Origin of the sequence: Bacillus massilinigeriensis, assembly GCF_900117315.1 — a bacterium.
Lineage (GTDB): Bacteria > Bacillota > Bacilli > Bacillales > Cytobacillaceae > Bacillus_BE > Bacillus_BE massilionigeriensis.
This window is the reverse complement of the sequence record NZ_LT630337.1, coordinates 3999554-4114896: the sequence shown is the minus strand read 5'-3', so window position 1 is coordinate 4114896 and position 115343 is coordinate 3999554. Positions and strand designations below refer to the sequence as shown.

Below are 115343 nucleotides of genomic sequence, written 5' to 3'. Positions count from 1 at the left end.
ATGCATAGAGATGAAGTCGCAAGAATTGATGTTTGTGTAGTAGAAGACCCTGTACAGAGAGAAATTTATGAAACCTATATTATTAATGAACTCAAATCAAAGTACAACATAGACAAGGCCTTTTTTAGATGAACTTTAAGTTAGTGTAATTTTCTTGATAAGCAAAGTCATGCCACTCCCTAAAAATTACCCCTCTGGAGTTGAAATTGCTCAAGCAATCATCTTCAATCTTTGAGAAAGAATGATGCCAGTCTTTATAAAAAAATCTGTCTTAACCGACAGATTTTTTTACATGACACAATAATTCATAAACTTTTCATGCTCTTCAAACGGAGGAGAGTGTGCAAGGTTTTCAAACCAAACTAGTTCCATCACAGGTACGTGAATGATGAAAGTAATCCTCTACTAGAATGGTTAAAGTTGAGAGGTATATGGATAAAAAAAAGACCATTTATAGAAAATGGTCTTTAAATCCGTTTTGTTCCAATATATCTTGGATGCCAATATGAGTTGTTTGTACTTGTAATCATAACTCCTTTTGATGAAGAAGCCATAATCATTTTTCCGTTTCCGATATACATTGAAACATGTGTTGGTTTACTTGCTTTATTGGGAGCATAGAACATTAAATCACCTGGTTTAATGTATTTATATATACGATGGCCGTTTCCAGAGAACATTTGAGCGGCAGTTCGGTTTAGTGTTTTTCCTGCTCTTGCATAGGAATATTTAATGAGACCTGAACAATCAAAACCCCTAGGTGAAGTCCCACCCCAGCGATAAGGTACTCCAAGATTAGCCTTTGCGACTTTAACAGCTTTTGTATGAAAATATGCGGCCTCTGCTTTATCACCCTTGTTAGCAGACAAAGAGACAAAAGAAACTAAAACGATAAATGCTATGATGAATTTCTTAAGCATAATTGTTACCTCCTAGTGTGATTTACTAGTTTCACTATACTAGGAGGCTGTGACAGTGCTATCACAGCAAAATTACTATTTCATTACAAAGTTATTTCAATATAATTTTAAAAGGAATCCTAATGAAATGTGGAGAACTTTATTATAAACCTTAAATGTAGGATAAAAAGCATTGCTTGTATTCTAAATACAATGGAGAAATATTCTAAAATAGAATATAGTCAAAGGAGTGTTTAATAAATAAAGAGGCAATCCCTTTTTACTTTAGAGACTGGTATTAACCATCCTTTTACCCTAAAAAATGGGGAAGCTTTATTATAAAAGCTAATCTATAGAAGGTGATGTAAATGATTAAAGAAGTCTGTGTAGAGAATTTTACAAATGTCCCCGAATACATTGCTAAAGGGGCTGACAGGATTGAGCTTTGCGACAACCTTGCAGTGGGAGGTACAACTGTAAGTCACGGAGTAGCGGTAGAAACGATTCATTATTGCCAAGGTAAAAACATAAAGGTTATGTCCATGGTAAGGCCAAGAGGTGGGAATTTTATTTATAGCAAAGAAGAATTGGAAATAATGAAGCAGGATCTTGTCCATTTGAAGGAATTAGGCACAGATGGAGTGGTGCTGGGGTGTTTAAATGATAGTGGCTGGATTGATGAAGAGGCTATGACCACTCTACTCAAATTAGCAAAAGGACTAGAGGTAACCTTTCACATGGCGTTTGACCATATAAGCCCTGGAAATCAGCTTAAGGCGATTGATTGGCTGGTGGAACAAGGGGTAAACCGTATCTTAACCCATGGAGGCCTGCTAGATACTAATATTGAGGATAATCTAGTCAGGCTGAAGGAGTATATAGATTATGCAGATGGCAGGATTATTATTCTCCCTGGTGGTGGTATTACTAATAAAAACCTTCATTTAATCGCATCCGCATTAAATATTAGAGAAGCTCATGGGACAAAAATAGGCGATTGATTGGTTACGCCCCATACTTTCAAAACGGTTAATGACATTTTACTCAATCAGGATTTTTCTATCTAAAAAAGAAAGAGAATCCTGATTGGGCAAATACCAAAAACCATAACCTTCCTTTTCTACACTAATATTCCCCTTTAATAACAAAAAACGATCCCCGAATCGTTCCAGCAAGTTTAGATTTCTGCTTGGCAAACTTAAACTTACCTTCCAACTCCTTCGGTACTTCCATCCCCTCGGAAAGCTTGAAACCAACAGCTCGTTTCGGTTTGGGGCCATCAATTGTATACAAGACGTTGACTTCAAGACCATCTTCAAAAAAGACGAAAGCCCAATTGATATTTTCTACTTGAAAGCGTGACGTTTCTAAAGGTTTGGCTGCAAAGACAATATCACGTTCTTCCTTTAATACTCGATTCACATAATCTAGGGTCTCCTGACTTTCGCTCGCTGGTACCACTGTAAATTCATGCTTGTATTTGTTCATGAAGTAACGAGCTTCATTGGCGCGTAAACCAGCAAGTGCCTCGGCTACAGGTGAAGATTCTAACCCTATCGTAGACACATTTTTAAAATTTACAATATAAGACAATTCCATCCCTCCAGTTTATCCTTATCTTCCACATAAGAAAGGATCATGAAAGCCTCTAATCATTTTCAGTTTTACCAGAATTAGCTTTGTAAAACCAAACAAGAGAGTTAAATGGAAATTAAAGCTTCCTTTCCATGTTCCACTTTTCGATATACAAGCGCAATCAGCATTGCCGGTAGTGTACAAACAATCATTCCGATAAAGGCATATCTTGGCTCAATTTCGTATAAATAGCCTCCTAAAATGGTAAATACTGCTGTGCTCCAGCTAAGTGCAAGCGCTGAATACATGCCTTGAGCCTTTGAAATTTGCGCTTGAGGAATATTTTTTATTAAATATTTCATAAAGGCGTAATGGGCCATAGCGAATGAGAATGCGTGCATCATTTGTGCGATACAGAAAACCATTACGATTGGAAAGGCAAACACTAATATCCAACGAACAGAGGAACCAATGGCTGATAGTATCAATAAATTGCTTACTGAAGATTTGTCAAAGAATTTGTCAGCGATTGAGAAAAATATGATTTCTGCAAATACAGCGATGTTAATGATTAGACCAATCAAGTATTTTGGTGCATGGATATCCTGCAAGAAAATATAGCCATAATTGTAATAAGTAGCATGTGCTGCTTGGAGTAAAATGACAATTATGAGTACCAAACCAAAGTGTTGGATACGGAATAATTGAAGCATGCCAGCTTGTTTTGTTTGGCCTACATGCGGCTTTTCAGATAAAACACCAGGTGCCTTCATAAAACCTAGAAAGACAAATCCGGTTATTCCGAGCAATAGTGCCCAATAAATCACTTCATCACCAAGCATTCCTGTAAAAATAGTTAAAATCATACCGATTGAAACAAATCCAATGGAGCCCCACTGACGGCTTCTTCCATAATGTCTTAATTGTTTACTTTGCATAAGGACGCCAGCAGCACTATCTAATGCTGGCATCAGTGTTGGATAAAAAATGTGTAATAGGACTGTTACTACTAGTAAACCAGTAAATGACCTTACTGGAATGTAACAAAGAATGGAAATCAGTGTTCCAATTGCAGCCACATTTAATAGGGTTTTATTGCTAAATTTACCCGATAAATAGGGAAACGCAAATAATGTGGACAGGCCTCTAGCCATTAAACCGAAACTCATGATTAGGCTAGCTTGGGAGACTGAAATTCCTTTTGTATAAATCATCCACCCTGACCAATAAGGTAGAAATATGCCCCATGTTAGAAAAAAGCTAAAAAAACGTGTACTCATCCAGCGTTGTGTGTTCATTATTATCCCCCTCACTGATTGCATGGTATCATGTAATGTAAGACGAATAATATGAGATATCTCATATTTTGAGGTGGGAATATGAAAGTATACAAAGGTGAGAAAAAAAGGGTGTATTTAAAGAATAGCTCAATAGGACATTTATTTTCTTTCCCAGTTGAAGCATATATGGAAGTGCATGAATACGAACGAGATGAATGGATTATTCGGGAGGGCATGAGACCGGATTTTTTATTCTATGTAATAGAAGGCAAAGCAAAAATATATGTCACCCATCAAAATGGGAAAGTATCATTAATTAATTTTATCAATGCAAATGAATACATTGGAGAAATGGAATTATTAAATGATGTGTATTATACAAAAGGGATTCAAGCATCAACGAGGACTGTTTGTTTGGCGCTCCCTTTTCATCGATATCGCAGTCAATTGCTTGAGGATGCAAAATTTCTACGTGAATTAACCAAATTTTTAAGTATGAAGGCTACATTAATGGCAGCAAAGTACTCACAAAGCCTTGCTTTCCCGCTTGAAAACCGGCTTGCTGATTTTATTTTACAAACTGCAGATGAAGGGGTCTATAGGGAAAAACACGTAACGGTTTGTGATTATTTAGGTGTATCCTATAGACATTTATTACATGTACTTACACAATTTTGTGAAAAAGATTATTTGAAAAAGGAGGGGCGAAACTATCGAATTAAACAATATCATTCATTGTATGCCCTTGCTGAAGTGTTGAAGAATAGATAACCAAAGTAGAAAGGATAAATAATCTACTCATTTAATCACAATGTTGGGGAACCTATTATAATTAAACATTGCTTCGAATGGATTGATAATACTAAGGAAGGTTAAATGGCAGTATGTTCTAAGGTGCTTCGTGCTGATCCCACAAGACATTCCTTAGAACATTTATTTTTGGCAATAAGTAAATGCAGCCTGAATTTGCAGATTACACCGATTTAAATGACATTCACATCATACTGATTCAGCAAAGTCATAATAGCAGCATCTTTGGGTGCAGTTTCTGTAATAATCCCATGGAAATCTGCGATATTTGAAAAATTGAAGATTCCATAAAGATTAAATCTCTCATTAGGAGCCATTAGGTACAGTTCTTTGGATATACTCATAATGGTCTTTTTCGTACCTGAATCCTCTGAGATGCCAGAACTAACACTTCCATCACTAAGGTCAATTCCACTACAACCTAGAAATGCCTTATTGCAACGGTAAAGCTTAATTTGTTCATTGGCAACTGAACCGATATTTCCACCTACATAAGGATTAAAATCTCCTCCAATAAAAACAACTTGCATTTTTATATCTAAGTGCAAAAGTGAGGATATTTCAACCATATTTGTTATTAGAGTAATTTTCTTAGGATTTTGTATAAGCAGTTTCGTAAGGAAATAGGAAATACTTGATGAATCTAAAAAGACTGTATCGTTTTCTTTAATTAGTTCATATGCCTTTCTAGCTATTACTTCTTTTAAATCAGAAATATTCGCAACCCTTTTTAAGAAACTCTCCGGATTTGTAATCGTACGATTGATATTTATTGCACCGCCGTAAGTGCGTTGTAATAAGTTGTTTCTCTCTAAAACACGAAGATCCTTTCTGATCATACTCTCACTTACTTGAAATTGTTTGCTTAAATCTTTTACTAGTACTTTTCCGTTTCTTTCTAATTGCTCTAATATTTGCTTGTGCCGTTCTTCGATAAACATATCTTCCACCATCCGATTCCCATTTAGTTCTATTTTAGCAACGATAATAGATAAATACAATGAAATCATTGACTAAACGGGAATGAATGGTATAAAATGCGATTAAATGAGATAAAGTATAACAGAATGGGAATTCTTTATAGTGGAGGAAGACAGAATAATGAAGAAGGCAATATTTTTCGATATTGATGGAACTTTACTAGACTGTTTAAATGGAATCAAAGATATAACACCAAGAGTAAAAAAGGCGATACATGCATTGCAGGCAAACGGTGATTATGTATTTATTGCATCAGGCAGGCCCTATGCTTTTTTAAATGAAGCTATACTTAATTTTGGGTTTGATGGTTTTGTCCTTACGAATGGGTCCTATGTAAAGGTCAAAGAAAAATGCATATATAAGGAGCCTATAAAGAAGGATTATGTAAAAGAGTTGGTATATAATTTTGAGCAGCGTAATATTCAGTATATTTTACAGGGTGAAACTTATTCATATATAAAAAATGAATATAAAAGATTACATTCATATTATGATTCATTCTATATACCTAAAACTTATTTAGAGGGCAATTTTAACCAGGAGGAAGTAGACATCTATAAAATTGAAATGTTATATTCCGATATAAAAGGAAAAGAATATTGTTTCTCTTTAGGAAATGGTGAATATAATTATATGCATGAAGAAGAGAATGGTCTGTTTGAATTATATTCAAAAAGAAACTCAAAGGCTACAGGAATATTAAAGGTACTGGATTATTTAAATGTATCTTTAGAAAATAGTTATGCCTTTGGTGATGGAAAAAACGATATTGAGATGTTATCAACTGTAGGCTGTGGAATAGCTATGGGGAATGCGGATGATACAGTGAAAAGTTATGCCAAAAAAGTAACAGATACAGTGAAAAACGATGGAGTAGCTTTAGAAATAGAAAAGTTTATTTTATAAATAGGGTTTTGACCAATTTCTTTTGTTCATCAGAACCTATATGTAATAAAGAAACCTTCCAGATTATTGACACGGGTCAGGAAGGTTTTTTTAAACACTAATAATGTTGTGTGTTTCTTTTTTTGCCTTTTTGTATTTCAGCTTCATTTTTTAAGCCTGTTAACAATGAGTAGCACATGGCCAGCATGATAATGGCAAAAGGGAGAGCGGCTGCGATGGAGGCAGTTTGCAATACGTCCAAACCACCTGCTAGCAACAAAACCGCAGCTAAAGCGGATTGGATTACTCCCCATGTCATTTTTATTTTGTTAGATGGATTAAACGTTCCACCTTCACTTAACATGCCCAATACAAAGGTTGCAGTATCGGCAACAGTTATATAATAAATGGCAACCACAGCGAAGCCCAAGATGCTTAATAAGGAACTTAACGGAAGATGATCAAAGAATATAAAAATGGACAATGAAACATTTTCCGCGATATGTTTTGCTAAATCATGGTTACCGGGTTCTTGGACAAGCTCAAGAGCCGAACCGCCAAATACGGACATCCAAAGACAGGTTCCAAACGTTGGAACAACCAACACACCTATTACAAACTCCTTAATCGTTCTCCCTCTAGAAACCCGGGCAATGAACATGCCAACAAATGGCGCCCAAGCAATCCACCAAGCCCAGTAAAATAAGGTCCATGAAGCAATCCATTTCTCACCTTTTCCAAAAGGACTTAACCGTAAACTCATATGTAAAAAGTCACTTAGATACAGTCCCGTTGTGTTGAAAAACACTTTAATAACGGTTAATGCTGGACCGACGAGGAGAATCAGTAATATGATGGCCACTGAAAAGATGATAGCAGCGTTGGATAGGTACTTTATTCCTCTTTCTAAGCCTGTATTAAGAGAAATAAGAAAAAGTACGGTTGCAACCAAAATAACAACCAGCTGGATGAATAATGTATTAGGAATACCGAATATGTCATGCATACCTGCAGTAACCTGCATGGCCCCAAGCCCCAATGAGGTTGCAATACCGAAGACTGTTGCAAAGATGGACAAAATATCGATCGTTTTGCCAATCGGCCCGTAAATCTTATCACCCAAAATGGGCTGGAAGGCAGAACTAATCGATGCAGGAAGCCGTTTATTATATTGAAAAAAGGCAAGGGCTAATCCTATTACAGTGTAGATTGCCCATGGATGCAGGCCCCAATGAAAAAATGTATATTTCATCGCGGTGTTGGCTGCATCAATAGTATAAGCCTTTCCATAAGGAGGAGCTGTATAATGAGTTACTGGTTCAGCTACACTCCAGTACACAATCCCAACCCCCATACCAGCACCGAACAGCATGGCTAGCCAGGAAGCGGTAGAGAAATCAGGTTTATCATTTCTCCTGCCGAGTCGAATATTTCCGTACTTTGAGAACAACAAATAGATAGAAAAAATCACAAAGAATAAAGTAGTACCGAGATAAACCCAACCAAGGTAATCAATGGATCCATTATAGACGGCGTTGGTGACTTTGGTAAGATTCCCTGTAAAAAAAACTCCCCAAATGATAAAAATAAGGGTCAGCAATAAAGAGATAATAAAAACACTATTTTCTTTAACCTTATCCATAGAAACCTCCTGGCACATGAAGAATATTTAACTCTGTCAGTTATTAAAGGGATTGTATTGAAATTCCCACTTATCTGTATCCATCAGCTCTTCATACGATACTTCCAAACCGCCTCCAAGATAAATAGTTTGTCCCTTAATCGCAACCACCATCGCTTCGAGCATCACATCACTATCCTTTTTGATATATATGTCCCCTAGTTGAGTGGATAGTTCGCCGTTTGGATAGATAATTTGCGGTCCAGCTTCATCATAGTTTTCTTCAATATTAACCATGTCTTTATAGTCGATAGGATGACTATCAGGAGCACGTCCAGGTACCATCAATAAATATTCGGTATGCTTGATGCCATCCAAATCGCTTGTAATAACCCCTTTGTTTTCAACAGTTTCAACCACTTCAAATTCATTTAAAGAATAGTTATCAAGTGAATCTGGGTCAGGATTGTTTATTAAAATATAATCTCCTGCTGATGGTCTTTGATTATTCCGGAGTGTGTATACTTTATGATTAAAAATAAAGCTGTCATTTTCCCTTGGTATGTATTTTTCCACACTCGCTGCATTCGTTATATGCTGAGTTAAATCTCTCAGTTTTATAAGATGAACGGAGAGTTTATACATCGGTTTGATTCCGTAAACCTTGTGTAACTCATTGTTATAGTAAACAAATTGCCCTTTTCTTATCTGATACAGTTTCACAACTATTTCTCCCTTCAATCATCGGTGGAGTAATGTTTGGAACAACCTGAAATTCAGTTGCATCGTCTTCTTCTTTAGGATGCCTATTTTCTAAAAAAACATGAAATTTGAAGAGAATGGCCTAAAGTGTCTCATGTAATGGAGGGTAATAAAAGGAATAATTTGTGTCTAAAGGGGTTTTTTGGTTTATTAACAAAGATGAATCACGTTATGATAGATTTGGGTAAGAAATTCCCCTTCGAAAAAGTTTTATCTTCAAGCGGTTTTTATTTTAAAAAGTATAATAAATATTTTTAATAAATATACATAATACATCAATGGAGGAGCGTGTGGTTATGAAGGAACTTTATATTAAGCAGAAGGTTTTTAGCCTAAGCGGAAAATTTACGGTAAAGAATCAGCAGGAAAAGGACGTTTATTATGTAGAGGGGAGTTTTATGAAAATCCCAAAGACTTTCTCAATAATGAATCCAAGAAGAGAAGAAGTTGCAATCATCACGAAAAAGACCTTCAGCTTTTTACCTAAGTTTTTTGTTGAGGTGAATGGTCAAGAGGTGTTAACGATAAAGAAGGAATTTTCCTTCTTAAAGGCACGCTATAAAATTGATGCGGCAGACATTGAAGTAAAGGGCAATTGGTGGGATATGGATTTTCAGGTGTTACAGCATGGTAAAGTCGTGGGGAAAGTGAGCAAGGAGTGGTTTACTTGGGGCGATAGCTACAAGGTTCAAATATTGAAAGAGGAGCTGGAGGCCATCATTATTGCAATTGTTATCGCAATTGATTGTGTTAAGGCTGACGAATCAGCTGCTTCCTCTGCAGCGACGATGTAACAAAGGAGTGATTCATCTTTAAATATTGCGTAATCTTCCTTTCCATCTGAAACCTTATGAATTAGTATAAAAGGAGAAGGATAGGTATTTATGCAACAAGGTCATGGTCATATTAACCGGGATTAGCAATATTAATGAATGAAGGTAATACGTACGAATATCTAAATACACTTATTTGGATGATAGCAATCTTACTCAAGCCGAATGAAAAATATATTAATGAATAGAAATAAAAAACGGCTAGCTTCTAAGGTGGATAAGAAGCTAGTCATTTTTTTAGGTACCTCGTAACCAATCTGTTCTACAAAAAAGCATGTAAGTTATTTATTGGAAAATAGCCAACGTAAACCCCATTGAACATTACTTCTACTTTTACTAGCGGGGTGTACTCTGTTAAAAAATTATCAATTTACAGGATTGAGTCATACCCTTTAATATATTCTGACAAGCCTAGGGGGAAATCATGAAAGGGATTATCCAGCAAATGATAAAATACATAATAACTATCACGCTTCGAAGCTATTAATCCTGCATCCTTAAGTAGTTTAATGTGTTTAGATATTGCACCTTCTGTCATTCCCATTAATCCTGCCAGCTCTCTTGTCGATCGTGGCCTTTGCGCCAGATATTTAACAATCTGAAGCCGACTTAAATCCCCCAATGAACGAAAGAACTTAAGTAAATCCTCCGGTGGCATAGGCCTCGCTGCCTCCTGCTGGTTCTCCAAAATGGAGTAATTTATTCCTACAGTATGATGGAGATTGACAAATAAATGTGGCCACGCAAAATAGGTAGGGGTTAAAAGTAATTCATCCTCTTTGTCAAAATAAATATCCACTTTTGAAATTCTTCTAATAACAGCCCTTTTTTCATTTGGATCCCCATCAATTTCTTGCGAGAGGCTCCCCAACAACTGTAAAGGTCCCTCCTTCAAAAGTTTCTTTCCGCGGAGCGCAATATCCTTTAAAAAAAGCTCTTCAATCATATTCCAGTCATTTTTTACACAGATCCTCCAGAAATCCTCTAGCATGTTAATAAACCGTTGCAGAACTAACTCTGGATTTTTTGACAAGGCATGAATTACTTCCCTTGATTCTGGATAACGATTACATGCAAAACCAATAAAATCTTGTTGCAGCTGCTGATTATTACGGAAATTAGTTGTTGTCCCTCTTTGATTTAAAATGGTTTCCACAATTGTATTGCAGAAAAAATCGACAGAACTTGAGCTAAGTTCATTTAGTCCATCTTCAAAAGATTGAAAGGCAGAATTCCCCTGTAGAGACCAAAACGTCACCAAGGGTCTTTTATATAAAAAGCTAAAGGCCGCTATTTCTTGTTTTAAGGTTGAATGGATTTTCCTTCGGGCATTTATTACCCATGGGATATGGAGGGGATGGTGTTTACAATCGTGGAATACATGAAGGGCTATAATCGTTTCATGGGCGGCTGAGTAGCCAAAGGATACTTGTTCAGGTGAAAGCTCTGAAATATACAAGGAAAATGACATTATTATCCCTACCCCCAACTGATTTACTCTTTACTCAATAAGTATTCTTACAACTATTTCCATTATATAATGGCATTAATAAACAATCCAACGAATTTTAAATGGGAGGGGAGAAATTAGATGGTCGGTGAATTCTATAGTAAACATTTTCAATTAGAAAAGGTAAGTAATGGGGTTTATGCAGCTATCGCAAAAGAGAGTGGCGGTTCGGTAGGTAATGCGGGATTTATTGATCTCGGTAATCAAACCATTGTCTTTGATACATTTAATACACCCCAGGCCGCTGAAGATTTAAAAAGGGCCGTGAAAAGGGAAACATCCTCTCCAATAACATGGGTAGTAAATAGCCATTACCATGGTGACCATATTCGTGGCAATCAGATTTTTACGGAAAGCACCATAATTTCCAGTCAAACTACTTATGAAAAAATGCAGGAAATCCACCCAACAAGAATCGCGAAGCAAAAACAGGGGATTAAAGAGCTTACAAAATACATTAACTCTTTAAAAAAACAAATAAATAATGATAGAGGGATTGAACAAAAAATTAGTTTCCTAAGTGAAGTGGAAAGCTCATTGGCTATTTTAGAATTAACATTGCCAAAGCAAACATTCAAGAAGGAAGTAACATTTAAAGGCACAGAAAGAAATGCAAAACTGTTTACCTTAGGAGGAGGTCATTCCTATTGTGATGCCATGCTATTTGTTCCGGAAGAAAAGGTAATATTTATGGGAGATTTACTTTTTGTTGAGGCCCATCCTTCATTTTTTGAAGAAACCAATCCCAATCAATGGACCCACATTTTAAAAGCTGTTGAAGGAATTGACTTTAATAAAGCTGTTCCAGGTCACGGTCAAGTTGGCACAAAAAAAGACATTTTGAGATTAATAGATTATATCGAGCATATTGGCGGTTTGGCTTTATCATCAAATAATATAGAGGAAATCTCAATACCCGATAAATATCAAAAATGGTCATCACCCGAGATTTATCGTCAGAACCTTGAGCATTTTAGGGATTTGTTAACTAGGAGAAAGTAATGGGGGAGAAAATTGCATTTGATTATTATTGAATGCTTTTCATCGGGGATAGGATGACAAAGATTGGCTTCCAGGTGAGTGGAATGTCCTTCATAGGAATTATGAAGAGCAAAATTCTTTGACCAGGCGGAGGAAGTGTCTCTCATCGAGATAATGAAGGACAAAACCGTGAACCAGGCAAAAGAATTGTCTCCTATCGAGTTAATGAAAGACAAAAATTATTAATCAGTCAGGTTTAACACCAATTATTATTGATAAGGCTCTAGAAAGAGAGCTTTATTTTTTGCTAAAATTTTGAACCAAACTTGAGAATGGAGAGGCCAGTTAAGAAAACCATGCTTACTCTTACTCTTAATAAGTTTTCGATCTAATCAGATATAATGAAGATAAAGTATGTATGGAAGTGAAGACATGAAGTATGGAACAATTGTACACGGACGGCTGAACAAAAGGATCAACCGATTTATTGCCGAGGTTTCCATAAAGGGGATAAAGGAACAGGATGGAATAGTTCTGGACAGACCGCTTCCAGTTCATTTATCTTGATTAGGCAAGAAGGAGTACATTTAACTCAGAAATTCCTTCTCCCACCCCTGGTACCCTCCTGAGAAATATACCTCCCCTCCTATAAAAAAATTGGAGAATTCCCTTCAATTACTATATATTTAAAGGAGTGTCTATCATGGGACACTCCTTTTTCTTTAGAATCTGTTATAGACCATTTTTAACTTCTAAAAAAAGGAAATAATAATTAGAGTAGGTAATCTAAGAAGATATGGATGGTGTATATGCAGACACAAGTTATGTTACAGGTAAAATCAAAATTTGAGAAAAACTATCGAGCTGGTTATCCCCTCATCCTTAAAGAAGCCGTTCATCATATGAGTGACTTAACAAAAGAAGGGATGCTAGTTGAGCTTACAGATGAAAAGAACCGATTTATTGGAAAAGGTTATATTGGAAAACAAAATAAAGGCTACGGCTGGATTTTGACACATAAAGAAAATGAAGAAATTGATCAATTGTTTTTCAAAAGGAAACTTCAAGAGGCATTTAATAAAAGAAAGCCGTTCTTTAAGAGTAAAGAAACTAACGCATTTCGCGTCTTTAATGCTGAAGGAGACGGGATTGGTGGTTTAACGATTGATTATTTTGACGGTTACTATTTAATTAACTGGTATAGCGAGGGAATTTACACTTTTTATGATTATGTGATTGATTCGCTAAAAGAGTTAGTTGAATATCGAGCCATTTATCAGAAGAAACGTTTTGATATTGGTGGTCATTATATCGAAGAGGATGGATTCGTTGATGGTGAAAGAGGACAATTCCCGATCATTGTAAAGGAAAATGGTGTTCATTTAGCCGTATACTTAAACGACGGCGCAATGGTAGGAGTATTCCTTGACCAGCGGGATGTGAGAAAAACCATTCTTGATCGATATGCCAAAGGGAAAAAAGTGTTAAATACCTTTTCCTATACGGGTGCATTTTCCATTTTTGCTGCATTAGGTGGGGCCACTATGACAACAAGTGTAGATCTTGCTAATCGTAGTCGAGCTAAGACCATTGAGCAGTTTAGTGTGAATGGAATAGATTATGAAAGTCACGAGATAATCGTTGAAGATGTGTTTCAATATTTTAAATATGCAGGAAAGAAAAAGAAAACCTTTGACCTAGTCATTCTCGATCCCCCCAGCTTTGCGAGGTCTAAGAAATACACCTTTAGTGCTGCGAAGGACTATAAAAATCTCTTAAAAGAAGCTATTGCCATAACAGAGGATAATGGGGTAATTGTAGCCTCAACAAACTGTGCAACGTTTGATATGAAAAAATTCAAAGGATTTATCGATCAGGCCTTTAAGGAATCAAACGAGAAGTATAGCATAAAGGAAGAATTTTCATTACCCTCTGATTTTAGAACGATAAAAGAATATAAAGAGGGCAATTATTTAAAAGTAGTGTTTATCCAAAAGAATAAATAGCTGCAATAACGGGAATTTAACCAACAGCAGCCTAGATAAAAGGCTCTTATTTTAATAAATTGACTACTACCAAAAGAAATGGAATTGTAATAATACAGAGGAATGTCGTTAATAGAACACCTAATGATGCAAAATAAGAATCTGCACCATATTTTTGTGCAAAAAAAGAGATTGTTGGTGCAGAAGGCATTCCAGAAATGATAACGGCAATAACAAGTAATGGGTAAGGAACGGAAAAGGCAGCAAAGGGTAGTAATAGTAGAGGAATGATAATAAGCTTTGCTGCTGCTGAGTTCCATAAATATTTATTTCTTATCGTTTTCAAAAAATGCTTCATATCAACATTTGCAATTAAGATTCCAATCATCATCATAGAAAGTGGAATGGTCATTTTACCTACGCTCTCCAGCCCTCTGGATATCGACTCGGGCAAGCTAAATGGAAGAAATAATAGGATTAGACCGGTTATCGTGGAAATGATCCCTGGATTTAAGAATATGTTTTTCCAGTTAATTGTTGCTTTGTTTTTACTAAATAGATAGATTCCATATGTCCAAATGAGAATTAAATAACATAAATTAAACATCGTTAAATAAACAATACCTTGTTCTTTCATCAAAATAAAGCTGACAGCATAACCAATAAATCCTTGATTGCCAAAGATGATTATTCCTTCATAAACACTTTTTTGACCTGCTGGAAGCTTGGAATGCCTTCCCATCCATAAGGCTAGAAATGTCGATAATGTAAGCATATAAATGGACATTGAGACAAGCCATAAAAAATCCTTCGCAATGGTAAAAGAAAAGTCAGTATCTAAGGAGTATAAAATTAGAGCAGGCAAGGATATATTTAATACAAGTTGTGTGATTACGTCGCAAGCATTCTCATTTAGAACCCCCTTTTTTCTCACGAAGAATCCTAATATCGCCATACCGTAAAGGACCAACATTTCCTGAAAAAACGCTGCTGCTGAATACATGAGTAATCCCCTCCTTATCTACATTATGAGGTAGATGAAGGGACGGTTAATTGAATAATTCCATTGGCATGAAAACGAAAGAAAGCCACTTGGCTACCATTGGGATAGCTTAGTGGCTTTCACTTTAATGTGTATTAATTTCGGATTAGGTAATCAAATGCTCCTAATGCAGCAGTCGCACCTGACCCCATAGAAATAATAATCTGTTTATATGGACTATTTGTACAGTCACCTGCAGCAAATACACCAGGAATACTTGTAGCTCCGTTCTTATCTATAACAATTTCTCCCATGCGATTACGTTCAATTGTGTCCCCTAACCAATCTGTATTAGGTACAAGACCGATTTGAACGAATACCCCCGCTAATTCGATATGATGCTCTTCCCCTGATTCACGATCAATGTAGGTAATGCCATTTACCTTATCCGTACCAGTAATTTCTTTAGTTTGAGCGTTCTTAACGACTGTGACGTTAGGAAGGCTGTAAAGACGTTCTTGAAGTACAGAATCTGCCTTTAACTCAGGCAAGAATTCAAGAACAGTAACATGTTTCACAATTCCTGCAAGATCAATCGCTGCCTCAATACCAGAGTTGCCTCCGCCAATAACAGCCACATGTTTCCCCTCAAACAGTGGACCATCACAATGTGGACAGTAGGCTACACCTTTATTTTTAAACTCAGCTTCTCCTGGTACACCGACATTACGCCAACGTGCACCAGTTGAAAGGATCACTGTTTTACTCTTTAATACAGCGCCGTTCTCAAGCTCAACTTCGACGAGATCTTTCTTTTGGATTCCTTTAGCACGCTGTAAATTCATGATATCAACATTGTACTCTTTTACATGTTCTTCAAGGCTTGCAGCGAGCTTAGGACCCTCTGTATACTTCACACTGATAAAGTTCTCGATGCCCAGTGTATCCATAATCTGGCCGCCAAAGCGTTCCGCAACAATTCCTGTACGAATCCCTTTACGTGCTGCATAAATGGCTGCACTAGCACCAGCTGGACCTCCCCCAACAACAAGCACATCGAATGGTTCTTTATCAGCAAAATCAGATGCATCTGGAGCATTGCCCATCTTAGAAAGAATCTCTTCAAGTGACATCCGGCCACTTCCGAATGGTTCTCCATTTAGGAATACCGTTGGCACCGCCATGATGTTCTTTCCTTCAACTTCTTCTTTGAACGCCGCGCCGTCAATCATAGTGTGGCTAATGCTGGGATTGAGAACACTCATCAAGTTCAATGCTTGTACAACATCCGGACAGTTGTGGCAGCTTAGGCTAACGTATGTCTCAAAATGAAATTCACCCTTAATCCCCTTAATTTGATCAATAACCTTTTGATCTGCCTTAGGCGCCCTTCCACTAACCTGTAGTAGAGCTAGTACTAAGGAGGTAAATTCATGTCCTAGAGGAACACCAGCAAAGGTGATTCCAGTGTCTTCCCCAATCCGATTGACACTAAAGCTTGGTGATCTCTCTAATTTTGTTTTCTCAACCTTAATATGAATAGGTGACATCGTGGCTAATTCATCTACTAATAGCAGCATGTCACGTGATACGTCTCCCGTTCCCTCGCTAACCTTTAGCAGGACATCGCCCTCCATCAATTGAAGATATTGGGCTAACTGTGCTTTAATCTCTGCATCTAATAACATTTAAACGCACTCCTTAAATTTTACCAACAAGGTCAAGGCTTGGCTTAAGTGTTTCTGAACCTTCTTGCCATTTAGCTGGGCAAACTTCACCTGGGTTATTGCGAACATATTGAGCTGCTTTAATTTTGTTGATAAGTATGCTTGCATCACGGCCGATGCCACCTGCGTTAATTTCAAGTGCTTGAATAACGCCATCTGGATCAATGATAAAAGTACCACGATCAGCTTGTCCGTCTTCTTCGATTAAAACATCAAAATTGCGGCTAATTGTATGTGCAGGGTCGCCAATCATCGTATAAGTAATTTTTCCGATTGTATCTGATGTATCATGCCATGCTTTATGTGTGAAATGAGTATCAGTTGATACAGAATATACTTCAACTCCAAGAGATTTTAATTCTTCATAGTTGTTTTGTAAGTCTTCAAGCTCAGTTGGGCACACGAATGTAAAGTCTGCTGGATAGAAGCAAACTACGCTCCATTGACCTTTGAAAGTTTGTTCAGTAACTTCAACAAATTCTCCATTTTTATACGCTTGTGCTTTAAAAGGTAGTACATCTGTTCCGATAAGTGACATAATTAATCTTCCTCCTAGATTTGGTTTTGAAAAATTTAATAGAAAGTTTATGACCGAAGTCAAAAACTTATTTAATAATAATAATTCTAAATCTATACTAATTATTATATAGAATTGATTGTTTTGTCAAGAATATTATTCACTTTTTTAAAAATATTTCACAGTTATATATCATCTCCCCTTTTTTGAAATTTGATACCACGGTATGGAAATGAACTGGTAGGATGACTAAGAAAAGAGACCTGCTGAGAATCTTTCCCTTTTAGTTATGGTTATTAGGGAAATAGTATGTTATTAATAATATAAGATAGTAGAAAGTATTGATAAATTACATCAAGAAATAGGGAGAAGAGGCATAATGAAAGATTTTATCAAAATATTATTTACGATGGCTTTATTTACAGTGGTCATTTTCTTTAGTCCACAAGATATCTTTGCCAAAGGATACTCACCGGAAATAGTAGCTAATGATGTAAATGCAAAAATAACTATTAGCAACAAAAAGCTTACAAATAAACCAGTTACGATCACAATTGATGCTTCTAACTATAATAATGGGAATAGCTATTTATACAAAACCGCAAATGGAGAATTAATAAGAGACAATAAAATAACAATGAATGTAACTGAAAATGGGTACTACAGCTTCATTGTTGTTGATAAATCAGCAGAAATGGACCCAAGCTCATTTTATATTAATTCAAAATTTGTTGAGATAAAAATAAATAATATTGATAGGGAAAAACCAACGATTAAATACCTTAGATCAAAATTGGAGCAAGGGACAGGTAAGTATGAGGTAGTCATTGATACTTCGGATAAAATATCAGGAATTGCAACGATTATTTTACCTAATGGAGAAAAACATACATTCGAGGATGATATGCTTAATCTACCAAGTAGTGAGATAGGCTACACAACAGGGGCACAAACGCAGTTAACTGTAGGGAAAAATGGAAAATATAAAGTGACTGCAATAGACTTTGCAGGAAATACAACAACTACATATATTACGGTTAAGGATTATAAAAAAATCCCTTTGAGTGTAAATAAAATTAAGTCCAGTAGTAGTTATTTAACTGGGAAATCGGTAAAAAATACATGGATATCTGTTTATAAGAGTAATAAAAGGATTGCTCATGTTAAGACTGATGGTAAAGGTTACTTTAAAGCGAAGATAGGAAAGCAAAAAGTAGGTACGAAGCTTGAAGTATGGACATGGCATATCCCCGAAAAGTATGTGAGTGTTAGTAAATATGTAAAAGTGGTTAAAAAATAATTCATATAATAAAAAGGTGTAGAGGATTATTTGATAAAAATATCTCTACACCTTTTTAATCTATTATGCCAGTCTCACCTTAAAATCCTGATAGCCAAATTCGTGTACAATATGACAATCCCCATCTTTAGCTTTCACAGCAATGGCTGGTAATGGCATACCGTTAAAGGTAGTATTTTTCACCATTGTATAGATGGCCATATCCCCAAAGACAAGGCGGTCCCCACTTTCTAAAGGCTTGTCAAAGGAATAGTCCCCTATCGTATCCCCTGAAAGACATGTTTGTCCACCAAGACGATAAGTAAATGGTTTTTCCCCCGCTTCCCCTGAGCCAAAAAGTGGTGGTCGATAAGGCATTTCTAAAACATCTGGCATATGGCAGGATGCTGAGGTATCAAGAATAGCAATATCCATTCCGTTTTCTAGCGTATCAAGTACGGTAGTAATAAGATATCCCGCATTCAAGGCAACAGCTTCCCCTGGCTCAAGATAAACCTTTAAACCATATTTATCTTGCATTCTCTTGATACAAGCTTCTAGCAAGGGGATATCATAATCTTCCCTTGTAATATGATGACCTCCACCAAAGTTAATCCATTCCATCTTGGAAAGCCAAGGCCCAAACTTTTCTTCCACTGCATCCAGTGTCTTTGCTAGGTCATCAGAGTTTTGTTGACAGAGCGTATGGAAATGGAGTCCAGATATTCCTTCTAGTAATTCTGGCTGAAAGTGTTCGATTGTTACACCGAACCTTGATCCAACTGCACAAGGATTATAAATATCATGTCCAACCTGTGTGGAACATTCAGGGTTAATACGTAGGCCCATTTTTTTCCCTGCTTTTAAAACTTTATCGCGAAATTTCCCAACCTGTGAAAAGGAATTAAAGATAATATGATCACAATAAGAGATGATTTCATCTATTTCATCCTCACGGTAGGCAGGGGCAAAGACATGATTTTCTTTGCCCATCTCCTCATAGCCAAGTCGTGCCTCATAAAGGCCGCTTGCAGCTGTACCGCTTAAATATTCACCGATTAGCGGATATAACGTATACATTGAAAATGCCTTTTGGGCTAATATAATTCTTGCACCTGTTCGTTCCATGACTCCGTTCAGGATTTTAAGATTTCTTTCCAATAGCCCCTCATCTACTACATAACAAGGTGTTGGTAATTCTTCAAAACGCATCTTATCGAACTAACTCCGGCTCTTTTTCTTTGATGAATTCTGAATCAACAAGCTCAGGGTTGAAGCTTTCTTTCCATGGAAGTCCCCATTTATTTAATGCGTCCATGAATGGATCTGGATCAAATTCTTCAATATTGTAAACGCCTGGCTTATTCCAAGTTCCATTCATCATTAGCATCGCACCAATCATTGCTGGTACTCCGGTCGTATATGAAACCGCTTGTGAACCCACTTCTCTGTAACATTCTTCATGGTCACAAACATTGTATACATAATATGTTTTTTCTTTTCCGTCCTTTTTCCCTTTGAAAATACAACCGATATTTGTTTTTCCTTTTGTGCGGGGTCCAAGAGATGCTGGGTCTGGTAAAACAGCCTTCAAGAATTGAAGCGGAATAATTTGCTTCCCTTCGAACTCAATTGGCTCAATAGACGTCATTCCAACATTTTCAAGACATTTTAAATGAGTTAGGTAGCTTTGGCCAAAGGTCATAAAGAAACGGATACGCTTAAGCCCTGGAATATTTTCAGCAAGAGATTCTAGCTCTTCATGGTATAACAAATACATGTCTTTCTCGCCTATTTCAGGGAAGTTGTAAACGCGTTTGATCTCCATAGGTTTTGTTTCAATCCATTCGCCATTTTCCCAGTATCTACCGTTAGCCGAAACCTCTCGGATATTGATTTCAGGGTTGAAATTTGTCGCGAATGGATAGCCATGGTCGCCTGCATTACAGTCAAGGATATCAATGTATTCAATCTCATCAAAATAATGTTTTAAAGCATAAGCAGAAAATACACCTGTTACGCCTGGGTCAAAGCCACTTCCTAAAAGAGCTGTAATACCAGCTTTTTCAAAACGCTCGCGATATTCCCACTGCCATTTGTATTCGAATTTTGCCGTATCTTCTGGTTCATAGTTTGCTGTATCTAAATAATTTGTTTTCGTTGCAAGACAGGCATCCATAATTGTTAGATCTTGATATGGTAAAGCTAGGTTCATAACGATATCTGGTTTTACTTCTTCGATTAATGCAATTAACTCATCCACATGATTTGCATCAACCTGTGCAGTGGTAATCTTTGTTTTTCCACCGTCAAGCTTTTCCTTTAATGCATCGCATTTAGACTTTGTTCGACTAGCAATACAAATTTCTTCAAAAACCTCACTATTTTGAACACATTTGTGGATAGCCACTGACGCTACGCCACCACAACCGATAATTAGTGCTTTTCCCATTCTCATATCTCCCAACTTAATAAATTTTGTAAAGCAGAGGGATTTCATAGCTCAAGCAAGCAACCCCAAAAGAAATTTTTACAACAAAAAAAGCAAGTGCAAAACGCCAAATCGCGCACAACACTTGCTTTAGATATAAATATGCATATTAAAAAAGTATAAACGTCCATGACAAAGTCATATGTATACGTCTACCAAAACTGGTTTGGTAGAAAGCTCTTTAATATTCAAAATATATCTTTTAGGCTCAGAGTCTATATAGCAAATAATCACTTTTACCACTCTTATTGACCGTTTCACAAGTTGTGTGCATATGCACTGGTTGTAAAGTAACCAACTTATAAAATTTGAGCTTCTAACTCAATCAATAAGGCAACTAAAGTTGCCAATCGGCATTTGACCCGGCTGTCCGTATGGCCTTAACTCCCTAACAGGAAGTGGTCAAAATTATCTGCTTGGAAAGACTCGAGAATTTTGAATATTAGCTTTCCAATAAACGCTATTTTATATTATCACATTTTTAAAAAATAGCAATCTTAAAAAGCAAAAATAATTTAAAATAATTCAATTATTAAATGAAATATTCTGAGTATTGAAAAGGTATCACGTAAAATATATACCTATATTTACCATTATTAATCTTCCAAATTGTAAGTTGACAGATTAATTAGTATGCTGTAAATTTTATTAATATAATAATTTAATATGGAACCTCACTTTTTTAACAGTGAGGTAGAGGCGCGATATTTAACAGTTCTTAGTGGAGTTTGAGAAGACTTAGATGCTAAGGAGAAGGAAATGTCGCCGAAGTGGGTAATATTCTCGGTATTACCTGCTGGGTCTGCAGTTAAGAGCTGCAGGACTGTCTTAGTAATCTTACCCGGTTTACTAAGTTGTGCTATCTCATTTGGGAAGAAAGAGGGATTTAGGGCTACTATACATAGTGCGACCTGAGTTTACTCAGGTCGTTTTTTGTCGTATAGAGACCTAGAAATAAATGAGGAGGAGAAGAAAATTATGAGAAAACAGGCATCATTATTATTAGTATTCATGCTTTCAGCAGTTATTCTATTAGCAGGATGTGGGAAAGGTAACGACTCTGCGTCTGCATCATCCGAAGGAGATACATTTAAAGTTGGACTAGAAGCTGGTTATGCTCCATTTAACTGGACTCAAAAGGATGATTCAAATGGTGGAGTAAAAATTGAAGGTACATCTGAATATGCAGGTGGATATGATGTTGAAATCGCAAAAAGAATTGCGGATGGTTTAGGTAAAAAACTAGTCATCGTTAAAACGGAATGGGATGGTCTTGTTCCTGCTTTAACTTCAGGTAAAATTGATGCAATTATTGCTGGGATGTCACCAACAGCCGAACGTAAAGAGACCATTGACTTTTCGGACAACTATTATAAATCAAATCTAGTAATGGTAGTTAAAAAGGGTGGTAAATACGAAGGTGCAACCTCTATCCAAGATTTCAAAGGAGCAAAGGTAACTGCTCAGTTAAATACATTCCATTATTCAGTCATTGACCAAATAAAAGGAGTTTCCAAACAAAAGGCAATGGATAATTTCCCTGCCATGAGGGTAGCACTTGAATCTGGAATCATTGATGGATACGTATCAGAACGCCCGGAAGCTGTTAGTGCCTCTGGTGCTAATGAAAACTTTGCAATGGTTGAATTTGAAGAAGGATTTGAAACATTAGAAGATGATACGTCAATTGCTGTTGGGATTGAAAAGGATAGTAAATTGACTGAAAAAATTAATGAAATATTAAAAGGTATTTCAGAGGAAGAACGCACAGAAATAATGGATGGCGCTATTAAAAATCAGCCTGCGGCAAAATAATACATCCAACAAGGAGCTGTCAAAAGTAAAGGTGCCAAAGAAACCAACCTGGGACAGCTTCTTGCTGATAAGTTAGGAGGAAAAGGATGAGCTTTGACTGGATCGTAAGGATTATTTCAGATAACTGGCAGATGTTCCTTCGCGGAGCTGGTATGACACTATATATTTCACTTATCGGAACAGTTCTAGGTGCGGTCATTGGATTAGTTGCAGGGATTATTCGCACTATTCCAGTACCTGAACGTGGCATCAAAAAAATTATACTAAAATTGATTAATATTATTCTTTCTATTTATATCGAGTTCTTTCGTGGAACACCAATGATTGTACAGGCAATGGTAATTTATTATGGATCAGCCTTGGCATTTAATATTGATATGAATGTGATTCTTGCAGCAGTTATTGTCGTTTCAATTAATACAGGTGCCTATATGGCAGAAATTGTCCGTGGTGGGATTGTTTCCGTTGATAAAGGCCAATTTGAGGCGGCACAGGCTATAGGGATGAATCATTTTCAAACGATGATGAATGTTGTCTTGCCTCAGGTCATTCGAAATATTTTACCGGCAACCGGAAACCAGTTTGTTATTAATATTAAGGACACATCCGTTCTTAATGTTATCTCCGTATCGGAATTGTATTTCCTAACCAAATCCGTTGCGGGGAATAATTTTAGATATTTCGAGTCTTTTTTTGTCGCATGTATTTTATATTTTGTAATGACATTTATTGTTACAAGAATATTATTATATTTCGAAAGAAAACTGGAAGGTCCGGAGAATTATAAGATGCATGAAGAGGAAATCCAGCCAGCTAGATAAAGGAAGAAAGGAGGAGAGGTATGGAAAAGGTAATTGATATTCAGCATTTAAATAAATCCTTTGGAACGCATGAAGTATTAAAGGATATTGATTTTTTCGTTCATAAAGGAGAAGTAGTCAGCATTATTGGCTCCTCTGGCTCCGGGAAATCAACCCTTCTTCGTTGTATTAATCTATTAGAAAAGCCAAGTGGTGGTCAAATTATCTACCATGGTGAGAATATATTAGATGAAAAGCATGATATTTTTACTTATCGAAGACAACTTGGGATGGTATTCCAGCAGTTTAATCTATTTAATAATCATAATGTCTTAAAAAATTGTGTGGTTGGACAGGTTAAAGTATTGAAGCGCTCCAAGGATGAGGCAGAAAAGGTAGCCATGAAGTATTTGAAGGTGGTTGGGATGGATAAATATATTTACGCCAAACCAAACCAATTATCAGGTGGCCAAAAACAGCGGGTAGCCATTGCTCGAGCATTATCCATGGAACCCGAAGTACTGTTATTTGATGAACCAACTTCAGCCCTTGATCCTGAAATGGTTGGAGAGGTTTTAAAAGTAATGAAGGAACTCGCGGAAACGGGTCTTACCATGTTAATCGTCACCCATGAAATGGAATTTGCCCGTGATGTGTCAGATCGTATTGTATTTATGGATAAGGGGGTTATTGCAGAGGAAGGAAGTCCAGAGCAAATCTTCAATCATCCAAAACAGGAACGAACAAGGGAATTCTTAAAACGAACTTTAAAGTAGGGACAGGGGGATAGGGCACCTTGTCCCTGTTTTTTTATTTTTCAATAGGAATTTTTGTGAACCACCAATTTCAAACCTCCAGATTCCTCCCATCACAACCAGCCCTCTCCTTAACTGCTAGTAAAATTCCAACATTAATTATCGGTAAATCGAATTTTAATGGAAGTCCATTAATATAGTTAAAGTAAACATGCTTAAAAAGTTACTCAACAAATGAGAACTCAATCGTTTCGGCCTTAAAGAATATTAAGGAGGAACCAGTTTTTTAGTGAAAAGGAGAGAATGGTATGCTACATATCGTTGCTTGCATTAAGCAAGTGCCTGACACGAAAATCATTAAGATGAATCCGAAAACGAACACGATGGATCGCCGAACAGCACCGGCCATATTGAATCCATACGATGCCCATGCGGTTGAAGAGGCTGTAAGACTAAGAGATAAGTATGGAGGAATAGTATCTGTATTATCAATGGGTCCGCCCCCAGCCGTAAAAGCTATTAAAAAATGCATTGAAATCGGTGCGGATGAAGGGTACTTGATTACAGATCGCAGGTTTGCTGGAGCAGATACTTTAGCAACGAGCTATGCCCTTACGAAGGCATTAGAAAAAATATCCAAAATCCAACCTGTTGATCTTATCATTTGTGGAAAAATGTCCATTGATGGTGATACGGGACAAGTAGGGCCTGGAATTGCAAGACGACTCGATATCCCCCCTTTAACCTCAGTCAATAAGGTCGTTGAGGTGAATCAAGAAAAGGGCTTTGCTATAGTCCACCGAAAGCTGGAGGATGGGTATGAAGTGGTCCAATCCACTTTACCGTGCTTACTTTCAGTGGAAAAAACAATTAATGAAGTGCCCTATTCTACTTTTCCCAACATGCTAAAGGCAGCAAAATATGAGCCTAAAGTATGGTCAGTTGATGACCTGGAAAATGTTGATATTAAGCAGCTTGGCTTGAAGGGCTCACCCACCATTGTCTCTAAAGTATGGACACCTCCTAAACCAGAGGGTGGAACAATGCTTGAGGGTAGTGCAAAGGAACAAGTAGAACAAATACTAACCATTTTACTTGAAAAGAAAGAGTTGTTTAGTGTAGAGGGGGCAAAATAATGGATTTCCAAGATTATAAGGATGTCTGGGTATTCATTGAAGTAAATGATGGGAACATTTCTTCTGTATCACTTGAACTGTTAGGAGCAGGTAGAAAGCTTGCAGATAAACGAGGGACTGAACTGGCAGGTGTGTTAATTGGGGATAATGTCAAACACCTGGCCAGTACCATTTTCGAATACGGAGCGGACATGGCATATGTATATGACCAGTCTATATTTAAACATTATCGAACAGAATCCTATATGCAGGCACTTCTTGATTGTTCTAACAAATATAAGCCAGAAATCATCCTTTTTGGAGCCACATCCACCGGAAAAGATTTAGCGAGTGCGATTGCTACTGACCTACCTACTGGATTAACCGCAGATACCACTGAGTTAGATGTGGAAGAGGAAACAGGATTATTGTTAGCTAGTCGACCGGCTTTTGGTGGAAATATCATGGCAACTATTTTATGTAAAAAATATCGTCCACAAATGGCCACCGTGCGTGCAAAGGTAATGAAGGCGCTCACCCCGCAACCAGGAAGAAAAGGGAAGGTGGTTCAAGAATCTATCCCTTTAAATGAAGGGGATATTCGTACAAAGGTATTGGAAATTGTTAAAGCTACAACGAAAAAGGTGCGAATTGACGAGGCAGATATCATTGTTGCTGGAGGAAAGGGATTAGGAAGCTCAGAGGGCTTTCAGTTGATTCATCAGCTTGCAGATACTCTTGGAGGAGCAGTAGGAGCCAGCCGTGATGTAGTGGAGGCTGGATGGATTGAACACCATCATCAGGTTGGGCAAACAGGAGTAACAGTCACCCCGAAAATTTATTTTGCCATTGGGATTTCTGGGGCGATTCAGCATATTGTCGGGATGAAAAACTCTGGATTAATTATCGCTATTAATAACGATAGTGAGGCTCCCATTTTCCAAGCCTGTCATTACGGAATTGTGGGAGATGCCTTTGAAATCGTTCCATTATTAATTGAACAGTTTAAAAAAGTAATCACTAGAGAGGAGGTAAGTCATGTCAGAAAAGTTTGATTGTATCGTTGTTGGGGCAGGTCCAGCCGGAATTTCATGTGCATATGAATTAGCAAAAGGCGGAGCAAATGTATTGCTTATCGAAAGAGGAGAGTATCCTGGGTCCAAAAATGTAATGGGAGGAGTACTTTATCGAAAGATGATGGAGGATGTCATCCCTGAATTTTACAAGGAGGCACCTCTGGAGAGACCAATTGTGGAACAGAGATTTATGATGATGGATAAGGAATCTGCTGTAACCATTGGATATAAAGGAATGGAGTGGGGGAAGGAGCCTTATAATAACTTTACGGTGCTAAGAGCGAAATTTGATCAATGGTTTGCGGATAAAGCCGTTGAAAAAGGTGCTATTCTCATTAACGAAACGGTCGTAGTTGAATGTATTGTTGAAAATGGGAAGGTTGTCGGGGTAAGAACGGACCGTCCAGATGGCGAGGTTTATGCAGATGTAGTCGTTTTAGCGGACGGTGTAAATTCTTTATTAGCCCAAAAGCTCGGGTTTCATAGAGAGTATCAACCAGATCAAGTAGCTCTAGCTACCATGGAGATTTTAAAGTTAGATAAACAAATTATTCAGGACCGATTTAATTTAGAAGAAAATCAGGGCTGTACCATTGAATTATTTGGTGATGCTACGAAAGGGATCTTAGGTACAGGATTCCTTTATACAAATAAAGAATCACTAAGTATTGGTGTTGGTACCTTATTATCAGGATTAATTAAACATAAAATAAAACCATACGAATTACTTGAATATGTAAAAAACCATCCGATGATTCGTCCGTATATTCAAGGAAGTGAGCCACAGGAATATTTAGCTCACCTGATTCCAGAAGGTGGCTATCATTCTATGGGAAAAATCGTTGGAAATGGCGTTCTGGTGATTGGCGATGCCTCTCAGCTCGTAAATGCCATTCATCGTGAGGGGTCCAATCTAGCGATGACCTCTGGTAGATTAGCAGCAGAGACCGTGCTATTAGCGAAGGAAGCAGGGGACTTTTCTGAAAGAATGTTAGACCATTACCGAGTCAAACTAATGGCTGGGTTTGTTGGTCAAGATATGAAAAAATATAAAGATTCGACCCACCATTTTGATAAATTCCCTCAATATTTTGAAGAATATATTCCAATGATGAACAAAGCAGCTAGTCAAATGTTTACCGTTGATGGAAAATCCAAGTGGGAGAAACAAAGGAAGATCTGGAGCGACCTCGGTTCTAGAAAGGAAAAAATGAAACTCGCTCGAGATATGTATCGAGCATGGAAGGTGATAAAATAATGAGTGGACAGAAAAACTATAAATCAATAGAGGAAAAGCAATACCTTGTTCGCTTTAACGCTGATACAAAATCTCATCTTCATGTGAAAGATACAGATATATGTTTAACAAAATGCCCTGATAAAATCTGTACAATATTCTGCCCAGCAGAGATTTATAAATGGGAAGACATTCGAATGCATGTGGGATATGAGGGATGTCATGAATGTGGAAGCTGTCGTATTGGCTGCCCACATCAAAATATTCAGTGGGAGTATCCGAAGGGTGGTCACGGAATTGTTTTTCGATTAGGTTAATAAATAGAGGTAATTTTGGGGGCTAACTTTGAGGATAGTCCTTTTTTTTCTGAAAAAATAATCATGTATGTACTTTATTCACAAAGTTATACAAAAAGGGAAATCAAGAGATTAGACCTTTTTTCTCTCAATTTGCATAAATTGAAAATAATTGATCCTCTTTTGCTAATTGCTCTATTTTTTTTGAAAGCTCTAAAGCATCATTAAATAGCCGGAGAAAATCTGATTTAAAAAAGGGGCAAGTATAATTGAAGGAGCCGCTTGCTTCAGCTGGAAAAATTAAAACCCTCCAGTGGATCATCCTTTGATTCATTTCACTACCCTCTAGGGCAATTAACCAATGGGTACAAGATTTGAACATCTCAATAAATCTCTCTTCCTTTTGAATGGCCGACCAATCCCTTTGGTTAATCTGAATAGGGGCTTTCTGATAAAATTCTCGGAAATTCAATATTTCTGCCATGCCAATCTCTCCTTTTGTGTTAAAGGATATACTTCCTGAAAAAAAGTGGTGTTATAAAATAATATATGTACGGAAAATTGAAAAGATTATATTTTTGGAGAATTACAAATTATAAAAAGAGATGAAAGAATCCGTAGGTTGAAATGGCCAATAGAGTCTGAAAATTTGCTTAAAATTAGATATCAATTTACACTGTAGAAAAAGGAAAATTGGGTGAGTCACTTATGTCAAAAACAATTGTAGAAAAGCTAAATTTAAAAAAATATAAGCAAGCTGCCATATTAAATCAGCCAGAGCGTTCGGATTATTTCCCTGAGCTTGCTGATTATGATACGGAGCTTGCTAATAGTCTCTATGATCTTATTTTCGCTTTTGTTTTGGATATGGACGCTTTAAAAGCAATAGTAAATAAAGTTATTGAGGGAAATTACTTAAATAAGAAGGGCTATTTATTTTTAGCCTATCCAAAAAAGGACAATAAAGTATATCCTACCTTTATTCATCGGGATGATTTATTAAGTGGGTTAGGTGCTAATGAGGAAGGATATATAGGGACGAGTACGATTAAGTTTTCACGTATGGTTAGTTTAGATGAGGTCTTTACTGTTGTGGGATTAAAAGAAAATTCCTAATTCCTAGGGATAAGGGGGGAAGACTCCTTGGTCCCTTTTTTTATACTTATATTTGGTCAGGTCACCCTCTAGTTATGCTCATTGCTTGATCCTTTCGGAAGAGTTGTGCTGATAATTGGACCTGATTCCTTATCCTCATGGGAGAGAGACAATGATCTTATCCCATTCGTATTTTGGTTGAATTATCGGAGTAATAATGAAAGCGTTACATAAATATTCGATTGATTCACGAACAATACATGGTTGACATGAATAGAATATTCGTTTATTATTATCACCGGGTTATCAATAAGAAATATATAAGGAAATACATTCGTATATTCTCGGTGATATGGTCTGAGAGTTTCTACTAGGAACCGGAAATTCCTAACTACGAATGGGGGCTTTGTCTACCCATTTATAGTTAGGATTTTTTTTGGGTATGAATAGGAAGGGAGATCTTTCATAAATCTGAATGGTGTCTACCCTCAAAGTATAAAATATATCATTACAGCTATTGCTAATGACATCACGCTTTTCCTTAAAGGAGGATATATGGAACGTTTATTTAAACTACGTGAATTAGGAACAAATGTGAAAACGGAAATACTTGCAGGTTTAACAACCTTTTTAACAATGGCCTATGTCATTGTGGTTAATCCGGCGATACTATCAGCAGCAGGTGTGCCATTTGATCAGGTTTTTGTTGCAACCATTCTTTCTGCAATTCTTGGAACATTAATCATGGCATTATTCGCAAATTACCCTATTGCTATCGCTCCCGGTATGGGGATGAATGCATATTTTACAAGTGTTGTTGCAACTCAAGGGGTCAGCTATCAAGTGATTTTTGGAGCGGTTTTTTTAGCAGGTATTCTCTTTCTTTTATTAACCTTCACAAAGCTTCGTGAACTTATTATTGAGTCTATACCTAATTCATTAAAATATGGAATTACATCAGGAATTGGATTATTCATTGCTTTTATTGGCTTAAGAATGTCTGGAATTGTAGTCGCTAATGAAACGAACCTTGTTGCCGTTGGTGATTTTCGCGAGCCTGTAACGGTCTTATCGATTATTGGCATTTTTATTACTCTTATTCTCAACGCTCGTAAAATTAAAGGGTCATTATTTATTGGAATGCTTGTAACAGCAATCATTGGATATTTTATGGGGCTTCTCCACTTTGATGGGTTAGCTTCAGTTCCACCTTCAATTAAGTTCTTTGATTTGGATATTTCAGGTGTTTTTTCAAATTCTTTATATACTGTCGTTTTTGCCTTCTTATTAGTGACCATATTTGATACAACAGGAACAATCATTGGAGTTGCTGAGCAAGCAAGTCTTTTAAAAGATGGAAAGCTGCCAAGAGCAAAGGCTGCTCTTACTGCAGATGCGATAGCGACTACCGTTGGTGCTACGTTAGGCACTACACCGACAACAGCTTACATTGAATCCACATCAGGGGTTGCAGCAGGTGGTCGAACAGGTCTTACCTCAGTGGTAGTTGCCATTCTATTTTTGATTTCGTTATTTCTTTCACCATTAGTGTCGGCTATTTCTGGATTATCTGCTATTACTGCCCCAGCCCTAATCATCGTTGGTAGTTTTATGATGGAGGGGTTATCAAAGATTAAGTGGAAGGAATTTGACGAAGCATTTCCAACCTTTGCAGTCATTCTAACCATGCCTTTAACTGGAAGTATTGCAACAGGGATTGCCATAGGTTTTATTACGTACCCGATTATTAAATTTGTAAGTGGTAAGGGAAAGGAAGTACATCCGCTTATTTATATATTCGGTTTAATTTTCCTAATCCAATTGGCCTTTTTCCCAGGTCATTAAGTTATAGTGAAATGAAGTCATTTATGCTTTTGTTAAGCCATTATTGAATAAGAAAAATGAATGTAAGTAAAATTAAATAGTTTCCATGATGAAAACGAAAATGCGTTTTTATTGAAGGGATCAAAAGAGGAGACAGGTAAAGGATACCTGTCTCCTCTTTTTAGGATCTAGTGACAACAATTCCCACAAGAATGAAGCATGAATTTAGGAAAGAATATTTGTGATGATATTTATCTATTGAGGCTGCTTTTCATTAATCAACCTAAAGAGAAATTTTTATAATCACCATAAAAAGAGGTGAAAGGGATGGAAATCAATAAAACAAAAGGTTATTTTATGTTAGCGGTGCTATGGTTAGCCTATGTTACCTTCGCCATGAACTGGGTGGCGGGTTCCTCTTTAACCCCGCAAATAATGGAGACATTTTTTGGTGGACCTGTTGATCCTGTCATATCTCAATTAGTCAATTATTCCATTACAACGGCACGCGTATTTGCCAATATTTTAGCAGCGTTGATTATTATGAGATTAGGTCCAAAGAAAGCAGCAGGTACTGGAATTGGACTTCTTATCATGGGCTTAGTTGCCATATATATGCCTAATTATTGGGCCTATACAATTGCTCGAATGGTAATGGCCATTGGTGGATCTATGGTTATTGTTTATATGAACCCGGTTGTAGCTCACTATATATCAAATTCAAAGGAAAAGATGCGAATTAATGCCGCAAATACAGTCTCTTATAATGTGGGGGCATTCATCGTTGCTGTACTGTTCACGCTTTTTGCTAACCAAATGGTAGAAAATTGGCGGACCACCCTAACATTTTTTGCCTCACTCACATTAATATTATTTGTTGCATGGATATGGAAGGCAGAAGATTTTCGATCCAAAGAAAATGATAAGGGTACAGAAAACTATACCTATATGGATGCCTTAAAGGATGGATTTCTTTGGAGATATGGAATTGCATTTGCATCCTTTTTAACCCTTTATGTATTATCACTTGTCAGCTTTAAAACAGTGTTTGATCAATATACATTGTTAGATGGTTCTGTAACGAACTTACTCATTTCGGGATTCGCCATTCTTGGAACCTTTGCAGGGATATACATTGGAAACAAAGGGCTCCCGCGTAGACTATCCTTGATGATTGTTGGAATTATCATGGTTTTAACCTTTACCTTGACATTGATATTTGCCAATAGTAATCCTTTTCTATCCTACCTATTCATTTCTATATCAGGGTTTGCAATGTTTACACAATATCCAATATTTTTAAATCTCCCTCATGAATTGAAAGGGATGAATCCTCAAAGGTTAACTGTCATGTTCGGATTGTTTTGGGCATTAGCTTATGCGGGACAGACCATAGCCACCATTATTTGGAGCTATTTATTAGGGTCTGTTGGTTACGTGCCATCGATGGTATTCTTTATCGCCTTTTCATCTATTTATATTTTCTTAGTTGCTACTTTCCCAGAAACAAGCCCAACAATTGCGGCAAGGAGAAAGCTCGCCTAAGGTTAAGGAATTGCCTTTTATGCAAAGAAGGGCTTTTCCATATAGTACCTGTTGTACTTTATGGGAAAGCCCGGGAATTTTTATAATGCTTCTTTAATCACTTTTTTGTAATACATAACAGAAAGTATTCCAAAAATAGAGTAAAGAGCCGTATATAGTAGCATGACAATAATCATTGGGGTCCAAAGCTCAGTACCGAAAAAGAACCAGCCTGACTTGACGGCAAAGTAGCTGTGAAGTAGTCCGATGAATAAAGGAATCCCAAAGTTGAAAAGTTGTTTCGCTTGAATCCCTTTTAGCAAATCACTTTGTGTGAACCCTAGCTTTCTGAGAATGGTATAATTTGATTTTTCCTCTTCACTTTCATCCATTTGCTTAAAATAAAGAATACAACCGGATGTTACAAGAAAGGTTAAACCTAAAAATCCAACGATAAACATAACAAGACCAAAATTGTTCTTTTGAGCATTGGTTATCTCTAACTTGGACCTGTTAGGCGAATCTTCTCCTAAATTCAAGGTTTGAAAAATATCATTCGCTTTTTCAATTTTATCTTCATTTCGTATGTCGATTCCGATAAAGAGGGAGGATACCTTTTGAATCTCTTGGTCAATATCATTTTTCAGCCCCTCAAAAACAGTATCATCCACAACAACAATAGGCTGACCAAAATAGGATGAGATAATATATTCCCTTCTTAATTCAATAAAATTAAGCGATTGACTTTCCTTTTGTCCAATCAGTTTAACCTTCCCTGAATCCTTAAAGGACAGAAAGTTTTTTAATGCGTCATCAAAACCAGTTAGGATGATATCCTCCTTGGATAAGTTTAACCCTTTTACTACCTTTTCACTGACAACAGGGACGCTGGTTTTTTTGGGGTCAAAATTAATTGCATCTAAATTTGTTTCAATAATGGAGCGAACGTTAGCATGAACCTGAATAACATCTATCATCTTTTCTTTATACTTTATTTGATCGGCATCTAATTCCTTTTTAAACTTACTAGCATCCTGTTTATTAATAAACGAGAAATCCGCAGCGACCATATTTTTCGCTGACTTTTCAGCGGAATAGTAGGAAATATAACTCAATGTTAATAACCCGATAGCAAGGGCTGAAACAGTTGTAATAATAGTTAATAATAAGGCATTAGATTTCATTCGGAACATGATCGATGTAAGAGATAATACCTCATTGATATTTAAAAATCCATTTTTCCTTTTTCTAATTAGATAAAAGACAAAGCTGACAGAACCTTTATAGAAAAGATAGGTTCCGATGATTACAAGCGCAAGGATGGTAATCATTGCGGTAAACAGTTTGTTAATGGTTGGGAATTCCCCATCAAACAATTTTGATGAAAGATAATATCCGGCGATAATAAATAAGATACCTAATATCCCGATGAGAATTTCCATTAAGGATAGCTTTTTCGCCTTTGCTTCTGTTGATGACGTCACTCTAAAAAGAGCAAGAATACTTTGTCTCTTAATAAATAGGAAATTCATGAGCATGATTAAGAGATAGATGGCAGAAAAAACAATCATTGCTTGGATCAATGCTTGGGATGAGAAATGCAGGGTTGCCACAGCATTGACCTTCGTTACTTTAAATAAAATCATAATGATTAACCTTGAAAAGGCAAACCCGATAAAAATTCCAATAACTAGGGAGGCAAAATATAGAAAGAAATTTTCAGCAGATAGGATACCAAAGATTCTGTTCTTCGTCATTCCAATTAACTGAAATAGTCCAATCTCTTTACTTCGTCTCTTTATAAAAATAGTATTTGCATATAAAATGAAGATCGTTACAATGGCAACTAGTAAAATAGATGCCGCGCGAATGGATGCTGCCCCTTTAATTGTTCCCTTCGTTTGATCCATTGATGGGTCATATTGTAGGGTGACAAAGGAAAAATAAAGTGCGACGGTAAAGATAAGGGCAAAAACATATAAATAATAGTTTTTCAAATTTTTCTTCAAGTTACGAAGAATCAATTGATTAATGCTCATTTTGCACCCCACCTAATACACCCTGTGTTTTCATAATATCCTTAAAAAAGGATTGTCTAGTTTCCTCCCCTTTGATTAATTCGGTATAAATCTGACCGTCCTTAATGAATATCACTCTATTACTGAAACTAGCGGCAACAGGATCGTGGGTGACCATTAATATCGTTGCCTTTCGCTTTTGATTTAGATCACTTATTTTGTTTAGCAAATCAGAAGCGGATTTGGAATCCAGCGCACCCGTTGGTTCATCTGCAAAAATGATGCTAGGTTCATGGATAAAAGCGCGTGCTGCTGAGGTCCGTTGTTTTTGTCCTCCAGATATTTCATTTGGATATTTATCCTGTACATCCAAAATCCCAAGCTCTGTTGCTACAGCTTCGAATCGTTCGTTTGCTTCCTTCCTTGACACCTTTGCAACAGAAAGAGGCAATAGGATATTTTCCTTCACTGTCAACGTATCAAGCAAGTTATATTCCTGAAAGATAAACCCTAAGTGGTTTTTTCTGAATTCTGCCAACTGCTTTTCCTTCATCCCTGTAATTTCCTTGTCTTCAATTTTGATTGAACCACCTGTTACGGTATCGATGGAAGAAAGGACATTGAGGAGGGTCGTCTTTCCTGAGCCAGATGCCCCCATAATGCTAACGAATTCTCCTCTTTTTATAGAGATATCTAACCCTTTTAATACTTTTTCTTTATTAAATTTATTGCCATAGCTTTTATGAATTCTTTTTGCTTCTAAAATGTTCATCCTCATTCACTCCTTTACACCTTCATTATAGAAATCTGTAAACATCTTTTCCTTCGATTGAAATAACAAATAAGAAAAGCATGTGACAATCTTGTCACATGCCTGTTATATGTACAAAAACGTTTCTTTTCGGAAAGGTTAAAGTAAAGGTCGTTCCCTCTCCAGGTTTGGATAAAACGTCGATTTTAATCAGCAATGTATGAGCGATTTTATCAGTTAAATATAACCCCATACCAGTAGCTGCAGTATCCTGATGTTGGATGGTGGAGGTAAAGCCTTTTTCAAAAATCCTAGGTAGGTCTTTTGGGTCAATCCCTCGGCCGAAGTCCTTTAATAGCAGCTTTATTTGGTCATCTTGTTTAAAGCTTTCTATGATGATTGTAGAAGATGGGCTATATTTGACGGCGTTAGTAAGAAGCTGTCTTATCATAAATGCTAACCATTTTCCATCACTAAGCACGTGCGTTTCTTCTAGCTGTACGTCAAATCCAATCCCTTTTTGTATGCACCAGGATTGTAATGTCTTAATCTCCTTAAAAATGATGGTTTTAAGATCAAGCTTTTCTATATATAAATCCTTTTCAATAAAAGGTATTCGCTTTTGATGAAGCTGTTGATCGAGCAAGAGATGAATTCTCAGCCATTCATGAGTTAATTGCGATTTTATTTTTTCATCCTCTAGTCGTTCAATGATTAGGTTCATGGTTGTTAAGGGTGTCTTGATTTCATGAATCCAGGATAGGAGATCATCCTTTTCCTGTTCTAAGGCAATCAAATTTTGTGTAATCAATTGCTTTTGTTGCTCAGTTTGATGAATAAGGCATTCCTCAATCACCTTTTCAAAGGGGCTTTCTGCCTGGGTAATACTTGTGATATCAAGACTGTTATCCCACTCTTGTAAGCTTTGATAGAATTTCGTTTCCTTATGGTAGCGGATCGTTAAAAAATTGCTAAAAATAATACATGATAAAAAAAAGATATAGAAAACTGAGGAAAAAGGAATACTCGAATCTAGAAAAGAAACAAAAAGTATGAAGGATTGCAAAAAGAAAAACATGATAATCCAGCTTAGTTTTTCTAAAATAAATTGTTTAATCATAGAGGGTTCCCTCTTCTAAAGCAATGTAGCCTTGCCCAATCCTCGTTTCAATGTAGTGCCCTAGACCAAGTTCATCTAGCCTTTTTCGTAAACGATTAACATTGACAGTTAACGTGTTATCGCTAACAAACCGCTCATCATCCCATAAACTATTAATTAATTCCTCCCGGCTGACAATTTTGTTTTTTTGTTCTATTAGTTTTCTTAAAATAAAAATCTCATTTTTTGTTAATTCAATCGTACCTTGATCATTGGTGACTGTATTTTTTTCAAAGTCGATGGTGGCATCACACCATGTTTTCAGTTGGATAGGATCAGTATTATAGTTGTAAACACGGCGAAGAATAGCTTGTATTTTGGCAATAAGCACATCAAAATGAAATGGCTTTTGAATATAATCGTCGGCTCCCAGCTGCATGGACATCACAATATCTGTTGGATGGTCACGTGATGATAAAAAGATAATGGGAACATTTGAGTGTGAGCGAATCATTCGGCACCAGTGAAACCCGTCAAATTTAGGCAATTGGACATCAATAATCACCAAATCAGGCATTATTTCAGTATATTCCTGAAGGACTCTGCTAAAATCGCAGATTCCATATACATCGTAGGACCAACCAGTTAATCGATCCTTAACCTCCTGAAATAGGCTCGCATCATCTTCAATTAACAAGAGCTTGAACATTCCACTCACCCCACCATTTTATCATTCTATTTAAATTTTACAGGAAGGATTTTCTATATGCTATAAGATTATCAATTTACCTCAACTTTTTAACCTACTATTAGACCATTTTCTAGCATGGGATGAATCTACTAATTAATTTACATAGATTTTATGAAATTTGTCATTTTGAGGAGAATTATGTCAGAATGACCAACGAAAAACATTAACTTCTTTCAAATTCCTTTCGGGAAAGAACAAAAGGCGAATCAACCTTAACCTAGGGGGAAAAATTTGCTACTTTTTATCTATTTATCCAAAATTTACACCATGGTAGCATTGTTTTTAAAATAATCGCACTAAAGGGGGAATCATCTTGAAAAGGAAAAGACTATTATCTATTATTTCTGCAGCTGCTGTTGGGTTTTCGCTTGTCATCCCATTTGGTTCAAGTGGAACAAAGGTAGAAGCCACTACTGTATCTGACTGGAATGTGGAGAGGTATGGCGATCGTATCGATATTGATGGACAGTTGGACCAACTATCAAAAAATAGTTCCTTCTTGGAAAAAGCAGAAAGGAAAATAGAGGGCCAAGCGGAAAAAATAAATTTTAATGAAGCGGTAAATACCAATGATTCTACTAATAGTAGCGAGTTTACCTATAATGGTCCAACCAAATACTTTTTAAATCGGAATTTAGCATTTAAACCTTTTACTCTTCGCAGTGTCGGTGAAAATGTTGAGATTTGGGTGGCAGATGATCTTTCCTTTCCTGAAGGGGACCCTAGACCCGCACATGTTGTTACTCAGGGGCAAGTAGATAAACTAAGAGATGAATTTGATCAAAATATATATCCAAAGGCGACTGCCTTCTTTGGTACACCTGATTTTCATGATGGTTCAAAATCCCCACTGGCAGGGCAAAACGTTCCAGAAGGATATTATGAAGGTAGCGATAAGGTTATCATGCTCGTAGACAATATCCAAGATGAAAACTATGAGGATCCTAATTATCCGTTCTTTGTTGCGGGCTTCTACTGGCAAACGCTAGAGAACTATATTGATAGAAATATGATTACAATTGATACGAATAGCTGGGATACTCGTTTAGAGTCTACTTTCTTTGGAACAACGATCCATGAACTGCAACACCTTATTCACGCTGATAATGACGGTGCAGAAGAAACCTGGCTTAATGAAGGAATGTCTACCTTTTCAGAATATCTTGGGGGATACGGCCATGATGACCGATCCATCAACTTTTATCTAGATCACCCAGAAAACTCATTAGTAAATTGGGATGATCACTATTCAGCAACAACAGGACCAGAGACGATTGCGGATTACGGTCAAGTCTATTTATTTAATTTATATATGTATGACAAATTAGGAAAGGATTTTATCCATGATTTAGCTTTGAATCCCTCACAGGGGATTAATAGTGTGAATGAAGTATTAAAGGCTAGAGGCTCTAAGCTTGACTTTACAAAGCTCTATCAAAACTTTATTACTGCGGTAGCCATTGATAGTGATCGAGTGGGAAATGGCGTTTATCAATTTGATAGCATCAATCTACGCGACCTAACTGTTGATGATAATGGTACAAAGCGTGGAATGACAGTTAATTATGACAAGGCTTTAGAATTTGAAAAAGAAGGCGTACCTGCATGGGGAGGAGATTTTAAAGCTCTAGATTTCCAAGAAAAGATTAGGAGCATTTCCTTTGATGGTGTAGATTTCTTGCCAACTCCATGGAAATCAGTAGCAGACCCTAAAAATGCCTCCAATAAAGTTTTATGGGGTAATGAGGGTGATGAAGCTGATAATACCTTAGTATTGGATGCAGATCTGTCTTCAGTCAATCAGGCAACATTAAAATTCGATCATTTGATAGATATAGAAGAGCAATGGGATTTCGGGGTAGTTCAAGTATCGAAAGACGGAGGGAAGACTTGGAAGAGTCTTGAAAATGAACATACTCGAACAGATGTTGATCCAGATGGATATCCGAAAATTAAAGAAAATGTCCCTGGATTCACAGGCCATTACGAAAATTGGCAAAAGGAAACATTCGATTTAAGTGCATATGCCGGCCAAAAGGTATTAATTTCCTTCCGTTATTTAACTGATTGGGGCTACAATGATTCGGGATGGTTTATCGATAATATCGAGATTCCGGAAATCGGCTTTATTGACCATGGTGACTCTACAGAACAGTTTAAGTCCTTAAATGAAATATTCGGCCAATATGTGAATTATACAGTTACCTTTATTAATGAAAGGGAAATTGGCAATAAAAAAGGAAAGAAAACAGATTACAAAGTAATAACGGTAGATCCATTTAATGTGACGGAAAAGGATGCTTTAACCTTGAAACAGTTATTCCATGATGGTAAGAACTACATGATCACATCCTATGCAGCCCCTGCCGATGATAAAAAACCTGTTCAGTTTTCTTATGAGGTGAACCTGAAAAAGAATAAAAAGAAAAAATAAATGAAGGTGACAGGCACCATCCAAATTTTGGATGGTGCCTGTCACTTATTTTGGATCAACCTTTGTATTGAATACTTGTTTTCCGTCTTGATATTCTAAGACAGTGGCAGATTTAATAGGATTGTGATTCTTATCCACTGTAACCACTCCGGTTACAAGTTCTATATCTTTTGTTTTTGCTAATGCATCCTTAATTTTGGTTGAGTCGGTGCTGTCCGCACGTTTAATAGCATCTGCTAATAGATAGACAGTATCATAGCCAAGTGCATTAAATGCATTTGGAGAATTTCCCTCGTTACTTTCTTTAAATGCTTTAACAAACTCTTGAATCTTTTTATCAGGGTCCTCAGAAGAGTAATGATTTGTAATATAGGTGTTATTTAATGCATCTGTTCCAGCTAAATCTATTAACTTCGGTGAATCCCAACCGTCAGCCCCCATAAATGGTACTGTAAGTCCTAATTCACGTGCCTGTTTAATGATTAAACCTACTTCCTCATAGTAACCAGGAATGAAAACATACTCAGGCTTCTTTGATTTGATTAACGTTAAAGTAGAACGGAAGTCAGTATCCTTTGCCATATAGGCTTCTTCTGCAACAATCTGTCCACCAGCCGCTTCAAATGTTTCCTTAAAGGAAGCAGCAAGACCCTTTGCGTAATCACTAGCACTATCTGCAAAAATAGCAGCCTTTTTCACCTTTAATGTATTAGCTGCAAAATTAGCTGCAACTGTTCCTTGGAAAGGATCAATAAATGAAGTACGGAATACATATTCATTTAATTTTCCATTATCTCCAACGGTTACATTTGGTGCTGTTCCGGAAGGGGATAATAGAACGGTTTTATTATCATTGGCAATCTGTGCTTGTGCCACAGTATTCCCACTAGTTGCTGCACCAATAATCGCGGTAACCTTGTCTTGGCTAGTTAGTTTAATGGCGCCATTTGTAGCCTCAGCCGCTTCAGATTTATTATCAACCTTAATGATCTCAAGCTTTTTCCCTTTTACTCCTCCATTTTTGTTAATTTCATCAACGGCAAGGTTAATTCCCTGGTCAAGAGATTCTCCGTAAGATGCCACATTACCGGATAATTCTAGGTTTACGCCAATCTTAATTGTATCGCCTCCTCCAGAGCCTTCCTTTGCCCCTGAGCATCCAGCTAAAATACCAGTTAGTAACGTTGAAGCGACCAAAATCTTAGCAAGCTTTCTCTTCATGTAAAGATCTCCTTTTCTGATTTTTCTGACATTGATAGTTGTAGTTTTGTAGACAACCAAATAGGAAAATATAGTGAATGAATAAATATTATTTTAAAACAATAATAGTATTACGTCTAGTATAATTTTTATAAATTATGATATTTCTGAAATTTTAGTTTGTTATTTCATCGAATAAGGATATGTTCCCTTGTTAATAAAGATTAATAGGGTTATTACGGTGAAATTGTTCGTTCCTTTATTATTGGATACATAGAGGTGAAATTATTTTATAAATCACAAATTAATCATTGATAAATATTTTAAAATATTTATTGTCTGTTTTTTACATATAAGGTATTAAATTGTTGATCATATTTTTTTAATTTTCAATCAATTTAAGAGGGTTTCAAGAAGGTAAAAAGGGATATTTAGAGAATAATTCTAGTAATGGGAGGTTTTGCAAAGGGGGATAGAAATGAGAAATCTTTTAAAAACGAAAAATGCGCGTTCAGCCCTTGTTAAGGTGGAGCGTGTAGCAAAATCAATTGAACAAAAGATTAGGCAATTTGGTTCAATTGATGCATCTATTGATGGAATTCGCCAGGTGATGGATCATGAATTAGGGCATGATGAATACTTTGTTCTTGTGAATAAGGAAGGAAAGGGACTTGTTCATACGAATCGTTTGCGGGAGGGGACACTATTTCAAGATGAGGTTGGACTAAAATCAGCAAATACAAATCAACCTTTACTTCAACTATATTCTCGAAATACAGGTGAAGTTGTAATAGATGCCTCATGTCCAGCAATTAAAATGAAGGATGGTCAGCAATATAATCTAAGAATGGGAAGGATTGTCCATCGCCCTTTTCTTGTTCCATTTATCTTTGGACTTGGAATCCTTCCTTCCCTCGTATCCATTGTAATAGGATGGTTACTTGGCGGAGAAATCGGAAAATTTATAGGGGCCTATGTGATTGCTCTGCTAGTAGGAATTGGTGGAGCCGCTGTTTTGTATTTTCAAATTCGAAAAAGATTGCAGGAATGGTATCAAGTGACTCGTAGTATTTCAGCTGGAGATTTAACTGTTATGGCACCAAATGGTGGAAGAAGTCAATTTGCCCAAATGGGGTATGAACTGAATAAAATAATCATTGGAACTCGAGATATTTTACAGGAGTTAGAAGGTACGGTGGAAGTTGTCAAAACGATCATTGGCCACTTTCAAGGCCATGAAACGAAACAATTGGCTCAAACATTTATAGAAATGTCAGATATGATGAATAGGTTTCGTGAGAATACAGAAGAACAGTTAGCCTCAATGGAGGAATTCTACACAATGATTGGGCAGATGATGACTGAAGTGAATCAAATGCAGAAGAATACCGAAAATGCAAGTCACCTATCTAAAATGGTAACTGCTGCCTCTATGCAAGGCCAGAAGGCAATCGACGATTCAGAGAAAGAGATGAATCAAATTGAAGTGACAGTCGTAGATTCTGTAAATAAAATTATGCTGGTTTCTGAAGGGGTAAATGAAATCATGCATAAAGTATCTGCTATAACAAATATAGCCCGCCAAACAAATATGCTGGCATTGAATGCGTCTATAGAGGCAGCTCGCGCCGGAGAAGGAGGCAAGGGCTTTGCAGTTGTGGCAAATGAGGTTAGAGATTTGGCTGAAAGCACTTCTGCCTTTGCATCTGATATTTTTCAGGCATTGGAGATAATCCAGCAGGAAGCAAGGCAAGCGGGTGAAAAAGCTTCGACAAGTGTACAAGCAATTGATAGAGGAATTGAGGTAGGGAAACTAGCAGGTCGAGCAATTCACGAAATGAAGGAAGCAGCAGAAAAGGCACAGCAGCAAGTGGCTTTTAATTATGAACTGGCCAATCAGTTAACCGAAGACTTTGTTGAAATCGAGAGAATCATTGGAGGGTTAACCAACATGGCAGAACAAATAACAGAAACAATTTCTAAAGGTGCTGCTACCGTGGAGGAAAAGGCCATTGGGGTTCACCAAATGGCGGAAAACTCGGGTTATTTGTTGGAGAAGACCGAATCTTTGTATAGGATAGTAAAAAGATTTAAACTTAAATGATTAATATGAAAGCGCTTTATTTAATATAAACGGTTATTAATATGGGAGCTGTCCAAAAAAGGTGACTAACACCTTGCTTTTGGACGGCTTCTTTTTTGAAGTTTACCTAGCCCGGGTGATATCGGTGTAAGGTTAAGTCCTTATGTTAGGTATACGATTAGGTTAGTACTATAACCGCTTGGTTTCTTTCATAATGAAAAATCATGATAGGAACATAGACTTTTGTTTAGAGGGGAAATTTAGTATTATCAACTAATGGAAATCTAATTTCGAGGGGGAATACTGTTGAAAAAGACTGTTGAGCAGATGGACAAGCGTTTTAAGATTGCCCAAAGGGAAGCTCTTATTGGAGTAGTACTTGTCATCATAAATTTTGTTTGGTGGTACGGGTTTGCCTATGGACTTGGTTCAGAGAAAGTAGAGAATTATTCTTACATAATGGGTTTACCTGCATGGTTTTTTTATAGCTGTATTGTAGGATTTATCGTTATGGTTTTTCTTGTAATTATTTGTGTGAAATTCCTGTTTAAAGAGGTACCCTTTGACGATGAAAAGGAGGGTTCAAAATGAATTGGGCTGTTATTACACCATTATTAATATTCTTAATGGTTATTTTTGTAGTGGGAATTTGGTCAAATAAATATGTGATTCAATCCAATTCCTTTATAAAGGAATATTTTTTAGGTGAGCGACAACTGGGAGGATTTATCCTAGCCATGACGATGGTTGCTACCTATGGAAGTGCCAGCAGCTTTATTGGAGGACCTGGTGTTGCCTATACACAAGGATTAGGCTGGGTGTTACTTGCAATGGCCCAGCTAGCAACCGGATATTTTGTCCTAATGGTTTTAGGGAAAAAATTTGCGATTGTCGCTCGTCAATATGAGGCGATCACGTTAATTGATTTTTTAAAGGAGCGGTATAAAAGTAATGCGGTTGTCTTAATTTCAGCAGCAAGTATCATTATTTTTCTATTTTCATCCATGACCGCGCAGTGGATTGGTGGTGCTAGGCTTGTAGAATCCTTAACCGGTCTACCTTACGTGACTGCTTTATTGATTTTTGCAGCATCTGTTCTTGTCTTTGTCATTGTGGGTGGGTTTCGCGCTGTTGCTGTAACGGATGCAGTTATGGGTGTTGTGATGTTTTTAGGAACATTAATCCTGCTTATTGCCACGATTAAGGCAGGGGGAGGGATTCCAAATATTATCTCCAGTCTAGCTGCTGAAAATCCAAATTTAATTAGTCCATTTGGAGCTGCACATGATTTAACGCCAAAATATGTTTCGTCCTTTTGGATTTTAGTTGGTATAGGTGTTGTCGGCTTGCCGCAAATAACCGTACGAGCAATGAGCTATAAAAATTCAAGAGCAATGCATAGTGCCATCATCATCGGGACAATTGTCGTTGGCTTTATCATGTTGGGAATGCACCTAATAGGGGTTTTCGCAAGGCCCGTTCTACCAGGAATAAAAATTGGGGATACGGTTATGCCATTGTTATCCATGGAGGTATTGCCACCTTATGCTGCAGGGTTCGTTCTAGCTGCACCAATGGCCGCCATTATGTCAACGGTCAATGCCTTACTTATTCTAGTAAGCTCAGCTATTGTGAAGGATGTTTACATCAATTTTATAAAACCAAAGGCATCAGAAAGCCATCTAAAAAAAGTCAGCTTTAGTGTAACAACAATTATTGGGATTCTAGTAATTATCTTTTCATTAAGCCCACCGGATTTAATTATTTGGTTAAATTTATTCTCCTTTGGGGGATTAGAATCTGTTTTTATTTGGCCTATTATCCTTGGATTATATTGGAGCAAAGGAAATAAATATGGAGCGATTACTTCTATGTTAGTAGGGATGATTTCATATATATTATTTGATCGTTTTTATCCAAATGCCTTTGGAGTACATACCGTTGTTCTACCGATTGCCATTTCCTTTCTTGCGTTTGTCATAGTAAGCTACGCTTCACATCAAAAAGCAGTTTCAACCATAAGCTACAAGCATTAAAAGGTGGCTCGTCATAAAGAAATATTTGCTATAAAGAGAGGGGACTGTTTTCCTTTTCCTTTATAGCTTTTTTAATAGAAATGTTCAAAATTCATTTTGGGAAAAAAGATTTTATAATAAATTAATCTAATTGATTGAAGAATCTCCTACTTTTTGTGTTAGAGCATCTTTCATAATATATGGGATTGGTAATTATCCCTTAAAAAACCACCTAATAAGGTGGCTAACTAAGGGCGATTGCTTCTTTTAAATAAGGTTTCGAGTTCAGTGAGTGTTAAGTGATATGGAGATTCATCTTTTTGATGAAAAACACCTGCATCGAATAGTTTTTGAATATAATAATGCCTTAATTCCTCAATTGCCTTTCGTATATGTGACATAGAAAGCTACTCCTCTCGAACATCATAGTGGTTTTGTATGGTTCTTAATATGTCATAAGCCTGAGAACCTAATTTCATTTTTAATTCCTCAAAAAGTTCATCCCTCTTTATGTCCAATTCAATGATTTGCTGTGCTAATTTAAATTCTTTTGTAGGTACCATTTCCAATCTCCCTCCGAATTATGTTCATTTTTCACAATTTATTGCAGGAATTACTGGTTTAGTGAAACTCCTTCTGAACGTTTATAGATTACATGGAGTAATCATAGTTTAGAGTATTTAAATAATTAAGTCGCTTCCTGTGTTAGTAAATCTACCCAGATTCTTTTTGCACAAGAGTGAAGCCTATAATTGTTCCCAAAGTCCGCAAAATAGCGACACATTCATTACCAAAAATTCCCCTCAAATAGGGACGTTTTTTGTGTTGTAAAAATGCGAATGGGAAAAATTTTAATGGAATAAAAAATTTTTTTAAAGAATTTTTTCAGTATTTCATAAGCAATATTAGGAATCTTTATTTATATTTTCTGATTTTAGGTATTGTAATTTTTGTAGATTGCAAAAAATCACAATTATTACAGAAGGAGATATCACTATGTGTAGTAAAAAAGCTACAATGGATCATGTCTGATTGAAAGAAAAGTTAATGTTAACAGACTATATTTTGTTAGTTTTAGCTTGATTACAATGAAGATAAATGGACTTTTTATGAAATGGTGTTGCAAATTATCTACAGTTATTTAGGTGTAAAAAGCTTAAATTTGGTGGATTTGACGAAGGAATAAATATATTTTAGGATGTCATTTGTGAAGTAGTTCACAAATTAAATTGGAATATAAATTTGGTTGGAATAAATTTTTTTAAGAAATAATGTGAAGTGATTCACAAATAGGAGTGAAAAGAATGTCAAAAATAATTTCGGCTGCAAAAGCAGCAGAGTTAATTAAAGATGGAGATACAGTAGCTGCAAGTGGATTTGGATTATCTTGCTGGGCAGAAGAAATGGGAATCTCTATTGAAGAAAGATTCCTTCAAACGGGGCACCCCAGAAATCTAACGGTAATGCATGCAAGTGCAGTTGGAAATCGCCGTGATAAAGGGATGAGTCATTTAGGTTATGAAGGGCTTGTGAAACGTTGGATAGGTGGAATTGCTATCGCATCTCCAAAAATGGCAAATTTAATCGAAGAAGATAAATGTGAAGCTTATAACTTGCCTCAAGGTGTTATTACACAGCTATATCGTGAAATTGCTGCAAAGCGTCCAGGGGTTATAACAAAGGTCGGTATGGGTACCTTTGTTGATCCACGAGTTGAAGGTGGGAAAATGTCTCCATCTACAAAAGAGGATATTGTAAAAGTTATTCAAATTGAAGGGGAAGATTGGTTGTTATATAAGTCATTCCCAATAAATATCGGATTAATTCGTGGAACAGTTGCTGACGAAAATGGAAACTTAACCCTTGAAAGAGAAGGGCTTCATATGGAGGTACTCCCAATTGCCCAAGCTGTACGTAATTCTGGGGGTATTGTCATTGCTCAAGTGGAGTCAGTCGCTCAAGCTGGTTCATTGAACCCTAAGGATATTAAGGTTCCAGGAATTTTAGTTGATTATCTTGTTGTTTCTAAGCCGGAAAATCATTTTCAAACAGAAAACACTTATTATAACCCAGCCTTTTCTGGACATGTCAAAGTTCCATTAGGAAGTGTTGAACCACTTGGTTTGGATGAGCGAAAGGTGATTGCACGTCGTTCAGCGGCAGAACTAGTACCAAATACGGTCCTAAATCTTGGTGTTGGGATTCCAGTAAACGTTGCAACGGTTGCAGCTGAAGAAGGAGTAAGTGATCAACTTATCCTTACAACAGAAGCTGGTTCTATCGGTGGAGTACCTGCAGGATTAAAAGACTTTGGGCATGCCTATAATTCTGAAGCTATTGTTGATCATGATGCTCAATTTGATTTCTATGATGGCGGTGGTATTGACCTTTCAGTTCTAGGTTTAGCCCAAACAGATGCGTTTGGAAATGTAAATGTTAGTAAGTTTGGGACACGAGTAGCAGGTTGTGGGGGATTTATTAACATTTCTCAAGCTGCCAAAAAACTTGTGTTTGCTGGTACCTTTACGGCTGGTGGCCTAATGGTCAAAGTCGAAGATGGAAAATTGAATATCGTTCAAGAGGGAAAAGCTAAGAAATTCATAAAGAGAGTTCAACAGATTACATTTAGTGGTTCATATGCATCTGAAATTAATCAGCATGTTGTATATGTAACAGAACGAGCTGTATTTGAACTTCAAAATGGAAAACTTACTTTAACTGAAATTGCGCCAGGGGTAGATTTACAAACCCATATTCTTGACCAAATGGACTTTGAGCCGGCAATTTCACCAAACTTAAAAGTAATGGATTCAGGAATGTTCCAGGAAACCTGGGGAAATTTAAGTTCCATTATTGAAAAGAACAGAAATAAGTCTGTGCAAGTTTAATCTATATTAACTTGGGAGTTTATCCCCTCCAACAAAGGGTTAGACCCCTTTGTTGGTATTAAAATTATTGGATTTAGAAAGGAATTAAACCATGAATTTAAAGCTTAATCGATGGACAATCTTAGTTGCATCTACCGTAATTAATCTATGTGTAGGCGCAGTATATGCCTTTAGTATCTTTGCACTACCACTTACAAAAGTATTTCATGCTACAATGCCAGAAATTATGATGGCTTTTACAGTGAATGCTGCTATATCTCCAATACCAATGATCCTTGGTGGGAAACTAGTGGATAAGGGAGGAGCCAAAGCAGCAATTGTTTTAGGTGGTACCATGTTTGGTATTGGCTTCATTCTATCAGGATTAGCAACAGCACCTTGGATGCTATATATCACATATGGGGTAATCGCAGGAGTCGGACAAGGGATTGTATATTCCTCAACCATTGGAAATTCAGGTAAGCTTTTTCCGGACAAAAGAGGTTTGGCAGCAGGAATAGTAACAGCTGGTTATGGTGGAGGAACCATTGTTATTGCACCAATTGCCAATGCATTAATTTCTAGTAACGGCGTCCAATTTTCACTTATTTCCCTTGGTTTTGCTTTCTTAGTAATCATTTTGGGATGTAGTTTATTGGTTAAACCATGTCCAGAAGGGTTTATTCCAGAAGGATGGACCCCACCAGCCACTCCTGGTAATAAAGGTGGCATTAACATTCCTTGGAATGAAATGATTAAAAAACCTATTTTTTACGTAATTGCTTGTATGTTTTTGATTGGTGCATTATCAGGAATGATGGTTACATCTAATGCTTCTGTTATTGGACAAACGATGTTTGGTTTATCTGCAGCAACAGCTGCTCTATATGTTAGTTTATATTCATTAAGCAATTGCCTAGGACGTGTTTTCTGGGGTGCAGTATCTGATAAAATTGGCCGTACAAAATGTTTAATGGCTATATACCTAGTTATTGCTGCCATGATGTTAACCATCGCATTATCCACTTCTGTATTAGGATTTGCAGTAGCTATTGTAGGTATCGGATTATGCTTCGGCGGAACAATGGGGATCTTCCCATCAATCGTAGGTGAAAAATTCGGGATGAAATATTATGGTGTAAACTATGGAGTAACTTTTATTGGTTATTCTGGAGCAGCATTCTTTGGGCCAAGAATAGCAAATGGTGTCGCAGCAGCAAACAATGGAATGTTTACTAATGCCTTTTATATCGCTTTAGTTATATCTTTAGTCGGGTTTGCTTTAGCTATCTTGTATAAATCTATGGAAAGTAAACAACAAAGGGAGATTATGACATCTTCGAAAGCAGCTTAATTGATATTTATGAAATGAATTTGGATAAAAGTGATAATGAATAAAATTGTATAGTAATGGAGGAAGAGAATAATGAGTATTACAAAATTATTAGGTATTAAATATCCAATTTTTCAAGGAGCAATGGCTCAAATAGCGCTAGCACCTTTAGTAGGAGCGGTGGCTAATGCAGGTGGATTAGGTATTATTGGTTCAGGTGGGCTTACAGCAGACCGTCTTCGTGAAGAGATTAGAAAAACAAGAGAAATTACTGATAAACCATTCGCTGTCAATTTAATGTTAATGATGCATAATATCCCTGAACTTATTCAGGTGATTATTGAAGAAGGAGTTAAGATTGTAACAACGGGTGCAGGGACGCCAGCTCCTTATATGGAAACTTTTAAAAAGAACGGAATTATCGTAATCCCAGTTGTACCTTCAGTTAAAATTGCAAAGAAGATGGAAGCTTTAGGTGTTGATGCTATTGTTGCTGAAGGAACAGAAGCTGGAGGACATGTTGGTGAAACTACTACAATGGCATTATTACCACAAGTAGTTAGTGCCGTATCAATCCCAGTTATTGGTGCAGGTGGAATTGCAGATGGAAGAGGAATTGCTGCTGCATTTGCATTAGGAGCACAAGGAGTTCAGGTTGGGACACGTTTCTTGACAACAATTGAATGTCCAACTCACGATAACTTTAAACAAGCAGTCGTTAGTGCAGATGATACTAGTACTATTGTAACCGGTAGAAGTATTGGTGGACCTGTAAGAAGTATCAAAAACCGTATGGTGACAGAATTTCTTAATCTTGAAAGACAAAATGCATCACGTGATGAGTTAGAAAAGTTATCTCTAGGATCTTTACGTAAGGCCGTTCAAGAAGGGGATACAGAAGAAGGCTCTGTAATGGCTGGACAGATTTGTGGTATGTGTAACGAAATTACGACAGTAGAAGAAATGATTACTAGTATGTTTAATGAGGCTCAAGAAGTTATAAATAACCTAGGAAACATAAGAGTGATCGCTTAATAATTAATAGCTTGATAGCCAAACCGATACCTTAAAAGGGGCGGTTTGGCTGTTTTTGTGTTCAATTATAAAGACTAAATACTATATATTAACATAGTAATAAACATGTTTTCCTCCTATAATTAAAGGTATAATAAAGTTCATTTTACGAAGGATTTGGAGAAATCTATGAAAAAAGATGATGCCCAGAATTATAAAGATTATCTAATAAATGAAAATATTAATGACTTACCTTCTACTCTATTTGTCACGGATGGGAAAGGAAATATATTAATATCAAATGAATTTACTGCTTTAACTCTTGGTATGTCGTTAGAAGAACTATTGAAATTTAATGTGCAGGATTTAGTGAAAGCAGGTTATTACAATCGATCCATAACGATGGAGGCAATCAACAGTAAGAAAAGAGTTAGCCAAACGGTAAAGACGATTAATGGATTTAATGTATTATCTACCGCTATTCCAATTTTAAATAAAGATGATACTGTACAACTGGTTGTAACAACTTCTAACGATTATAAGGAAAAGCTACCATATGATCATATTAATCAAAAACTACTTATTCAAGTGGAACAACAGAAGGACGACTGGCCATTGGGGAAAGAGATGGATATTGTTGCAGAGAGCTTAGCAATGAAGTCAATCGTACAGGTTTGCAATCAGATCGCATCCTATGACAGTAAAGTTCTTTTATATGGTGAATCCGGAACAGGGAAAGAAGTCATTGCAAAATATTTACATCGGAAAAGTGACCGAGGGAATGGTCCAATGGTATCCATCAATTGTGCCACCATCCCACCTTCATTATTTGAACAGGAGTTATTTGGTTATGAAAAGGGAGCTTATTTGAATGCAACAGAGGAGAAAATGGGTATGTTTGAGATGGCAAATGGAGGAACGTTATTTTTAGATGAAATTTCTGAAATGCCTCTAGACATGCAAGCAAAATTATTACGTGTTTTGGAAAGCAATGAGTTGAGAAGAGTGGGGGGAACTAAAAATATCTCGCTTAATTGTCGAATCATAACTGCAACAAATCGGGATTTGTGGAAGATGATTAAAAAAGGCATGTTTCGTGAGGATTTATATTATCGTATAAATGTTATTCCTATTCATATTCCGCCTCTACGTACAAGGAAATTAGATATAGTAGGATTAGTATCGAGCTTCATAGCAGAATTCAATAAAAAATATAATAAAGACTTTGTTCTACGTGCCGAGGAGTTCCAACAAATTCTTGCTCATAATTGGCCAGGGAATGCCAGGGAACTTAAAAATTATATCGAACGCTTGGTTGTAACAGGGCAGGTAGGTATCAATAAACAGACAGAAGAAAATGTACTGGATGGTTTTACGCTAGATTATTTTATTGAAAGTAATCAAGAAAGGCTTAGTTTACTGAAGGATTTTACAGCAGTTGTCGAGGGAAGATATATTGAAAAGGTGCTTAGTTTATGTGAGGGGAATGCAACCCAGGCAGCGAATAAGCTAGGTATTCATCGTTCAGTAATTTATCGGAAGCTGAAGAAGATGGAAGAGGTATTAGAGACGAAGTAAGCACTATATGCATGCTATATGTTTTTTTCATCAAAAGTGAAAAGGGAGATCCACTGGATTTCCCTTTTCATATAAAACCTATTTAAAGATTTGGGTTTGTTTTTCCTAACCCGTTCATAATAAAGTGAATGATTCTATCGGTTTCAAGTTCATCATTCCATTGAATTTCTGGCATAAAGATATACCTAGTTGCTAAATATCCGAGGATGTTCGTAATAGCCAGTCTTGCAATTGTTTCCGGTGGCCAATCAACCAATTGCTCCTTTTTCTGAAAATCAATAATGATAGATGAAAATCGATTGAAGATTTTTTTAGCAATGAGATTGATAAATTGTTCTCTTAATTCCGTTTGAAAAGGGATTTCTTGGAGCATGATTTTGACAACCGGAAGAATCCTATTCATTACCTCTCTTCGATTTTCAATAACAGCTCTTAGAAAATCCTCCACCCGATCAAATTGCTTATCAAGTACTTTATTAAAGTCATCCACAATAAAGGGGGTAATCATCTTGGTCATAAGAGGTGCAACAATAGCCATTAATAAATCTTTTTTCGTTTTATAATGTCGAAAAATGGTTCCCTCTGCTACTCCTGCTTTTTTTGCTATTTCGCTTGTTGATGTTGAAGCATACCCTTTTTCAGAAAAGGATTCAATGGCTGCGATTAATATTTTTTTTTGCTTATCCGTTAATTTTTCTTCATCAAACAGCTGCCTGATCATCAATTCTTCTTCGGACATGGTTAACTCCTTTAATTTTATATCATATAAATTGTAAACATTTATATCAAAAAAGGAAAATATAGCATCTGTTTAATAAAACTGCTTTTGGATTTAGATTTTCCGATACTTTCTCAAAGCAAAAATATTTAAGACAATAAAGACAAGAGCAAAGCCTAATAAAACTAGGAGATCCAACTTAATATCACTTAAACCTAATCCCTTATACATCACGCTAACTAATGCGTCACCACCATAATACATTGGCATCAATTTAGCAATGACCTGTAGCCAGTTGGCCATTCCATCCACGGGAAGTATACCGGCAAAAAAGATTTGAGGAATAATCGCAATCGGAATAAATTGCATCATTTGGAATTCTGAGTTAGCAAAGGCTGATAAAAGAATCCCGAGAGATAATGCAACAAGTGCAAGGATAATATTAATGAGAATGACGATCCAAAAAGAACCGACAAGCATAATATCAAGTACCTTAACCGCATAAAAAACAACAATAAGTGTTTGAATAATAGCAAATAAGCCGTATCCTAGCAAATATCCAATAACGATATCTCTTCTTTGAATAGGGGTTGCCATCAGGCGGTCAAGAGTGCCCGTTGTTCTTTCTCTTAATAAGGCAATTCCGGAAATAAGAAAGACAAAGAAGAAAACAAAGAATCCGACTAATATTGGACTTAACTGGTCAAAAAAGGTTGAATCTTCATCTCCATATAAATAAGAGGTATCTATTGTGGGTGCTTTTACTTGTTCAATAGTTAAAGGTGTCCCTTTTAGCTTACTTTGTATATTTTGCAGGAAGGTGGATAAGTTTTCCGCCTGCTTAGCTCCGTTCTCAGAGGCAATCGCCTGTTGGATTTTTACTTGGATAGCCTTTGCTGTTGAAGGCTGGTCATTTTTAAGAATTAATTGATATTTTTCATCCTTAAAGCTGATGACACCATCTAAGTCATCATTTTTCATAACCTTTTTAGCATTTTTTAATTGTTCATAATCAATAACCTTTATATCCTTATCCTTTAATTGCTCAATAATTGTTGGGTTGACTTGATAGGCACCTATCCTTGGGTCATTAGTATTTCCGTTAAATAAATAGTGGAGCAATGTAAGAATAAGCAATGGTGCAACCATCATTAAGGCTAAAGCCCTTTTATCACGCAACATTTGGCGGAAAATTCTTCGAACTAAGGCAATTGGTCTCATCCATTATTCCCCCCAGCCTTCAAAAATACTTCTTCTAAACTGGTAATTCCATATCTACTTTTTAATTCCATAGGTGAGCCACTAGTGATAATTTTTCCATCCCGAAGCATGGCAAGACGGTCACATTTCTCGGCTTCATCCATGACATGGGTAGTGACTAGAATTGTTTTTCCAGCCTTTTTTAGACGAGCAATTTCCTCCCATATGGATAGCCTTAGCTCTGGGTCAATCCCTACAGTCGGTTCATCTAATACGAGTACATCTGGGTCTTGAATTAAAGCAACCGCAAGGGAAAGCCTTCTTTTCATTCCACCTGAATAATTCTCAACCCTCTTTTTTAAATCAGCGGTCAGGTTAACTAACTCTGCTGCATAGGCGATTCGCTTCCTTTGAACATCCTTTTTAAGCTTGAAAAGGGAAGCGAAGAAGGAGAGATTCTCTTCACCGGTTAAATCATTATATAAAGCATCTGCTTGCGCCATATATCCAATTTTCTGCAATAAATTCAAATTTGGAACCTTAGTATTTAATACTTTTACATTTCCGTGGGATGGGGGATCCATGCCAACGATAATCTTAACTAATGTTGTTTTCCCAGAACCAGACGGGCCAATAAGTCCAAATATTTCACCAGGTTCAATGGATAAACTGATATTATTCAAGACCGTCTTTTTTCCAAAGCTTTTGCTCACTTCTTGAATATCAATGGTTGAAGTCATGTTTAAGCCTCCTTAATAAGTGAGTGATTACTCACTTATATTATAAGCGAATAGGATAAAAGGTCAATAGGTAATGGAAATGAGGTAAAAATATTTAAGCTAAAAACCAATTACAAAGCGTCCTATTATTTTTTTAAAGGTTAGGAATTGCTCATTTCTTTTAATTATTCAAGGGGATTAAATAATTAGATATAGATATGGTATAATCATTGAATGAATTCACATCTTTAAAAGGTAATATAACCTTCAATATGAAAGGATGATATAGAACTACTAGCTACATTTAAAAGGGTTGAAGAAACATCACATTTCATATTAAAATTTTTTTGTATATAAAAGAGAAAGAGAGTGTTCGTTATGGGTCGTAAATGGAACAATATTAAGGACAAAAAGGCGTCAAAAGATGCAAATACAAGTCGTATTTATGCTAAATTTGGTGTAGAAATTTATGTTGCTGCAAAACAAGGTGAACCAGATCCTGAAGCCAACCAAGCTTTAAAATTTGTGCTTGAAAGAGCTAAAACATACAATGTACCAAGACATATTATTGATCGTGCGATTGATAAAGCAAAAGGTGGCTCAGATGAAACGTATTCTGAGCTTCGTTATGAAGGCTTTGGACCGAACGGATCGATGGTCATCGTTGATGCATTGACAAACAACGTAAACCGTACGGCTTCAGATGTGCGTGCTGCCTTCGGGAAAAACGGTGGAAACATGGGAGTTAGTGGATCTGTTGCCTATATGTTTGATAAAGTCGCAGTTATTGGATTAGAGGGCAAAACATCTGATGAGGTTCTAGAATTATTAATGGAAGCAGACTTAGATGTACGTGATATTCTCGAAGAAGATGAAACGGTTATTGTATATGCTGAACCAGATCAGTTTCATGTTGTTCAGGAAGCATTAAAGACTGCTGGTGTAACGGAATTCACGGTTGCAGAAATTACCATGCTTCCGCAAAATGAAGTAACCCTTCCTGAAGATGCACAAGTGAAATTTGAAAAAATGATTGATGCATTGGAAGATTTAGATGATGTACAGCAGGTTTATCATAATGTTGATTTAGGTGAATAACCATTATAGTGCTTGTCAGTAGGGTGCTGGTTACCACTTCACTTGTTAGTGGTGACTAGCATCTTTATTTATGAGAAGGTGCTCGTTCTTTTTATTTATGAAAGCGCGTTCTAAAGAGATATATACCATGAATGTCATTGTTTTTCATCAAGAGGAGGCTTTAAGAAATGGTTGCATTTATAGACAAAATACAATTTCTTGGCGAAGATGCGATAAAGGCTGGGAATGATTACTTGGAATTTAAGGTTGTCCCATCTTGGGGGTCAAATCTGATTTCCATTGTGGAAAAGGAAACCAATACAGAGCTGCTGCGAACCCCTGCAACTTTAGAGGAATACTTGGAGGTCCCGATGCTTTATGGTACTCCAATATTATTTCCTCCGAATCGCATTGACAAAGGTGCTTTCACTTATAATGGGCATAGCTACCAGTTTGACGTGAATGAGGTTAATCGACAAAACCATTCTCACGGTTTTGTCCATGATAAGAATTGGGAATTGATAAAGGCAGAGGTTAGTGGAGAAACTGTAGAGGTTGTAACGGAATTTGATTCTAGTAAATTCCCTGATGTCATAAGACAATTTCCCCATCATTTCATTTTGCGCATGAGCTATCATTTAGATGGACATGTCTTGAGTAAAAATGCCGAGGTAATTAATAAAAGTGGAAACACGCTTCCTTTAGGGCTTGGATATCATACGACCTTCTTCTTCCCGGAGAATTTAGCAAAATTATCTGTGCATGCAGATAAACGATGGGTACTGAATGAACGGATGCTACCTACAGGAGAGCTCGAGGAAATTCCGTTTGCAAATGAATTGAAAAATGGCAGTAGCTTCAATGAAATTGATTTAGATGATGCCTTTCTTGCAGCCCATAATGAAGAGGGCCTTCATCAGGCAAAACTAGTGTATACATCACCTGGTTTAGAGGTCCTTTATAACACTGATGAAAACTTTACGCAATGGGTTGTTTTTAATATGGGAGGACATCATGGATTTATTTGCCCAGAGCCATATACATGGGTTACTAATGCACCAAATCTAGAGCTTCCAGCATCCTTAACGGGACTTCAAGGTTTGGAACCTAATGAGTCAAAGCTATTTAAGACAAGCATTCATGTTTGGATAAAAGACGATAAATAGAAAAAATGCGAGGCTTTTTGCAAAAAGCCTCGCATTTTTTTAACATTATAGTTTTCTTCTAAAAACCATAAAATCAAATATATCTGAATGAAAGTACTCTTGTGACCAAAGGACAGGATCGTTTCCTGAACTGTATCCAACCTCATCAAGGAAGAGCAGTAGGTCACCCTCGCTTATTTGAAAGATTTTAGCGAGTCTTTGATCAGCTTTAGCAGGCTTAACCTTCGAAAGGTCGGTATCAATTTGGTGAATACATTTTTCCTTCATGAAATCAAAGATTGATTTTTCAAAATCATGAACGTCGTACGGTTCACGGATGAGCTTTTCTGGAATTCTGTCGATAATGTGGACAGCTGGTTTTCCATTTCCACATATGACCTTTTCCACCTGCAAGATTTCTTCCCCTGGATTAAGGTGAAGAAGGGAGGCAGTATATTCATCCGCAACGTGTTTTTTATAGTGAATATTCTCAACCGTTGGCTCGTATCCCTTTTGTATTAATATATCGTTGATTTCTTGATCGATATCAAGTCGTGCGGTTGCCTCAAGTACATGTTTATTAATAATCGTACCAATTCCTCTGCGTCGGCTGATAAAACCCTTAGACTCTAAATCAGCAAGAACATCTCTTATGACCGTTCTACTAACCCCTAATTGTGCTGCCAAATCGGATTCTGGAGGGAGTTTTTCCTTCTGTTGGTTTGATAGCTGTTTGATAATTTGGATGACAGCCCGTTTTACTTTGTTAAAAAGCTGTTCATTATCAATTTTGATGATCATCCGATCTATCCCCTTTAATCATGCACTTAAATCAACGACTTTTAGGTTGCTGCTGGGTAATGCAATGGATGTTTCCACCGCCTAATATTATTTCTCGTGCATAGACACCTACGATTTCTCTATCATAGTAAATTTCCCTTAATTTCGCAAGCGCCTCTTTATCGTTATAATCATTGAATAATGGTACAATGACACCACCATTTGCAATGTAATGGTTAATATAGCTCCCAGCAAGTCGATCACCAACCTGACGTGGCATTGTTCCTTCAAGTGGATGAACTCCGTTTGCTTCTTCAGGGGTAATAATGATAGGATTTGGCTGATAAATAGTATGAATCTTCAGCTCCCGTCCCATGGCATCTGTTGTATTGGCTAGGACATCATAAGCGTCCCTTGAAATTTTATATTGTGGGTCACGAATGTCATCTGTCCAAGTCAAGGCTATTTCGCCAGGGCGAACAAAGCAGGCAAGGTTATCAACATGTCCATTTGTTTCATCATTATATACACCCTTTGGAAGCCAGATGACCTTCTCAACCCCTAAATACTCTTCTAATAAGAATTCAATCTGATCCTTTGTAAGATTAGGATTACGATTTGGATTAAGAAGGCATTCCTCTGTTGTAATACAAGTGCCTTCCCCATCAACATGGATGGAGCCACCTTCAAGAACAAAAGGAGCCTTATAAATGGCTTTTCCTTCAATGTTACATACTTTTGCAGCTACCATGTCATCTTGATCCCATGGAAAGTAGAGTCCGCTATCTAAACCACCCCAAGCATTAAATTGCCAGTCAACACCCCGTACCTCTCCATCCTTATTGATGACAAAGGTTGGTCCGCAATCTCGAATCCATGAGTCATTATTCGTCATTTCCACCACACGTATATGTTCAGGTAGCATGCTTCTTGCAATTTGCCATTGCTCTGGTGAAGCGCACATTGTTACCTTTTCAAATCTGGAAATGGCCTTGGCTACATTAGCGAATGCCTTTTGTGCATAGAATCCTCCATACCGCCAATTATCACTACGTTCAGGCCATAAAATCCAGCAGCCCTCATGTAATTCAAATTCACCCGGCATTCTAAAGCCTTCCCTTTTAGGAGTTTTCGTATCTAATATAAATGGAATAGCTGTTTCTTGCATATCTATTTCCTCCTCCTTGTGTATAAAAATAATAGACTCTAAATACATCAAAAGATTAAGAGAATTTAGGATGCATGTTTAATATGATCACCGCCCCCACGCCTATCAGGACCTTGGGTAGTTGTCGTATCAATTTTCTTCTTAGATGTTCTAGAAATGAGGAGCTCACCAATAATGACCGTTACGACAACACCTGCAATGACGGATCCAGTATATGCCCAGTCAATGGCTTCACCAGGTACCCAGGCAAATAGGACAATCCCTTGAAGAATAAAGAGCTCAGCCACAACGGCAAGGGTATAGACCCACCAAGATGGACCAGGAACCTTATAAGGTCTTTCAATATCCTTATCTTTCATTCTCAAATGAATAAAGACAGGAAAGATGATGGCATATGGCATTAAGAAGACGATGCCGCTAAATGCAAAGATTGTCCAGAATAAATCCTCTGCGTTAGTAGCAAGGAATCCATAAAGAATAAATACTGTTGTACTCACTAGACCAGTAAGAATGGCTGCGCCGAGCGGGGCCTGGGCTTTTTGAGTAAGCTTGCCAAACAATTTAGGCAGCTCGCCACTATCCGCTGCTTCAACCGCTGTACGATTTGCCCCGATTGTCCAAGTAACCATATTTGCAAGGAAGGTGAATAAAATACAAATTCCAAGGAAGACAACCATAGCTCCTCCAAGACCGCTATCACCAAATACAACCTCTAACGTATCAAGAATTCCAGCAATAAGGTTGACATTCTCAGTTGGGACAGTTGCAAGGATTGAAAAGGTTGATAATAAATAAGTAGCAGTAATAAGGACGGCAGAGATGATTACTGCCTTAGGAATATCATGCTTTGGATTTTTCATTTCACCCGCCGCTCCACTCATCAATTCAAAGCCGCACATATTATATACAATGGCAGGTAGGAAGGCGAGACCCGTTCCAAGTGTTGGTGCAAAGGATGAAGCAGAAAAGTCATTAGCAAAATTTTGTCCGCTCGCAAGATAATAAATGGTTGCTCCTATCAAGGCTAAAACAACAACTAATTTAGTAACCGCCCCTATATTAGGAATCCACTTGGATAAGGATAGATGCTGAATATTGAACCAGACTGTAACCCAAGTCATTGTGATTCCGATGAGAACAAGTCCCCACATAGGCATATCAGGAAGGAACATTTGTGAAAAAATACCCGCGAAGGCAATATAGACAGATGGCATCCAAAGGGCAACATTTACCCAGTATAGCCAGCTTGTTCTTGCTCCCCATTTATCACCCCATGCCCGCTTTACCCAAACATACACACCACCTTGCTCAGGGTAAGTAGACCCTAGCTCAGCAGTAATGAGTCCGTAAGGGAGAAAGAACATAACAGCCATGATAATCCACCATGTGATGGAAGATACTCCAATTGCAGCAGAAGCAGGAACCGTATCAACAATAAAAACGGCACAGAAAGTAAACAAAATCAAATCCCAAATTCCTAAAGACTTGTCTCTTTCTCTTTTCTGAGACATGTTTGACATCTCCTTTTTGATAAATAACAACGTTTACTGCCAGGAATCTTAGACCATTGGACAATACGGATTGCTGTCATTAGAAAGGGGGATGTTATGCCATGAAGTTATGCGGGTTGTGGCGACTGACACCAGCCCCATGTGAAAAAAACTGGACCTCCTGTTTTGTTATCACCTCTTTATTTCATCCACAAAATGATATTTATACTAATATAATAGAACAAACGAATTTTAATACAATGAGTAATAGGTATTACCTAATACTTTTTCTTAATATTGTCTTAATTTTGCCACCGAAAGTTCAAAATAGACAAAAAATTTCAATAAGTAACACCCCCTTTTTTTTGAATTTTATGATTAAAGGAATTAGGGAAAATTCAGCGAAAAGTATAAGGAGCATGTAGGACTCATAAATATGAAAAAGATAGCTCTAATTTCTAATAGACATTCGCTGAAAAGAGGTTATAAGAATGAACAAGCTAAGTTGGGGATCACCAGAGGCGTTAAGGGAGTTATTATTAGAAGTAGTGGGCTGGGAAAGTCTGACTCTATCAGATGGAGAAAAAGAGTTCCCAATTAAATTGAAAGCAAAGCTGCAAACCTTAAAGTATTTTCAAAACCATCCATCTCATCTTGAACTCCATCCTGTTAATCAAGGAAGAAGCTATTTAACAGCCCTTTATAAACATCCAAACTGTAGTGAAACAATCGTATTACTCAGTCATTTTGATACAGTGAGTATAGAAGAGTATGGTGATTTAAGGCCATATGCTTATCAGCCAGAAGCCTTGACAAAATTGCTTCGAGAGCGAATCGAAGAGTTTCCAAAAGAAGTACAGACGGATCTCGAATCTGGTAATTACTTATTTGGTCGAGGGACCATGGATATGAAGATGGGAATCATCATGCATATGAGTTTGATAGAGAAGGCATCTGTAGAAAAATGGCCAATCAATCTCCTTTTAGTAACTGTTCCTGATGAAGAGGTAAACTCAGAGGGGATGCGTGCAGCCGTAAAAAAACTATTAGAAATCAGGGATGAACACGCCCTTTTATATAAGCTATTTTTAAATGGAGAGCCTGTTTTTACAAAAAGTCAAGAAGACCAAACCCATTATGTGTATTCCGGCTCAATGGGAAAGATCATGCCATCTGCCCTCTTTTACGGAAAAGAAACCCATGTCGGTGAGCCATTAAGAGGGATAACCGCCAATTACATCGCTTCCTTCCTAACGCAGAAAATGGAATGGAATAAAGAATTTCAAGAAACTGAAATGGGTGAGTCAACCCCACTTCCTGTTACTCTACAACAAAAGGATTTGAAAAAAGAATATTCCGTTCAGACGCCTTACCGAGCTTCTGCCTTGTATAATGTTTGTTTATTGAAAAGAAATGCAGCTGAAATTATGGATATATTTGAAGAAACAGCCACTCAAGCAGCCAATGCCTGTAATCAAGCTTATCAAAGGATTTGTCATGTGGAAGGTGTGCCACCGATAGGAGAAGTTCAGGTATTTCGGTTTGAAAAATTACTAGAATATGCGATTAGCAAATTTGGAGAGGAACAGATTCAGAAATTGAAAACGGAAATAAATAAAAGAGAAGAATGGGACGACCGAGAAAAATCTCTCCAAATGACCGATGCTCTCATGATCCAATGCCAGGAGCTTGCACCAGCAATCGTATTGTTCTATTCCCCGCCTTATTATCCATCTGTAAATTCATCTGATAGTGAGCTAATCATAAAATGCCTGGATTTCGTAAAGGCGCAGGGGTTAAAGAAATTTAATTTACCAATTGAACAAATTCATTATTTCAATGGAATTTGCGACCTAAGCTATGTCAACTATCAAGACAATGAAGAAGGATGGATGACCTTTGTAAGTAATACACCTATATGGGGTGAAAGTTATTCGATACCCTTCGATGACATGGCAAAGCTCCAGGCACCTGTTTTAAATATTGGGCCCTTCGGAAAGGATGCCCACAAACGAACAGAGCGTCTTCATATGAAAAACGCATTCGAAGAGGTACCTGCTCTTGTTGAGGATTTAATGAGGATGTTATTTGAAAGAGTAGTGGAAGATTAGTAACTAATATTAAGAAATAATGGGACTCTTACCTGAGAGTTTTCCCTTTTATTTCGAAAATCTTCATAACATTGAATAAAAAAAGGTTGAGGCGCTAGGCACCTCAACTATTTTTGTTCAAAAAGCTTAGCAATTTCAATAATTACGTTTGTTGCTTTAATCATATTATCTACTGATACATATTCATATTTTCCGTGGAAGTTTTCTCCCCCAGTAAAGATATTTGGTGTTGGTAGTCCCATATAAGATAGCTGGGATCCATCTGTACCACCTCTGATTGGGTTAATAAGAGGTTTGATATTTAAGTTTTCCATTGCTTTTTGAGCAATATCAACAATTTCCCTCACCGGCTCAATTTTATCTCTCATATTATAGTATTGATCATTTAATTCGAGAATGACTCTTTCTTCTCCATATTTCGCTTTCAAGTCAGCAACGATTTTTTCCATTGTAGCTTTTCGAGAATGGAAGCTTTCTCTGTCAAAGTCACGGATAATATAATGCATATTCGTTTCTTCTACATCACCTTTTAATGAAAGAAGATGAAAGAAACCTTCATAGCCATCGGTGTATTCTGGAGCTTCCTCTTTAGGGAGCATACCGTTTAATTCCATTGCGATTTTCATGGAGTTTACCATTTTTCCTTTAGCCGAACCAGGGTGTATATTGCTTCCTTTAATGGTAATCCTTGCTGCAGCTGCATTAAAGCTTTCATATTGAAGTTCCCCAAGTGGACCGCCATCTACCGTGTAGGCATATTTGGCATCAAATGCTTTCACATTAAATTTGTGAGGACCTCTACCAATTTCCTCATCTGGAGTGAAGGCAACTCTAATCTTCCCATGTTTGATTTCAGGATGTTGAATCAAATAAGCCATGGCAGTCATAATCTCTGCAATCCCAGCTTTATTGTCAGCTCCTAATAGAGTTGTCCCATCAGTTGTTATTAATGTGTGTCCCTTATATTCATGAAGACTTGGAAATTCTTTTGTAGAAAGGACTATATGTAAGGCATCATTTAAAGTAATGTTGCTTCCATCATAATTTTCAACGATTTGTGGTTTTACATTTTTACCTGTGAAATCTGTTGCTGTATCGACATGTGCTAAGAATCCAATCGTTGGAACATCGCGATCTGTATTGGATGGAAGTGTAGCCATCACATAACCATTTTCATCAATGGTAACATCACTCATGCCAATAGTTTTTAATTCATCAACAAGCATATTGGCTAGAGTCAATTGCCCAACTGTTGAAGGACAGGAATCGTTATTTTCATTTGATTGAGTATCCACTTTTACATAAGAAGTAAATCTTTCGATGATTTCACTTTTCAACTTTCTTTCAACTCCCTAAAAAATGATAATTCAATCATATCATATTATGATATTCCATTTTAGTGAAAAAAATTATTCATAATGGGATCCTTTTTAACCGAAGACACAATTTTATCGTTACCATATGCTTGAAAACCATGTGCTTAATAAAATTTTTTCTATTTTAAACCTTTGTATTAATGTTATTCTTATATTAATTTTTTAGAAGGATTAAAAAATAGTTTAAAAATTAGCCTTCATTAAAGAATGCAATGATGTAGGGATTTTGATAGAAAATAATATGTAAAGTTTCTGAAATTTTTTTAAATTTAAGGAATTAAAGGTTATTTTTACCCATATGATCTATCTATTCAAAATAATATTTTAATATTATTCATTTGATACTAGACGAATAAAAGGATATCATGTACAATATTTTCAGAATATTATTTTTATTGGGAATACTGTTTTTTCTTAAATGGTTACAACAAGGGGATACGTCATAGAAACTTTATCAGTTTTTACAAAAATTAGGGGGAAAGATAATGAAAAAAAGAAAGTTAGCAGGTATTTTTCTATCTTTATCTTTAGCGGCTGGTGTTATGGCTGGCTGTAGTGGTGAGAAAAGTAGTGGTGGCAGTGGATCAGGAGATAAAGGCGGGGACACTATTAAAATTGGTGCTAACCTAGAATTATCCGGACAAGTTGCTTCTTACGGTTCATCAATCGATCAAGGTCTTGAACTTGCGATTGAAGAGATTAACAAAGAAGGTATCGATGGAAAGAAAATTGAGCTGGTCAAGGTTGATAATAAATCTGATGCAGCTGAGGCTACCAATGGAGCTATTAAGCTTACAAGCCAAGATAAAGTTGCAGCGATCATTGGTGCAGCAACAAGTACAAATACTTTAGCACAGGTTCAGATTGCAGAGGATAGCAAGATACCTCTAATTACACCAACGGGTACAAACCCTGATATTACAAATAAAGATGGTGCAGTAAAGGATTTCGTTTTCAGAACCTGCTTCATTGACCCATTCCAAGGAGAAGTAGCAGCGAACTTTGCATCCAACGACTTAAAATCTACAAAAGCAGCAATCTTTATTGATAGTTCAAGTGACTATGCAAAAGGTCTAGCAAAATCCTTCAAAGAGGTTTATGAGAAAAATGGAGGAAAAGTTGTAGCAGAAGAAGCTTATGTTGCGAAAGATACTGACTTTAACTCAACTCTAACAAATATCAAGGCAGCAAAACCTGACTTCGTTTTCGTACCAGGATACTATGAAGAAGTTGGTTTAATTGTAAAACAAGCTCGTGCACTAGGACTTGACGTTCCATTTATGGGCGGAGATGGTTGGGATTCACCTAAACTAGTAGAACTTGCCGGTGGAGCTGCTTTAAATAATACATTTATTACAAACCACTATTCTTCTGGAAATAAAGAAGATCAAAAGGTACAAGAATTTGTAAAAGCATTTGAAGCTAAATATGATGGCAAGACTCCGGATGCCTTTAACGCTCTTGGTTACGATACAGCCTATTTCTTAGCAGATGCAATCAAGCGTGCTGGATCAGCTGACCCTAAAAAAATTCAAAAGGCACTCGCAGAAACAAAAGCACTTACTTTAGTATCAGGTAATTTTACTCTTGATGAAAAACACAACCCAGTAAAATCTGCTACTATTCTAGAATTCGTTGATGGAAAACAACAATTTAAAACAATTGTTAATCCATAAAAGAGCGGAGGCGCCTGTTGACGCTGAAGCTACAAGGTTTTCAAAGTTAGTTTATGAATGATAGGGGGGCATGTCCCCCTTTTCTTTCATTTCTATAAAAAATAGCACTTTCAAGGAGAGTTCATTATGGAACTAGTACAACAGTTAGTGAATGGAATATCACTCGGTAGTATTTATGCTCTAATTGCCTTGGGCTATACAATGGTGTATGGAATTGTTAAATTAATTAACTTTGCTCATGGTGATGTTTTTATGGTAGGGGCCTTTGTTGGGTTTTATTCCATAACAGTCTTACATTTATCCTTTTTTCCCGCGTTACTTTTAACGATGGCCGTATGTGCATTGTTTGGCGTTATCATTGAACGTATTGCCTATAAGCCTTTGCGTAACGCTACTCGTATTGCTGCATTAATTACGGCAATCGGGGTTTCCTTACTTATTGAATATGGAACCATTTATATTCGTGGTGCTCAGCCTGAGGCGTATCCTTCAGATGTACTGAATGTAGGGAACTTGCATATTTTTGGTGTAACCATAAGCGGTCAATCGATCTTCATATTAGGTATTTCAATTGCACTTATGATTATTCTCCAATTTATAGTCCACAAAACAAAAATTGGTAAAGCAATGCGCGCTGTTTCCCATGATGCAGAAGCAGCCACATTAATGGGGATTAATGTTAACAACACTATCTCCGCAACATTTGCCATTGGTTCAGCGTTAGCTGGTGCTGCTGGTGTTATATTTGGTGTTTATTACACAAAGATCGAACCTTTAATGGGTATCATTCCAGGGTTAAAGGCCTTTGTTGCCGCCGTACTTGGGGGAATTGGTATCATTCCTGGAGCGATGGTAGGCGGACTTGTACTTGGAGTTATTGAAGCACTAGTTAGTGCACTGGGCTATTCACTATGGCGTGATGGAGTGGCCTTTGTTGTTCTAATCCTAATTCTTTTATTCCTACCGACTGGATTGTTCGGTAAAAATGTAAAAGAGAAAGTATAGGGGAGAGACAATAACATGACAAATAAAAAACGTACAGTAGGCTTTTGGCTCTCGATTTTAATCGCATTAATCGTATTCATTGTGGTTCAGTTTTTAATAAATGGCCAAATTTTAAATGCTTTTTATATTAATACGCTATATTTTATGGTCATTAACATTATTTTGGCTGTCAGCCTGCACTTAATTATCGGAATTACCGGACAGTTTTCCATTGGGCATGCAGGGTTCCTAGCCGTTGGGGCCTATGCATCAGCAATTATTACCATGAAGCTTCAACTTCCTTTTTCATTGGCTTTATTAGTAGGGGGAGTCGCTGCAGCTATTGCTGGTCTAATTATTGGTATACCAAGTCTTCGCCTAAAGGGTGACTACTTAGCGATTGCTACATTAGGATTTGGTGAGATTGTTCGTATTACTTTATTGAATTTTGAGTATGTTGGTGGAGCAAGTGGAATGCAGGTTTCCCACCATACCACTTGGCCATGGGCGTTTGGCTGTTTGTTACTCACAATACTTGTCATTGTGAACTTTACGAATTCGACTCATGGTAGGGCATGTATTTCCGTCCGTGAAGACGAAACAGCTGCGGACGCAATGGGAATAAACACCACCTATTATAAAGTACTAGCTTTTGCTATTGGAGCGTTCTTTGCCGGAGTTGCAGGCGGATTGTTTTCTCATAATTTCTATATCATTCAGCCTTCAAACTTTGGATTTTTAAAATCATTTGATATTTTAATATTTGTTGTATTAGGAGGACTTGGAAGCTTATCTGGATCAGTCATTGCTGCCATCCTATTAACAATTGTTTCAGCTTACCTTCAAGAATATCCTGAAACTAGAATGATTATTTATAGTCTTCTCCTAATTATTATGATGATTTATCGTCCTCAAGGATTATTGGGAACTAAAGAACTAACATCATTCTTCAAAAAACGTAAATCGGTTGAGGGAGGTCCTACGGATGACAGCAAACACACCGTTGCTTAAAGTAGATCATGTCGGAATCCGTTTTGGAGGCTTAAAAGCTGTTTCAGATGTCAATTTGGAATTGAATAAGGGTGAACTCGTCGGATTAATCGGACCAAACGGGGCAGGAAAAACAACCTTTTTCAACCTGCTTACAGGCGTTTATGTCCCAACAGAAGGAACGATTACTCTGAATGGAGAAAAATTAAATAAAATTCCGCCATTTAAAATTAATCGAAAAGGAATTAGTAGAACCTTTCAGAATATCCGCCTATTTGGGGATTTATCGGTGATTGATAATGTAAAGGTAGCCTATCATTCCCTTGCAAAACATACAGTGGCAAGCTCTATTCTACGTCTTCCATCCCACTTCAAAGGGGAAAGGGAGATGCATGAAAAGTCATTAGAATTTTTAAAGATTTTTGGTCTTGATGGTTATAAGGATGAGTTGGCGAAAAATTTGCCTTATGGTCAACAAAGACGGCTAGAAATCGCTCGTGCACTTGCTGCCAATCCAAAGGTCCTTTTGTTAGATGAACCAGCTGCAGGGATGAACCCTCAGGAGACAAAAGAGCTGATGAACTTAATTGCTTTTATAAGAGAAAAGTTCGGCTTGACCGTTCTCTTAATTGAGCATGATATGCAGCTTGTCATGGGAGTTTGTGAAAGAATTTATGTATTAGACCACGGACAGTTAATCGCGCATGGTACGCCCGAAGAAATCAGAAGCAATCCAAAGGTCATTGAGGCGTATTTAGGCGAGGAGGTTTCATAATGCTAAAGATAGAAGACATCAATGTTTATTATGGAAATATACACGCGCTAAAGGGAGTTTCTCTTGATATTAATGAAGGAGAAATCGTTACGCTGATTGGTGCAAATGGTGCTGGAAAGAGCACGCTTTTGAAAACCGTATCTGGACTATTAAAACCAAAGCAAGGAAACATTTTGTTTGAAGGTCAGCACATTGCTGGGAAGCCTGCCGTATGGATTGTCAAACAAGGGATTTCTCATGTTCCAGAGGGACGCCGTGTTTTTGCAAATATGACTGTTGAGGAAAACCTTGAACTTGGAGCCTTTTTGCGAAAGGATAAGGATGGAATTAAAAGGGATATGGAAAAGGTATACGAGCTATTCCCGCGTTTATTAGAACGTCGGAAGCAGCAATCAGGAACCTTATCAGGTGGGGAACAGCAAATGCTTGCCATGGGACGTGCCCTTATGGCAAGACCTCGTCTATTATTATTAGACGAGCCTTCAATGGGATTGGCACCGCTATTGGTCAAAACAATCTTCCAGATTATTGAGGAAATCAATAAAACAGGTACAACCATTCTTTTGGTTGAACAAAATGCTCATATGGCACTTTCAGTTGCTGATCGTGCATATGTAATTGAGACAGGACGAGTTGTTCTATCAGGTACAGCAGATGAATTGAATGCAAGTGAACAAGTGAGAATGGCTTATCTTGGTGGAATGTAATTTTGTCAGGGGTCATTAAGTTTTAAGAATGTTATATAGAATAAAGAGGCTATAACAAAGGTGTGAGGCACCCTTGTTATAGCCTCTTTTTAGTTACTACGAAATCATTGCTTTTTGATAGCTTTTTTTCAGCCAATTCTTCCCTTCAACGAGTCTAGTAACCATCATGGCACTTACTGTATTTCCAGTTGAATTGAGCAAAGTTGCTGGTGCATCAATGATCGTACTAATCACCGCAATGATTGGTAGAACTTCTGGTGGGAATCCAAATACACTAAGAATGAGCATTTCTCCTATCATTCCGCCACTTGGAATAGCCCCCATAACGGCACCAACTAAAAAGGATACTCCCAAAATACTTAAAATACTTGATAAACTTGTCATATCTTTACCGAAAAGGCTAAAGAGGAAGACGATTTTTAAAACTCCACCGAATACTGAACCATCTTTATGTGTATTAGCCCCTAGAGGAATAACTGTCTCAGCAATATCCTTTGGAACACCCATCTTTTGAACAGATTCAAGATTTACTGGAATACAAGCCGCACTTGAGCAGGTTGCAATGGCGGTAACAGAAGGTGTAATGGCATTCTTCCAAAATACTTTTATACCATCTTTACCGCTGGCAATAAAGGCATATAAGGTGAAAAATCCAAAGTAATAAATAACAGATATGATCAAATATAAAACAAAGGCACGTGCGTATCCTTCAAGAATTTGTGGTCCAAGTTCTCCAATAATTGTTGCAAAATAACAACCAAGTCCAATTGGTGCATAGTACATAATGAATTTTACTACCTTCATCATGACGGTCGTTCCAGAAGATAAAAAGTCAGCCAAAGGTTTTCCTTTTTCTCCTGAAATAGCAGTAGCTAAACCAAAAAGAACTGAAAAAACAATTAATTGAAGCATATTGCTTTTTGAAAATAGCAAAGAGAAATCAGATACTGTAAATGTATTAATCAATTGTCCTAGAAATGTGATCTCTTCAGCAGGCTGTTCAGGGTCTGCTGCGTTTTCCATTAATTTATTAATGGCCGAAGTATCGGAATGCTCCAAGGGGTTCACAATGGATGTGCCGATGAAACCAATGACTGCAGAGACTAGCGCAGTAGCCAAGAATACAATAATAATGCTTGCCATGATTTTCCCAAGTCTTTTCATCTCAGTCATATTGGCAATAGCAGAGGCGATACTAAAAAATACCAATGGAACGATAATGGTAAACATTAAATTTAAAAACAGATCCCCAAAAGGTTTAACAATCGTAGCATCTGTCCCATAAATCGCACCAGCTGCACCTCCAATAAGGATGGATAAGAGCAGGATAATCGTTGACTTATAATTTTTAAATATGTAGGCCAAACTAAACCCTTCTTTCCGTTTATCACGATGCCTATATTTGACATCATTTATAGAATTATGGTGCTATAGGATTTTATTATACTGGAAAAAACAGTAGTTGTAACCACCCTAAAAGAGGGAAAAAAGGAACAAAAAGAGAATAATAATATCCCAATTTGCTATTATACCGATAAATTCTATGCATTCAGGGAAGTTTCATCTTAATTAAGGGTAAATTAAATGAAAACTAACCTGTTTGGAGGGGCTCACTTGATTTATGACTGCGTGATTATTGGTGGAGGTATTGCAGGACTGCAAGCTGCAATTCAACTAGGGAGATATAAGCATAAAGTGCTTGTGATTGATTCAGGCGATGGTCGATCAGCCCTATGTCAGAGTTATCACAACATATTAGGTTATCCGAATGGCGTAAGTGGATTAAAGCTAAGGGAAATTGGAAGGCAGCAAGCAGAGGATCTTGGAGTGGAATTTATCCTTGCAAAGGCTGAGAAGGTAGAGAATCAAGGAAATGAATTTTCCGTTTTCCTTCAAAATGGAGAAGCGAGGAAGGGAAAGAGGCTTTTATTAGCTACCGGGGTGTTGGACCGTGTCCCGCCATTTCCAAAAATTTACCCGTGTCTTGGAAAAAGTGTATATGTCTGTCCAGATTGTGATGGCTTTGAGGTAAGAGATCAAAGGGTAGTTGTCATAGGGTCGGGAGTGGTAGGGGCTAATATGGCGCTCACTCTATCTTATTGGACAGACCAAATCATCTATATTAACCATGAGGCAGGGGACATACCTGATGAATTATTGAATAAGATAAGTCAGCAAGGAATTCAGTATATATCAAAGCCCATAGCAGAGATTTTAGCAGATTATGAGCAGCTGCAAGGCTTTATCCTCCATGATCATACAAGGATAGAAACGAAACATGCCTTCATTGCATTTGGAGGAAATGAAGTGAAGTCAGCCTTGGCAAGCCAACTTGGAATTGAGTTATTGGAGAATAAACATATTGTGACTAATCCCCGTACAAAAATGACGAGTCTAGAAAATGTATGGGCCGCAGGAGATGTTTCAGCCCATTCAGAACAAGTAACGATTGCTATGGGAGAAGGCTCACAGGCAGCTATTTGGATACATAAATCACTATTAAAATAAAATATTAATGGCCCATTCTTCTATCAGAAAAATATTTTCCGTTCAAAAATCCACAATTGAAAAAAAGGCCTGAAAGCGTTACACTAATATAGAAAATAATATGCAAACGATTGCACAATTTCTTATAAAATCAATGATAAAGGGTGTAATAAATGGAAAAAATCTGGTGGAAAGAAGCAGTTGCCTATCAAGTCTATCCTCGGAGCTTTCAAGACTCAAACGGTGATGGAATCGGCGACTTACAAGGGATGATTCAAAGATTAGATTATATAAAGGATTTAGGAATCGATGTAATCTGGATTTGTCCAATGTATAAATCACCAAATGACGATAATGGATACGATATTTCCGATTATCAAGATATTATGGCGGACTTCGGAACGATGGCAGACTTTGATGCATTATTAGAAGGGATTCACCAGAGAGGAATGAAGTTAATTATTGACTTAGTCCCTAATCATACAAGTGATGAGCATCCGTGGTTTATCGAATCTCGTTCTTCAAAGGATAACCCAAAACGTGACTGGTATATTTGGAGAGATGGAAAAAATGGGGCAGAGCCAAACAACTGGGATAGCATCTTTGGAGGCTCTGCATGGCAATATGATGAAAAAACTGAACAATATTATTTACATGTTTTTTCAAAAAAACAGCCTGATATCAATTGGGAGAATACCGAAGCTCGGTCTGCGATATATGATATGGTTAATTGGTGGTTAGATAAAGGTATTGATGGCTTCCGAATTGATGCGATTAGCCATATTAAAAAACGGCCAGGTCTACCTGATGCACCAAATCCAGAAGGGAAAAGATACGCTTCATCAATTGAAATGCATTTAAATCAAGCTGGCATTCTAGAGTTTCTAGAAGAGTTTAAGAACCGCACATATGCTAACTATGATGTCATGACAGTTGGGGAAGCAAATGGAGTATCCGCGGAGGAAGCGCACCAATGGGTTGGAAAAGAAGGAAAAATGGATATGATTTTCCAGTTTGAACATTTAAGGCTTTGGGAGTCCGCAAAGGAACAATCAATTGATATTGTTGCGCTAAAAAAGGCGCTCACCCGTTGGCAAAAAGCGCTTGCTCATGATGGCTGGAATGCTCTATTTGTTGAAAACCATGATAAACCACGGATTGTTTCGACATGGGGAGATGAAGGGGAATTTTGGCGAGAAAGTGCCACAGCCATTGCTGCTATGTACTTCTTGATGCAGGGAACCCCTTATATTTATCAAGGCCAAGAAATCGGCATGCTGAATGTACATTTTCCTTCTATTGATGATTATGATGATGTTCAGGTGAAGAATCAGTATCGAATGTGGATGGAACAAGGGATCCCTGAACAGGAAATCATGGAGATTATCTGGGCATCATCGCGTGACAATAGCCGTACGCCGATGCAATGGTCCGATGCACCAAATGCAGGCTTCACGGAAGCTACTCCATGGATGAAGGTTAATCCGAACTATAAGGAAATAAACGTAGCAAAACAAGAGGCAGAAGAGGACTCCATTCTTTCCTTTTATAAAAAAATGATTCGTCTTAAGAAACAGAATGAAATATTCACCTATGGACAATATGATCTACTACTTGAGGATGACCCTCAAATTTTTACCTATACAAGAACTCTTGAAGGTGAGCAAGTAGTCGTTATCACAAACCTGAAGGAAAAAGAAGCATTGTTCCAGGTTAATGATTTAACCTTGTCTTTTGACCAATTATTATTAAGTAATTACAAGGTGGAACAACACGAACCATTGCAAAGTTATCAATTAAAACCCTACGAAGCAAGAGTATACCGTGTGAAGTAAAATGGAAGAGCGCTAGAGATAGGGCTCTTTTTTCTTTGAAGTGGTAAAATAGGGATATTGAAATAGTTGGAGGTCTTAAATATGTCAAAGGTGAAGACGAATGCAATAAGAATTCTTGATGCACATAAAATCAACTATAAAATGATGTCCTATGATAATAAAGATGGAAAAATTGATGGGGTGTCCGTTGCAGAGAAAATTGGTAAAGACCCAAAAACAGTTTATAAAACCTTAGTTGCACAGGGGAGCAGTAAAAATCTCTATGTTTTTGTCATCCCTGTAGCTGAAGAATTAGATTTGAAAAAGGCAGCAAAAATTGCTTCCGAAAAGAAGGTCGAGATGATTCCAGTCAAGGATATTCAAAAATGGACGGGCTACATTCGCGGTGGCTGCTCACCAGTGGGAATGAAGAAGCATTATAAGACGTATATCGATCAAAGTGCAAAGGAAATCGAATCCATCATTGTGAGCGGTGGAAAGATTGGTGTGCAAATTGAATTACCAGTGGCTGAATTAAAATCGGTAACAGATGCCGAGGTCGTAGACTTAATTAAATAGAGCAAAATATATTTTTCAATTTAGGCTTTCACCTATATAACGCTTGCAGCATAAGTTAAAGTGAGAACGGATATCCCCTAGATAAAAAGGAAGTGTTATAGTGGCTGGGAAAATCAAAAACTATTTTGCAGGTGGGAATACGGCTCGTGGATTTTTCAGCTTATATGAGTCGAACCTCGAAGGATTAGCACGAATATTTATTCTTAAAGGCGGCCCAGGAACAGGAAAATCTACACTTATGAAAGAAATCGGAAATGAGTGGGTAGAAAAGGGATTTAACATAGAGTTGCTTCATTGCTCTTCAGATAATGACTCCATTGATGGGGTAATTATTCCTGCATTAAAGGTGGGAATTGTCGACGGCACAGCACCTCATATTATTGAACCAAAGGCTCCAGGTGCTATCGAGGATTACGTGAACCTAGGAGAAGCATGGGATTCAGATAAACTATCTCGTTATACGAGTGAAATTTTATCATTAAATAAGCAAATCGCTGATTCCTTTCAAACGGCTTATCGAGTTTTTGGAGAGGCTTTAGCAGTACATGATGACTGGGAAAAAATCTATATAGAAAATATGGATTTTGATAAGGCAAATGAGCTAACAGACAAATTACTAAAACAGTTTTATGGAAACATGTCGTTAAATAAAAAAGCGGATGTCCGCCATCGATTTTTAGGTGCTGCAACTCCAAAAGGTGCAGTGGACTTTGTCCCTAATCTGACGGAGGATATTCAAAAAAGGTATTTTATTAAAGGAAGAGCGGGCAGCGGGAAATCAACTTTACTGAAAAAACTGGCCTCCGAAGCAGAAAGGCGTGGCTTTGATGTAGAGGTTTATCACTGTGGCTTTGACCCACATAGCCTAGATATGGTCATTGTTAGGGAGCTGGGGCTGGCAATATTCGATAGCACAGCTCCACATGAGTACTTTCCTTCCCGGGATGGCGATGAAATTGTTGATATGTATGAAAAGGTAATTATGCCTGGAACAGATGAGATCTATTCTGATCGGATCGCAGAAATTTCAAAGCAATATCGAGCAAAGATGAATGAAGCCATCTCATATTTATCTAAAGCCAAAGCATTGCATGATGACCTTGAGGCCATCTATATTGACGCCATGGATTTTGAAGTAGTGAATCAAATTAAAGACAAAATCAAAGAAGTGATTTTACAGATAGCAGAGTAGGAAGCAGGGGACGGTTCTCTGCTTCCTTTTTAAGTAGGGAGGGTTCTTGCTTCTTTTCTTGTTAGGGATGAAGCAAAGCCGTTTCGATTCTCGAATCGGACAATGAATCCGCTATTTATATTAAATACGGGTAAAATTACAAATTATCGGACACAGATTCCGTTATTCACACAAAAATCATGGGAAAGTGTCTTGATTTTTGTGTGTTAGCGGAACCAGAGTCCGATAACCTCCTAAATACCTGTGTTTTATTAGAAATAACGGAATGAGGGTCCTATAAAAATCGAAAATGTAAAACATGCCCTACCGAAGCAAGCCAAAATTAAAAGGTTTAAAGCGAAGAAGGAAGCGCGGAACCGTCCCCACGCTTCCCGAAGCAAGCCAAAATTAAAAGGTTTAAAGCGAAGAAGGAAGCACGGAACCGTCCCCACGCTTCCTTAATATGAATTTGCTGGTTCGGTTTTTTTGTTTTTCATGTATCCTAACCATAGAACGAGGACGGTAACAATAGCTGTCAAAATATAAGTAATTGGGCCTTTTTCATAATTGAACCATTCCATAATGCGCTTATCGCCGAAGATCATATCACCGGCTGTCCATGCTAGGATACCTGAACCTACATAAGCAATCCAAGGATACTTTTCCATAAAGCTAACAATCAGCTTTGAACCGAATATCATAATTGGAATACTGATTAGAACACCAAAGGCAAGGATGAGTATGCTACCACCTGAAGCACCAGCAACGGCTACAACATTATCAAGACTCATTACGGCATCAGCAGCAATGATGGTTCCAATCGCTTGGATGGTACTATCTTTTGCTGCAGGACCTTTACCATGTTCTTCATGATTATCTAATACTTTATATGCAATGTATAGAAGCAAAAGTCCGCCAAAAAAATGAACAAGTGGAATATTTAATAGCATGACGATAATCGATGCAAAAATAATCCGCAGTACGATCGCACCGCCTGTCCCCCAAAAAATGGCGATATTTCTTTTGTTATGTGGCAATTTTCTTGTCGCCATGGCAATAACAATGGCGTTATCTCCTGATAATATTAAATCAATGGCGATAACCTTTAACAAGGCAATAACAGATGCCATTGACAACGCTAATCCCAAATCCAAAGTGAAACCCTCTTTCTTTTGAATGTTTTTTGTCACAATGTAGAGATGATTACTTACTGCAGTCATAGGGCATCGTAACTAATGATTTTATTTTGAGACAAAAGGCCTCAAATCATCCAGAAAAAATGTGTCTTTAAATAGTTTAATAGATAACTTTCACCCTAGTCCTTCAACTAATCTCTCCTTTTTAGATATGAACTTTTTATACTATCCTAGTTCATATCTTATCAAGGTTAGTTTGATTATTCAAGTATTTTCAATTATAATTTGGTATTGTCATAGTAATTGAAGTTCATATTTATGAGTGATTGCAGGAAGGAGGGATACATGATGGATGGATTTGAAAGAAGAAGGCAGGATAAAAAAAGAGCGATTTTGGCTGCTGCACACGAGCTTTTCAATAAATATGAATTCGATAAAGTCAATGTATCCGAAATTGCAAAACAAGCTCATGTTTCTAAGGTGTCCATTTATAATTTTTTTAAAAGCAAAGAAAATTTGCGTAGGGAAATTATGAAAGGGGTAATGGATAAAGGTTTGGGGGAACTAAAAGAGTTGGTCTCTACAAAAAAGCCATATATAGAGAAGATCCCTGAATATATAAAATTGGGGATTAATTTTAATATCAATTTCAATATTGAGTTCTTTTTTGATGCTGTTGAAAGTGATGCGGCCTTAAGGGAATATTTCGATGGTTACTTAAAAAAACATACTGAATTATTATTTGCCTTTATCGAAGAAGGTAAGGCTGAGGGATATTTTGACGCAAGTATTTCAAATAAGGCGATTATTTTATACATAGATATGTTTCAGAGCTACTTTTTAAATAATAAATCAATTAGAAAGGATTTAGAAAATGCCCCTGAATTAGCGAAGGAAGTTCATTTATTATTTTTTGACGGCCTTATAAGAAACTAAAGGAAAAATGATTACGGACTCATACTAGCCTCCATATTCAAAAAAATCTCGTTCGCTTCGTTTGTGGTTATCCCAAATCTTTTACTAGCAACTTGGGCAATTTCTAGATTTGGGAGTTTTGGTACATCATTCTCTTTTTGTTCAGCTGTTTCCTGATATTTCTTTTTCATAAAGGAATGAATTTCTTCATAAAAATGCTCTTTCTCACTTGTAAGGGAAGCCTGCATTTTAAGAATTAATTCTCTATTTGTGTATTTTTCATCCGAATTATTTATTTTCTTCCTAGAACCGGATTCTTCAGAACTGATTGAAGAACAAGCTGTAAAAATGATGATCATCATAGCTAAAAGTTGTCCAAGTACTCTCCTCATTTATACTACACCCCTAGAATTATTCTTACTTCAACAAATATATTCTCTTCATTTCTTTAATAGTCCTAAGTAGCATAAATTTGTAATGCTGGTTATTGAGCCATAAAATATGACTATAATATGCTTAGCAGATAGGAGGATTGCTTTGAAAAATATAGATCAGTTAATTTCAATATTTGAAGCAAACCGAAATGAAGAAAATGCCGTGCCTATGTCTAATTATATGAAAAACAATTTCCCATTTTTAGGAATTAAAAAGCCAGAGAGAAGTCAGTTAATGAAGCAATTTTTTAAGGAAAGTGGAATTTTACAGCAACCTTTTCAAGAAGAGTTTGTCCGTGCATGCTGGAAGAAGGAAGAAAGGGAATATCAGTATGCAGCCATGGATTATATGGAGAAGGCATTAAAAAAGTTGAACAAGCAGCATGTCCCATTTATAGAGCAGTTAATTACGACAAAATCATGGTGGGACTCGGTTGATATATTGGCGCCAAAGCTTATCGGAAAAATATCATTAGAAAGTCCAGAGATGATCAATGAAACGATTAATCACTGGTCAAAAGGTGAAAATATTTGGCTTAAACGTTCGGCTATTTTGTTTCAGCTTAAATACAAGGACAAAACAAACGAAGAGCGATTATACCACTACATTCGTGAAAATTCCGCGAGCACGGAGTTCTTTATTCAAAAGGCGATGGGTTGGGCGTTAAGGGAATATTCAAAGACCAATCCTGAATCAGTAAAGCAATTTATTTCATCGCTTCAGCTTCCAAAGCTAACCATTCGAGAAGGAAGTAAGTACATATCGTAGGAATAAGAGAGAATAACAAAAATGAAGGAGAAATAAAATGATTAAATGTATTGCAACAGATATGGATGGAACATTATTAACCCCTGATCAGAGAGTGACGGAGGAAAATATTCAGGCAATCAAGCAGGCTCAATCTTTAGGAATCGAAGTCGTCATTGCAACAGGAAGATCCTATCAGGAGGCAACATTTGTATTAGAGGATACCGGGCTTATCGTTCCGTTCATTTGTGTAAATGGTGCCGAGGTTCGATCATCTCAAGGGGAAGTAATTACATCAAATCCATTGGATAAGGAACTTGCGAAAGCGGCAAATCATATACTTGATGAACACGAAATATATTATGAGGTTTATACGAATAATGGAAGCTATACGAGTGACCTTGAAAAATCAATAACGACATTGGCAAATATTATTACAAGTGCGAATCCAGACATCAATATTGAATATGTTAGAAAAAGGGCAGAGGAAAGATTACTTAAAGGATTGGTTCACGAGATTGAAAACTACGATTTACTGATAGAAAGTAATGATCACGAAATATATAAAATGCTAGCCTTTGCCAATAGGAAGTCACAATTAACCTCATCCGCAACGAATCTTGATAAAATTCAAGGTTTATCTGTAAGTTCATCTGGCTATAACAATATTGAATTGACCAGTGTACACGCACAAAAAGGATTAGCATTAGAGGCTTTTGTTAATAAAAGAGGCATATCACTTGAAGATACTATGGCAATAGGTGATAACTTCAATGATTTATCCATGTTAAAAAAGGTCGGAAGAGCGGTAGCAATGGGCAATGCCGAGGAAAAGATAAAAGCAGAATGCCATTATGTAACAGCTACGAATATGGAAAGTGGTGTCGGAAAGGCAATTTTAGAAGCCATTAGGAGGAATTAAATGAAAAAAGGCTTGTCTGTATTGATGTCGATATTAATCTTAGCCGGATGTTCAAGCGGCAATATACAGCAGGAGAATAACTCTAACTATAAAAAAGAGGATCAAGAAGTGACGGTTCCGTCGAGGGAGATCAAAGTGCTGGCGAATAAGCTTCAAATCCCATGGTCCATCAATAAACATGGGGATACCTTTTATCTTAGTGAAAGAACCGGAACGATTGTGAAGTATTCAGGTGGAAGCAAAATCCGTCAAAAGGTGAATTTAAAGAAACCTCTAGCACAGGCAGCAGAGGCCGGTTTACTAGGCCTTGTTCTCTCTCCAGATTTTTCAAAAAATACAACGGCCTTCGCTTACTATACCTATAAGGATGAAAGCGGACAATTTAATCGTATTGTGATGCTTCATTTAGAGGGGAATGTGTGGCAGGAAGGGAAGCTGTTGCTAGATAAAATCCCTAGTGGAGATTTTCACCATGGCGGAAGATTAGAAATAGGCCCAGACGGCTTGCTTTATGCAACCACTGGGGATGCAGCGGAAAGGCCGGAAATTGCACAGGATCTCAATTCTTTAGGCGGAAAGATCTTAAGATTAAATTTGGATGGTTCCATACCGGGAGATAATCCCTTTCCAAACTCTTATGTATACAGCTATGGTCATCGCAACCCGCAAGGACTAACATGGGCACCTGATGGGGCATTTTATGCGAGTGAACATGGACCCTCTGCACATGATGAAATCAACCGTATTGAAGCAGGGAAGAATTACGGCTGGCCACTAATTCAGGGCAATGAAAAGAGGCAAGGGATGGAAACCCCAATATTTCAATCGGGAAATGATACATGGGCTCCATCAGGAATGGCGTATCATAACGGGAAAATATATGTCGCAACGCTCCGTGGGAATGCTGTAAGAATGTTTGATCCAAAGACAGGCGAAACGAGAGAGGTCATTACTGGACTTGGGCGCATTCGGGATGTCCTCATTGAAGGGAATATATTGTACTTTGTAAGCAATAATACTGATGGACGTGGCCATCCAGATGAAGATGATGATAAGCTTTATGCTATACCTTTAGAGGATTTGTGAACGCGGAGAATAATCAGTTGGATTAGTAACGAAGGTATAGGAATGATGCCCATATTTCCCACTTGCCAGCTTATCTATAATAATGTTATATTAACAAAGCGATGAGCTAAATTGTGTAAGTCGACTGACAACCCTTCAGGGAATGCACAATGTGGAGTGCAGTCATGTCGCCACAATTCGAACAAAAAAGATGCCTACTATGGCATCTTTTTTGTTTAGTTTTTTAGCTATTATATAATTCAATCTCCAAAGAATTCACCTGTGAAACAAGCAATTCCTCATATTTTTTCTGTGCTAAATAATAGATTTCTTGCTCGTTTACTTTTGGATTTTCTTTTTTTACATCGTTAATTATATCACTCTGGACCTTTTGTGAAAGAACGATGAGCTTGTACTGAGATTTTTCCTTATCCCAGAATTTTTTCTCGCCAAATTCTTTAATCATTTTTTGAGCTACCTTTGATTTATTGTATTGTAAACGGGCCTTTTCTAATTCAGCAGTGACTTCTTTAGTACTTGCCTTATCACCTTTTTCTTCGGCAAGTAAAGCAACAGAGCGAAGGCGAATAATCTGGGTTAGTAGCTGGTTCTTATTTTCATTGAGCTTTTCTTGGCTATCCCAGTAGTTCATTGCTTCCTTTAAGGCATCACCTTTGTAATTTTGCTCATCAGTTTCTCGTCCAATAGCAATATGCAACTTATTGATAAAAGAATAAAACTCTAAATCCTGTTCGGTTACCCAATCACCTTCTATTGTTGCAACTCCTTTTGGCTCCTTAACAGTTTCTTTAATTACCTTTTCTACCTTTTCTCCATCCTTTTCAAGAGATAGAACAATCTCGTAATCTCCATTCATAGGAAGAGCAATATTTCCAGAATAGAGGCCATTCTTTTCCTCCTGAAGTGGTATGGACTCTGATCCATGATCCATGTTTGCCATTGAAAACTCCGCATTAACCTTTAAATCCTTGACCATCTTGTTGTCATCTGTCACTTTTATTTGGAAGGAGGTTTCCTTATCCTTTTGATAGTAAAGATCCTTTGTTACCTCAACCTTCCAATCCTTATCTGTTCCACAGCCTGCTAAAATCGCAAGCAGAAGAATCATTGGTATATCTAACCTTTTCATTCAACCTTCACCCCTAAATTCTCCGTTTTCATAAACTCTTCAACACCATATTTCGTTATTTTCCGCTCATTTAAAAATGCGACAGAAGTACATAATTGCTTGATTTCATCGAGATGATGGGAGGATATTAGAATGGTTTTATCCTTCAGTGACCTTAATGTTTCGATGACCTCTTTTCTCCCGATTGGATCAAGTCCGCTCGTAGGTTCATCTAATAAAAGAATGTCCGAATCCTGATATAAGGTTATGGCAATCCCTAGTCGTTGAAGCATCCCTTTTGAGTAATTTTTAATTGCCTTATCACGGTCATCCCAGAGTTTTACAGCGCTCAGTAGTTCTTCCATTTTCCCTTCGTTCACCTGACTGGAGCCTGCCCTTGCAAAGAACATCATATTCTCCCAGCCTGAAAGGGAGGGGTAGAGCATAAATTTTTCAGGCAGATAGGCAATCTTATTATTAGAACGCCTTTTTCCTGTATACTCTTTCCCACTGATTAAGACCCGCCCCCTTTTCAAAGGTAATAGGCCTAATAATGTTTGAATAAAAGTAGATTTTCCCGCCCCGTTTTTACCAACAAGGGCACACACTTCATTTTTATCAATCGTTAAGTTGATATCATCTAACACACATTTTTTCCCGAAGGATTGGCTGACATTTTCAACAACAATCATTCTGAGCCCTCCTTGCGATGCAATAAAACACCTAAAGTAAAGGAAACGAACAAAGTTAATATCACATTTCCAAGTAAAAATACCCCCGGTTTAGTCCACATGAAGGATTCCAGCAAATTTGACATATGACCAAAGGAATAAATCCCAAGGTTTGACTCCAGATACATTCGTGCTGCTTGGAAAGGGTTTAAGAAAAATAGTAACGAAAACAGCTTAACATTGTCATACGAAACCGATGGAAGATAAGAGAGCAGTATTAGGTCATGTAAAAAGAATAGGTAAAACCAGATGATAATTGAAAATCCCACAATCTGCATTCTTGAACGACTAATACTACCAATAAACAACCCGATTTGCGTAAAAATGGCCATTAAGCATATGAAAGAAAATAAGAATACAAGATACTCTTTTCCATTAATTTGAAAAAGGAACTTAACAGGAACAAGATAAATAAAAAACCAGATAAGCATCGGAATGAGTAGTACCGATTGTACAGCGATGCTTTTTTTCAATAAAAAGCTTGTGTAAGAATCCTGCCTTGTTAACAGCATGATTAAGGTCTTTTGTTCCTTTTCTTGAATGACCGAGAAGGCTCCAAGAAGTAAACAAAGAATAGGAATAATGTATAGCAAAGTATTAAATAGGTTTAAGAGGAGCACCAGAAATCCCTGATCAACAGAAAGAGCAGAGGATGAGAATAGTAAAACGATTGATACAAGAATCATAATGCCAAAAGCTAACCATAGACCTTTTCCTCTTAAATTCTCCTTCCATTCCTTCTCAATAAAATTCATAACGAGCGTCTCCTTTTAACGTAAAAGATGATAGCCGTAACTCCAATAGCCAAAAACCACCATATTGGTTGAATCCTTCCTCCCCCTTTACTAATGAGGGGATAAGAATCTTTAAACATGATTGTTTCCTTTTGCAAATATTTATTTAATTCTTCATAAACGGCAATAGCCGGACTTTTCAAAAATAGGTAGGTTAGTTCTTGCTTTTCCATAAGCTGGTTTAAGGAGGATTGATAGACAACCGAGTGATCTCCGATTCCGTTTTGGTCCAAATCTATCAAAGGAAAATCCTTTCCCCAATCATTGCCCTTTTTATTCAGACTCCAGCTATTTCTTCCCTCACCGCCAATAGATACGGCAGGGATAGTATTTTCTTGAATGGTATTTTCTGTAAATGATTGTTCATTTGAGCTAGCCCATAGCTCAATTCCAATTTGATTCTTAATAATTTCATTGTTGCGATAAAGAATATTTGTCGATTGGTCAATATAAATACCTCTTTGATTTAAGTAGAACTCATTGTTTTCTACCTTTATATCATTTGAAGAAAGTAGAAATAGACCAAAGGAACGATGTCCATAGTTAAAAATAAAACGGTTATGGGATAGTTTGATTCCATTTGAATGCATGATGGTTGCTCCACCTGTATTAAATGTAAAAAGATTATTACTAAATTCATTTCGGTCGGAGTACATATAATGTAGTCCATATCTTGTTTCTCTAATATCATTTCCAATAATGCGGTTGTCGTTAGCATAATCAAAGAACATTCCATCTCTCGTGCCAGAAATAGAATTACTTATTAAAGTATTATGATTAGAATAATAGACATGAAGTCCGTTTCCTTGACTAGCAATCTTATCCTTGCCAGCACCTTCAACATTAACAGCTTGAATAAGATTATGGTGAGACTGGCTTAAATACACTCCATGATAGGAATTACGAATCTGGATATCCTGAAGGGTATTATGATGGGAGTAGAGCTTTATAGCTGCGTATTCCTCTGAGCTATTTCGATTCATGCTACTATTAGCAACGTTCAAATGGTGTAATTCAACATTAGGAGCATGAACGGAAATCACATTTCCCGTTCCGTCCCCTTTAATTAATGTCTTTTCTTTACCGACAATAGTAATTGTCTTCCGAATATCAATGTTTCCAACATACGTTTTATCCTCAAGTCTAATAGTCGCTCCCTCTTCGGCAGAATCAATCATTGCCTGTAAGTTTTTAGTGGCAAAGCTTTTACTAGGTGTAATGATTATGATTAATCCTAATGTAAAGAGTAAAGCAATCATATTTTTCATTTTTTTCGATCCTTCCATAAAGGAATGAGAATAAGAATAAAAGCAGCAATGACGAAATATGTGCCTATACCTAAATAGCTATGAGTGATAAAGTTGGCAAGAGTATTTTCCCCAATAATAGGCGGAACAAACGGATCGACCTCAATCGGAGCATCCGGACTTAATTCAGTTCCATATTTTTTAAGCGAACTGTACAAATCCCAAACCCCGGCGATGCCACCAATGATAAAAATACTAATAAGACCATATAATACTTTCTTGTGTCTTATGACAGCCGTTAACAGGGTAAGGGCAGCGAGGCCACCGATAAGGTAGACAAGATAGCCCAATTCTGGGAAGTTTGCTTCACTGAATTGCTGCATGCCAATATAATGATTCAAACCATTGATAATATCAATTTCACCTTCGAGTTTATTAGGGTAAACGATAATGTTCAAACCCTCTGGATATTGAGGTGCATAAAAAAGCATTCTCCACCAAGGAAAGAACAATGAAACGATGATTAATCCTGCTGCAAGAACAAGTATGATAGTTGATACAATAGATAGTCGATTTTCCTTCAAAGTAAACAGACCTTTCTAGAAAAGTTGAGAGGCTGAAAAGTCGTTTATTCTCCCCTGATTCATAAGGTTTACTTAATCATCAGGAAAGAAGATTCTCTCTTTCAGCCTCCTTTACTTCTAAAACATAGCTTATTTATTAGGTTTAACTAATAGGTATCCAGTCATTTCCTGGTGAAGAGCTGAACAGAAGTTTGTGCAATAAAGTGGGAAAGTACCTGCTTTATTTGCAGTAAATTCAAGTGTATTAGTTTGTCCAGGTTGTACTTCCATATCTAAGTCATAATTGTTAATACCAAATCCATGAGTAATATCTTCGTCAAAGTCTATGTTGGTTAAATGAATAACCACCTTATCACCTTGATTTACTTCAATGACATCTGGTCGCTTTGCTTTATGGTCAAATATGAACTTAGAACGCATCGCAATTCCGTAAACATGTACTTCGTTGCCTTTCCGTACAATTTTTGTATCGTTTTGATTATAAACAGCATCAGGGTTGTTTTTATTCTTAGAATAAACTTCAATTGTTTTGATTTTATCTGCTTTGATCATCTGAGCATAGTGCGGCTCCGGATCTGCTGGTACGGATTGAATGATTTCCATTTTATCCCCAGTTAAATCGATTAGCTGCATAGATTCAGGGTGTGAAGGACCAACAGATAAATACGTATCTTTTGCTAGCTTATTAAGTGATACAATGTATTTTCCGTCTGGAGAGGCCGTGTCTCCTTCTGCAGCTGCCGCATGACCTGGTGAATACTGAACAGGAATTCGATCCAATGTTTTCCCAGTGTTCGGATCCCACTTAACAATTTCAGAAGAAATGAACATGGTTGTATAGGCCATTCCTTTATCATCAAACTGAGTGTGAAGTGGTCCAAGAGCGTTGTCTGGATCTACTTCCCTTTCCATGACAGATTCATATTTAAGAACTGGAATTCCATTACGTTCTTCAGCGAAATCCTTATTTTTAATAGCTTCGAATGCCTTTTCAAAAGAGAACACTGTCATTGCTGGAGCAAGTTTACCGGATGCAATAAATCGTTTGCCATCAGGAGTTACGTCGACACCATGTGGTGATTTGGCAACAGGAACTAAGTAAATTCCGCCTTTTTGTTTTTCAGGGAAGATCACTTTTTGTCCCTTAACGTTCTCATATTCTCCGTTTTTCACCATCTTCTCAAGCTCTTTCCAATTGAAAAGAACGATGTAGTCACGGTCTGCCTTCGATGCATTAATCTCTAAATTAGTGGTAGCTTCTTCCGTATTGTAGGTGGTCATGACCGCCCAATCCCCAGACATTTCTTTACCGGCATCTGAAAGGTCATAGGACCAAGGGGGAAGAGCCACTTGATAAGCAACGTTTAACTTTTGTTTCTTATCATCAAATGTAACAGCAGACATAACTCCGCGATATTTTTCGCTAAATTTGTCTAATGGTTGATACTCACTACCTAGTGGGACTGCAAAACGAGTAGGTAAGAATAAGTACTCTGTGTTTTGTGTGACAAATGCCGCACAGTGCGGTCCACTAGTATTTGGAACTTTAATAATGTCTTTTGTTGTAAAAGTTTTTAAGTCTACAACAGCAGCGCGGCTATTGGCAACATCGGTTGCAAAAAGGTATTTTCCGTTATAATCGCCTTTTGTTTCTGAGATGGCAGGGTGATGTAGGTCTCCCCATGTATAACCACCTAGCATTTCCTTTGATTCTTTGTCATAGCCATAACCGGTTGCTGAATCTGGAGAAAAGACTGGGACTGTGCGTATTTTTCTCATAGATGGCACACCATAAATGAACATTTGTCCTGAGTGTCCACCGGATGCCATTAAATAATATTCGTCCTTTTCTCCGTATGGAACGTACACCTTTTCAGCATTCGTTTTGTTGGAGGCTTGGTTTTTCGCTGAGGTATCAGTTCCTGTTGTAAAATCCCCAAAGAAAACGGTAGCAGCTAGAAATCCTGCTACAAGCCCTGTTGTTGCTGGAACCCATTTTTTCAAATTTGACACCACACTTTCGTTAATATGAATTATTTTTCTGAAGCCTGTTTTAATAATTCTACGACTTGACTAATCTCATCATCAGATAGCGGATTTCCACTGATAACACCTGACATAACAGCAGACGTTGGCTCCTTTAAGAATTCTTCAATTGGCTTCCCATGCTTTCCTTCTACATCCTTGTAGGCTTGGGATAAATCTGGACCAGTGGATCCACCTTGAAGATCTAGTTTCTCAATAGAGTGACAGCCAAGGCAGCCTTTTGATTGGAAAATATTATTTTCAGCTGAAGCAGAAGCTGTTTGAGTTTGTTCCTCAGTTTTTCCTTCTGATTTTTGCTCATTGCTGCTACTTTCCTTAGCTGCAGCTTCGGAGTTGACATCGGTTGTTTGCTCAGTAGTAGCCGCGGTGTTCGTTTCTTTTTCAGCAAGCAATATATCAAAAACTAAATAACCGATTCCAAGACCGATTACAGCAAAAATGAAGAATTGAATAATGGCCTTTTTCATTCTGTTCCCCCCTTGAATGAATTTATTTATACCTTTCCATATTAAATGGAAGGGATAATTTTGATAGTGATACACTTCACATTAGAATGTGAAGTTTTTGTGAAATAGAAACAGTTTAAGAATTTGAAAGCGCTTTGAAAAGAGTTGAAAATTTGTGAATTATATCACAATAAAACTAAATAATAATATATAAAATGAATGTATGAGAGAAAGTTCTAAGGAGGCATTAATGTGATAACTGAGATGATAGACCCACATATAAGAGTAATTAAAAAGTCCAATATAGAAGATTTTTTAGGAAAAATAACTGCATTTAAAGATTTACCAAAGGAATCTATAAAAATATTAGATAAACGTGTGATGAAATCAAAATATAAAAAAGGGGAACATCTATTTACAGAATTTGACAAGGCCAAAGGCGTCTTCTTTGTTGATACGGGAATTGTAAAGCTAACGAAGCAGGATGAAAATGGGAATGAAATCATTGTTTGTATGAAGAAGCAAGGGGAGATATTTGCTGAGGCCTGCCTATTCAATAAGGAAAGAAGCTGTTATCCGGCAACAGCCACAATGGTTCAGGATGGAGAAATCTATTTCTTAAACACAGAAAAGCTTGAAGAGGAGATTATCCATTCTCCTGAGCTAGGTGTGAGGATGATCCACTATATGAGCGATGCCTTAAGAGACATGACCTTATCCTTAAGGGATGTCGCCATGCTTGATGTGTACACAAAAACAGTAAAAACATTGGTTAAATTAGCGAATAAATTCGGAGAAATTGATGGAAATCAGATGCATCTAGAGCTTCCAATTACGGTTCAAGAGCTGGCAACATTAGTCGGGAGCTCGAGAGAAAGTGTGAGCAGAGTCTTTACTAGATTAAAAAAAGAAGAGGTTATGGAAGTATCAGGAAGAAGCATTACAATTTATGACTGGGATGGTTTCTGTTCCCTTTCGAATAAGCAATCATCTGCAACATGATTATAAAAAAGGAAAACCCTGACGCTGTTTTTGGTCAGGGTTTTATACGTTGATTGGTGTTTGTAAAGGGTTAGAATTTATAAGTCCAAAATCGTTCATTATGAATCCATGCCATGATTTTTGGATCCTTGCTATTATACTTTTCTTCCGTATCCCCATACATGTATTGAGTTTGTGATAGATGGGCCTTCATAGCAGCAATTTTTTGACTTGCAGCGGCACTCACATCATTGATGATATCAGGTTGACCAAGCTCATCAATGCAATTATTGGAAAAAGCAACGCAATGGAGCTTCGGCCTTTTTTCATTAGGCATGCGTTCAACGGCTCTAACAACAGCAGCGCCTGTTGCATCATGATCAGGATGGACGGAGTATCCAGGGTAAAAGGTAATAATTAAGGAAGGATTGACTTCATCGATGATATCAGCCATTTCACTCGTTAACTTTTCCTCATCCTCAAATTCAACTGTTTTATCCCGATAACCAAGCATTCTCAAATCTTGTATTCCAAGAGCCTCTGCAGCATTTAATAATTCCTGCTTTCGAATGAGTGGAAGTGACTCCCGTGTAGCAAATGGTGGATTTCCAAGATTTCTCCCCATTTCTCCAAGGGTTAAGCAAGCATAAGTTACAGGTGTTCCATTTTTCGTATGAGAGGCAATTGTACCGGAAACCCCGAATGCCTCATCATCAGGATGGGGAAATACGACTAAAACATGACGTTCTTTTTCCATTTTTAGAGCTCCTTTCTTATTTATAATTGATCTCTATTCAAATGGAGTCTTACTAATTTCTAAGGCAACAGCTAGCTTTCCTTCAAAATCATGTCCGGCTAAAAGCAGGCGGTCCTTTTCATCTACTTCAAAATGTGTAATTCCCTCCGCATAAACCCAGCCAATTTGCATTTTTAGTCCAACTCGGTATGGCCCACTACCGGTAATTTTCCCATGCTCATAACGGATCAGCGCATTACGGATATAGGCACCAGATGAGAAAAATGATTCATCACGATGGGAAGCATAAGCCCCGTTGGTTGTTTCAAGATGAACATAAACGTTTTGACCCGCAAATCGGTCGAGCTCTTTTTGAATTTGTTCCGTCACTACATTCTCCATTTGAATAACCTCCTTTTTATAGGTTGGGATTGTTTGACATTAGAAAGATATTATTATCTTACTAAAAACAGAGGAAAAAGCGAAATAGATAGCACTATTTATTTTTTTTAGATGGGCGGTTAAGGAAAGGTTTTTTAAAAACAATAAAAAAAGCCTCCATTTGTAAGAAAATAGAAGCCTTTCTATGTTAATCTATCCTAGTCTTGTCCCATTTGGTACTGGTTTTTCAGGTTGAGCAAGTACAGGTATAAGACCATCTGCATAGCCAATATCAAAAAGCATTCCTTCAGAAAGCTCACCGGCCATTTTCCGTGGTGCAAGGTTGACAACAAATAATGCTTGTTGTCCTTCGATTTCTTTAGGGTTTTCTCTTTCACCCTTCATCCCTGTTAGTATCGTCCTGGAAAAATCCCCAAAATCAACGGTTAATCTAATAAGTTTCCTTGAATTTTCTACATCCTCGACTAATTTAATTGTGCCAACTCGAATATCAACCTTATCTAGCTCATCAATGCTAATAGTAGGTTTTACCGGTGCTGTCATAGTCATTTCTCCTATTCATAGATTCAATAGATGTTTTAGGTATAACTTAATCGGAAAGCATTAATTGGAAGAAGTAAATATCCTAATATTTTGATTATCTCTTATTGGTAAAAATACAACAAGATATTTAGGAGAGACTTATTAAAAATACTCTAACAGGCATCGTCTATATGCTTTATCAGAATCAAGAAAATAAAAAAGGATAGACAAAGCTAATGAAGTTCAGCTCCCATCTATCCTTTTCTTTTATCTTAAAACATATAACCTATTTTGAAGCCTGCTCAGCTTCCAAACGTCCCGCACCATAAGTACGATATGCACCATGCATGGTGGGTCCGACATATTCATTTAATTTAAATCCATGGCTGATGGCTGCGGTGATAAAGTGCTTCGCAACATCAATTGCCTCAAGGACAGATTTCCCTTTGGCTAATTCGGCAGTAATGGCAGCAGAGTAGGTACATCCTGCACCGTGGATATAAGTTGTATCAATCCGTTCGCCTTCAAATAGCTTGAAATCCTTGCCATCAAATAATAAATCAACAGCTTTTTCATGTTGTAGCTTACTGCCACCTTTAATCATCACGTATTTAGCGCCAAGATCATGAATCTTAACAGCTGCCTCTTTCATATCATCGATTGTACGGATTGGACCTGTTTTTGATAATTGCCATGCCTCGAATAGGTTTGGAGTCACAACCGTTGAACGAGGTACGAGTAGCTCACGTATGGCATCAGCTGTATCTGGTTGAAGTACCTCATCTTCTCCCTTACATACCATAACAGGGTCAATTACAACCTTATCTAATTTATTTTCATCAATCGTTTTTGCAACGAGCTCGATTGTTTCTACTGAACCTAGCATTCCTGTTTTCATTGCATCGACACCTATAGAAAGAACAGTATCCAGCTGTGCCTTCAATGTTTCAATCGCAATAGGAGTAACGTTATGATGCCATCCGTTTGGATCCATGGTAACAATTGTTGTTAAAGCGGTCATTCCGTAAACGCCAAGCTCTTGAAAAGTTTTTAAATCAGCTTGCATCCCTGCACCGCCACTAGTGTCAGAACCAGCAATGGTTAAAGCCTTTTTCATGGTCATATGTACAACCCCCTTGAAGTTTAAAGTAAGATTAATTAAATCCTAGTTTAGCACATCTAGTGTATCATTAATCATAATCTGTTTACTATAATCGTTTCTATTATATCAATTTTAAATATTAGCACAATTAGAAAATTGTGGCTGGTTTTTCAAAGAAGTATTTCCTATGATATTAGTGAGAGGAAGGTTAGGTGATAAGCGATGAAGCATATTTTATACATAGAGGACGATTTAGAAATTGGCAAATGGGTGAAGGAGGACTTAGAGACAAGAGGTTACAGGGTGGATTGGTTAACATCAGGGGATCAGGCAACAAGTCATATACAGATGGCAGATTTGGCCATTTTGGATGTCATGCTTCCTGGATTAGATGGTTTTACAGTTGGACAAAGGTTAAAGAAGGTAAAACCAGAAGTTCCCATAATGATGCTTTCTGCGAGAACAGCGGTTGACGACAAGCTTCAAGGGTTGCAATTTGCCGATGATTATTTAACAAAGCCATTCCACCCTGAAGAGCTTGCTGCAAGAATCGAGGTACTACTCAGAAGATCTGGGCAAAGCTTTGCCAGTGAAATTCAACTTGAGCATATAAAAGTTTTATTAAATGAAAATAGAATCCTTGATGATAGAACAGGAGAAGAATTAATTTTAACTGGAAAGCAATATCAAATTTTTATGTATCTCTTACGGCATCCTAATCAAATTTTAACAAAGGAACAAATCTATGAATCCGTTTGGGGAGAGCCTTATTTGGAAGGTGATAAAACCTTAATGGTACATATTCGTTATCTCCGTGAAAGAATTGAAAAAAATCCTAGTTCCCCAACAATTATAGAAACAATCCGAGGAATCGGTTATCGGGTGAGACAATGAAGCTGAAGAACTCCTTGTTATCTAAATACCTATTGCTCATTTTCATAGCAATTATGATTTTGCCGGTAACGTTCCCGATTCTAACGATGTTAATCTACACTCCGGCAGATAAAAACTTTTCAAATCAGTATCAAAATGGGACAGATCTTGAAAAGATGTGGCATCAAGAAGCACGTGAGCTGAACGGAGCAACTGAGATTGAAATAAATAAAAGGATAGTAGAACTTCAAAAAAAATATAGTAAAGCTAGTATGTTCTGGGTAGACAAAAATGGATTTACTAAGCGGAAAATTCCAGAAAATATAACCATCCCAAAAAGGTGGAGCACAGCCTACACCGTTAAGTTTATGAAAAAAAGCTACGATTCAGATCCTTTTACAGCTGTTGCTTTTATTGGTACGAATAAAAACCAGGGTTTTATGGTAATACAGGTTCCAAGATCTGAGATGAAGAATGCAAATGAACAAGTCCGAGATAAGTATAACTATATCTTGGTCATTGGCATGGGTGTGATTTTAGCTGCGTTTATTTTTGTATCTTGGATTTTCTTCTATCGCATTCGAAAAAGGCTATTGCGATTACAGCAGGCAATGACAGTACCAACTGAAACTAGAATCCCTCACACACTCCATGTTGGGAAATTAGATGAAATCGGAAATTTAGAGCAATCCTTTAATGGAATGATTTCAAAGCTCCAGGAAGCGCGGAAAAGGGAGCAGGAGGAAGAGGAGCTAAGAAGAAGCCTAATCGCTAATTTATCCCATGATTTAAGAACCCCTTTGACCACTATTCGAGGACATGCCTATCAGCTACAAAAAGAGCCAATGAGTGAGAATGGCAGACAATCATTAGAGCTCATTGATCGTAAAATTAGTTTTCTAGCTGAATTAATAGAGAATCTTCTCTCTTATTCTCAGCTTTCGTCAGGGAAATACCCCTATCATTCAGAAAACCTTGATGTTGTTCGGCAAATAAGAACATCTATCGCTAATTGGTATCCTGTTTTTGAGAGGGAAGGGTTTGATATAGAAATTGAGATGACTGATGAGCGAGTAAGTTATAATCTGGACCAACAATGGTTTGAGAGAATACTCGATAACTTCTTTCAAAATATTTTAAGGCATGCAAAAACGGGTAAGTACATTGGGATTAAGCTGCAACGGAAAGAAAAGGGTCATCTGTTGGTCATAGAGGATAAGGGTCCTGGCATGGATAGTCCCTCTTTGGAGAAGGGAACGGGGATGGGATTAACCATTGTCTCCCTCATGCTCAAGGAAATGAGGCTGAATTGGGAGATTGAAAGCACCAATAAAGGGACGAAAATTTATATATGGTTTAAGGAGGAGGCTGGATAAATCCGGCTTCTTTTTTTATTCGAAAGTGATTAAAACTCGACAAACTCAGCATTTTTTAAACTAAATTTAAACTTCCTTAACCCCTTGATTTAACCTTAGGAGGATAACATGGGAATCGAGGTGAGGAAAATGAGTGAAATCATTATTCAAACGAATGGTTTAACCAAAAAATTTGGCGCGAGAACAGTAGTAGAGGATGTTCATTTACAAATTCATAAAGGAGATATATATGGTTTTCTAGGACCAAATGGGGCAGGGAAAACAACGACCATTAAAATGCTTTTAGGATTAGCTAAAACAACAAAAGGCTCCATTCAAATCTTTGGCAAGGACTTAAAAAAAGAAAGGCTAAGTATCTTGAAAAAAGTTGGTTCCCTTGTTGAGTATCCATCCTATTACGGCCATTTAACCGCTTATGAGAACCTAGAGGCTGTTAGAAAGCTATTAGATGTTCCAAAATCAAGAATCGATGAGGTATTGTCCATTGTCCGATTAAATAATGAGGCGAAACGGGCTGTAAAGGGATTTTCCTTAGGAATGAAGCAACGCCTTGGGATTGCCATCGCCCTGTTGGGAAATCCCGAACTCCTTATTTTAGATGAACCAACAAATGGTCTCGACCCAGCAGGGATTATTGAAATCCGCGAGCTGATTAAAAGTATGCCAAAAGAGCATGGAATGACTATTCTTGTTTCAAGCCATTTATTATCAGAGATTGACCAAATGGCAAATCACGTTGGCATTATCAGCAAAGGGAAAATGATCTTTCAAGATTCAATAGAAGCATTAAGGAGAAGATCTTCTAATCATATTCGCATGAATGTGAGCAACCCAGAAACGGCCTTCTCATTGCTTTTATCTAAAGGATATAAGGGAGAGCTTGAAGAAAGTCAGCTATACTTCGAAGGGATGAGTGATGATAGGATTGCGCAAATCATTGATACTCTAGTCCATCATTCTTATTCTATTTATCGAGTGGAAGAGGAAAAGAAATCATTAGAAGATATTTTCCTAGAGCTAACAGGAAAAGGAGGGGGCTTATAATGCTTCAAATACTCGCTTCTGATTTTTTAAAAATGCGAAGAAAGTGGATTATCTTTTTGATTATCCTTGGCCCTGTTGGTGTCATTGGATTAGAGGCGGTGAACTTTTTCCTTCGTTATGACTATTTAACAAAGCAATATGAGAAGGATTTGTGGGGAGGACTGATAGATAATGTTCGCTATTTAGCTGTTCCGACATTAATCATAGGTCTAACGATCATTACTTCCATGATTGCTAATATCGAGCATCAGACCAATGCATGGAAGCAAGTGTTGGCACTCCCTATTTCGAAAATAAAGGTCTTTATGGGGAAATTTGCATTGTCGGCCATCCTTTTGTTAATATCTAGTACGCTTTTAGCTATTGGAACGGTAATATTGGGTCTTATCTTAAGATTTCCAACCGATATTCCATACATTTTATTAATAAAAATGATGTATTATCCATATTTTGCAGCATTAACCTTTATTGCTCTCCAAATATGGCTTTCTATAACAATAAAAAATCAAGCAATCCCTCTTACAGTTGGAATCTTAGGCACTGTCGTTTCTCTTGGCGCAGGGGGATTTCCTGACTGGGTACCTTATAAATGGCCGACCTTAATCAATCAATGGGAGGAACCTATTTATTCGGCTATGACAGGGGTATTAGTAGGATTGTTAATAATTCTTCTGGGGGCAATTGATTTTGTGAGAAAGGATGTAAAGTAAATGTTGAAAATTTGGCAATCTGAATTTTTGAAAATAAGAAAGTCATCGATTTGGCTCCTTATTTTTGTTAGCCCTCTCCTTGCATCCCTTTCAACGTTTGGAGAAACGTTGGATGTGCATAAAGGAGAATGGATTTTTACCATTTCTCTCATGGCATATGTTCATGGTCTTCTATTTTTACCTCTGTTAACTGGTGTTTTTTCAGCCTTTGTTTGCCGCTATGAGCATATTGGAGGAGGCTGGAAGCAGGTGTTAGCCCTTCCAGTGTCGAGATGGAAGCTTTATTTAGTCAAGTTCCTGACCGTCATTTTCTTGCTAGTATTGACCCAGCTTCTATTACTTGGAGGCCTGTTGTTAGTCGGAGAGATAAAAGGATTTACCGAGGCAATCCCTTGGAAAATGATTTTTACCAGTGTAATCGGAGGCTTAATTGCCTGTCTGCCTTTGGCCGCTATGCAAATGTTTGTATCTGTCGCGTGGTCTAGCTTCGCTGCACCGCTCGCAATCAATGTTATCTTTACACTACCGAACATCTTAGTGGCTAACTCTGCTAAATATGGACCGATTTATCCATGGGTACAGCCATTTTTAGCAATGATTCCGCATACGGATGGTAGTTTTGGGGCATTGAACGTCTCCTTGGAAACCTTGTTTATTATTATTATAGGTAGCTTTGTGGTTTTTTTCCTGTCGGGAATAATGTATTTTCAAAGAAAAGAAATTTAAGGAGCGAGCGTGGGGTGGTCTCTTTTTAAGAGGAAGAGTATCTCCTTGGGGCTCGTTTTTTTTATAGGAAATAGTGAAAAGTTGAATTATTATCTGGATTCAAATAATGTTATATATAATGAAACTCTTTCGTTAGAGGAGGGTAGTTATGCAAGCAACAGCTATTATTTTAGCAGGTGGGAAATCTAGTCGGATGGGAAGAAATAAAGCCCTGCTTGAAATTGGAGGTAGAACAGTCATAGAGATGATAGCGAATGAGCTTCAGGATTTGACAAGTCATATAATGATCGTGACTAATTCACCTGAAGAATATCATTTTTTACATCTACCAATAGTCGAGGATGAGTGGAAGGGGATGGGGCCTTTAGCGGGTATTCATGCTGGCTTAAGTCACTCCAAAACTGAAAAAAATCTCATTGTTGCTTGTGATATGCCCTTTATTTCTGCTGAGGTAGGGAGGATTCTTCTTGAAGGATTAGAGGATGGATTCCAGGTTGTTATCCCAGATATGGAGGGGCAACTTCATCCCCTTTATGCCGCCTATCATAAAAACATCCTTCCATGGATTACCCAATCTATGAACAGACAGCAATTAAGTATTCATAGGTTTTTAGAGAATATGCCAGTAAAAATCATGAAGGAGGGAGATTTTATGAGCTCCCATTACATCTTGAAGGATACCGACTTTTTTAATATGAATAATAGGCATGCCTTCCTACATGCTTTAAATATATATAAGGGTAGCGAAGGAATAAGTTTTCCTGAGTCCAATGGGAGTTAATTAGAACTCGAATGTGAGGTGGATGGATTGAATTATGAAATAACAAGGGAGCCGATACAGATTCAAACGGTTATTGATAAAGTCATCAGGCGGGAGGCCGGTGCAATCACAACCTTTATCGGTACAGTGAGGGAATTAACGAACGGCAAGAAAACCTTGTTCTTAATCTATGAGGCTTACGAGTCTATGGCGTTAAAAAAACTAGAGCAAATTGGTATGGAAATAGAAGAGCGCTGGAACGGAGCAAAGGTGGCTATCTCACATCGCGTAGGAAGACTAGAAATTACGGATGTGGCAGTGGTCATTGCTGTTTCAACACCGCATCGGGCTGATGCCTATGAGGCCAATCGTTATGCGATTGAAAGAATAAAGGAAATCGTCCCAATTTGGAAAAAAGAGCATTGGGAGGATGGGGAAGAGTGGATTGGGAATCAACAGGAAACGTTCTCTTATCCGTCAGGGAAACCACTACTTGAGGAGGATCCAAAATGAATAAGGTTTTGTTTTTTGCCCATTTAAAGGATGCGGTTGGAGAGGATTCCATTGAGATAGATGTTGCAGGAAAAACAGTGGAAGAGGCGAAACAAATAATTGCAGAAAGATTTGGAGCTGTGAATTTGGATTCGGTTATGACTGCTGTGAATGAGGAGTTTGCAATGAATGAAGAAATTATCCATGAGGGTGATGAAATTGCTTTAATTCCTCCTGTAAGTGGCGGTTGAAGAGGGAGATGTGCTAGGGATGGAGAATCGATACTCAAGACAAACCTTATTTTCACCAATAGGAATCGAGGGGCAAAAGAAAATTAGCTCTAAGCATGTGCTGATGATTGGAGCAGGCGCTTTAGGCTCAGGGAATGCAGAAATCCTCACGAGATCAGGAATTGGTCGACTGACCATCATAGATCGTGATTATGTTGAGGCATCCAATCTTCAAAGGCAGCAGCTATACACGGAAAAGGATGCAGAGGAAAGGATACCAAAAGCCATTGCCGCAAAAACACGCTTACAGGAAATAAATTCTGAAGTGGAAATCAAAGCAATCGTCGGAGATGCTACACCTGATATGCTAAAAGAGCTATGCATGGAAAAAGTAGACCTTATTATAGACGCCACGGACAATTTTGAAACGAGAATGGCCATTAATGATCTATCTCAAAAATATGAAATACCTTGGATTTATGGGGCTTGTGTTGGAAGCTTTGGTATGAGCCTAACCATCATCCCTGGGAGAACCCCATGCTTAAACTGCCTACTGAAGAAGATTCCTATTCAGGGAATGACATGTGATACAGGGGGAATTATCGCCCCAGCAGTACAAATGGTTGTGGCTCATCAGGCAGCGGAGGCATTAAAAATCCTTACGGAGGATTGGGAAGCAGTACGGCAATCTCTAGTTAGCCTTGATTTATGGCGCAACCAATATTCTTCCATAAAGGTTACTAAAGCAAAGGATGATAACTGTTTATCCTGTGGCAGAAATCGTACATACCCCTATCTAGAAAGTGAGAATTTAACGAAAACCTCTGTCCTATGTGGAAGAGATACCGTACAAATTCGACCTCCCAAAAAAGTGAATCTCCAATTACATGAACTATCAGAACAACTGCATTTGTTAGGATACGAAGTAAAGGGAAATCCCTATTTATTATCCATACAAATGGCCGGTCGACGAATGGTCATTTTTCAGGATGGGAGAGCTCTTATCCATGGGACAAAGGATGAGAAACAGGCTAAATCGATCTATCAAAAATTACTAGGCTAGAATCCCCTATCCTTATATGGAAGGGGGTTTTTCTTTTAAGAAAAGACCTGCATGGTACCTCTCATACTTTATTATGCAAAATGTGGAACCCTCTTTTTCAAAAAACTACCACTCCAAAATTCCGATTCATTTCAACAAAATTAAACAAAAACTCCATCTTTCAAATTATAATGAAATAGAATTCCCATTTAGAAAGGTGTGATTTTATGGGACAAAAGGATAAAGATATGCAAGAACAGCTTGATGCCATCATGAAAGAGCTAAAGGAAGCAAAACAACAAACGGCTAGTACCATTGCGATAAATCAAGGGAAATCCTCTTTTACGTTCCCTAGCTTTTTAAAAATTGGTTTGAAAAAATGGAGTTGGAAGCTAGGATTATTCCTGGCGGCTCTTCTAATAATCGGTGCATTAATTGGGTCTGGGTTATCTTTTCTCTTTTCCGGAAGTAAGGCTGAAATTGAAAAAGGAAGTTTTGTAGAACAAATGAAGGATTTATCCTCCCTTGCAACCTCACAGGCTTATGTAAAAGCAGTCATTGAAAAGGAAGATAATCAATTATTCGGATATGAAATCAAAAAAAATATTCCTGGAACGAAACGAAAGCTATTCCTCATTATTCCTGGCACAGTAACAGCAGGGGTTGATTTAAAGCAGCTTGAACAAAAGGATATGAAAATTAACCAGAGCGAAAGGAAGGTAACCGTAACCCTTCCTAGAGCGACGATGATTCAGGAGCCTTCATTAGATTTGGAGAATGCTCAAACCTTCTCCATTGAAGGGATCTTTCGTAATGAAGTAAATTGGGACGAAGCTTATGATTTAGCAGAAGAAGCAAAGGACCAAATTGAAAAAGAAGCAATCACCCAAGGGATCCTTCAACGAGCAGAAAAAAATGCAGAAAAGACATTAAAGGAATTCTTTAAGCAATTCGACTACAAAATGGAAGTGAAATATCAGGATTAATAAGGATGAATGCAGATGGAGATAGGCATTGTGCAAAGTGATTGGTTATATAAACTTTCGGATGAGCTAGAAGAGCCCTATTTTAATGAGCTTCAGCAATTTTTGAAAAATGAATATGAAGGCCAGGTCATCTATCCAAAGCAATCCGATATTTTTAATGCATTAAACCTTACACCATACAAGGATGTAAAAGTAGTGATTTTAGGGCAAGACCCTTATCATGGAGTAAATCAAGCACACGGCTTAGCCTTTTCTGTTAAGTCAGGGGTAGACATCCCTCCATCTTTGAAAAATATTTTCAAAGAATTAGAGTCTGATCTTGGCTGTGAAATTCCGAATCATGGCTGTCTTTTGAAATGGGCAAAACAAGGGGTACTGCTATTAAACACGGTATTAACGGTTCGAGCAGGTGCAGCCAATTCACATAAAGGAAAGGGCTGGGAGAAATTCACCAATGAGATCATTCGACAATTAAACCTACGGGAGAAGCCGATTATATTCATTCTTTGGGGGAAACCTGCTCAAAGTAAGCAGGGATTGATAGATTCAAATAAGCATATTATTATAGCATCTCCCCATCCAAGTCCCTTATCTGCCCACAGAGGTTTTTTTGGAAGCAAACCCTTTTCAAAGGTGAATCAATATCTAAAAGCTATGAATGAGCCAGAAATTGACTGGCAAATCGAGGATATTTGACAGAGTATGACGTGTTTCACGTGAAACTGACAAAAAAGGCTATTTTTTTCATGGTGAGGTGGTTCATGTTATCTTGTTAGTGTCTGACACTTAGAAAGGAACATGGTGCCTGTCACCATGTCGTGAGTTAGAAAGCAAAGGATGGGTGAAAGGTTGGATCGAGTGAACTGTTTTCATTGTCGTTATTTTTTTGTTACATGGGACCCGAATTTTCCAAAGGGCTGTAAGGCATATCAATTTAAAACGAAGCGGCTTCCTGCAATAGAGGTAAAGAAGGCCTCCGGTCAGCCATGTCTACGATTTGAAAAGAAAAAGTAAGTAGCCATATTCAATCTGGTTTAATATAGGCATATTTTAGCGAACAATGGAAGAGAAGATGGAACAAAGAAGAGGTGTTTTGTTTGAGTATTTCAATGCAGAGGGTTTTAGAAAAAATTGAAGAGGAAATTAAACATGCCAAAGCAAGCTCCAGCGAGGCAAGAATGAGGGAAAGAATTCAATCGATAAAGACTTTATGTGAACTTGTCTTAGAAGAAGGCGTTCATCAAAAGAGCGAGGCTTTCCAAGAGGGGAAAATTGTCCAGATCCCACCGGTGATTCAGTCAATCCCTGTCTCACAACCGAAAAAGTTAGAAATGGATGACGATGCAAACGGGGACTCACTGCTGGATTTTTAATAGATATAGCTTAGAGAAATGATTGACTTACAATCAAAATGATTTAATTTTATCAGCTATTATGATTAAATAGGGTGCAAAAGGTTTTATTATTTTTTGAATATAAGAATCAGAACAATTGGGAGGATTAATTTAGGGAGGAGAAATGTAATCACATGAAAGTATTTGTTGTTTTAGGGGCAATAAATGCACTATTATCCGTTGCTTTAGGGGCATTTGGTGCACACGGCCTTGAGGGGAAAATCGAACCAAAATATTTGGACATTTGGAAGACAGGGGTAACCTATCAAATGTTCCATGCAACCGGCCTTCTTATTATAGGGGTGCTTTTAGGGAAATATCCAGCAAGCTCTTTGCTATCCTGGTCTGGTTGGATTATGCTTCTGGGGATTATTTTATTTTCAGGAAGCCTTTACGTTTTAAGCGTGACTAAAATCGGGATATTAGGTGCAATCACACCATTTGGTGGAGTTTCCTTTATCGTTGCCTGGGCATTGATTGTTGTTGCGGCGATAAAATTATTTTAAGAAAATAGGACTAAAAAGATGCTGATAATTGATACTCAGCATCTTTTTTTAACTTAGTTATTATTTCAGTTCATTTGTGCATTAAGCAGGATGTTTTACGATTGTATTCCTACCTTGGAGGATAAGTGGTAACTCCAGGTGAACCGCCAAATGGATATTCATACTCAAGTTCCTCATCAAAGGTTGCATAATTAAAAAAGACCATTGGGATAAGAGTGCGTCTTCCAGTTTGAGGATCACTCAGGATAAGATGATCACGCCCGGCAGCCTCAATGATACCAGTAAATGTCCTTCTGTCGGCGGGACCGTCGCCATCAAAGGATGCATGGACAGTAGTTAGTTTGCCTTTATTTAAGCGTAAGATATTTTCAATATAGGATTGCTCTAAAGGCAGCATTCCTGGTATTTGCGGTTGAGCACCAGCCGTACCTCCGCCAGCACCTAGGCCGGGTGGTGGTGTTGTTTGCATGCCAGCTCCTGTGGGCATACCAGCTCCTGCTGGCATTTGAGGATAAAAAGGCTGTGTTCCAAAAGCAGGGGTTTGCCCTGTGCCTCCAACATAAGGCTGCTGAAAGCCGAAACCCGATTGTCGATAATCAACATATTGATTTGGATAAGATCCTTTCAATCTCTTTCCCTCCTAAAACAATCATATTTTAAGTAAAAATATTTAACTCTGAGGATATTGCTTTGAAGAGTTTTGCGATTAGGCATTCAAATCTACAAAAGAATCATCATGTAAAAGGAATGCTAAATGAAGACTCACTAATTCAAGTTATGAAAGTCATAGGAGATTTATGACAAAAAAAGGGGCTGCCCAAAAAGTTATACTTTTGAGGCAGCCCCTTAAGAACTCGTTAATTATTGTGAAGGAAATTTATTTGACCGATTTAATCTTAATTCACATGTAGGAAATGAGAGATTTGATCCTCTTCTAATAGATTTCCAACGAAGAATGAGCCAAATTCTCCATAGCGAGCACTTACTTCATCAAAACGCATTTCATATACTAGCTTTTTAAATTGCAGTACATCATCAGCGAATAAAGTGACTCCCCATTCGTAATCATCAAAACCGACTGAGCCAGTAATGATTTGCTTTACCTTCCCAGCATACTTACGACCAATCATTCCATGACTGCGCATCATATTGCGGCGATCCTCCATTGGAAGCATATACCAGTTGTCTTGGCCTTGTCTGCGCTTGTCCATTGGATAGAAGCAGACATGCTTTGATTTTGGCAGGATTGGATAAAGTCTAGCCAGGATATCAGGATTTTGATATGGATCCTGATCAGATGGTAAATAGTTGCTAAGCTCAACAACAGATACATAAGAAGATGTAGGGATAGTGAACTCAGCTAATTTTGATTTATTGAACTCTGTTTCAATTTCGTTTAATTCCTCCATAGTAGGCCTTAAAATCATCATCATAAAATCGGCTTTTTGACCAACAATCGTATATAAGGCATGACTACCTTGTTTTTCGACCTGAGTTTTATTCCACTTTTCAATAAGACCAAGAAATTCATTTATAGCTGCCTGACGTTCATCGCTTGGTAACATCTTCCAACTTGTCCAATCAATCGCGCGGAAATCATGAAGAGAATACCAGCCGTCAAGTGTTGTTGCTGCTTCACTCATTGCTATCACTCCTATTCATTTCTTTAAACATCATTACCACCATTACTATATCACAGTTTCACCAAGATGCCCTTTAATAAAACTCAAGGTTTGACAAGTTCCGTTGTACAAAATGAAAATTTTGTAGAATAATGAAAAAAGGTGTTTAAAAAGGGCATTCCAATATATTTATAATATTTTAAAAAAATGGACTTTTCAATGTAAACGATAACAATTTCGATATTTGTTGAAATTATTAAAAAGAGATGGGTATGCTAAAGACGTATTGTAAAAGGAGGATTTATAGAATGAGTGATTTATTTTCAAGCTTAAAGGAAAAAGTAACCGGACAGAATTTAAGAATTGTTTTTCCGGAAGGTCTTGATGAACGGATTTTAAAAGCAACTAGTAGACTAGCTGCTGATAAGGTATTAGCACCTATCTTAGTAGGGAACAAAGAGGAAATTCAAGCTAAGGCGAATGAATTACAAGTTTCCTTAGAAGGAATTGAAATTTATAACCCTAACAATTACGAAATGATGGATGAGCTTGTAGCATCCTTTGTTGAAAGAAGAAAGGGAAAAGCGACAGAAGAGGATGCACGTCGTATTCTTCTTGATGAAAATTACTTTGGTACAATGTTAATACATACAAATAAGGCAGATGGCTTAGTAAGTGGAGCTGCTCATTCAACAGCAGATACAGTTCGCCCGGCGCTGCAAATTATTAAAACAAAAACCGGCGTGAAAAAAACATCTGGCGTTTTCATTATGGTTCGCGGAGATGAAAAATATGTATTTGCAGATTGTGCGATTAATATAGCTCCGGATAGCCAAGACTTAGCAGAAATTGCGATTGAAAGTGCGAAAACAGCCAAGATGTTTGATATCGATCCTAGAGTTGCAATGTTAAGCTTTTCAACAAAGGGTTCAGCAAAATCTCCTGAAACGGAAAAGGTATCAGCTGCGGTTGAAATTGCTAAGCAGCTTGATGCAGACTTAGTGTTAGATGGCGAATTCCAGTTTGATGCGGCATTTGTGCCATCTGTTGCAAAGAAGAAAGCTCCAGATTCACCACTTCAAGGAGATGCTAATGTATTTATTTTCCCAAGCCTTGAAGCTGGAAACATCGGCTATAAGATTGCCCAACGGTTAGGAAACTTTGAAGCAGTTGGACCAATCCTACAAGGATTAAATCGCCCGGTTAATGATCTATCTCGTGGTTGTAATGAGGAAGATGTTTATAAATTAGCGTTGATTACTGCTGCTCAAGTAGTAAGCAAATAATTTTGATTATATGAATGGCTGGCTCTTGCAAAGGAGGCAGCCTTTTTGCCATAATGATTGCCAGGGTGAAGTTTGGCCAAGCTGGAGCTAATCTGAAAGGGAGGGAGGCAGAAAACCATGGGGGAAGCGCGAGAATTATTGTATCAGAAGGAGTGGAGAGTCATTGATCAATCCGTAACCGGACTCCATTTGGATCCCCTTCAGTCATTTGGGATGGATGATACATTGTGTGCATCTGTCGGAACTCTAGGTGCACCTGCTACAGCAAGGGCGTGGGTTCATCAAAATACAATCGTTCTAGGAATCCAGGATACAAGATTGCCCTTTTTAGCTGATGGGTTAGCCTACTTAAAAGAGCAAAATTATCATACAATTGTTCGCAATTCAGGCGGACTGGCTGTTGTGCTAGACGAAGGGGTACTAAACCTCTCTTTAATCTTTCCTGAAAAGGAAAAAGGAATAGATATTAATAGAGGTTATGAGGCTATGTTCCTCTTAATAAAAGAAATGTTTGCTGATTTCAACGTATCAATTGAAGCTAGGGAAATTGTGGGCTCTTATTGTCCAGGAAGCTATGATTTAAGCATTCATGGGAAAAAGTTTGCTGGCATCTCCCAGCGTAGAATTAGAAATGGTGTAGCTGTTCAAATCTATCTTTGTATTTCTGATAGTGGCAGCAAAAGGGCAGAAATCATTCAAAACTTCTATTCTCTTTCAAAAGGACAGGAAGAGACTAAGTTTAAGTACCCGGAGATTAATCCTTCTGTGATGGAGTCATTAGCGGGCTTGTTAGGAGTGGACTTGACCATTCAAGATGTCATGCTGCGCTTTTTACAGGTGTTGAAGAAAAGAAGTGATTCCTTCTATATGGGGCAATTAACTGAAGAGGAATGGCCACTTTTTGAAGAGTATTATCAGCGGATTGTGGAGAGAAATGAAAAAACATTTGGATCACTATAATTATGTGCATTTTTTTTGATAAATTTTGTAGGAAAGCTGATAAATGCTTCTAAATATAAGGAAGTTTGCGTCTTTATTGTTGAATATGCACCTGTTTTTCCAGTAATTGCGTCTCTTCATAGAGTTTATGCGTCTAATTGTGATAACTAACCATAAATTAATAAAAATTCCATTTCTAACGTATAAAAGGCTGTTACCTTTGCTAGTAACAGCCTTTCTTAATTCGAGGTTTTGTTGCCATAACTTCCTCTATCATTTTGGTAGAACCGAAAGAACTATTCAGCTACCTTTTCTAAATTTCCATTTCGGTCCATTTTAAACTTTGTAGTTGCGGGTCTTTCTTCTTCATCAAATAAGACTAGCTTTCTTGCACGGTTCATAATTTTCATTAATGTCTCGTAATCTTCTTGCATCGTGACGGAATTTTGCTCGAGTTCTTCGATTTTTTTCTCTAATGATTCATTACGACTTTTGATTTCTGCATTTTCTCGCTTCAATCTTTCATTCTCGCTTTTTAAAATGTCAACCTGAAAATTAGAACGATTGATATTTTGTAAGTAGGAAATAATTTGATCTAAAGAAAGATCGCCTGTCACCTGGTTAAGAGTTGGCTGTAAAACAGGGGTCATTTCTTGACTATATTCCACTGTTTCTAGCGTTTCTTCCACCTCAGTAACTGGTGAAGCAAATGCTCCTACTTCCTCAATGGTTGGTATTGGTGGGGCATATAGTAGTTTCTTTTTCCCACCTTGCTCTTTGCCTAGCATTCTTTGTCTTTGTTTTCGTTGCTTTTTCGCGAGTGAAAGTGCCTTCTCATAACGGTGACGAACCACAGCGTTCCATCTGAAACCACATGCTGCACTTGTTCGGTTAAGCTTGTCACCAACCTCTTCAAAGGCATTTAGCTGAGTGCTGCCCTCTCTTACATGCCGAAGTACGGTTTCAGCTAGTAATAAATCATTCTCATCTGTCCAAGCATCTTGGCGAATTTTCAATTTCCTCAACTCCCAATTTATAAGTATATTTTTGATTGTTCTAGTCTAATGATTGCCAGAATTGTAATCGTTTATACAAAAATGGTTTAAAAGGGTAATAGATTTTTTACTAAAATTTAATTAATTACTTATAATGTAGCCTGAATTTCCCCTGAATAAACTTTTACGAAAAAACGAAAACTGTTACTAAGATTCACCAGTTGTACAAATGATTACAGCTTGCAATAGAAAATAAGAAAATGTAAAATACCCTTTAGATTAATTTTTCGATATAACGTGTGAAAGTTTTTGCTTAACATGTTCCTAATGGGTACATAAAGGATGTCTTCTACACAGTTAGGAAGAAGCAATTAAGAACATGTTTTCATATAGAAAGGGATGTAAATAATGGCAAACGAATTCCGTGTTTGCGACGATTGTCAGGCAGTAAATCTTAAAACCTTGATTCCTTTATTAAAGGAAATTGATCCGGAAGCAACGATTGAAATTGGATGTCAATCTTACTGCGGTCCTGGTAGAAAAAAGACCTTTGCCTTTGTCAATAATCGCCCAGTAGCCGCATTATCTGAAGAGGAACTGAAGGAAAAAATCCTTAAAAAGCTAAAATAATAAAATCAAAATCGCCTTTATGAGCAAGTATCAGGCGGTTTTTCTTTTTCTTAGAAACTCCTTTATGTGGATAAAATAGTTGATGTAAATTTTGTCGAAGGAACATGAATTTTTTAACAATTTGTGGAGATTTGGCATTATAATAAGATTAAGATTAATAGGAAGTGGGGGAGAAAATGGGTTATTCGGCTGAAAAACTGAAAGAAGAAAAGGTTTTTAAAGATCCAGTTCATCGCTATGTGCATGTGCGTGACCGGGTCATTTGGGATTTAATCGGCACGAAGGAATTCCAAAGGCTAAGAAGAATCAAACAGCTAGGTACAACCTATTTGACCTTCCATGGTGCCGAACATAGCCGATTTAACCATTCTCTCGGCGTTTACGAGGTCGTACGGAGAATTGTGGATGATGTATTTGAATGGAGACCAGATTGGAATCATGATGAGAGACTGCTAACTCTTTGTGCAGCCTTGCTTCATGATTTAGGCCATGGTCCATTCTCACATTCCTTTGAAAAGGTATTTGATTTCGATCATGAATACTACACCCAGCAAATTATTTTAGGAGATACAGAGGTTCATCAAATCCTCACTAAGGTTAGTGATGATTTTCCTAAAAAAGTAGCAGAGGTGATTGCAAAGACTTATGAAAATAAATTGGTCATTAGCCTAATCTCTAGTCAAATTGATGCCGATCGAATGGATTATTTGCAAAGAGATGCCTATTTCACAGGGGTAAGCTATGGCCATTTTGATATGGAACGAATCTTGCGCGTCATGCGGCCGAAAGAGGATCAGGTAGTCATCAAGCATAGTGGAATGCATGCCGTTGAGGATTACATCATGAGCAGATACCAAATGTATTGGCAGGTCTATTTTCACCCAGTAACTCGAAGTGCTGAAGTGATATTGACAAAGATTCTCCACCGAGCCAAGTTTCTATATGAAAATCAATACTCCTTTAAGCAGGACCCGATCCATTTCTACTCACTTTTCGAAAATAAACTAACATTAGAAGACTATTTAAAGCTGGATGAGGCTGTTATCCTCTTCTATTTCCAAATGTGGCAGGATGAGGAGGATACAATTCTTAAGGATTTAGCTGATCGTTTTATGGACAGAAATCTTTTTAAATATGTGGAATTCGACCCAGCGAAGGAATATAAAAAGCTCGCTGAATTATCCACTTTATTTACTAAGGCAGGCTTAGACCCTGAATACTATTTAGTTGTTGATTCCTCATCCGATCTCCCTTATGATTTCTATCGTCCAGGAGAGGAAGAAGAGCGCCTTCCGATTCAGCTATTGATGAAAAATGGAGAGATCCGAGAATTATCAAGAGAGTCCGAGATTGTTGATGCGATTTCCGGTAAAAGAAGGACAGACCATAAGTTATATTTTCCAATTGATTTACTTTATGACGAAACATCTAAACGTAATATCAAAAGACAAATTCGCACCATTTTAGATATTTAATGCTTATCATTACGGAAAACATGGAGTAGGAGATGACAAGTTGTGCTTAAAGACCATGCAAAAATCATGCACGCAATCCAAGTATCTGGTGAGATTATTGGAAGAAAAAAACTGCAAAAGATGATATATATAGCAAAAAAAATAACCTTCCCATTTCAAGAACGATTTCAGTTTCACTTTTATGGACCTTATTCAGAGGAGCTAACTTTAAGAGTGGAAGAGCTATGTAATATGGGTTTTTTAAATGAGGTAAAAGAGAAAAAAAGTGGATTTTATCAATATCGGTATACCTTAACAGAGAATGGAAGGGAATTTCTCAGTTTAAATGAGATTGAGATGCCCCATCTTGAGGATTGCATGAATGACATGAACCAACAAAATGCTAGATTTCTTGAACTTGTTTCAACCGTGTTGTTTTTCGAGGATCTACCTAGAGAAGAAGTAAAGGAAAAGATTTTCACGTTGAAAAGTAAGCAACGCTATACGGAAGAGGAAATCGAATCGGCCTATCAATATATTGAGAGTCTGAAGGTAAAAGTACAATAAACTTGAAATTTATAAGCAAAGCCTCAATTTAGACTGGAGGGCTTTGCTTTTTTGTTTTATGTATGAGGAATTAAATCGGGTGCATTGCTTTAAAAATTTGCATAGTTTAGCCAGTTTTTGGGATAAAGTGTCGATTATTATGCCTAGTTTTTTCAAAAGGGCTGACCAACTGGTAAATTTGCCCCTATTTTTGGGGTAAGGAGAATCGAACTACGCCAAATCGTCGTCAAAAAGGCCGACCTACTGGTAACATTGCACCCGGTGAAATCCGATATCCGCGATTATTTTGATTTATCCGCGATAAATTGAAAATATCCGCGGAAAACATCATTATATCCGCGATAAGCCATTTCATGCTCAACGGGGTCACCAAATAAAAACCACTCCCCAAAGGCAATAGAAATAAGCCATGGGAAGTGGTCTTTTAAATTGGGTGAAATCGGGAGGAAACCTCCACTTACTCATCACTCAAGCGTTTCCCACCAACCGCGTAATGATTCTTGGTCATTTCCTCAATAAAAACAACAATCTTTTCCTTTGGAGCTCCAGTTGTTTCGTTTACTGCATCTGTTACTTTTTCTACTAACGCTTTCTTCTGCTCCTCTGTACGGCCTTCTAGCATTTTCACTGTAACGTATGGCATGAATATCAGACTCCTTCACATATGGTATAGTATGGACCAACCACCCTAAGGATTAAGCCTAAGAATCTCACCTAAGGGCTGCATTTGTCCTAATAGTTTTTCATATTATGTGAAAAACTGCAAGCTGGATTGGAGCTCATTTTTCACAACAAGTGTGGAATCATGTATAATTTGAGAAACGAAACCTTCATGAGGAAAAATAAAGGGGGATGGCTTTTTGGATCAATTTCTTGCCTATAATTGGAATGAGATTCCTTATGTGGCGATAACATTAATGATTGCTTTTTCACTTCATGAATTTGCACACGCCTATGTGGCCTATAAATTTGGAGATATGACGGCAAAAAAACAGGGGAGGCTAACGCTCAACCCACTCCAGCATTTAGATCCGCTCGGAACGTTATTTATTTTTATTGCTGGCTTTGGTTGGGCAAGGCCTGTACCGGTTAATCGTTATTTTTTTAAAAAGCCAAGATTAGCTGGAGTATTAGTTTCTTTAGCTGGGCCATTGAGTAATTTATTATTAGTGATACTTGCCATTTTCATATGGTACAGCTTAATGGCAACGGGGATTGCTTCAGGGCTGCCATCATCTGTTCCTGATTTTTTAAATATTTTTATTAGTTTAAATGCACTTTTGTTCATTTTTAACCTATTGCCCTTTCCACCACTTGATGGTTATCGGATTATTGAGGATTTGGCCCCAGTGAATATAAGGGCAAAAATGACACAGTATGAGCAATACGGAGCCTTAATTTTTCTCATTATTATTTTTACACCACTAGATCAATATACGATCCATCCGATTATTAACACAGTGACACCAAATATTGTGCAAACAATCAATCAGTTTTTCTATCAATTGCTGATGAATTAAGATGGAGGGAAAGATAGATGGAAGAAAAGAAGAAAAAAAATATTGGCTTTAATATTATTAAAAGTGATCCGACTGATGGACATAAGGGATTTGGTAAGGGATCATTAAGTCTCGATAATGTGTCACCGGTCATCATTGATATCAATGAGGGAGAGGCCTTTGTTGATATTGGCGCCATGCATGCGCGAAGTGTAGTTGAAAAGGGAATTAAGTTTTTGCCGAATAAGGAAGAGGTTCCAAACGGTAAGCCTTATTGGCTTGTTTGGGTAACGGCTGACCGGAAAGAGGAAGGCCCTTATTATGCGGGTGTAACAGCCTGTGAAATGACAGTGGATAGAGAAATCCGCAGGGGCTATAAATTACTGCCTGAGCATGTGAACCGTTTAGATAAATCGATTAAGCGACATATCATTGTGGAGCATATGGATGATAAATCAAAGCGAATATTGGCAGACTTCTTGCGTAATCACAATGAAGAGATGTGGGAAAAATCGGATGAGAAGCTAAAGCAGGATTTGCAGGGTAAAGAATGATTGTTGATTTTATCGAAGCAATAATACGTTAGGCAGCTGGTGGGAAGCGCTGGAGTGAAGTGTAAGTAGTGGCTCCTCACCAATTTTACCGATTACAAAACCACTCCCCATGGCATGTTTTTTTCGCATTGGGGGGTGGCTTTTTTTATGCTGTTATCTTGGAAAGGCAGAGAATGCCTAATCGCGGATAAAATGGTGTTTTCCGCGGATATATTCAATTTATCGCGGATATATTGAAAAAATCGCGGATAAATCCATGAAAACCGCGGATATATCAAAATAATCGCGGATATCTAATTTCACCGGGGTTAAAATTTCTCATTGGTCAGCCTCGAGGAGAAGATTAGATGTAATACTATGACACTTTATCCTAAAAAATGGCCAAACTATGCAAATTTTAAAGCAATGCCATCGATTTTTCCTCTCATTAAGCCAAAAAACAAAGCCCAACAACTCAATCTGATCGGTTGGGAATAGTCGTATATAACATAACATGCGGACTAGAAGGAATTTTGCCTACCGAACGAGGATTTGCATTTATTTTTTCAAGAATTAATGCCTTTTTATCCTCCTTCAGACCCCTAATAAATGGAAGGGCCGGCTTCCGTATCTCTAGTCGGGGGAGACCCAGCTCCAGTAGATGCAAGTGATGGAAGGACAAGTTCAACTGCCTCCTCCGTAAATCATCCCTACCTTAAAACGTAAAAAAACAGGTCCAGAGAGTAAAAGGTTAGAAATATCAGCACCATAATAGGACGAATATCACAAAAGGTATTTTGTTTTTGTCTGAAATGTGACAGTTTTTCGAATTTCATTTGACAGATACTTGCCGTATTAATAGAAAAAAAGTAAACTTAGTAACAGTGTAAAACACACTGTAAAACTAGGACACGAAAAGCCTCGGATGCCCAAGCGACCGAGGCTTTTCAATTATTAGGAGAAATAGGAATCGATTTCCAAAAGATTTGTTACTCCAAGAGGAGCCTATTCAATTAAGAACCCCACTCAAATAGCTTCTTATACCAAGGACTTTCTTTCTCCTTACTCTTCTTATCCTTTTTCACACGCTCTTCATTTTCTGAAAGATGATCAGTACAGTATTCAGTTGGCTCTGTACCAGATACAAAATAGGTTAATCGTTTGACGGGACAGTTATCAGCCGCTAGCTTCCCGTTTTCAGGATCTAGGTAAACCCCAACCGTACCATTTGGTGATTTAAACTTCCTTTTTGGCTCATCAGCTAAAGCCTTTTCCATAAAATGAACCCAGATGTTTTTAGCATAGGATTTCTCCGCCGTTAATTCGATGGGCTTTCCTTTGTCATATCCTGTCCAAATTGCTGATACTAATTGTGGAGTATAGCCTATCATCCAGCTATCAGATTCGGTTGTTCCGGATTTTCCGGCATACGGCCTAGTCATATCCTTAATAATCGTACTCCCGGTTACGTGAGCGTATCCATTCAACTTTTTATCAAACATTCCCGTTAGCATATGTGTCATTACAAAGGCCTGCTCTGGCTTCAAAACTTGTTCGGCTTTGTTTTCATATTCATAAATGACTTCACCCTTATGATTGACCACACGTTTGATATAGACAGGAGTTACCTTGTTACCGCCATTTGCAAGCATACTATAGGCATTGGCCATCTCGATGACCCTTACTCCTGAGGTTCCAAGAGCTAGTGAAGGAACCTTATCCATCTTAGTATGAATGCCAAACTTTTTGATGGTTTCAATTAAGGTTTCTTCACCTAGAAATAAATGAGTTTTTACTGCAAAGACGTTGTCGGATAAGGCTAATGCCTGGGCCATTGTTATGTCGGAATCAGCATATTGGTTATTAAAATTATGTGGAGTATACTCCTTTCGTTCATCATCAAAGCGGAAGGTTGTCATTTCGCTTCTCATGACAGTCGCTGGTGTAAATCCATGATCCAAGGCTGCGTAATACAGGAGAGGCTTTATCGTAGAACCTGGCTGACGAACGGCCTGGGTGGTTCGGTTATAAGGACTTTTCTCATAATCTCGACCGCCAATCATGGCTTTGACATAGCCTGTTTTAGGGTCCATTGCAACCATCCCTACTTGGATCTCGGATTCCTTTGAAACCAATTTTTCAATGGTACTTTCAGCAACCCTTTGCTGTTCTAAATCAAGTGTTGTATATACCTTCAATCCACCGAGCTCGATTGTACGATCATCAAGGTTTAGCTCATTTTTTAAAGCGTAGCTAACAGCATCTTGAAAGTAAGGGGCAATTTCAGCCTTTGGATTTGGAAATTCCCCAACAAAGACTAATTTTTGATTAATGGTCTTTTCAAATTCTTTTTTATTAATATGACCATCCTCTAACATGGCGCTTAGGATGATTTTCTGCCGTTTTTTAGCATTTTCATAGGAGGCTAAAGGTGAGTAAATTCCAGGACCCTTTGGAATTCCAGCAAGCATCGCTGCCTCTGCAAGATTTATTTTTTCAGCATCCTTGCCAAAGTAATATTGGCTTGCCGCCTGGATTCCATAACCCCCATTCCCATAATAAATGGTATTTAAATAACCTTCCAAAATCTCACCTTTTGTATAATTCAACTCAATTCGCAGGGTATAAAAGGCTTCAGAAATCTTTCTTTTCCATGTTTTATCATGCTCGAGGAAAAGATTTCGTGCATACTGCTGGCTAATGGTACTTGCCCCTTGCACCTTGGCAAATGCCTTAATATCAGCAAATGCGGCCCCGGCAATCCGCTTGAAGTCAAATCCATGGTGTTCATAGAAGCTTTTATCCTCAATGGAAAGGGTAGCATCAATGAGATCTGGAGAGATTTTCTTAAGTGGAACCCAATAGCGCTTTTGCCCATTATTACTTTCCCCAATCATTTCTCCATCATCTGAGAAATATAGAGTAGATTGTGGTACAGCAAGGGGTGGTGGACCTAGTACTTTTGCATATACTAATAAACCAATTAACAAAACAAAGCAAAGTGCAGCAGCTAATAAAGTGATGATGAAAATGGCACGTAGGTATTTTATTGTCTTTCGAAATCGATGATCGGTCATGAGTTCCATTTTATTCACCTCACTGTTTTCCAAAATAGCAAATATAGTCCATGAAAGCTTGCTATTCACAGTATGAAAAAAACAGGGAGGTTTTAAACTCATTTCTATTAAAAACTAGAAATTTTTTCTTGCATTTTTGCTAGATTCAACTATACTTTTTCTGATGTTTGTAAAAAATAAGATAGGGCAGTATATAGAAGTAAAATGAAGCCATACATATTAGTGAAGAATAGAAAATTCTTTCATATATGGCTAAGTTATTTTCTGCACGGAGTTGATTGGATCGGGATGTGCGAGACTCCCGGACCATCTGCGAAAAAGCGTATGCCTTGAGCGGTAATCAATAGACAGACTAAATAAGGCTTTAATCATAAATAAGAAAGGGAATGATGATTATGAGCATTTGGTTTACAGAAAAGCAAACAGAGAATTTTGGAATCACAATGAAAATTAATCGTACTTTACATACGGAACAAACCGAGTTTCAAAAACTAGATATGGTAGAAACAGAAGAATGGGGCAATATGCTTATTTTAGATGACATGGTCATGACAAGCGTGAAGGACGAATTTGTTTATCACGAAATGGTTGCCCATGTTCCACTTTTTACCCATCCGAATCCAGAGAACATTCTTGTTGTTGGAGGTGGAGATGGAGGAGTTATTCGTGAGGTATTAAAGCACCCAAGTGTAAAAAAGGCTACACTGGTTGATATCGATGGAAAGGTCATTGAGTACTCTAAAAAATATTTACCAGAAATTGCAGGGAAGCTCGATGATCCTCGCGTGGAAGTGAAGGTAGACGATGGCTTCATGCATATTGCCAATAGTGAAAACGAATATGATGTCATCATGGTTGATTCTACTGAACCAGTTGGACCGGCTGTGAACTTATTTACAAAGGGCTTTTATGCAGGGATATCTAAAGCCTTGAAGGATGACGGACTTTTTGTTGCTCAGTCAGATAACCCCTGGTTTAAGGCTGATTTAATCCGTAATGTCCAAAAGGACGTTAAAGAAATTTTCCCGATTACTCACCTGTATGTTGCCAATATTCCAACGTATCCAAGCGGTCTTTGGGCATTTACGATTGGCTCGAAGAAATACAATCCGTTGGAAGTAAGTGAAGAACGCTTCCATGATATTGAAACAAGATATTACACGAAAGAGCTTCATAAGGCGGCATTTGTTTTGCCAAAATTCGTTCAGGATTTAGTTAAGTAATCAGTTGTTTTAATTCAAGAGAAAAGCCTTTTAGATATGGAGGAGAAAAAATATGCGATTTGATGAAGCCTATTCAGGAAATGTATTTATCAATAGTCATCCAAACTTTGAGGAAAGCCAAGTGGTTATATATGGCATGCCAATGGACTGGACGGTAAGCTACCGACCTGGTTCAAGATTTGGTCCAGCACGTATCCGTGAGGTCTCCATTGGATTGGAGGAATATAGCCCTTATTTAGACCGGGAGCTCCAGGATGTAAAATATTATGATGCAGGAGATATTCCACTTCCTTTTGGAAATCCTCAGAAGAGCTTAGATTTAATTGAGGAATTTGTTGATCAAGTATTGGCAAAGGATAAGTTTCCACTTGGAATGGGTGGAGAGCATCTAGTCACTTGGCCAGTCATTAAGGCAATGTATAAGAAGTATCCAAATCTAGCTATCATCCATATGGACGCACACACCGATTTACGTGAGCATTATGAGGGTGAGCCGCTTTCTCATTCCACACCAATTCGAAAGGCAGCGGGATTAATAGGGCCTGAAAATATTTATTCCTTCGGGATACGTTCAGGAATGAAGGAAGAGTTTGATTGGGCGAAGGAGGTTGGGCTTCATATCTCCAAGTTTGAGGTCCATAAGCCACTGAAGGATATTCTTCCTAAGCTTTCTG

112 protein-coding genes and 2 riboswitches (2 of these 114 running past the window's edge) are annotated in these 115343 nt (G+C 37.4%); of the genes, 66 read left to right on the top strand and 46 right to left on the bottom strand.

Going from position 1 to position 115343, the window contains the following annotated elements; translation table 11 throughout:
- A protein-coding gene (locus tag BQ6100_RS20260; RefSeq protein ID WP_075983332.1) for a nucleotide excision repair endonuclease crosses the window boundary here: on the top strand, positions 1 to 132 show its final stretch. Its footprint begins 225 nt before the window's first position; the window shows 132 of its 357 coding nt (coding positions 226–357); the start codon falls outside the window, past its left edge; it ends in the stop codon at positions 130 to 132.
- Positions 133 to 467: 335 nt separating this feature from the next.
- On the opposite strand, the gene BQ6100_RS20255 is transcribed toward BQ6100_RS20260, so the two are convergent.
- Positions 468 to 920 (bottom strand): C40 family peptidase, encoded by a 453-nt coding sequence (locus BQ6100_RS20255; RefSeq protein ID WP_075983331.1) that lies wholly within the window; start codon positions 918 to 920, stop codon positions 468 to 470.
- Between the two features lie 347 nt (positions 921 to 1267).
- Here BQ6100_RS20255 and BQ6100_RS20250 point away from each other — a divergent pair, with 347 nt between their 5' ends.
- Complete coding sequence (locus BQ6100_RS20250; RefSeq protein ID WP_075983330.1) at positions 1268 to 1900, top strand: copper homeostasis protein CutC; 633 nt, start codon at positions 1268 to 1270, stop codon at positions 1898 to 1900.
- Between the two features lie 124 nt (positions 1901 to 2024).
- Here the strand turns inward: BQ6100_RS20250 and BQ6100_RS20245 are convergent, their stop codons facing one another.
- Both BQ6100_RS20245 and BQ6100_RS20240 read right to left on the bottom strand, forming a co-directional pair.
- Positions 2025 to 2492 carry a phage tail protein gene (locus BQ6100_RS20245; protein WP_075983329.1) on the bottom strand — a complete coding sequence of 156 codons (468 nt, stop codon included), beginning with the start codon at positions 2490 to 2492 and terminating at the stop codon, positions 2025 to 2027.
- 107 nt (positions 2493 to 2599) lie between these two features.
- Complete coding sequence (locus tag BQ6100_RS20240) at positions 2600 to 3772, bottom strand: MFS transporter (RefSeq protein ID WP_075983328.1); 1173 nt, start codon at positions 3770 to 3772, stop codon at positions 2600 to 2602.
- A gap of 81 nt (positions 3773 to 3853) precedes the next feature.
- On the opposite strand from BQ6100_RS20240, the gene yeiL reads away from it, so the two are divergent.
- Complete coding sequence (yeiL, locus tag BQ6100_RS20235; protein ID WP_075983327.1) at positions 3854 to 4525, top strand: transcriptional regulator YeiL; 672 nt, start codon at positions 3854 to 3856, stop codon at positions 4523 to 4525.
- 212 nt (positions 4526 to 4737) lie between these two features.
- On the opposite strand, the gene BQ6100_RS20230 is transcribed toward yeiL, so the two are convergent.
- Entirely contained in the window at positions 4738 to 5574 is an 837-nt protein-coding gene (locus BQ6100_RS20230; RefSeq protein WP_218921367.1) for a DeoR/GlpR family DNA-binding transcription regulator, read from the bottom strand.
- A gap of 91 nt (positions 5575 to 5665) precedes the next feature.
- On the opposite strand from BQ6100_RS20230, the gene BQ6100_RS20225 reads away from it, so the two are divergent.
- Complete coding sequence (locus tag BQ6100_RS20225) at positions 5666 to 6451, top strand: Cof-type HAD-IIB family hydrolase (RefSeq protein ID WP_075983325.1); 786 nt, start codon at positions 5666 to 5668, stop codon at positions 6449 to 6451.
- A gap of 97 nt (positions 6452 to 6548) precedes the next feature.
- On the opposite strand, the gene BQ6100_RS20220 is transcribed toward BQ6100_RS20225, so the two are convergent.
- Positions 6549 to 8072 (bottom strand): glycine betaine uptake BCCT transporter, encoded by a 1524-nt coding sequence (locus tag BQ6100_RS20220; RefSeq protein ID WP_075983324.1) that lies wholly within the window; start codon positions 8070 to 8072, stop codon positions 6549 to 6551.
- A gap of 36 nt (positions 8073 to 8108) precedes the next feature.
- Positions 8109 to 8774, bottom strand: coding sequence for a hypothetical protein (locus tag BQ6100_RS20215; protein WP_075983323.1), 666 nt, complete (start codon positions 8772 to 8774; stop codon positions 8109 to 8111).
- 335 nt (positions 8775 to 9109) lie between these two features.
- On the opposite strand from BQ6100_RS20215, the gene BQ6100_RS20210 reads away from it, so the two are divergent.
- Positions 9110 to 9607, top strand: coding sequence for an LURP-one-related/scramblase family protein (locus BQ6100_RS20210; protein ID WP_075983322.1), 498 nt, complete (start codon positions 9110 to 9112; stop codon positions 9605 to 9607).
- A gap of 409 nt (positions 9608 to 10016) precedes the next feature.
- Here BQ6100_RS20210 and BQ6100_RS20205 read toward each other — a convergent pair whose 3' ends face one another.
- Positions 10017 to 11117 (bottom strand): ArsR/SmtB family transcription factor, encoded by a 1101-nt coding sequence (locus tag BQ6100_RS20205; RefSeq protein WP_075983321.1) that lies wholly within the window; start codon positions 11115 to 11117, stop codon positions 10017 to 10019.
- Between the two features lie 120 nt (positions 11118 to 11237).
- Between BQ6100_RS20205 and BQ6100_RS20200 the strand changes: the two genes are divergently transcribed.
- From BQ6100_RS20200 to BQ6100_RS20195, 3 genes are all read left to right on the top strand, one after another.
- Complete coding sequence (locus tag BQ6100_RS20200; RefSeq protein ID WP_075983320.1) at positions 11238 to 12158, top strand: MBL fold metallo-hydrolase; 921 nt, start codon at positions 11238 to 11240, stop codon at positions 12156 to 12158.
- Positions 12159 to 12569: 411 nt separating this feature from the next.
- Positions 12570 to 12704, top strand: coding sequence for a hypothetical protein (locus BQ6100_RS21880; protein WP_261798584.1), 135 nt, complete (start codon positions 12570 to 12572; stop codon positions 12702 to 12704).
- A gap of 242 nt (positions 12705 to 12946) precedes the next feature.
- Positions 12947 to 14143, top strand: a complete 1197-nt coding sequence (locus BQ6100_RS20195) for a class I SAM-dependent rRNA methyltransferase (protein WP_075983319.1) — start codon at positions 12947 to 12949, stop codon at positions 14141 to 14143.
- A 46-nt stretch (positions 14144 to 14189) separates the two neighbouring features.
- On the opposite strand, the gene BQ6100_RS20190 is transcribed toward BQ6100_RS20195, so the two are convergent.
- The 3 genes from BQ6100_RS20190 to ahpC all read right to left on the bottom strand — a co-directional run bounded on the left by BQ6100_RS20190 (position 14190) and on the right by ahpC (position 17369).
- Positions 14190 to 15125 carry an AEC family transporter gene (locus BQ6100_RS20190; RefSeq protein ID WP_075983318.1) on the bottom strand — a complete coding sequence of 312 codons (936 nt, stop codon included), beginning with the start codon at positions 15123 to 15125 and terminating at the stop codon, positions 14190 to 14192.
- Between the two features lie 134 nt (positions 15126 to 15259).
- Positions 15260 to 16792 (bottom strand): alkyl hydroperoxide reductase subunit F, encoded by a 1533-nt coding sequence (ahpF, locus tag BQ6100_RS20185; RefSeq protein ID WP_075983317.1) that lies wholly within the window; start codon positions 16790 to 16792, stop codon positions 15260 to 15262.
- Positions 16793 to 16805: 13 nt separating this feature from the next.
- Positions 16806 to 17369: an alkyl hydroperoxide reductase subunit C gene (ahpC, locus tag BQ6100_RS20180; RefSeq protein ID WP_075983316.1), complete on the bottom strand. Its 564-nt coding sequence runs from the start codon at positions 17367 to 17369 to the stop codon at positions 16806 to 16808.
- A gap of 358 nt (positions 17370 to 17727) precedes the next feature.
- Between ahpC and BQ6100_RS20175 the strand changes: the two genes are divergently transcribed.
- Complete coding sequence (locus BQ6100_RS20175) at positions 17728 to 18648, top strand: hypothetical protein (RefSeq protein WP_075983315.1); 921 nt, start codon at positions 17728 to 17730, stop codon at positions 18646 to 18648.
- A 63-nt stretch (positions 18649 to 18711) separates the two neighbouring features.
- Here BQ6100_RS20175 and nspC read toward each other — a convergent pair whose 3' ends face one another.
- On the bottom strand, positions 18712 to 19839 hold the full coding sequence (gene nspC / locus BQ6100_RS20170; RefSeq protein WP_075983314.1) for a carboxynorspermidine decarboxylase: 1128 nt from the start codon (positions 19837 to 19839) through the stop codon (positions 18712 to 18714).
- A 1-nt stretch (position 19840) separates the two neighbouring features.
- Positions 19841 to 21079 (bottom strand): saccharopine dehydrogenase family protein, encoded by a 1239-nt coding sequence (locus tag BQ6100_RS20165; RefSeq protein ID WP_075983313.1) that lies wholly within the window; start codon positions 21077 to 21079, stop codon positions 19841 to 19843.
- Positions 21080 to 21804: 725 nt separating this feature from the next.
- A riboswitch (Lysine riboswitch) is annotated at positions 21805 to 21988 on the top strand.
- A 108-nt stretch (positions 21989 to 22096) separates the two neighbouring features.
- On the opposite strand from BQ6100_RS20165, the gene BQ6100_RS20160 reads away from it, so the two are divergent.
- From BQ6100_RS20160 to BQ6100_RS20130, 7 genes are all read left to right on the top strand, one after another.
- Positions 22097 to 22933 carry a transporter substrate-binding domain-containing protein gene (locus BQ6100_RS20160; protein WP_075983312.1) on the top strand — a complete coding sequence of 279 codons (837 nt, stop codon included), beginning with the start codon at positions 22097 to 22099 and terminating at the stop codon, positions 22931 to 22933.
- Between the two features lie 86 nt (positions 22934 to 23019).
- Positions 23020 to 23754, top strand: a complete 735-nt coding sequence (locus tag BQ6100_RS20155) for an amino acid ABC transporter permease (protein WP_075983311.1) — start codon at positions 23020 to 23022, stop codon at positions 23752 to 23754.
- Positions 23755 to 23774: 20 nt separating this feature from the next.
- Positions 23775 to 24509 carry an amino acid ABC transporter ATP-binding protein gene (locus BQ6100_RS20150; RefSeq protein WP_075983310.1) on the top strand — a complete coding sequence of 245 codons (735 nt, stop codon included), beginning with the start codon at positions 23775 to 23777 and terminating at the stop codon, positions 24507 to 24509.
- Positions 24510 to 24796: 287 nt separating this feature from the next.
- Positions 24797 to 25624 carry an electron transfer flavoprotein subunit beta/FixA family protein gene (locus tag BQ6100_RS20145; protein ID WP_075983309.1) on the top strand — a complete coding sequence of 276 codons (828 nt, stop codon included), beginning with the start codon at positions 24797 to 24799 and terminating at the stop codon, positions 25622 to 25624.
- On the top strand, positions 25624 to 26658 hold the full coding sequence (locus BQ6100_RS20140) for an electron transfer flavoprotein subunit alpha/FixB family protein (protein ID WP_075983308.1): 1035 nt from the start codon (positions 25624 to 25626) through the stop codon (positions 26656 to 26658). The genes BQ6100_RS20145 and BQ6100_RS20140 overlap by 1 nt, the downstream gene beginning before the upstream one ends.
- Positions 26642 to 27937 (top strand): FAD-dependent oxidoreductase, encoded by a 1296-nt coding sequence (locus BQ6100_RS20135; RefSeq protein ID WP_075983307.1) that lies wholly within the window; start codon positions 26642 to 26644, stop codon positions 27935 to 27937. The genes BQ6100_RS20140 and BQ6100_RS20135 overlap by 17 nt, the downstream gene beginning before the upstream one ends.
- A complete protein-coding gene (locus BQ6100_RS20130) occupies positions 27919 to 28233 on the top strand; it encodes a ferredoxin family protein (RefSeq protein ID WP_075983306.1) in 315 nt (104 codons plus the stop codon). Before BQ6100_RS20135 ends, BQ6100_RS20130 begins: the two co-directional genes overlap by 19 nt.
- 127 nt (positions 28234 to 28360) lie before the next feature.
- On the opposite strand, the gene BQ6100_RS20125 is transcribed toward BQ6100_RS20130, so the two are convergent.
- A complete protein-coding gene (locus tag BQ6100_RS20125) occupies positions 28361 to 28696 on the bottom strand; it encodes a hypothetical protein (protein ID WP_075983305.1) in 336 nt (111 codons plus the stop codon).
- Between the two features lie 224 nt (positions 28697 to 28920).
- On the opposite strand from BQ6100_RS20125, the gene BQ6100_RS20120 reads away from it, so the two are divergent.
- The 3 genes from BQ6100_RS20120 (at position 28921) to BQ6100_RS20110 (ending at position 32676) form a co-directional block, all read left to right on the top strand.
- Positions 28921 to 29328: a hypothetical protein gene (locus tag BQ6100_RS20120; RefSeq protein WP_175578197.1), complete on the top strand. Its 408-nt coding sequence runs from the start codon at positions 28921 to 28923 to the stop codon at positions 29326 to 29328.
- Positions 29329 to 29621: 293 nt separating this feature from the next.
- Positions 29622 to 29721: riboswitch (purine riboswitch) on the top strand.
- A gap of 141 nt (positions 29722 to 29862) precedes the next feature.
- The gene (locus BQ6100_RS20115; protein WP_075983304.1) at positions 29863 to 31152 is read left to right on the top strand and encodes an NCS2 family permease; all 1290 of its coding nucleotides are present in this window, start codon (positions 29863 to 29865) and stop codon (positions 31150 to 31152) included.
- Positions 31153 to 31488: 336 nt separating this feature from the next.
- Entirely contained in the window at positions 31489 to 32676 is a 1188-nt protein-coding gene (locus BQ6100_RS20110) for an MFS transporter (protein WP_159433187.1), read from the top strand.
- A gap of 80 nt (positions 32677 to 32756) precedes the next feature.
- On the opposite strand, the gene BQ6100_RS20105 is transcribed toward BQ6100_RS20110, so the two are convergent.
- The 4 genes from BQ6100_RS20105 to BQ6100_RS20090 all read right to left on the bottom strand — a co-directional run bounded on the left by BQ6100_RS20105 (position 32757) and on the right by BQ6100_RS20090 (position 37232).
- Positions 32757 to 34694 carry an FtsX-like permease family protein gene (locus BQ6100_RS20105; protein WP_075983302.1) on the bottom strand — a complete coding sequence of 646 codons (1938 nt, stop codon included), beginning with the start codon at positions 34692 to 34694 and terminating at the stop codon, positions 32757 to 32759.
- Positions 34684 to 35445, bottom strand: a complete 762-nt coding sequence (locus tag BQ6100_RS20100) for an ABC transporter ATP-binding protein (RefSeq protein ID WP_075983301.1) — start codon at positions 35443 to 35445, stop codon at positions 34684 to 34686. The genes BQ6100_RS20105 and BQ6100_RS20100 overlap by 11 nt, the downstream gene beginning before the upstream one ends.
- Before the next feature lie 94 nt (positions 35446 to 35539).
- Positions 35540 to 36544, bottom strand: coding sequence for a sensor histidine kinase (locus BQ6100_RS20095; protein ID WP_075983300.1), 1005 nt, complete (start codon positions 36542 to 36544; stop codon positions 35540 to 35542).
- Positions 36537 to 37232 carry a response regulator transcription factor gene (locus BQ6100_RS20090; RefSeq protein WP_075983299.1) on the bottom strand — a complete coding sequence of 232 codons (696 nt, stop codon included), beginning with the start codon at positions 37230 to 37232 and terminating at the stop codon, positions 36537 to 36539. The genes BQ6100_RS20095 and BQ6100_RS20090 overlap by 8 nt, the downstream gene beginning before the upstream one ends.
- 355 nt (positions 37233 to 37587) lie before the next feature.
- Between BQ6100_RS20090 and BQ6100_RS20085 the strand changes: the two genes are divergently transcribed.
- Complete coding sequence (locus BQ6100_RS20085; protein WP_075983298.1) at positions 37588 to 39708, top strand: choice-of-anchor J domain-containing protein; 2121 nt, start codon at positions 37588 to 37590, stop codon at positions 39706 to 39708.
- Between the two features lie 45 nt (positions 39709 to 39753).
- Here the strand turns inward: BQ6100_RS20085 and BQ6100_RS20080 are convergent, their stop codons facing one another.
- The gene (locus BQ6100_RS20080; RefSeq protein ID WP_075983297.1) at positions 39754 to 40929 is read right to left on the bottom strand and encodes an ABC transporter substrate-binding protein; all 1176 of its coding nucleotides are present in this window, start codon (positions 40927 to 40929) and stop codon (positions 39754 to 39756) included.
- 457 nt (positions 40930 to 41386) lie between these two features.
- On the opposite strand from BQ6100_RS20080, the gene BQ6100_RS20075 reads away from it, so the two are divergent.
- The 3 genes from BQ6100_RS20075 (at position 41387) to panF (ending at position 45027) form a co-directional block, all read left to right on the top strand.
- On the top strand, positions 41387 to 43012 hold the full coding sequence (locus tag BQ6100_RS20075) for a methyl-accepting chemotaxis protein (protein WP_075983296.1): 1626 nt from the start codon (positions 41387 to 41389) through the stop codon (positions 43010 to 43012).
- Positions 43013 to 43297: 285 nt separating this feature from the next.
- Complete coding sequence (locus BQ6100_RS20070) at positions 43298 to 43582, top strand: YhdT family protein (protein WP_075983295.1); 285 nt, start codon at positions 43298 to 43300, stop codon at positions 43580 to 43582.
- On the top strand, positions 43579 to 45027 hold the full coding sequence (gene panF / locus BQ6100_RS20065) for a sodium/pantothenate symporter (RefSeq protein ID WP_075983294.1): 1449 nt from the start codon (positions 43579 to 43581) through the stop codon (positions 45025 to 45027). Before BQ6100_RS20070 ends, panF begins: the two co-directional genes overlap by 4 nt.
- A gap of 227 nt (positions 45028 to 45254) precedes the next feature.
- Here the strand turns inward: panF and BQ6100_RS20060 are convergent, their stop codons facing one another.
- Both BQ6100_RS20060 and BQ6100_RS21525 read right to left on the bottom strand, forming a co-directional pair.
- Complete coding sequence (locus BQ6100_RS20060) at positions 45255 to 45407, bottom strand: Fur-regulated basic protein FbpA (protein ID WP_075983293.1); 153 nt, start codon at positions 45405 to 45407, stop codon at positions 45255 to 45257.
- Positions 45408 to 45413: 6 nt separating this feature from the next.
- Positions 45414 to 45569 (bottom strand): hypothetical protein, encoded by a 156-nt coding sequence (locus BQ6100_RS21525; RefSeq protein ID WP_173719872.1) that lies wholly within the window; start codon positions 45567 to 45569, stop codon positions 45414 to 45416.
- Between the two features lie 741 nt (positions 45570 to 46310).
- Here BQ6100_RS21525 and BQ6100_RS20055 point away from each other — a divergent pair.
- The 4 genes from BQ6100_RS20055 (at position 46311) to BQ6100_RS20040 (ending at position 51798) form a co-directional block, all read left to right on the top strand.
- Positions 46311 to 47894 carry an acyl CoA:acetate/3-ketoacid CoA transferase gene (locus tag BQ6100_RS20055; RefSeq protein WP_075983292.1) on the top strand — a complete coding sequence of 528 codons (1584 nt, stop codon included), beginning with the start codon at positions 46311 to 46313 and terminating at the stop codon, positions 47892 to 47894.
- 91 nt (positions 47895 to 47985) lie between these two features.
- A complete protein-coding gene (locus BQ6100_RS20050; protein WP_075983291.1) occupies positions 47986 to 49227 on the top strand; it encodes an L-lactate MFS transporter in 1242 nt (413 codons plus the stop codon).
- 72 nt (positions 49228 to 49299) lie between these two features.
- Complete coding sequence (locus tag BQ6100_RS20045; protein ID WP_075983290.1) at positions 49300 to 50241, top strand: DUF561 domain-containing protein; 942 nt, start codon at positions 49300 to 49302, stop codon at positions 50239 to 50241.
- A gap of 168 nt (positions 50242 to 50409) precedes the next feature.
- On the top strand, positions 50410 to 51798 hold the full coding sequence (locus BQ6100_RS20040; RefSeq protein ID WP_075983289.1) for a sigma-54 interaction domain-containing protein: 1389 nt from the start codon (positions 50410 to 50412) through the stop codon (positions 51796 to 51798).
- Positions 51799 to 51880: 82 nt separating this feature from the next.
- On the opposite strand, the gene BQ6100_RS20035 is transcribed toward BQ6100_RS20040, so the two are convergent.
- The 3 genes from BQ6100_RS20035 to BQ6100_RS20025 form a co-directional block, all read right to left on the bottom strand.
- Positions 51881 to 52537 carry a TetR/AcrR family transcriptional regulator gene (locus BQ6100_RS20035; RefSeq protein WP_075983288.1) on the bottom strand — a complete coding sequence of 219 codons (657 nt, stop codon included), beginning with the start codon at positions 52535 to 52537 and terminating at the stop codon, positions 51881 to 51883.
- Between the two features lie 93 nt (positions 52538 to 52630).
- A complete protein-coding gene (locus BQ6100_RS20030; protein WP_075983287.1) occupies positions 52631 to 53737 on the bottom strand; it encodes an ABC transporter permease in 1107 nt (368 codons plus the stop codon).
- Positions 53734 to 54456 (bottom strand): ABC transporter ATP-binding protein, encoded by a 723-nt coding sequence (locus BQ6100_RS20025; RefSeq protein WP_075983286.1) that lies wholly within the window; start codon positions 54454 to 54456, stop codon positions 53734 to 53736. The genes BQ6100_RS20030 and BQ6100_RS20025 overlap by 4 nt, the downstream gene beginning before the upstream one ends.
- Before the next feature lie 357 nt (positions 54457 to 54813).
- On the opposite strand from BQ6100_RS20025, the gene BQ6100_RS20020 reads away from it, so the two are divergent.
- A complete protein-coding gene (locus BQ6100_RS20020; protein ID WP_075983285.1) occupies positions 54814 to 55533 on the top strand; it encodes a YebC/PmpR family DNA-binding transcriptional regulator in 720 nt (239 codons plus the stop codon).
- A 167-nt stretch (positions 55534 to 55700) separates the two neighbouring features.
- Positions 55701 to 56678 (top strand): aldose 1-epimerase, encoded by a 978-nt coding sequence (locus tag BQ6100_RS20015; protein ID WP_075983284.1) that lies wholly within the window; start codon positions 55701 to 55703, stop codon positions 56676 to 56678.
- Between the two features lie 45 nt (positions 56679 to 56723).
- Here the strand turns inward: BQ6100_RS20015 and BQ6100_RS20010 are convergent, their stop codons facing one another.
- From BQ6100_RS20010 to BQ6100_RS20000, 3 genes are all read right to left on the bottom strand, one after another.
- Positions 56724 to 57458, bottom strand: coding sequence for a GntR family transcriptional regulator (locus BQ6100_RS20010; RefSeq protein WP_075983283.1), 735 nt, complete (start codon positions 57456 to 57458; stop codon positions 56724 to 56726).
- A 31-nt stretch (positions 57459 to 57489) separates the two neighbouring features.
- The gene (gene aguA, locus BQ6100_RS20005; RefSeq protein WP_075983282.1) at positions 57490 to 58605 is read right to left on the bottom strand and encodes an agmatine deiminase; all 1116 of its coding nucleotides are present in this window, start codon (positions 58603 to 58605) and stop codon (positions 57490 to 57492) included.
- Positions 58606 to 58670: 65 nt separating this feature from the next.
- Entirely contained in the window at positions 58671 to 60116 is a 1446-nt protein-coding gene (locus BQ6100_RS20000; RefSeq protein WP_218921366.1) for an APC family permease, read from the bottom strand.
- A 470-nt stretch (positions 60117 to 60586) separates the two neighbouring features.
- On the opposite strand from BQ6100_RS20000, the gene BQ6100_RS19990 reads away from it, so the two are divergent.
- Positions 60587 to 62206: a M20/M25/M40 family metallo-hydrolase gene (locus BQ6100_RS19990; protein ID WP_075983280.1), complete on the top strand. Its 1620-nt coding sequence runs from the start codon at positions 60587 to 60589 to the stop codon at positions 62204 to 62206.
- A 107-nt stretch (positions 62207 to 62313) separates the two neighbouring features.
- Here BQ6100_RS19990 and pepT read toward each other — a convergent pair whose 3' ends face one another.
- Positions 62314 to 63543 (bottom strand): peptidase T, encoded by a 1230-nt coding sequence (gene pepT / locus BQ6100_RS19985; RefSeq protein WP_075983279.1) that lies wholly within the window; start codon positions 63541 to 63543, stop codon positions 62314 to 62316.
- 524 nt (positions 63544 to 64067) lie between these two features.
- On the opposite strand from pepT, the gene BQ6100_RS19980 reads away from it, so the two are divergent.
- From BQ6100_RS19980 to BQ6100_RS19960, 5 genes are all read left to right on the top strand, one after another.
- On the top strand, positions 64068 to 65258 hold the full coding sequence (locus BQ6100_RS19980) for an ABC transporter substrate-binding protein (RefSeq protein ID WP_075983278.1): 1191 nt from the start codon (positions 64068 to 64070) through the stop codon (positions 65256 to 65258).
- A gap of 126 nt (positions 65259 to 65384) precedes the next feature.
- Positions 65385 to 66263 (top strand): branched-chain amino acid ABC transporter permease, encoded by an 879-nt coding sequence (locus tag BQ6100_RS19975; RefSeq protein WP_075983277.1) that lies wholly within the window; start codon positions 65385 to 65387, stop codon positions 66261 to 66263.
- Positions 66264 to 66278: 15 nt separating this feature from the next.
- Positions 66279 to 67253, top strand: coding sequence for a branched-chain amino acid ABC transporter permease (locus BQ6100_RS19970; protein WP_075983276.1), 975 nt, complete (start codon positions 66279 to 66281; stop codon positions 67251 to 67253).
- Positions 67228 to 68007, top strand: coding sequence for an ABC transporter ATP-binding protein (locus BQ6100_RS19965; RefSeq protein WP_075983275.1), 780 nt, complete (start codon positions 67228 to 67230; stop codon positions 68005 to 68007). The genes BQ6100_RS19970 and BQ6100_RS19965 overlap by 26 nt, the downstream gene beginning before the upstream one ends.
- Positions 68007 to 68714 carry an ABC transporter ATP-binding protein gene (locus BQ6100_RS19960; RefSeq protein WP_075983274.1) on the top strand — a complete coding sequence of 236 codons (708 nt, stop codon included), beginning with the start codon at positions 68007 to 68009 and terminating at the stop codon, positions 68712 to 68714. The genes BQ6100_RS19965 and BQ6100_RS19960 overlap by 1 nt, the downstream gene beginning before the upstream one ends.
- 96 nt (positions 68715 to 68810) lie before the next feature.
- On the opposite strand, the gene BQ6100_RS19955 is transcribed toward BQ6100_RS19960, so the two are convergent.
- Positions 68811 to 70079 (bottom strand): dicarboxylate/amino acid:cation symporter, encoded by a 1269-nt coding sequence (locus BQ6100_RS19955; RefSeq protein ID WP_075983273.1) that lies wholly within the window; start codon positions 70077 to 70079, stop codon positions 68811 to 68813.
- A 249-nt stretch (positions 70080 to 70328) separates the two neighbouring features.
- On the opposite strand from BQ6100_RS19955, the gene BQ6100_RS19950 reads away from it, so the two are divergent.
- The 4 genes from BQ6100_RS19950 to BQ6100_RS19935 all read left to right on the top strand — a co-directional run bounded on the left by BQ6100_RS19950 (position 70329) and on the right by BQ6100_RS19935 (position 74786).
- Entirely contained in the window at positions 70329 to 71222 is an 894-nt protein-coding gene (locus BQ6100_RS19950) for an NAD(P)/FAD-dependent oxidoreductase (protein WP_075983272.1), read from the top strand.
- A gap of 152 nt (positions 71223 to 71374) precedes the next feature.
- Positions 71375 to 73036, top strand: a complete 1662-nt coding sequence (locus BQ6100_RS19945; RefSeq protein WP_075983271.1) for a glycoside hydrolase family 13 protein — start codon at positions 71375 to 71377, stop codon at positions 73034 to 73036.
- A gap of 81 nt (positions 73037 to 73117) precedes the next feature.
- Positions 73118 to 73594, top strand: a complete 477-nt coding sequence (gene ybaK / locus BQ6100_RS19940) for a Cys-tRNA(Pro) deacylase (RefSeq protein ID WP_075983270.1) — start codon at positions 73118 to 73120, stop codon at positions 73592 to 73594.
- A gap of 100 nt (positions 73595 to 73694) precedes the next feature.
- On the top strand, positions 73695 to 74786 hold the full coding sequence (locus BQ6100_RS19935) for a PRK06851 family protein (protein ID WP_075983269.1): 1092 nt from the start codon (positions 73695 to 73697) through the stop codon (positions 74784 to 74786).
- Between the two features lie 437 nt (positions 74787 to 75223).
- Here the strand turns inward: BQ6100_RS19935 and BQ6100_RS19930 are convergent, their stop codons facing one another.
- Positions 75224 to 75895: a TerC family protein gene (locus BQ6100_RS19930; protein WP_075983651.1), complete on the bottom strand. Its 672-nt coding sequence runs from the start codon at positions 75893 to 75895 to the stop codon at positions 75224 to 75226.
- Between the two features lie 354 nt (positions 75896 to 76249).
- Here BQ6100_RS19930 and BQ6100_RS19925 point away from each other — a divergent pair, with 354 nt between their 5' ends.
- Positions 76250 to 76837, top strand: coding sequence for a TetR/AcrR family transcriptional regulator (locus BQ6100_RS19925; RefSeq protein ID WP_075983268.1), 588 nt, complete (start codon positions 76250 to 76252; stop codon positions 76835 to 76837).
- Between the two features lie 11 nt (positions 76838 to 76848).
- Here the strand turns inward: BQ6100_RS19925 and BQ6100_RS19920 are convergent, their stop codons facing one another.
- Positions 76849 to 77208 carry a hypothetical protein gene (locus BQ6100_RS19920; protein ID WP_075983267.1) on the bottom strand — a complete coding sequence of 120 codons (360 nt, stop codon included), beginning with the start codon at positions 77206 to 77208 and terminating at the stop codon, positions 76849 to 76851.
- 109 nt (positions 77209 to 77317) lie between these two features.
- On the opposite strand from BQ6100_RS19920, the gene BQ6100_RS19915 reads away from it, so the two are divergent.
- The 3 genes from BQ6100_RS19915 to BQ6100_RS19905 are packed head-to-tail and all read left to right on the top strand — an operon-like array spanning position 77318 to position 80006.
- Positions 77318 to 78019, top strand: coding sequence for a DNA alkylation repair protein (locus BQ6100_RS19915; protein WP_075983266.1), 702 nt, complete (start codon positions 77318 to 77320; stop codon positions 78017 to 78019).
- Positions 78020 to 78056: 37 nt separating this feature from the next.
- The gene (locus BQ6100_RS19910; protein WP_075983265.1) at positions 78057 to 78920 is read left to right on the top strand and encodes a Cof-type HAD-IIB family hydrolase; all 864 of its coding nucleotides are present in this window, start codon (positions 78057 to 78059) and stop codon (positions 78918 to 78920) included.
- The gene (locus BQ6100_RS19905; protein ID WP_075983264.1) at positions 78921 to 80006 is read left to right on the top strand and encodes a PQQ-dependent sugar dehydrogenase; all 1086 of its coding nucleotides are present in this window, start codon (positions 78921 to 78923) and stop codon (positions 80004 to 80006) included.
- Positions 80007 to 80229: 223 nt separating this feature from the next.
- Here BQ6100_RS19905 and BQ6100_RS19900 read toward each other — a convergent pair whose 3' ends face one another.
- From BQ6100_RS19900 to BQ6100_RS19870, 7 genes are all read right to left on the bottom strand, one after another.
- Positions 80230 to 81135, bottom strand: coding sequence for a FixH family protein (locus BQ6100_RS19900; protein ID WP_075983263.1), 906 nt, complete (start codon positions 81133 to 81135; stop codon positions 80230 to 80232).
- The gene (locus BQ6100_RS19895) at positions 81132 to 81806 is read right to left on the bottom strand and encodes an ABC transporter ATP-binding protein (RefSeq protein WP_075983262.1); all 675 of its coding nucleotides are present in this window, start codon (positions 81804 to 81806) and stop codon (positions 81132 to 81134) included. The genes BQ6100_RS19900 and BQ6100_RS19895 overlap by 4 nt, the downstream gene beginning before the upstream one ends.
- Positions 81803 to 82600, bottom strand: coding sequence for an ABC transporter permease (locus tag BQ6100_RS19890; RefSeq protein WP_075983261.1), 798 nt, complete (start codon positions 82598 to 82600; stop codon positions 81803 to 81805). The genes BQ6100_RS19895 and BQ6100_RS19890 overlap by 4 nt, the downstream gene beginning before the upstream one ends.
- Entirely contained in the window at positions 82597 to 83907 is a 1311-nt protein-coding gene (nosD, locus tag BQ6100_RS19885; RefSeq protein WP_075983260.1) for a nitrous oxide reductase family maturation protein NosD, read from the bottom strand. Before nosD ends, BQ6100_RS19890 begins: the two co-directional genes overlap by 4 nt.
- Positions 83904 to 84470, bottom strand: coding sequence for a hypothetical protein (locus BQ6100_RS19880; protein WP_075983259.1), 567 nt, complete (start codon positions 84468 to 84470; stop codon positions 83904 to 83906). The genes nosD and BQ6100_RS19880 overlap by 4 nt, the downstream gene beginning before the upstream one ends.
- Positions 84471 to 84599: 129 nt before the next feature.
- A complete protein-coding gene (gene nosZ, locus BQ6100_RS19875; RefSeq protein ID WP_075983258.1) occupies positions 84600 to 86474 on the bottom strand; it encodes a Sec-dependent nitrous-oxide reductase in 1875 nt (624 codons plus the stop codon).
- A gap of 29 nt (positions 86475 to 86503) precedes the next feature.
- A complete protein-coding gene (locus BQ6100_RS19870; protein ID WP_075983257.1) occupies positions 86504 to 86983 on the bottom strand; it encodes a c-type cytochrome in 480 nt (159 codons plus the stop codon).
- A 231-nt stretch (positions 86984 to 87214) separates the two neighbouring features.
- Between BQ6100_RS19870 and BQ6100_RS19865 the strand changes: the two genes are divergently transcribed.
- Positions 87215 to 87964 (top strand): Crp/Fnr family transcriptional regulator, encoded by a 750-nt coding sequence (locus BQ6100_RS19865; protein ID WP_235816558.1) that lies wholly within the window; start codon positions 87215 to 87217, stop codon positions 87962 to 87964.
- Between the two features lie 70 nt (positions 87965 to 88034).
- Here the strand turns inward: BQ6100_RS19865 and bshB2 are convergent, their stop codons facing one another.
- The 4 genes from bshB2 to pdxK all read right to left on the bottom strand — a co-directional run bounded on the left by bshB2 (position 88035) and on the right by pdxK (position 90726).
- Entirely contained in the window at positions 88035 to 88700 is a 666-nt protein-coding gene (gene bshB2 / locus BQ6100_RS19860) for a bacillithiol biosynthesis deacetylase BshB2 (protein WP_075983256.1), read from the bottom strand.
- Positions 88701 to 88733: 33 nt separating this feature from the next.
- Complete coding sequence (locus BQ6100_RS19855; RefSeq protein WP_075983255.1) at positions 88734 to 89081, bottom strand: YojF family protein; 348 nt, start codon at positions 89079 to 89081, stop codon at positions 88734 to 88736.
- 192 nt (positions 89082 to 89273) lie between these two features.
- Entirely contained in the window at positions 89274 to 89624 is a 351-nt protein-coding gene (locus BQ6100_RS19850; RefSeq protein ID WP_075983254.1) for a tRNA-binding protein, read from the bottom strand.
- 265 nt (positions 89625 to 89889) lie between these two features.
- Positions 89890 to 90726, bottom strand: a complete 837-nt coding sequence (gene pdxK / locus BQ6100_RS19845) for a pyridoxine/pyridoxal/pyridoxamine kinase (RefSeq protein ID WP_075983253.1) — start codon at positions 90724 to 90726, stop codon at positions 89890 to 89892.
- Between the two features lie 201 nt (positions 90727 to 90927).
- Between pdxK and BQ6100_RS19840 the strand changes: the two genes are divergently transcribed.
- The 13 genes from BQ6100_RS19840 (at position 90928) to BQ6100_RS19775 (ending at position 100844) form a co-directional block, all read left to right on the top strand.
- The gene (locus tag BQ6100_RS19840) at positions 90928 to 91599 is read left to right on the top strand and encodes a response regulator transcription factor (protein ID WP_075983252.1); all 672 of its coding nucleotides are present in this window, start codon (positions 90928 to 90930) and stop codon (positions 91597 to 91599) included.
- Complete coding sequence (locus BQ6100_RS19835) at positions 91596 to 92954, top strand: sensor histidine kinase (RefSeq protein ID WP_075983251.1); 1359 nt, start codon at positions 91596 to 91598, stop codon at positions 92952 to 92954. The genes BQ6100_RS19840 and BQ6100_RS19835 overlap by 4 nt, the downstream gene beginning before the upstream one ends.
- 129 nt (positions 92955 to 93083) lie before the next feature.
- The gene (locus BQ6100_RS19830; protein WP_075983649.1) at positions 93084 to 93998 is read left to right on the top strand and encodes an ABC transporter ATP-binding protein; all 915 of its coding nucleotides are present in this window, start codon (positions 93084 to 93086) and stop codon (positions 93996 to 93998) included.
- A complete protein-coding gene (locus tag BQ6100_RS21520; RefSeq protein ID WP_075983250.1) occupies positions 93998 to 94708 on the top strand; it encodes an ABC transporter permease in 711 nt (236 codons plus the stop codon). The genes BQ6100_RS19830 and BQ6100_RS21520 overlap by 1 nt, the downstream gene beginning before the upstream one ends.
- Positions 94709 to 95434 (top strand): ABC transporter permease, encoded by a 726-nt coding sequence (locus BQ6100_RS21515; protein ID WP_075983249.1) that lies wholly within the window; start codon positions 94709 to 94711, stop codon positions 95432 to 95434.
- A 148-nt stretch (positions 95435 to 95582) separates the two neighbouring features.
- Entirely contained in the window at positions 95583 to 96215 is a 633-nt protein-coding gene (mobA, locus tag BQ6100_RS19815) for a molybdenum cofactor guanylyltransferase (RefSeq protein ID WP_075983248.1), read from the top strand.
- A gap of 27 nt (positions 96216 to 96242) precedes the next feature.
- Complete coding sequence (locus BQ6100_RS19810) at positions 96243 to 96707, top strand: molybdenum cofactor biosynthesis protein MoaE (RefSeq protein WP_075983247.1); 465 nt, start codon at positions 96243 to 96245, stop codon at positions 96705 to 96707.
- The gene (gene moaD, locus BQ6100_RS19805; protein WP_075983246.1) at positions 96704 to 96937 is read left to right on the top strand and encodes a molybdopterin converting factor subunit 1; all 234 of its coding nucleotides are present in this window, start codon (positions 96704 to 96706) and stop codon (positions 96935 to 96937) included. Before BQ6100_RS19810 ends, moaD begins: the two co-directional genes overlap by 4 nt.
- Before the next feature lie 19 nt (positions 96938 to 96956).
- Complete coding sequence (locus tag BQ6100_RS19800) at positions 96957 to 97979, top strand: thiazole biosynthesis adenylyltransferase ThiF (protein ID WP_075983245.1); 1023 nt, start codon at positions 96957 to 96959, stop codon at positions 97977 to 97979.
- A gap of 206 nt (positions 97980 to 98185) precedes the next feature.
- A complete protein-coding gene (locus BQ6100_RS19795) occupies positions 98186 to 98944 on the top strand; it encodes a DUF4230 domain-containing protein (RefSeq protein ID WP_075983244.1) in 759 nt (252 codons plus the stop codon).
- Positions 98945 to 98959: 15 nt separating this feature from the next.
- Complete coding sequence (locus BQ6100_RS19790; protein ID WP_075983243.1) at positions 98960 to 99640, top strand: uracil-DNA glycosylase; 681 nt, start codon at positions 98960 to 98962, stop codon at positions 99638 to 99640.
- 401 nt (positions 99641 to 100041) lie between these two features.
- A complete protein-coding gene (locus BQ6100_RS19780; RefSeq protein ID WP_075983241.1) occupies positions 100042 to 100317 on the top strand; it encodes a YwdI family protein in 276 nt (91 codons plus the stop codon).
- Between the two features lie 155 nt (positions 100318 to 100472).
- The gene (locus BQ6100_RS19775; RefSeq protein ID WP_075983240.1) at positions 100473 to 100844 is read left to right on the top strand and encodes a DUF423 domain-containing protein; all 372 of its coding nucleotides are present in this window, start codon (positions 100473 to 100475) and stop codon (positions 100842 to 100844) included.
- Positions 100845 to 100953: 109 nt separating this feature from the next.
- Here the strand turns inward: BQ6100_RS19775 and gerQ are convergent, their stop codons facing one another.
- On the bottom strand, positions 100954 to 101472 hold the full coding sequence (gerQ, locus tag BQ6100_RS19770; RefSeq protein WP_075983239.1) for a spore coat protein GerQ: 519 nt from the start codon (positions 101470 to 101472) through the stop codon (positions 100954 to 100956).
- Between the two features lie 268 nt (positions 101473 to 101740).
- Complete coding sequence (gene hemQ, locus BQ6100_RS19765; RefSeq protein WP_075983238.1) at positions 101741 to 102487, bottom strand: hydrogen peroxide-dependent heme synthase; 747 nt, start codon at positions 102485 to 102487, stop codon at positions 101741 to 101743.
- A 287-nt stretch (positions 102488 to 102774) separates the two neighbouring features.
- Between hemQ and pta the strand changes: the two genes are divergently transcribed.
- Complete coding sequence (pta, locus tag BQ6100_RS19760; RefSeq protein ID WP_075983237.1) at positions 102775 to 103752, top strand: phosphate acetyltransferase; 978 nt, start codon at positions 102775 to 102777, stop codon at positions 103750 to 103752.
- A 117-nt stretch (positions 103753 to 103869) separates the two neighbouring features.
- Positions 103870 to 104712, top strand: coding sequence for a lipoate--protein ligase family protein (locus BQ6100_RS19755; protein ID WP_075983236.1), 843 nt, complete (start codon positions 103870 to 103872; stop codon positions 104710 to 104712).
- Between the two features lie 275 nt (positions 104713 to 104987).
- On the opposite strand, the gene BQ6100_RS19750 is transcribed toward BQ6100_RS19755, so the two are convergent.
- Positions 104988 to 105707 carry an RsfA family transcriptional regulator gene (locus BQ6100_RS19750; RefSeq protein ID WP_075983235.1) on the bottom strand — a complete coding sequence of 240 codons (720 nt, stop codon included), beginning with the start codon at positions 105705 to 105707 and terminating at the stop codon, positions 104988 to 104990.
- Between the two features lie 387 nt (positions 105708 to 106094).
- On the opposite strand from BQ6100_RS19750, the gene BQ6100_RS19745 reads away from it, so the two are divergent.
- The 3 genes from BQ6100_RS19745 to BQ6100_RS19735 all read left to right on the top strand — a co-directional run bounded on the left by BQ6100_RS19745 (position 106095) and on the right by BQ6100_RS19735 (position 108337).
- Positions 106095 to 106316 carry a DUF1450 domain-containing protein gene (locus BQ6100_RS19745; protein WP_075983234.1) on the top strand — a complete coding sequence of 74 codons (222 nt, stop codon included), beginning with the start codon at positions 106095 to 106097 and terminating at the stop codon, positions 106314 to 106316.
- A 176-nt stretch (positions 106317 to 106492) separates the two neighbouring features.
- On the top strand, positions 106493 to 107791 hold the full coding sequence (locus BQ6100_RS19740; protein ID WP_075983233.1) for an HD domain-containing protein: 1299 nt from the start codon (positions 106493 to 106495) through the stop codon (positions 107789 to 107791).
- Between the two features lie 42 nt (positions 107792 to 107833).
- Positions 107834 to 108337 (top strand): YwgA family protein, encoded by a 504-nt coding sequence (locus tag BQ6100_RS19735; RefSeq protein ID WP_075983232.1) that lies wholly within the window; start codon positions 107834 to 107836, stop codon positions 108335 to 108337.
- Positions 108338 to 108794: 457 nt separating this feature from the next.
- Here the strand turns inward: BQ6100_RS19735 and BQ6100_RS19730 are convergent, their stop codons facing one another.
- Positions 108795 to 108980 (bottom strand): 2-hydroxymuconate tautomerase, encoded by a 186-nt coding sequence (locus BQ6100_RS19730; RefSeq protein ID WP_075983231.1) that lies wholly within the window; start codon positions 108978 to 108980, stop codon positions 108795 to 108797.
- A gap of 217 nt (positions 108981 to 109197) precedes the next feature.
- Between BQ6100_RS19730 and BQ6100_RS19725 the strand changes: the two genes are divergently transcribed.
- Both BQ6100_RS19725 and BQ6100_RS19720 read left to right on the top strand, forming a co-directional pair.
- A complete protein-coding gene (locus BQ6100_RS19725) occupies positions 109198 to 109857 on the top strand; it encodes a site-2 protease family protein (protein WP_075983230.1) in 660 nt (219 codons plus the stop codon).
- 17 nt (positions 109858 to 109874) lie between these two features.
- Entirely contained in the window at positions 109875 to 110390 is a 516-nt protein-coding gene (locus BQ6100_RS19720) for a YwhD family protein (RefSeq protein ID WP_075983229.1), read from the top strand.
- Between the two features lie 992 nt (positions 110391 to 111382).
- Here the strand turns inward: BQ6100_RS19720 and BQ6100_RS19710 are convergent.
- Entirely contained in the window at positions 111383 to 113455 is a 2073-nt protein-coding gene (locus BQ6100_RS19710; protein WP_075983227.1) for a transglycosylase domain-containing protein, read from the bottom strand.
- A 386-nt stretch (positions 113456 to 113841) separates the two neighbouring features.
- On the opposite strand from BQ6100_RS19710, the gene speE reads away from it, so the two are divergent.
- Together speE and speB are read left to right on the top strand one after the other, a co-directional pair.
- Complete coding sequence (speE, locus tag BQ6100_RS19705) at positions 113842 to 114669, top strand: spermidine synthase (protein WP_075983226.1); 828 nt, start codon at positions 113842 to 113844, stop codon at positions 114667 to 114669.
- 52 nt (positions 114670 to 114721) lie between these two features.
- On the top strand, positions 114722 to 115343 hold the 5' portion of the coding sequence (speB, locus tag BQ6100_RS19700) for an agmatinase (RefSeq protein ID WP_075983225.1). The gene runs 251 nt beyond the window's last position; only the first 622 of its 873 coding nucleotides appear in the window; it begins with the start codon at positions 114722 to 114724; the stop codon falls past the right edge of the window.

Coding starts and splice junctions, on each gene's coding strand:
- BQ6100_RS20045 (WP_075983290.1), top strand. CDS start 49,300: ATGAGTATTACAAAATTATTAGGTATTAAATATCCAATTTTTCAAGGA.
- BQ6100_RS19970 (WP_075983276.1), top strand. CDS start 66,279: ATGACAAATAAAAAACGTACAGTAGGCTTTTGGCTCTCGATTTTAATC.
- aguA (WP_075983282.1), bottom strand. CDS start 58,605: ATGCAAGAAACAGCTATTCCATTTATATTAGATACGAAAACTCCTAAA.
- BQ6100_RS19980 (WP_075983278.1), top strand. CDS start 64,068: ATGAAAAAAAGAAAGTTAGCAGGTATTTTTCTATCTTTATCTTTAGCG.
- BQ6100_RS19745 (WP_075983234.1), top strand. CDS start 106,095: ATGGCAAACGAATTCCGTGTTTGCGACGATTGTCAGGCAGTAAATCTT.
- BQ6100_RS20020 (WP_075983285.1), top strand. CDS start 54,814: ATGGGTCGTAAATGGAACAATATTAAGGACAAAAAGGCGTCAAAAGAT.
- speE (WP_075983226.1), top strand. CDS start 113,842: ATGAGCATTTGGTTTACAGAAAAGCAAACAGAGAATTTTGGAATCACA.
- BQ6100_RS20055 (WP_075983292.1), top strand. CDS start 46,311: ATGTCAAAAATAATTTCGGCTGCAAAAGCAGCAGAGTTAATTAAAGAT.
- BQ6100_RS20030 (WP_075983287.1), bottom strand. CDS start 53,737: ATGAGACCAATTGCCTTAGTTCGAAGAATTTTCCGCCAAATGTTGCGT.
- BQ6100_RS20140 (WP_075983308.1), top strand. CDS start 25,624: ATGGATTTCCAAGATTATAAGGATGTCTGGGTATTCATTGAAGTAAAT.
- bshB2 (WP_075983256.1), bottom strand. CDS start 88,700: ATGGAAAAAGAACGTCATGTTTTAGTCGTATTTCCCCATCCTGATGAT.
- BQ6100_RS20125 (WP_075983305.1), bottom strand. CDS start 28,696: ATGGCAGAAATATTGAATTTCCGAGAATTTTATCAGAAAGCCCCTATT.
- BQ6100_RS20075 (WP_075983296.1), top strand. CDS start 41,387: ATGAGAAATCTTTTAAAAACGAAAAATGCGCGTTCAGCCCTTGTTAAG.
- BQ6100_RS20205 (WP_075983321.1), bottom strand. CDS start 11,117: ATGTCATTTTCCTTGTATATTTCAGAGCTTTCACCTGAACAAGTATCC.
- BQ6100_RS20040 (WP_075983289.1), top strand. CDS start 50,410: ATGAAAAAAGATGATGCCCAGAATTATAAAGATTATCTAATAAATGAA.
- BQ6100_RS20190 (WP_075983318.1), bottom strand. CDS start 15,125: ATGTATTCAGCAGCAGCGTTTTTTCAGGAAATGTTGGTCCTTTACGGT.
- BQ6100_RS20135 (WP_075983307.1), top strand. CDS start 26,642: ATGTCAGAAAAGTTTGATTGTATCGTTGTTGGGGCAGGTCCAGCCGGA.
- panF (WP_075983294.1), top strand. CDS start 43,579: ATGAATTGGGCTGTTATTACACCATTATTAATATTCTTAATGGTTATT.
- ahpC (WP_075983316.1), bottom strand. CDS start 17,369: ATGTCACTTATCGGAACAGATGTACTACCTTTTAAAGCACAAGCGTAT.
- BQ6100_RS20165 (WP_075983313.1), bottom strand. CDS start 21,079: ATGGGAAAAGCACTAATTATCGGTTGTGGTGGCGTAGCGTCAGTGGCT.
- BQ6100_RS20250 (WP_075983330.1), top strand. CDS start 1,268: ATGATTAAAGAAGTCTGTGTAGAGAATTTTACAAATGTCCCCGAATAC.
- BQ6100_RS19930 (WP_075983651.1), bottom strand. CDS start 75,895: ATGGCATCTGTTATTGCCTTGTTAAAGGTTATCGCCATTGATTTAATA.
- BQ6100_RS19730 (WP_075983231.1), bottom strand. CDS start 108,980: ATGCCATACGTTACAGTGAAAATGCTAGAAGGCCGTACAGAGGAGCAG.
- BQ6100_RS20150 (WP_075983310.1), top strand. CDS start 23,775: ATGGAAAAGGTAATTGATATTCAGCATTTAAATAAATCCTTTGGAACG.
- BQ6100_RS20060 (WP_075983293.1), bottom strand. CDS start 45,407: ATGTCACATATACGAAAGGCAATTGAGGAATTAAGGCATTATTATATT.
- BQ6100_RS20160 (WP_075983312.1), top strand. CDS start 22,097: ATGAGAAAACAGGCATCATTATTATTAGTATTCATGCTTTCAGCAGTT.
- BQ6100_RS19720 (WP_075983229.1), top strand. CDS start 109,875: ATGGAAGAAAAGAAGAAAAAAAATATTGGCTTTAATATTATTAAAAGT.
- BQ6100_RS20105 (WP_075983302.1), bottom strand. CDS start 34,694: ATGAGCATTAATCAATTGATTCTTCGTAACTTGAAGAAAAATTTGAAA.
- yeiL (WP_075983327.1), top strand. CDS start 3,854: ATGAAAGTATACAAAGGTGAGAAAAAAAGGGTGTATTTAAAGAATAGC.
- BQ6100_RS19835 (WP_075983251.1), top strand. CDS start 91,596: ATGAAGCTGAAGAACTCCTTGTTATCTAAATACCTATTGCTCATTTTC.
- BQ6100_RS19800 (WP_075983245.1), top strand. CDS start 96,957: ATGGAGAATCGATACTCAAGACAAACCTTATTTTCACCAATAGGAATC.
- mobA (WP_075983248.1), top strand. CDS start 95,583: ATGCAAGCAACAGCTATTATTTTAGCAGGTGGGAAATCTAGTCGGATG.
- BQ6100_RS19775 (WP_075983240.1), top strand. CDS start 100,473: ATGAAAGTATTTGTTGTTTTAGGGGCAATAAATGCACTATTATCCGTT.
- BQ6100_RS19905 (WP_075983264.1), top strand. CDS start 78,921: ATGAAAAAAGGCTTGTCTGTATTGATGTCGATATTAATCTTAGCCGGA.
- BQ6100_RS19790 (WP_075983243.1), top strand. CDS start 98,960: ATGGAGATAGGCATTGTGCAAAGTGATTGGTTATATAAACTTTCGGAT.
- BQ6100_RS20010 (WP_075983283.1), bottom strand. CDS start 57,458: ATGATCATCAAAATTGATAATGAACAGCTTTTTAACAAAGTAAAACGG.
- BQ6100_RS20090 (WP_075983299.1), bottom strand. CDS start 37,232: ATGTTCAAGCTCTTGTTAATTGAAGATGATGCGAGCCTATTTCAGGAG.
- moaD (WP_075983246.1), top strand. CDS start 96,704: ATGAATAAGGTTTTGTTTTTTGCCCATTTAAAGGATGCGGTTGGAGAG.
- BQ6100_RS20210 (WP_075983322.1), top strand. CDS start 9,110: ATGAAGGAACTTTATATTAAGCAGAAGGTTTTTAGCCTAAGCGGAAAA.
- BQ6100_RS20130 (WP_075983306.1), top strand. CDS start 27,919: ATGGAAGGTGATAAAATAATGAGTGGACAGAAAAACTATAAATCAATA.
- BQ6100_RS20025 (WP_075983286.1), bottom strand. CDS start 54,456: ATGACTTCAACCATTGATATTCAAGAAGTGAGCAAAAGCTTTGGAAAA.
- pta (WP_075983237.1), top strand. CDS start 102,775: ATGAGTGATTTATTTTCAAGCTTAAAGGAAAAAGTAACCGGACAGAAT.
- BQ6100_RS19850 (WP_075983254.1), bottom strand. CDS start 89,624: ATGACAGCACCGGTAAAACCTACTATTAGCATTGATGAGCTAGATAAG.
- BQ6100_RS20100 (WP_075983301.1), bottom strand. CDS start 35,445: ATGAACATTTTAGAAGCAAAAAGAATTCATAAAAGCTATGGCAATAAA.
- BQ6100_RS19915 (WP_075983266.1), top strand. CDS start 77,318: ATGACTATAATATGCTTAGCAGATAGGAGGATTGCTTTGAAAAATATA.
- BQ6100_RS21515 (WP_075983249.1), top strand. CDS start 94,709: ATGTTGAAAATTTGGCAATCTGAATTTTTGAAAATAAGAAAGTCATCG.
- BQ6100_RS19900 (WP_075983263.1), bottom strand. CDS start 81,135: ATGAAAAGGTTAGATATACCAATGATTCTTCTGCTTGCGATTTTAGCA.
- nspC (WP_075983314.1), bottom strand. CDS start 19,839: ATGCGTTTTGAAGAATTACCAACACCTTGTTATGTAGTAGATGAGGGG.
- BQ6100_RS20220 (WP_075983324.1), bottom strand. CDS start 8,072: ATGGATAAGGTTAAAGAAAATAGTGTTTTTATTATCTCTTTATTGCTG.
- BQ6100_RS20145 (WP_075983309.1), top strand. CDS start 24,797: ATGCTACATATCGTTGCTTGCATTAAGCAAGTGCCTGACACGAAAATC.
- BQ6100_RS19840 (WP_075983252.1), top strand. CDS start 90,928: ATGAAGCATATTTTATACATAGAGGACGATTTAGAAATTGGCAAATGG.
- BQ6100_RS20110 (WP_159433187.1), top strand. CDS start 31,489: ATGTTAGCGGTGCTATGGTTAGCCTATGTTACCTTCGCCATGAACTGG.
- BQ6100_RS20200 (WP_075983320.1), top strand. CDS start 11,238: ATGGTCGGTGAATTCTATAGTAAACATTTTCAATTAGAAAAGGTAAGT.
- BQ6100_RS19740 (WP_075983233.1), top strand. CDS start 106,493: ATGGGTTATTCGGCTGAAAAACTGAAAGAAGAAAAGGTTTTTAAAGAT.
- BQ6100_RS19755 (WP_075983236.1), top strand. CDS start 103,870: ATGGGGGAAGCGCGAGAATTATTGTATCAGAAGGAGTGGAGAGTCATT.
- BQ6100_RS19925 (WP_075983268.1), top strand. CDS start 76,250: ATGGATGGATTTGAAAGAAGAAGGCAGGATAAAAAAAGAGCGATTTTG.
- hemQ (WP_075983238.1), bottom strand. CDS start 102,487: ATGAGTGAAGCAGCAACAACACTTGACGGCTGGTATTCTCTTCATGAT.
- BQ6100_RS19960 (WP_075983274.1), top strand. CDS start 68,007: ATGCTAAAGATAGAAGACATCAATGTTTATTATGGAAATATACACGCG.
- BQ6100_RS19910 (WP_075983265.1), top strand. CDS start 78,057: ATGATTAAATGTATTGCAACAGATATGGATGGAACATTATTAACCCCT.
- BQ6100_RS20095 (WP_075983300.1), bottom strand. CDS start 36,544: ATGATTAAACAATTTATTTTAGAAAAACTAAGCTGGATTATCATGTTT.
- BQ6100_RS21880 (WP_261798584.1), top strand. CDS start 12,570: ATGAAGTATGGAACAATTGTACACGGACGGCTGAACAAAAGGATCAAC.
- BQ6100_RS20115 (WP_075983304.1), top strand. CDS start 29,863: ATGGAACGTTTATTTAAACTACGTGAATTAGGAACAAATGTGAAAACG.
- BQ6100_RS19990 (WP_075983280.1), top strand. CDS start 60,587: ATGAACAAGCTAAGTTGGGGATCACCAGAGGCGTTAAGGGAGTTATTA.
- BQ6100_RS20080 (WP_075983297.1), bottom strand. CDS start 40,929: ATGAAGAGAAAGCTTGCTAAGATTTTGGTCGCTTCAACGTTACTAACT.
- BQ6100_RS20050 (WP_075983291.1), top strand. CDS start 47,986: ATGAATTTAAAGCTTAATCGATGGACAATCTTAGTTGCATCTACCGTA.
- BQ6100_RS20120 (WP_175578197.1), top strand. CDS start 28,921: ATGTCAAAAACAATTGTAGAAAAGCTAAATTTAAAAAAATATAAGCAA.
- BQ6100_RS20255 (WP_075983331.1), bottom strand. CDS start 920: ATGCTTAAGAAATTCATCATAGCATTTATCGTTTTAGTTTCTTTTGTC.
- BQ6100_RS19890 (WP_075983261.1), bottom strand. CDS start 82,600: ATGAATTTTATTGAGAAGGAATGGAAGGAGAATTTAAGAGGAAAAGGT.
- BQ6100_RS20000 (WP_218921366.1), bottom strand. CDS start 60,116: ATGTCTCAGAAAAGAGAAAGAGACAAGTCTTTAGGAATTTGGGATTTG.
- nosD (WP_075983260.1), bottom strand. CDS start 83,907: ATGAAAAATATGATTGCTTTACTCTTTACATTAGGATTAATCATAATC.
- BQ6100_RS20035 (WP_075983288.1), bottom strand. CDS start 52,537: ATGTCCGAAGAAGAATTGATGATCAGGCAGCTGTTTGATGAAGAAAAA.
- ybaK (WP_075983270.1), top strand. CDS start 73,118: ATGTCAAAGGTGAAGACGAATGCAATAAGAATTCTTGATGCACATAAA.
- BQ6100_RS20175 (WP_075983315.1), top strand. CDS start 17,728: ATGAAAGATTTTATCAAAATATTATTTACGATGGCTTTATTTACAGTG.
- BQ6100_RS19920 (WP_075983267.1), bottom strand. CDS start 77,208: ATGAGGAGAGTACTTGGACAACTTTTAGCTATGATGATCATCATTTTT.
- BQ6100_RS20195 (WP_075983319.1), top strand. CDS start 12,947: ATGCAGACACAAGTTATGTTACAGGTAAAATCAAAATTTGAGAAAAAC.
- pdxK (WP_075983253.1), bottom strand. CDS start 90,726: ATGACCATGAAAAAGGCTTTAACCATTGCTGGTTCTGACACTAGTGGC.
- BQ6100_RS21525 (WP_173719872.1), bottom strand. CDS start 45,569: ATGGTACCTACAAAAGAATTTAAATTAGCACAGCAAATCATTGAATTG.
- BQ6100_RS19830 (WP_075983649.1), top strand. CDS start 93,084: ATGAGTGAAATCATTATTCAAACGAATGGTTTAACCAAAAAATTTGGC.
- ahpF (WP_075983317.1), bottom strand. CDS start 16,792: ATGTTATTAGATGCAGAGATTAAAGCACAGTTAGCCCAATATCTTCAA.
- BQ6100_RS20230 (WP_218921367.1), bottom strand. CDS start 5,574: ATGATTTCATTGTATTTATCTATTATCGTTGCTAAAATAGAACTAAAT.
- BQ6100_RS20015 (WP_075983284.1), top strand. CDS start 55,701: ATGGTTGCATTTATAGACAAAATACAATTTCTTGGCGAAGATGCGATA.
- BQ6100_RS20240 (WP_075983328.1), bottom strand. CDS start 3,772: ATGAACACACAACGCTGGATGAGTACACGTTTTTTTAGCTTTTTTCTA.
- BQ6100_RS19710 (WP_075983227.1), bottom strand. CDS start 113,455: ATGGAACTCATGACCGATCATCGATTTCGAAAGACAATAAAATACCTA.
- BQ6100_RS19975 (WP_075983277.1), top strand. CDS start 65,385: ATGGAACTAGTACAACAGTTAGTGAATGGAATATCACTCGGTAGTATT.
- BQ6100_RS19855 (WP_075983255.1), bottom strand. CDS start 89,081: ATGGAGAATGTAGTGACGGAACAAATTCAAAAAGAGCTCGACCGATTT.
- BQ6100_RS19795 (WP_075983244.1), top strand. CDS start 98,186: ATGGGACAAAAGGATAAAGATATGCAAGAACAGCTTGATGCCATCATG.
- BQ6100_RS21520 (WP_075983250.1), top strand. CDS start 93,998: ATGCTTCAAATACTCGCTTCTGATTTTTTAAAAATGCGAAGAAAGTGG.
- BQ6100_RS19870 (WP_075983257.1), bottom strand. CDS start 86,983: ATGAAAAAGGCCATTATTCAATTCTTCATTTTTGCTGTAATCGGTCTT.
- BQ6100_RS20155 (WP_075983311.1), top strand. CDS start 23,020: ATGAGCTTTGACTGGATCGTAAGGATTATTTCAGATAACTGGCAGATG.
- BQ6100_RS19895 (WP_075983262.1), bottom strand. CDS start 81,806: ATGATTGTTGTTGAAAATGTCAGCCAATCCTTCGGGAAAAAATGTGTG.
- BQ6100_RS19945 (WP_075983271.1), top strand. CDS start 71,375: ATGGAAAAAATCTGGTGGAAAGAAGCAGTTGCCTATCAAGTCTATCCT.
- BQ6100_RS20225 (WP_075983325.1), top strand. CDS start 5,666: ATGAAGAAGGCAATATTTTTCGATATTGATGGAACTTTACTAGACTGT.
- BQ6100_RS19965 (WP_075983275.1), top strand. CDS start 67,228: ATGACAGCAAACACACCGTTGCTTAAAGTAGATCATGTCGGAATCCGT.